The organism is Pseudomonas typographi (genome assembly GCF_014694385.1).
GTDB lineage: Bacteria > Pseudomonadota > Gammaproteobacteria > Pseudomonadales > Pseudomonadaceae > Aquipseudomonas > Aquipseudomonas typographi.
On the sequence record NZ_JAAOCA010000002.1, the window covers coordinates 1 to 112,149 of the forward strand.

Below are 112,149 nucleotides of genomic sequence, written 5' to 3' on the forward strand. Positions count from 1 at the left end.
GGGCCGGCATCGGCGATCAGTTGGTTGATTTCGGCCGGGTCGATGTCTAGCCGTATCAGCAGGCTGGGGTCTTCGGGGCCGGCATTGAGCAGCCGGCCGCTGACCGGCATGGTCACCGAGAGCACCAGAAAATGCAACGGGTCGTACACGTAGCGCTCATCACCCAGGCACACTTCTTTGCTGCCATGGGCGAACACGCACAGCGCGGGCTCGGCGAGGGTACTTGCCGATGGGCGGCAGTGTTCATAGCGCACCAGTTGCAGGCCCGGTACGGCACAAGCGTGGTAGCCCTCACCTTCGGGCGTCGATCGGGTGTGTTTGCGAATCAGCCCCGCCAAGGTTTGCCGCTGCTGTTCCATCGCGGCGGCCAAAGGCTGGGGAATGTGTTCGGCCATGCTCATGGAGTGCTCCCGATCAGGCGGCTGCTTGGGTTACAGGGTACTTATGGGCAAGCTCGGGCGGTAGGCCGATCCTGCATGATGCTTGCCTGATCCTGCGCGAAGCCTTGGCGGTGCGGCTGGCGGGCATCGCCTGCGCAGTGGCGTGCGTTCGCATCTGTGCAGGGTGTTGGCCTGCCCGCAGGATCAGGCAAGCACTGCGCAGGATCAAGATAACGCCGGGTTAACCCGGGCGGTATTCTCTGTAGCTGTGAGCGTTTTTCCACCCTCTATCAGGGAGAGGCAGCATGACCCAGAACCCAGCCGTCAGCCATTGTGTATTCATACGCGCTTACCCGGGGCGCAGCGTGGCCTTGGGCGAGTGCCTGGGGCGGCTGGTTGAGAGTACGCTTGGCGCTGCCGGGTGCTTGCAATGCGCTGCGCAGCGGGCGGCCCACGATCCAAGCACGTGGATGCTCAGTGCCCAGTGGGCCAGCGCCGACGCCCTGGCCGGTTGGCTCGCATCGCCGAACATGGACGTATTCAGCTTGTTGGTGCGCGACCGATTGATTATCCACCTGGATGTGCAGGCCTTCGACTCGGTTATCACCCGGCCTGCCGCACCCGCACTGCGCTACGTGGGCAGATTCAGCTGGGCCTGCGCATCAAGAATTTTTCACCCAAGCGGAAGTAGTCCGCGGGCCCCCCGCCGCGCAGAATCGGATCGGCTGCCGCGGTGTCGTAAACGCCTTCCTTGAGCAGCGCCTTGGCAATGTGAACCGCGACCACCTCCCCGAGCACCAGCCAACTGTCGACCGGCTGCTGCTGCGCTGTTTGCAACTGCACGATTTGCGTGACTTTGCATTCGAAGGCCACCGGGCTCTCCTTTACCCGGGGCGCGGCGACTTTGCGTGAAGCTACGGGCGTGAGGCCGGCCAACTGGAATTCATCCACCTGCGGTGGCACCGCGGCGCAACTCTGGTTCATCGGCTCGGCCAAGGCGAAGGTGGCCAGGTTCCAAACGAATTCACCGGTGGCTTGGATGTTGCTCAGGCTGTCTTTGTGCCCCACGCTGCTGAAGCCGATGATCGGTGGGGTGTAGTTGAAACCGTTGAAGAAGCTGTACGGCGCCAGGTTCAGAGTGCCGTCTACGGCGCGGGTCGACACCCAGCCGATGGGGCGTGGGCCCACGATGGCGTTGAACGGGTCATGGGGCAGGCCATGGCCGAGGGCCGGTTCGTAATAATAGATGTCGTCGCTCATCGTGCTGCGGCTCCTATGTAGGCCGGTGAGGTTCATTGAGGCAGGCGGTTGACCATAGGCTGTAACCAGATGTTGCGGCGGCGCCCCTGCGCGGCTATGGTGGCCCGCGTTCTTATTAGCACGGAGTGGCGATGGGCGGGCCGGTATTTCCCTGGCGCAATGGCAACCGTTTCGAGTTGTTGATCGACGGCCCGCGCTTTTTCCCCCGTATGCTGGCCGCCATCGAGCGGGCTCAGGCGCAGGTAGACCTTGAATTGTACCTGGTCGAGGCCGGCGCCTGTGCCGAGGCCGTGGTGGCGGCCCTCGAAGCCGCTGCCCAGCGTGGTGTGGCAGTGCGCTGCCTGTTCGACGGCTACGGCAGCCTGAAGCTGGGCAGTGCATTGGTGCTGCGCTTGACCGAGGCCGGTGTGGAGCTGCGCCACTACAACCCGGTGCACTGGCGGCGTGGTATGCGCAACCTGTATCGGGACCACCGCAAGTTATTGCTCGTCGACCGCGAGCTGGCGGTGGTTGGCGGCACCGGCCTTACCGACCAGTTCTGGCGGCCCGGTGCCGAGCAAAGCGAGTGGCATGAAACCATGGTGCAAATCGACGGGCCATTGGTCGCCGATTGGCAGATGCTCTTCGACCGCCAATGGCGCGCCAACCTGCGCCGCACCGAATGGCGCCCGCCCACGCATTTCGGTTTGCCGCGCCTGCCCAAAGTGCCTTCGCAAGGCGAAGGGTTCGGCCGGGTGGCCTACGCCGATGCGCGCCAGCACCGCGACATATTGCGATCGCTGGTGCGCGCGCTGAACAGCGGCCAGCGCCGCATCTGGTTGGCCACGCCTTATTTTTTGCCGACTTGGACGGTGCGCCGCTCGCTGCGCCGCGCCGCCAGCCGGGGCATCGATGTGCGCTTGCTGCTGACCGGGCCGCGCACCGACCACCCCTCCGTGCGTTACGCCGGGCACCGTTATTACCCGCGGTTGTTGCGCGCGGGTGTGAAGATCTTCGAATACCAGCCGTGTTTTTTACACCTGAAGATGGTGCTGGTCGATGAGTGGGTCAGCATAGGCTCGTGCAATTTCGACCACTGGAACCTGCGTTTCAACCTGGAAGCCAACCTTGAGGCCCTCGACCCGGCCCTGACCGCGGCAGTGCAGGCCAGCTTCGAGCACGACTTCGGCCAAAGCCGGCAAGTCACCCTGGATGCCTGGGAGGCCCGCCCTTTTTTGCGCCGGGTACAGCAGCGCCTGTGGGGGTGGCTCGACCGCTGGGTGGCGAACATGCTCGACCGCCGAGATTGAGTGCCGGCAGCAAAAGGCACCGGCAACAGGGCGCTACCCACTGTTAAGACACCACACTGGCGCCCGCGGTGGGGGGCGAAAACGACTAGGCTTTGGGAACACTTCAAGGAGCCTATGTGATGAGCGCGAAGAAGATATTGATGCTGGTGGGCGACTACGTCGAGGATTACGAGGCGATGGTGCCGTTCCAGGCGCTCCAGATGGTAGGCCACAGCGTGCAGGCCGTCTGCCCCGGCAAGGCCGCCGGGGACACGGTGCGCACCGCCATCCATGACTTCGAAGGTGACCAGACCTACAGCGAAAAGCCCGGCCACTTGTTCGCGCTCAACCAGGATTTCGCCCAGGTACACGCGGTGGACTACGACGCCCTGGTCATACCCGGGGGCCGCGCGCCGGAATACCTGCGCTTGAACGAAGGTGTGCTGGCCATCGTCAGCCACTTCGCCGAACAACGCAAACCCATTGCGGCCGTGTGCCACGGCGCCCAACTGCTGGCCGCCGCCGGTGCCCTGGACGGGCGGGAATGCAGCGCCTACCCAGCCTGTGCACCGGAGGTGAAACTCGCCGGCGGGCGCTTCGTCGACATCGAGCCCAGCCAGGCCCATGTGGAGGCCAACTTGGTTACCGCCCCCGCATGGCCGGCGCACCCGGCCTGGTTGGGGGCGTTTTTAACGTTATTGGGTACGCAGATCACCTTGTAAGCGGGTGAGGTGGTTCAAAAGCTGGCTGCACCATTCAGGCCGCCACGAACCGCTCCGCATAATGGCACGCTACCTGCCGCGTACCCACCGGCCGAAACGCGGGTACCTCGGTGGCACATCTGTCCGTGGCATAGGGGCAGCGCTTATGGAACGCGCAGCCAGGCGGCGGGTTGAGTGGGTTGGGCAACTCGCCGGCGATCTTGATTCGCGGCTTGGCCGGGTCAGGCTTGATCGTCGGGGTGGCCGATAGCAGCGCCTGGGTGTAGGGGTGCAGCGGGTTGGCGTAAAGGTCTTCTTTCGGGCCCATTTCCGCCGGGCGGCCCAAGTACATCACCAACACGTCGTCCGCCACGTGGCGCACCACCGCCAGGTTGTGCGAAATAAACACATAGGCGGTGCGGTATTGCTGCTGCAGGTCCATGAACAGGTTCAGCACCTGGGCCTGGATCGACACATCCAGCGCCGAGGTGGGTTCGTCGGCCACCAGCACCTTCGGTTGCAGCATCATTGCCCGGGCCAGGGCGATACGCTGGCGCTGGCCGCCGGAAAACATGTGCGGGTAGCGCTGGTAATGCTCGGGCCGCAGCCCCACCTGGTGCATCATCGCCTGGACCTTTTCCCGTCGCTGCTCGCGGCTGAGGTCGGTGTTGATCAGCAGGGGCTCGGCCAGTTGGTCGCCGACTTTCTGCCGCGGGTTGAGCGAGGCGTAGGGGCTTTGGAAAACCATCTGCACGTCGCGGCGCATGGCCTTGCGTTCTGCTTTGTTGGCCCCGGCCACCTCGCGCCCGCCGATTTGCAGCGAGCCTGAGGTGGGTTGTTCGATCAGCGTCAGGGCGCGGGCCAGGGTGCTTTTGCCGCAGCCGGACTCGCCCACCACGGCCAGGGTTTTGCCGGCCTCCAGTTGGAACGACACGCCGTTGAGCGCGCGCACCAGCGCGTGGGGCTTGAACAGCCCGGTGGGCACTTCATAGTGGCGCGTGAGTTCGCGCGCGGTGAGAACGACGCTCATCACGCCACCTCCTGGTTCAACGGGTAAAAGCAACGCGCCAGGCTTTGGCGCTTGGGGTCCAGGGCCGGGCGTTGTTCCCGGCAATTGGCCTGTGCATAAGGGCAGCGCGGCGACAGCAGGCAGCCGTGGGGCCGGTCATAGCGACCCGGGACCATGCCTGGCAGCGTGGCCAGGCGCGCAGCACCCTGGCTGTGTTCGGGAATGGCCGCCAGCAGCGCTTCGCTGTATGGGTGGGCCGGCTCGTCGAACAATTGCGGCACCTGGCCCAGTTCGACGGCTTGCCCGGCGTACATCACGCACACCCGCCGGGCGGTTTCGGCCACCACCGCCAGGTCATGGGTGATCAGGATCAGGGTCATGTTCTGCTCTTTCTGCAGGCTCAGCAGCAGCTCCATGATCTGTGCCTGGATGGTGACGTCCAGGGCGGTAGTGGGTTCATCGGCGATCAATAGCTTAGGCTCGCCGGCGATGGCCATGGCGATGGCCACGCGCTGGCTCATGCCCCCGGAAAGTTGATGGGGGTAGGCGTCCAAGCGGCTTTCCGGGGCCGGGATTTCGACCTTGCGCAGCAGCTCCAAGGCGCGCTGGCGGGCAGCCTTGCCGGTCAGCCCAAGGTGCGCGCGCAGCACTTCCTCGATCTGGAAGCCCACCGTATAGCTGGGGTTGAGCGCGGTCATCGGGTCTTGGAAGACCATCGCCAGGTCCTTGCCGACCACCTTGCGCCGCTGGCGCCGGCCCAGGCGCAGCATGTCGTTGCCGTCGAACTGCATCGAGTCGGCGGTAATGATGCCCGGGGCATCGACCAGCCCCATCAAGGCCATCATGGTCACCGATTTGCCCGAGCCGGACTCCCCGACAATGGCCAATACCTCGCCGCGTTCCACCGTAAGGCTCAAGCCGTCCACCACCGGGACCGCGTTCTTGTCACCAAAGCGCACGCTGAGGTTGTTGATGTCTAGCAATGCCATGTGAAGCTCCTCAGATCGCGTTCTTCAGTTTCGGGTCCAGCGCATCGCGCAGGCCGTCGCCCATCAGGTTGATCGCCAATACGCTGAGCAGGATGGTCAAGCCCGGCAGGCTCACGACCCACCAGGCGCGCTCGATGTAGTCGCGGGCCGAGGCCAGCATGGTGCCCCATTCGGGCGTGGGCGGTTGCACACCCAAGCCCAGAAAGCCCAGCGCGGCGGCGTCGAGGATGGCCGACGAGAAGCTCAGTGTGGCCTGCACGATCAGCGGCGCCAGGCAGTTGGGCAGCACGGTGACGAACATCAGCCGCGGCAGGCTCGCACCGGCCAGGCGCGCAGCGGTCACGTAGTCGCGATGCAACTCACCCATTACCGCGGCGCGCGTCAGGCGCACATACGAGGGCAGCGATACCACGGCGATGGCTATCACGGTGTTGATCAAGCCTGGGCCGAGGATCGCCACAATGGCGACCGCCAGCAACAGCGAGGGCAGTGCCAACATCACGTCCATCACGCGGGTGATCGCAGGCCCCATCAGCCGCGGGAAAAAACCCGCCAGCAGGCCCAGCAGGATGCCGGGGATCAACGACATCACCACCGATGACAAGCCGATCAACAGCGACAGCCGCGCGCCGTGGATCAAGCGCGACAACAGGTCGCGGCCCACTTCGTCGGTACCGAGCAAGAAGGTAAACCGGCCGCCTTCCAGCCAAGACGGCGGGGTGAGCAGGGCGTCACGAAATTGTTCGCTGGGGTCGTGCGGCGCCACCCACGGGGCGAACAGCGCGCAGAACACCACCAGCAACATGAACGCAAGGCCGGCCACCGCACCTTTGTTGCGCGAGAATGCGTGCCAGAACTCCTTGAACGGCGAGGGGTAAAGTAGGCTCTGGTCGGCGGGGGTTACAGGGGTTTGGCTATTCATGACAACACTCTCAACGCTGGTGGCGGATGCGTGGGTTGGCCAGGCCGTAGAGGATGTCTACGACGAAGTTGACCAGGATCACCAGGCAGGCGATCAGCAGGATGCCGTTTTGCACCACCGGGTAGTCACGCGCGCCGATCGCTTCGATCAGCCATTTTCCGATACCCGGCCAGGAAAAAATGGTTTCAGTCAGCACGGCCCCTGCGAGCAGCGTGCCCACCTGTAAGCCGAACACCGTGAGTACCGGGATCAGTGCGTTGCGAAGGCCATGCACGAACACCACGCGCACCGGCGACAGGCCCTTGGCGCGGGCGGTGCGGATGTAATCCTCGCGCAGCACCTCGAGCATCGAGGAGCGGGTCATGCGCGCGATCACCGCCAGTGGAATGGTCCCCAGCACAATGGCGGGCAGTATCAGGTGCTTGAGTGCATCGAGCCAGGCGCCGGGGTCGTCGCTGTAGAGCGTGTCGATGAGCATGAAGCCGGTCCGCGGCTCGATGTCGTAGAGCAAGTCGATGCGCCCGGACACCGGCGTCCAACCCAGGCTCACCGAGAAGAACATGATCAGGATCAAGCCCCACCAGAAAATCGGCATCGAATAGCCTGCCAGGGAGATGCCCATCACTCCATGATCGAACAGCGAACCCCGCTTGAGCGCGGCGATCACCCCGGCCAGCAAACCCAAGACGCCGGCGAAGAGCAACGCGGCGATGGACAGTTCCAGGGTGGCCGGGAACAGGTTGAGAAATTCGCTCCACACACTGGTGCGGGTGCGCAACGACTCGCCCAGGTTGCCATGGGCCAATTGGCCAATGTAGTCGAAGTATTGCGCGTACAGCGGTTTGTTCAGGCCCAGCCGTTCCATGGCTTGTGCGTGCATCTCTGGGTCTACCCGGCGTTCTCCCATCATGACTTCGACCGGGTCGCCAGGGATCAGGCGAATCAAGGCGAAGGTCAGCAAGGTGATGCCAAAGAACGTGGGTATCAACAACCCCACGCGGCGGGCAATAAAGCTGAGCATTTGTTTGGATACCTCATCGGCCGGTTAGGCCGGGGCCAGGGCCCCGGGGCCGGCGGTCGCGCAGGGTATGCACGGCGCCGGCAATCATTCACTTCACCTGGGTTGTGGCGAAGTTGTTATTGGTCAGGGGGCTGATATGGTACCCCTCGACGTTTTTACGCAGCGCCACGAAAAGCTTGGGGTAGGCCAGGCTGATCCACGGCTGCTGTTCGTTGAAAATGACCTGCGCTTGCTCATAGAGCGCGGCGCGCTTGGCCGGTTCTGTTTCGGCGCGCGCTTGTGTGATCAGGGCGTCGAAGCCTTTATCGCACCAACGCGCGGTGTTCTCGCCGCTTTGGGCTGCATCGCAGCTCAGGTTCTGCGTAACGAAGTTATCGGGGTCGCCGTTGTCGCCGGCCCAGCCGTAGAACAACAGGTCGTGCTGGCCGAGCTTGGCCGCCTTGACCATTTCGCCCCATTCCATTACACGGATGTCTAGCTTCAGGCCCACCTTGGCCAGGTCCGCTTGCAACAATTGCGCCGACAACCCTGGGTTGGGGTTGGACACCCCGCCGCCGTTACGGGTGAATACCGTCAGCGTGGTGCCCTCCGGCACCCCGGCCTGCTTGAGTAATGCGCGGGCCTTGGCCGGGTCGTACGGCAGGTCCTTGACCGCGGCGTTGAAGCCCAGCACCGTTGCCGGGTAGGGGCCGGTGCCGGGCACCGCGTTGCCGTCGCCGAACAGGGTGTTCACCAGGTTGGGCTTGTCTACCGCCATTTGGATCGCCTGGCGTACCCGCACATCCTTGAGCCACGCATGTTGCGTATTCATCGCCACGTAGCTGACCACCAGCGCTTGCAGTTCGTCCACGCGCAAGGCGGGGTCTGCCTTCAGGCCCTTGATGTCGTCGGGCTTGGGGTAAAGCGCCACTTGGCACTCGTTGGCGTGCAGTTTTTGCAAGCGGGTGTTGGCATCCACGGTGATGGCGAATACCAGCGGGTCGGCTGGTGGCTTGCCTTTAAAGTAATCGGGGTTGGCTTTATACCGGACTTGGGCGTCTTTGGTGTAGCGCGTTAGGATAAATGGCCCGGTACCGATGGGTTGGCTGTTGAGTTTTTCCGGGGTACCGGCCTTGAGTAACTGGTCGCCGTACTCGGCGGAATAGATAGACGTGAAAGGCATCGCCAGGTCGCGCAAAAACGGTGCTTCGGCGTGCCGGAGGTGGAACACCACGGTCATGTCGTCGGCCTTCTCGATGCGCTCGATCAGGTCTTTGAGGCCCATGGATTCGAAATAACCATAGCCCATCGGCGCTTTGTCGTGCCAGGGGTGCCGGGGGTCGAGCTGGCGCTGAAGGCTCCACAGCACGTCATCGGCGTTGAGCGTGCGGCTCGGCTTGAAGTAGTCGGTGGTTTGGAACTTCACCCCTGGGCGCAGGTGAAAGGTGTACTGCTTGCCGTCGTCGCTGATTTCCCAGCGCTCAGCCAGGCTGGGTTCGATGTTGGTGGTGCCGGGGCTGAAGTCGACCAGCCGGTCGAACACCGTGTAGCCCGCCGCGTCGATGGTAGTGCCTACCGTTGTCTGGGCAACGTCGAAGCCCTCGGGGCTGGCCTCGGTGCACACCACCAAAGGTTTGGCTGCGCCGCTGGCGGCGACGCTGAACAATGCCGCCGCCAGGGCGGTGCGTAGTGCTGGCTGTTTCATGCTGGGCCCTCTTCGTGTGTACAGCGTAGTTGCCCCTGCCAGCGGTGCTGCCGGCAGGGGCTGCGGTTTACAGAATGTTAAAAGGGACGGTGGTCACCACGCGCAGTTCGTTCAGGCTGCCGTCTACCTGGTATTCGCTGGCGCGGTGGGCGGTGTAGGTGGCGCGGATGCTGCTGTTTTTCAACGCACCGCTCTGCACGGTGTACGCAGTGCCAACGCCGTACTCGTAGTGGCTTTCGCCATTTACCCCGGCCATGTCATAGCCGGTGCCCTTGTAGTGGGTGCCGTCGATGCCCCAGCCGCGTGCCGTATACAGGTTGAACTTAAGGCCTGGCGCGCCGTACTCGGCCATGTTCAGGCTGTAGCCGAACTGCAGGGATTTCTCGTTAGGGCCGTTGAAGTCCGACAGCAGCGAGTTGGCCAGGAAGATCCCGTTGGTTTCATGCAGGTAGTCGAAGTACTCGTTGCCGTTCACTTGCTGCCAAGCAGCCATCACGCTGTGCGCGCCATGGCTGAGGGTGAAGGCCAAGCTGTAGGTATCGTTGTCGATGGCACCTAACTTGGCGCTGCCTTGATCGCGGGTTTTGTAGTAATTCAGCGCGGTGTTCAAGGCCAGCACGGCCGGGTCGCCCAGGTCATGGGCCAGGCCGATGTAGTACTGGTTCCAGAAATCCTTGGCTTGGGTGGCGTAAATGCTGGTTTCCAGGCTTTCCAGTGGCTGGTAGGTGAACCCGGCGGTGCTGGCATGGTCGGTGGATACCCCACGGTTGCCGTACTCGGCAACGAAACGGGTCAGGCTTTGCTCGGTACGCGGCGACACCCGGTCGAAGGTGCCGGCATCGAGGCTCAGGTTATTGAACTCGGCGCTGTGCAGGCTCAGGCCCTCGAAACTTGACGGCAAGGCGCGGTTGCCGACGCTGGCGATCATCGGCGTGTCCATGTTCTGCCGCCCAGCCGTGAGCGTGGTATTGGCCACCCGTGCCTTGAGGTTGCCCAGGCCTCGCTTGCTCCATTGCCCCACGGCATCGCCGTCGCTGTCGGTTAAGGTGCGGTTGCCGCCGCCGGCGATGCGGCCACGGCCCTGCTGCAGGGCAATTTCATTGTATGCCGCCGCTTCCGCGCCAAAGCCTACGGTGCCCTGGGTAAACCCTGAGGTGTAGCGCAGGATGGTGCCCTGGGTCCAAGCGTCACGCAGGCGGGTGGTTTCGCGGGTGCCGCCCTTGAGGATGTAAAAACGTGTGTCGCGCTTGGTGCGCTCCTGGGCGAAAAAGTTTTTCGTCGAACCCGACAGCACTTGGCCTGGGGCGAAGCCGGTGGCTTCGGCCTGGGTGTTGTTGGCCTTCAATTCGGTGGGTACGAACGCCTGGCCGGCAGGGGCGGCCAGTGCCGCCGAGGCAGTGCTGGCCAGGGCTGCGGCCAGAAAGGTGCGTTGCGTCAACTGCATGTGTGTTGCTCCATTTGTTTTCTAGTTGTTTAACCGGCTTGTGCGAACCGGGTGTTGCGGGTGTAGCAAACGTTTGCTTAGGGCAGATCGCGCCTATTCGACGACAGGTTGGCTATCGCCGGGGGCATGAGGGTGGTTCAGTCGACCCATTGCACGTCGGTGAAGCTGTTACGGCCCAGCGGGCTGACGACGAAGCCTTCTACCTGGATGCTGACGGGCTGGTTGACAGTGGAGTGGGCGATCGGGGTGATCGGCACCTGTTGCTTGAGCCGCTGTTGGGCCTGTTGGTAAAGCGTGGTGCGGGTCGCGCGGTCCGTGCTGTGCTTGGCCTCGGTCACCAGGCGGTCGTAGGTGCTGTCGCACCAGCGGGCGGCATTATTGCTGCCGATACTGGCGCAGCTGTAGAGTGTGGCCAGCCAGTTGTCCGGGTCGCCGTTGTCACCGGTCCAGCCGAGCAGGGCGATGTCGTGCTCGCCATTTTGGGTGCGTTTCAAGTATTCGCCCCATTCATAGCTGACGATATTCGCTTTGATACCCACCTTGGCCCAATCGGCCTGGAGCATCTCGGCCATCAACCGGGCGTTGGGGTTATAGGGGCGCTGTACCGGCATGGCCCAGAGGGTGACCTCGGTGCCTTCCTGTACGCCTGCCTGGCGCAACAACTGCTTGGCTTTTTCTGGGTCGTAGGGCGCATCTACCAGGGTGGTGTCGTAGGACCACTGCGTGGGCGGCATGGCATTGACCGCCAATTGCCCAGAGCCGTGGTACACCGCCTTGAGGATGCGCGGCTTGTCGATGGCCATGTCCAGCGCTTGGCGCACGGGCAATTGGTCGAAGGGCGCGCGTTCGGTGTTATAAGCCACGTAGCCCAGGTTGTAGCCGGCCTGCTGCAGCACTTTGATGCCCGGCGCTTGCTCCAGCGCCGGCAAATCCGCCGGGCGCGGGTTGAGCGTGACCTGGCATTCGTTCCTGCGCAGCTTTTGCATCCGTACCGAGGCATCGGTATTGATAGCGAACACGAGCTGGTCGAGCTTCACCCGCTCCGGCGCCCAGTAGTTTGGGTGGGCCCTGTAGCGGATTTGCGCATCTTTTTGGTAGCGCGCGAACCGGAACGGCCCGGTACCGATGGGTTGGTGGTTGATGTCGCTAGGCTTGCCCTGGGCGAGCAACTGCGCGGCATACTCTGCCGAGAGGATCGCGGCGAAATTCATCGCTAGGTTCTGAATAAAGGCGGCATCCACGTGCTTGAGGCGGAACACCACCGTCATCGGCCCGGTTTTGCTCACCTGTTCGATGTTGCGGTCCAACCCCATGCTGGTGAAGAACGGAAACTCCGAAGGGTAAGCGCGGCGGAATGGGTGCTGCGGGTCGAGCATGCGGGTAAAGGTGAACACCACGTCGTCGGCGTTGAAGTCGCGGCTGGGCTTGAACTGTGTGTTGCTGTGGAATTTCACCCCGGGGCGCAGGTAAAAAGTCCAGGCCAGGCCATCGTCGCTCACCTCCCAACGTTCGGCCAAGGCAGGCACCGCGAGCGTGCCGCCTTTTTCGAACTCGGCCAGCCGGTTGTAGATTGGCTCGCTCGCATCATTGTCGGTGCCGGACGTGTACTGGGCGATGTCGAAACCCGCCGGGCTCGCTTCGGAGCAGAATACCAGCGTGCTCGCAGCCTCGGCGCTGGCCAGCCAGCTCAGCCCGAGCAGGGCTGCAATCATTGTGTTGTGCGTGCTCATGGGGTGTATCGAAACCTCTTGGTCAGGGAACCATTGCGTGGGCCGCGCCCGAATTTGGGCAAAACGGTGGCCACACGCGGACACTAGGTTCCGGCACCAGGGGTGGGTAGAAGAGTTTTCAGCAAAACCTGTGGGAAAGTTCGGCAATCGCTTTGCGCGTAGGCGCCGCCCCGGTGCTCGCGGCACCGGGGCAGGCCCATTGGCTAGCGTTGTGCGTCAGTTCTTGATGCCGACACCGTAGAAGGAGTTCAGGCCCAAGGGGCTGATCTTGAAGTCGACCACGCTGGTACGCATCGGCTGGTACACCGTGGAGTGCGCGATGGGGGTGTAAGGCACCTGCTGCTTGAGCAACTGCTGGGCCTTTTCGTACAGCGGCGTGCGGTCGGCTTGCTGGGGCGTTGCCTTGGCAGCCTTGATCAGCTTGTCGTAGTCCTGGTTGCAGAACTTGGCGAAGTTATTGCCGTTAACGGCATCACAACCAAACAGCGTGCCCAGCCAGTTGTCCGGGTCGCCGTTGTCACCGCTCCAACCGATCAGCATGGCGTCGGTTTCGCCGGCCTTGGCGCGCTTGATGTACTCACCCCATTCGTAGCTGACGATCTTGGCGTTAATGCCGATTTTCTTCCAATCGGACTGCAGCATTTCGGCCATCAGCTTGGCGTTGGGGTTGTACGGCCGTTGCACCGGCATGGCCCATAGCTGGATCTCGGTGCCTTCCTTCACGCCGGCTTCCTTGAGCAGCGCCTTGGCTTTTTCCGGGTCGAAGGGCGCGTCCTTGATGGATTTATCATAGCCCCATTGGGTCGGTGGCATGGCGTTGACCGCCAGTTGGCCGGCGCCTTGGTACACCGCTTCGATGATCCGCGGTTTATCCACCGCCATGTCCAGCGCCTGGCGCACGCGCAGGTCATCCAGCGGCTTGTGGGTTACGTTGTACGAGATATAGCCCAGGTTGAAGCCCGGCTGATTGGGCATCTGCAGGTTTTTGTCTGCTTTAAGCGGCTCGAGGTCGGCTGGGCGAGGGTATGCGGTAACCTGGCACTCGTTATTCTTGAGCTTCTGCGCCCGTACCGAGGCGTCGGTGGTGATGGCGAAGATCAAGTTATCGATCTTCACGTCCGCCGGGTTCCAATAGTCCTTGTTGCCCTTGTAGCGTATTTGCGAGTCTTTTTGATAGCGGCCGAACACGAACGGGCCCGTGCCGATGGGTTGCTGGTTAATCAGCTCGGGCTTGCCTTCCTTGAGCAGTTTGTCTGCATATTCGGCCGACTGGACAGAGGCGAAGGGCATGGCCAGGTCTTGGATGAAGGCCGCGTCGATCGTGCCCAAGTGGAATTTGACGGTGTAATCGTCGACCTTCTCGATCTGCTTGATGTTGTCGTTCATGCCCATGTCGGTGAAGTACGGGAACTCGGTGGGGTACGCCTTACGAAACGGCATGTTCGGGTCGAGCATGCGGTTAAAGGTGAACAACACGTCATCGGCGTTGAACTCGCGGGTGGGCTTGAAATAGTCGGTGGTGTGAAACTTCACGCCTTGGCGAAGGTGAAAGGTGTACGTCAGGCCATCATCGGCCACATCCCAACTGGTCGCCAGGCCCGGGATCACGGTGGTGCTACCGCGTTGGAACTGGGTCAAGCGGTTGAAGACGGTTTCCGCGGACGCATCGAAGTCGGTTCCGGTGGTGTACTGCCCTGGGTCGAAGCCAGCAGGGCTGCCTTCCGAACAGAACACCAGGTTGGAAGCGGCCTGTGCCAGCGGGGTCGCGGCGAACAGGCCAGCACCAACGAGAAACGGAATGACTGCATGTTTGAGCATGGTGGCCTCATTGTTGTCATTTTCAGAAAAGAGGGCAGCCTTATGGGCGCCCTGCGGATACTTATGCAGGGCGCGTACCCAGTGCAATGCTGCCGGCTGCGACTTATCTCAAAATGCTGTCCCGACGTACTAGAATGTCGCATCGATGTAATTCGATAACACAGGCCGGTAGGGCAGGGGGGGTATTTCAGGCGCGTATGCACTGTGTCCGCACATTATGGCAAAAAGGGCCCTGCCACGGTGCGCCAGCGCGGCGAAGCCTGGCGCGGGGCAGAGCCCCTGGCGCGGCGTCACGGGGCCATTTGCACCTCGATGAGGCCGCCCGCGTTGACCTGCACTTGCGTGGTACCGGCTTCGATGTCGGGCGTGACCGGCGCGGCGTCGGCACGTGCGGCCTTCATCATCATCGGCATGGGCGCCGCACGCATGGAACCGCCACCCTCGTTCAGGTCCAGGTTCACGATCTTGTACCCGCTACCACCCATCGCTTCGGTCACCCGCTGGGCGCGGGCCTTGAAGGCCGCCACCGCGTCTTTGAGCAGGGCGTCTTCGTTGTCTTTGCGCGTTTGATCAGCGATGCCGAACGCCATGCCGCCCATTTTCAGGGTTTGCAGCAGTTCACCGGTCAACGTGGACAGCGCTGGGAAGTCCTGGCTTTGCAGGCGCACCTCGGCACGCTCGCGCCAGCCGGTGATCTTTTGGCCCTTGTCGTCGTACACCGGATAGCTGCGCCGGCTACCCATGCTGGCGGTTACGCCCTGTGTGCCTCGGGCCTGGGCCAGCGCCTTGTTGAGCAGGGTGCTGATGCCGGCGGCCAATTGCGCCGGGTCGCGCCCTTGGTCTTCGGTGTAAAGCGTGACGGTCATCAGGTCCCGCGGTACCTCGCGGCTGGCCTCGGCGTGCAGCGATATTTGGTTGTAGTGCAGTTCATCGGCATAGGTAAGGGGGGGTATGAGCAGGCTGGCGGCCAACAGTAGTGCCGAGCAGCGGCGAAGGGCGAACATGGGAGCTCCTTATCGGGGGAAGGCGGGTTCCTGCCCCTGAGACTGTATCCTGGGGGTGCGGTTCAACTGTGGCTGTTTGCCGCAGCTTTGTCAGTCATCTAAGGGCATTAGGTATACTTTTGAAACTATTTACCCGCTCAGGAGAGCGAATGCTCGCCGCCTTCCCCCCGTTGTCCGCCACCCGCCAGAACCTTTGGCGGCTCACCCTGGTGCGTATTCTGGTGCTGGCGGCCCAGGCCGGTTCCGTGGGGTTTGCCTACCTGGCCCATCTGCTGCCGCTGCCCTGGCTGCCTTTGGTCATTACCCTGTCGTTCTCGGCCGTGCTGTGCGCGGTGACTGCCGCGCGGCTGCGGGTGCCGTTGCCGGTGACCGAATTCGAATACGCGCTGCAATTGGGTTGCGACCTGCTGATCCACAGCGTGCTGCTTTATTATTCCGGCGGCTCCACCAACCCGTTCGTGTCGTATTATCTGGTGCCGCTGACCATTGCCGCGGTCACCCTGCCGTGGATCTATTCACTGGCGCTTTCGGGCTTGGCGCTGGCTAGCTATACCTTTTTGCTGTTGCGGTTCCACCCGCTGGAAACCTACCCGGTGGCGCGCGAGAACATGCAGGTGTATGGCATGTGGATGAGCATCGCGTTGGCCGCTGGGGTGATTACCTTCTTTGCCGCGCGCATGGCCGAAGAACTGCGGCGCCAAGAGCAGTGGCGGGCGCAGCGGCGCGAAGAGGGCCTGCGCGACCAGCAATTGCTCGCCGTGGCCACCGAAGCGGCCGGCGCGGCCCACGAGTTGGGCACGCCCTTGGCGACCATGAGCGTGCTGCTCAAGGAGATGCGCCAGGATCACCACGACCCCGCCCTGCAGGAGGACCTGGCCCTGCTGCAAGACCAAGTAAAACTGTGCAAGGAAACCTTGCAGCAACTGGTGCGCGCCGCCGAGGCCAACCGCCGCCTGGACGTTAGCGCACGCCCGGTCACGCTCTGGCTCGAAGAGGCCACCCACCGCTGGCACCTGATGCGCCCGGAAACCACTTACCGTTACCGCCTGGAGGGGCAGGGCACGCCGCCGTTGATCGCACCGGCGCCCGACCTCACCCAGGCATTGTTGAACCTGCTCAACAATGCCGCCGACGCGTGCCCAGATGGCTTGCAAGTGACGCTGGGCTGGGACCATGAAAACATCTTCATCCAAATACGCGACCACGGCCCGGGTGTGCCCCTGGCTATTGCCGAGCAAATCGGCAAACCTTTCTTTACGACCAAGGGCAAGGGCTTCGGCCTGGGCCTGTTCCTGAGCAAGGCAAGCGTGACCCGCGCAGGCGGCTCAGTAAAACTCTATAGTCATGAGGATGGCGGCACGCTCACCGAGCTGCGCCTTCCGCTGACCCGCGAGGAGATTTGAATGGCTGACGAAACCGTGGTTGAAAGCGACGAGCTACCGCACCTGTTGCTGGTCGACGACGACGCCACCTTTACCCGCGTGATGGCCCGTGCCATGGCGCGCCGTGGCCTGCGGGTGAGTACCGCGGGCTCGGCCGAAGAGGGCCTGGCCCTGGCCCAGCACGACACGCCCGATTATGCCGCCCTGGACCTCAAAATGGAGGGCGATTCGGGCTTGGTGCTGCTGCCCAGGTTGCTCGAGCTGGACCCCGGCATGCGCGTGGTAATCCTCACCGGTTACTCGAGCATCGCCACCGCGGTGGAAGCGATCAAGCGCGGCGCGCGCAACTACCTGTGCAAACCCGCCGATGCCGACGATGTGCTGGCGGCGTTGATGTCTGACCACGCCGACCTGGACACCCTGGTGCCCGACAACCCCATGTCGGTCGACCGTTTGCAGTGGGAGCATATCCAGCGGGTGTTGACCGAGCACGAAGGCAATATCTCCGCTACCGCCCGCGCCTTGGGCATGCACCGGCGAACCTTACAGCGCAAATTGCAAAAGCGGCCGGTGCGGCGCTGAGCGCCGGCCTTGACCTTCAACGCTGCGCGGTTCACGGCCGAACCGCAGCGGCGCCTGCACGAGCCTGATCAATGAACCAAAACGCAGAGCCTTCCGCGGTCAATGACGCGGTCCGCGGGCAATTTCTCAAGCGCGTGTGGGGCATGACCGCGCCCTATTGGCGCAGCGAAGAAAAGGGCAAGGCCTGGGCCTTGCTGGTGGCGGTGATCGCCCTGTCGCTGTTCAGCGTGGCCATCTCCGTGTGGATCAACAACTGGTACCGGGACTTCTACAATGCCCTGCAAAACAAAGACACCGCCGCCTTCGGCAAGCTGATCCTGTATTTCTGCGGCATCGCTGCGGTGGCGATCCTGGGGGCGGTGTACCGTTTGTACCTGACCCAGATGCTCACCATTCGTTGGCGCCGCTGGCTGACCGAACAACACTTCGCCCGCTGGCTGGGGCACAAGAACTACTACCACCTGGAAACTGCTGCCTACACCGATAACCCCGACCAGCGCATCAGCGAAGACATCAATAACTTTACCAGCGACACCTTGGGCCTGGGCCTGGGGCTGGTCCGCACGGTGGTCAGCCTGGTGTCGTTCTCGGTGATTCTTTGGGGGGTATCGGGAAGCTTGGAAATCGCCGGCTGGACAATCCCCGGCTACATGTTCTGGGCCGCGCTGGTCTATGCGGTGGTCGGCAGTTGGCTCACCCACCTGATCGGCCGCCGGCTGATTCCGCTGTCCAACCAACAACAGCGCTTCGAGGCCAACCTGCGCTTTGCCATGGTGCGTGTGCGCGAAAATGCCGAAAGCGTGGCGCTGTATAACGGCGAACCAAACGAGCAGCGCCGGCTTAGCCTGGGCTTCGGTGATGTGTGGCAAAACTTTTGGCAAGTGATGCGGGTGCAAAAGCGCTTGACCTTCTTCACCTCCGGTTACAGCCAGATAGCGATCATTTTCCCGTTCGTGGTGGCGGCGCCGCGTTACTTCGCCGGCAAGATCCAGTTGGGCGAGCTGATGCAAATCAACTCGGCCTTCGGCAGCGTGCAGGATAACCTCAGTTGGTTCGTCGACTCTTATGCGTCGCTGGCCAGTTGGCGCGCCACTTGCGACCGTTTGCTCAGTTTCCACGCGGCAATGGCGGCCAACGAAGGGCGGCCGCAGGCGATTGACGTGCAGGCCCAAGGCGATGCCCTGGCGCTAGATGGCCTGGCCCTGCAGCTTGAGGACGGGCGGGCGCTGCTCCGCGATGCGAGCCTGGGCGTAGCCGCCGGCGAGCGGGTGATGCTCATGGGGCGTTCCGGCAGCGGCAAAAGCACCCTGCTGCGCGCCATGGGGCGGCTTTGGCCGCGCGGCGCCGGGCGCATCGTGATGCCCGCCGAGCGCACCCTGTTCCTGCCGCAAAAGCCCTATTTGCCGATTGGGCCGTTGCGCGAGGCCCTGAGCTACCCCGAGGCGCCAGAAGGCTACCCGCCGCAGGCGTTCGCCGAGGTGCTGCAAGCCTGCCGCCTGGAGCACCTGGTGGCCCGCCTGGACGACACCGACCATTGGCAACAGGTGCTGTCGCCGGGCGAGCAACAGCGCTTGGCGTTCGCCCGGGCGCTGTTGTTCAAGCCGCGCTGGTTGTTCATGGACGAAGCGACCTCGGCCATGGACGAAGAAGACGAGGCGGCGTTATACGAGCTGTTGATCGAGCGTTTACCCGGGCTGGGCATGGTCAGCGTGGGCCACCGCAGCAGCCTGAAGCGGTTCCACCCGCGCCTGGCACGGATCGATCACGAGCACTTGCGCGAGCTGACAGGTGAGCGGTCGTGATCGTATGGGCAGGTTGCGCTATGATGCCGTTTAATCAACGGCCCGAGAACGATGGACGTCATGGATAACCAGAGCGCAACCCCACGCGCGCGCAAGAAACCCCGTAGCCTGGCGCAAGAATTGGTCGCCGTGCTCAGCGAGCGTATTCGCAGCGGCGAGCTCAAGCGTGGCGACAAGCTCCCGACCGAGTCGGCCATCATGGAAGAGCAAGGGGTGAGCCGCACCGTGGTGCGTGAAGCGATTTCACGGCTGCAGGCGGCAGGCCAGGTCGAAACCCGCCACGGCATCGGCACGTTCGTGCTCGACATGCCGAGCCCCAGCGGGTTTCGGATCGACCCTGCGACCATCGTGACGTTGCGCGACGTGTTGGCGGTGCTCGAGCTTCGCATCAGCCTGGAAGTGGAATCGGCGGGCTTGGCGGCGCAGCGCCGCACACCCGAACATCTGGCGGCGATCCGCGAAGCGCTCGATGCGCTCAACGAGAGCGCGGCCCATGCCACCGACGCGGTGGCTTCGGACTTTCAGTTCCACCTGCGCATTGCCTTGGCCACCGGCAACCGCTATTTCACCGACATCATGACCCACCTGGGCACCAGCATCATCCCGCGCACTCGCTTGAACTCCGCGCGCCTGGCCCACGATGACCACCAGCACTACATGACACGCCTGAGCCGCGAGCACGAGGAGATCTTCGACGCGATCGCCCGCCAGGATGCGGACGCCGCGCGCGCGGCCATGCGCCTGCATTTGACCAACAGCCGCGAGCGGCTGCGCCAGGCGCATGAGGCGGTCGCGACGGGCCGCTGAACGGGTTGACACCCTTTGGGTGAGCGCCTGGCTAAGCGGTCAAAATCGGTTGAGTGTGGCACTGTTGCATTCAACTGAATCTAGTTGTACGATGACTTACAACATCGGGCAACACGCCGATGTCCGTCCTCATTTCTACAGTGCTCGCAGGGTGTTCCTACAATGACTCCACAAGAACTCAAGTCCATCCTTTCGGCCGGTTTGCTGTCTTTCCCGGTCACTGACTTCAACGCCCAGGGCGATTTCGACCCTGCCGGTTACATCAAGCGCTTAGAGTGGCTTGCCCCTTACGGCGCCAGTGCGCTGTTCGCTGCCGGCGGTACCGGTGAATTCTTCTCCCTGGCTGCGGACGAATACTCTGCGATCATCAAAACCGCAGTGGATACGTGCGCCAAGAGCGTACCGATCCTGGCCGGCGTGGGCGGCTCTACTCGCCAGGCCATTGCCTATGCCCAAGAGGCCGAGCGCCTGGGTGCCAAAGGCCTGTTGCTGCTGCCTCACTACCTGACCGAAGCTTCCCAAGATGGCGTGGCCGCCCACGTTGAAGCGGTCTGCAAATCGGTCAACATCGGTGTGATCGTTTACAACCGTAATGTTTGCCGCCTGACCCCGCCGCTGTTGGAGAAATTGGCCGAGCGCTGCCCCAACCTGGTCGGTTACAAAGACGGCCTGGGCGACATCGAGCTGATGGTCAGCGTGCGCCGCCGCCTGGGCGATCGTTTCAGCTACCTGGGCGGCCTGCCCACCGCGGAAGTCTTCGCCGCCGCTTACAAGGCGCTGGGTGTGCCGGTGTACTCCTCGGCCGTGTTCAACTTCATCCCGAAAACCGCGATGGACTTCTACCACGCGATTGCCAAGGATGATCACGAAACCGTGGGCAAGCTGATCGACGATTTCTTCTTGCCGTATTTGGACATCCGTAACCGCAAGGCTGGGTACGCCGTGAGCATCGTCAAGGCCGGTGCTAAAATCGCCGGTTACGACGCAGGCCCGGTGCGCACGCCGCTGACCGACCTCACCGGCGAAGAGTACGAAATGCTCGCCGCGCTGATGGACAAACTGGGCCCGCAATAAGGCCTGGCTCGGTAGCTTCTCTTCGAGGCTGCCGCCAGGGCGGGCCATGCGCCCGCCCTGGTCTTTCCCTTCTTTTACTTGCGCTTGCGCACCCCACTGGCGCGCCACACGCGCGCCGTTGCGCCATGCGACGCTTCGCTTATGATGGGGCTCCGATAACGGACAACGGATTTCCCCCGCATGCTCGGTCTCTTCCTGCAAACCCTGAACATTACCCTGCCGGTGTTCGCCATGCTGTTTTTGGGGGTGGTGCTCAAGCGGGTGGGCTGGATCGACGATGGGTTTATCCGCGTAGCCTCGGCCCTGGTGTTCAACCTGACCATGCCGTGCCTATTGTTCCTGGGGATACTGCATGCGGATTTTCGAACCGCCTTCAAACCCGGCATCCTGATCTACTACAGCTTGGCCACCTTCGTAAGCTTTGCCTTGATCTGGTGGTACGCCACCTGGCGTGTGCCGTTCGCCGACCGTGGCGTATATGTGCAAGGCGCTTTTCGTGGCAACAACGGCGTGGTCGGGCTGGCATTGGCGGCGAGCATGTATGGCGCCTACGGTATTTCGCTGGGGGCGATTCTCGCCGGTGTGGTGATCGTTTGCTACAACGCGCTGTCGGTGGTGGTGTTGGCGGTGTACACCCCTGGCGTGAAGTCCGACCCCTGGAGCATCTTCGTCAACATTGTGCGAAACCCGCTGATTATCAGCGTGTTCGGCGCCATTCCGTTTGCCGTATACGCTGTAACGTTACCTGGCTGGCTGGAAGAGTCCGGGCAGAGCTTGGCGCGGATGACCTTGCCCCTGGCGTTGATCTGCATCGGCGGTAGTTTATCGTTGGCGGCGCTGCGCGAGAGCAGCCGCACGGCCATCGACGCCAGCCTGATGAAAATGGTCGGGTTGCCCCTGTTCGGCACTTTAGGGGGTTGGGCGTTCGGGTTTCGCGGTGCAGACCTGGGCATCCTGTTCTTGTATTTCGGTGCGCCTACCGCGTCGGTCAGCTATGTGATGGTGCGGGCGGCGGGCGGCAACTATCCGCTGGCGGCCGCGATCGTGGTCATCACCACGGTGGCGGCAGCGGTCACCACCAACGTGGGAATCTTTTTGCTGCAGTGGGCAGGGCTGGTATAACCGGTTAATGCCGCCGGCGCCAGGTGCGCCACGCCTGCACGGCCACCACCAGCCCCAGCAGCGGCAAGGCGCGCAGCAGCGTGTGTTCGAGCCGCCCGGCCAGCGGCATGCCGAAGGTAAACGCCAGCAAATGCAGGCCATAGGCGGCATACAGCCCCAGCAGTAACAGGCCTTCGAGCCGGGTAATGCGGTAACCGGCATAAAACAACGGCATCGCCAGCAGGGTCACGCCCAACATTACCGGCAGGTCGAAGTAAAGGGCATTAGGCGATACGGATAACGGTGCCGCCAATGCGGTGATGCCCAGTACCCCCAGCAGGTTGAACAGGTTGCTGCCGATCACGTTGCCCACGGCCAGGTCGCGCTCGCCGCGCAGCACAGCCGCCAGCGACATGAGCATTTGCGGCAGGCCAGCGCAGATGGCCACGGCGGTAAGGCCTGCGATCCGTTCAGAAAGCCCCAGGTCCGTGGCCATGTCCAGTGTGGCGCCGATCAACCAGCGGCTGCCCAACAGGGTGCCGCCCAGGCCAAGGGCCGCCAGCACAGCCGGGCCTAACAGTGAGCGCGGTTTGCCCTGGGCAGCCCAACTGTGGCCGTGCCGGCGTGACTGGCCCAGCAGCATCCATATATAACCGCCAAGCCCCACCAGCAACACCGCCCCCTCCGCGCGCCCCAGGCGCTGGTTAAGGCATAGCGCGTAGACCAGCGCGGTGGCTGCGAACATCAGCGGCAGGTCGTTGAGCACCACCTGCCGTGACACCCGCAGAGGGGTGATGACCGCGCACAGGCCAAGGGTGCCCAGCACACTGAAAATCACCCCGCCGAACACGCTGCCGAGGGCGACGTCCCCCGCGCCTTCTGCGCTGGCACGCAGGGCGATGGCCATTTGCGGTGCACTGCTGCCCAAGGCCACCATGGTAAGGCCGAGCATCAGCGGCCGCAGGTTGAACCGGGCCGCCACACCCGCGGCGGCGCGCACCAAGCATTCGGCCCCAGCGAGCATCAAGGCCAGGCCCAACAGGCCCTGGATCAGGCTGAGGGCGGGGAGGGTGGCAAGGTCGAAAATAGTGGCGCTCCGTCAGTCGTCGAGGTCTTGCACCCGCACGCGGGCCATGCCACTGGCGGTCATTCCCAGTTGCTCGGCGGCCGCGCGGGACACGTCGATCAGCCGGCCGCGGGTGTGCGGCCCGCGATCGTTGATGCGCACCACCACGCTGTGTTGGTTGGAGAGGTTGGTGACCAACACCTTGCTGCCGAACGGCAGGCGGCGATGGGCGGCGGTCAAGGCGTTGGGGTCGAAGCGTTCGCCACTGGCGGTGCGCTTGCCCTGGTGGCGGGCGCCGTAGTACGAAGCCACGCCTTGCTGATCATAGCCATGTGGGTCGATCGGCGGTTCGCTTTCTTCGACCAAGGCGCAGCCGCCGAGCAAAGCGAAAGCGGCTGCGATATAGAAGGGGCGCCACATGCCAGGTATGTCCTCGTTCGGTTCACCTGGCCGCCCGCGGCAGCCAGGTGGTCAGGCTCAGCCTTCGAGCTTGCGCTTGAGCCATTCGTTCACCTGCCCGGGGTTCGCCTTGCCCTTGGACGCCTTCATGGCCTGGCCCACGAAAAAGCCGAACATCTTGGCCCGCTTGGCCTCGTCGGCGGCGCGATATTGCTCCACCTGTTGGGTATTGGCGGCCAGCACTTCATCCAGCAATGTCTCGATCGCACCGCTGTCGGTAACCTGCTTCAGGCCTTTGGCCTCGATGACTTGATCGGCATTGCCTTCGCCGGCGGCCATGGCCTCGAATACCATTTTCGCGAGTTTGCCGGAAAGGGTGTTGTCGCGAATGCGCAGCAGCATGCCACCCAGCAGCTCGGCGCTGACCGGCGCCTGGTCGATGTCGATGCCCAGCTTGTTGAGCAGGCTGCCCAACTCGACCATTACCCAGTTGGCGGCAAGCTTGGCGTCGCCACCGATGGCGGCCACCGCTTCGAAGTAGTCGGCCTGTTCGCGGCTGGCAGCCAGCACCGCAGCGTCGTAGGGTGACAATCCGTATTGGCGCTGGAAGCGCTCGACCTTCTGCGGTGGCAGCTCCGGCAGGGCGCTGCGCACCTGCTCGATGAACGCATCTTCGATGACCACTGGCAGCAGGTCAGGGTCGGGGAAGTAGCGGTAGTCGTTGGCTTCCTCCTTGCTGCGCATGGAGCGGGTCACGTCTTTGTTCGGGTCGTACAAGCGGGTTTCCTGCACCACCCTGCCGCCGTCCTCGATCAGCTCGATCTGGCGCTGCACCTCATGGTTGATGGCGCGCTCGATGAAGCGAAACGAGTTGACGTTCTTGATCTCGCAGCGGGTGCCGAACTCGGCCTGGCCCTTGGGGCGTACCGACACGTTGCAGTCGCAGCGCAGCGAACCTTCGGCCATGTTGCCGTCGCAGATCCCCAGGTAGCGCACCAGCGCGTGGATGGCCTTGACATAGGCCACCGCTTCCTTGGCACTGCGCATGTCGGGTTCGGAGACGATTTCCAGCAGCGGCGTGCCAGCGCGGTTCAGGTCGATCCCGGTGGCACCGTTGAAATCCTCGTGCAGGCTTTTGCCGGCGTCTTCTTCCAAGTGCGCGCGGGTGATCCCGACGCGTTTGATGGTGCCGTCTTCCAAGGTGATGTCCAGGTAGCCCTTGCCGACCACCGGGTGGTCCATCTGGCTGATCTGATAGCCCTTGGGCAGGTCGGGGTAGAAGTAGTTCTTGCGCGCGAACACGTTGCGCTGGCCGATGTGGGCACCAACCGCCAAGCCGAACATCACCGCCATGCGCACGGCCTCGGCGTTGAGCACTGGCAGTACACCCGGCATGCCCAGGTCTACCAGGCTGGCCTGGGTGTTGGGCTCGGAGCCGAAGGTGGTGGCGCTACCGGAGAAAATCTTCGATTGGGTGGCGAGCTGGGTATGGATTTCCAGCCCGATTACAACTTCCCATTGCATGTGTGTTTCTCCTCAGAACCCTTCCGGCGACCGGCGGTGCCAGTCGGTGACCTGCTGGTAGCGATGCGCGACGTTGAGCAGGCGCCCTTCCTGGAAGTACGGTGCCAGCAGTTGCACCCCTACCGGCAGGCCGTCGACGAAGCCCGCCGGCATCGACAGGCCCGGCAGGCCGGCCATGTTGGCGGTGATGGTGTAGAAATCTTCGAGGTAGGCGGCCACCGGGTCGGCGGATTTGGCGCCGATCTTCCAGGCGGGGTTCGGCGTGGTGGGGCCGAGGATCACGTCGACCTGCTCGAAGGCGGCCATGAAGTCATTCTTGATCAGCCGGCGTACCTGCTGGGCCTTGACGTAGTAGGCGTCGTAGTAGCCCGCCGACAGCGCGTAGGTACCAACCATGATGCGCCGTTGCACTTCGGCCCCGAAACCCTCGCCGCGCGAGCGTTTGTACAGATCGGTAAGGTCGGCTGGGTGCTCGCAGCGGTAGCCGAAGCGCACGCCGTCGAAGCGCGAGAGGTTCGACGACGCTTCCGCCGGGGCGATCACGTAGTAAGCCGGTATGGCATGGCCGAGGTTGGGCAGGCTAATGTCCACTACCCGCGCCCCGAGCTTTTGCAGCTCGGCCACGGTCGCCTGCACGGCATCGCCGATGCGTGGGTCCAGGCCGGGGCTGAAATACTCCTTCGGCACGCCGATGCTCAGGCCTTCGAGCGAGGTATTCAGGCCGGCGGAGAAATCCGGCACCGGCTCGTCGATGCTGGTGGAGTCCTTGGGGTCGAAACCGGCCATGCCCTGCAGCAGCAACGCGCAGTCTTCGGCAGTGCGAGCCAGCGGGCCGCCTTGGTCGAGGCTCGACGCATAGGCGATCATGCCCCAGCGCGAAACCCGCCCATAGGTGGGTTTAAGGCCGGTGAGGTTGGTGAACGCCGCAGGCTGGCGGATCGAGCCGCCGGTGTCGGTGCCGGTGCTGGCCGGTAACAGCCGCGCCGCCACCGCCGCCGCCGAACCGCCGGAGGAACCGCCCGGCACGTGTTCGAGGTTCCAGGGGTTCTTCACGGGGCCGAAATGGCTGTTTTCGCTGGCCGAACCCATGGCGAATTCGTCCATGTTGGTTTTGCCCAAGGTAACCATGCCGGCGGCGTCAAGCTTCTCGACCACCGTGGCATTGTAGGGGGCCTCGAAATTTTCGAGCATGCGCGAGGCACAGGTGGTACGCACCCCGTGGGTACAAAAGAGGTCTTTGTGGGCGACCGGGGCACCCAGCAATGCGCCGGTTTCACCACTTGCCCGCCGCGCATCGGCGGCGCGCGCCTGGGCCAGGGCCCGTTCGGCGGTCACACTGATAAAGCTGTTCAGGCGCCCGTCGTGTTCGGCGATGCGCGCCAACAGCGCGCCGGTCAGTTCTTCGGAGGAAAACGTTTTGTCGGCCAAACCGCGGGCGATCTGGGCGAGGGTCAATTCGTGCATGGCAGGCTCGCTTGCGTTACTCGATGACTTTAGGAACCAGGTACAGGCCGTTTTCGGTGGCCGGTGCAATGGCCTGATAGGCCTCGCGCTGGTTATGCTCGGTCACTTGGTCGGGGCGCAGGCGCTGGCTGGCTTCCAGTGGGTGGGCGAGCGGGGCGATGCCTTGGGTATCGACGGCTTGCATCTGATCGACCAGGCCGAGGATGCTATTGAGGGCATCGGTGGTGCGTGGTAAGTCGGCATCGTTCAGCCCCAGGCGGGCCAAATGGGCGATTTTTTCCACGTCGCTGCGTTCGAGCGCCATTGGGAATCTCCAGTGGAAGGTGGCAGAATCGTTCCGCCAACCGGGGAACATGGTCGCGATCACGAGGTCACATGGCGTCGATCATGTGGTGGCGTGGCCGGAAAAACAGCCAATTTAACATATTGGCGCCTTGCCCAAAATCCCCGCCGTTGTTAGAGTTTGCGCCACTTTTTTACCCACGCGTTCCCAGGGTCATCTTTCCATGTTCAAGAAACTGCGTGGCATGTTTTCCAGCGATCTTTCCATTGACCTGGGCACTGCCAACACCCTTATTTACGTGCGTGAGCGCGGTATTGTCCTGAACGAACCCTCTGTGGTTGCCATTCGTACCCATGGCAACCAGAAAAGCGTCGTAGCGGTGGGCACCGACGCCAAGCGCATGCTCGGCCGTACACCTGGCAATATCGCCGCCATTCGTCCGATGAAAGACGGCGTGATCGCCGATTTCAGCGTGTGCGAAAAAATGCTCCAGTATTTCATCAACAAGGTTCACGAGAACAGCTTCCTGCAACCCAGCCCTCGCGTGCTGATTTGCGTGCCGTGCAAGTCTACCCAGGTCGAACGCCGTGCCATTCGCGAATCGGCCTTGGGCGCCGGCGCCCGTGAAGTGTTCCTCATCGAAGAACCGATGGCCGCGGCCATCGGTGCCGGCCTGCCGGTGGAAGAAGCCCGTGGCTCGATGGTGGTCGACATCGGCGGCGGCACCACCGAAATCGCGCTGATTTCCCTCAATGGGGTGGTCTATGCCGAATCTGTGCGGGTGGGCGGCGACCGCTTCGACGAAGCCATCGTGACCTACGTGCGCCGCAACTACGGCAGCTTGATCGGTGAATCCACCGCCGAGCGCATCAAGCAGGAAATCGGCACCGCGTATCCGGGCGGTGAGGTCCGTGAAGTCGACGTGCGGGGCCGTAACCTGGCCGAAGGTGTTCCGCGCGCGTTCACCCTCAACTCCAACGAAGTGCTCGAAGCACTGCAGGAGTCGCTGGCGACCATCGTGCAGGCGGTCAAGAGCGCGCTGGAACAATCGCCGCCGGAATTGGCCTCGGATATTGCCGAGCGTGGCCTGGTACTGACCGGTGGTGGCGCGCTGCTGCGCGATCTCGACAAACTGCTGGCCCAGGAAACCGGCTTGCCGGTGATCGTCGCCGAAGACCCGCTGACTTGCGTAGCCCGTGGTGGTGGCCGGGCACTGGAAATGATGGACAAGCACACCATGGACCTGCTCTCCAGCGAGTGAACAGCCATGGTTTACAGGTTGCACCGGCGGTGTAACCTGTAAGCCTGAGCCTGTGCCCGCCACCCTCCGTTCGAACCGGTTCTTCCCGATGAATCACCATGCGCCTATCTGCCCGAGAGGAGCGGACCATTAAACCGCTTTTCAGCAAAGGCCCTTCGCTGGGTGTACGCCTGCTGGTGCTGGGCGTGCTCGCCATCGCCCTGATGGTGGTCGACTCGCGCTTGGACCTGCTCAAGCCGGTACGCAGCCAGCTGTCCCTGGTGCTGATGGAATCCTATTGGATCACCGACCTGCCTGGGCGCACCTGGCAAGCGGTGGCCAGCCAGTTCGGCAGCCGCACCGAGTTGATCGCCGAGAACGAAAAGCTCAAAACCGAAGCCCTGCTGTTGCAGGGGCGCCTGCAAAAGCTGGCGGCATTGACCGAACAGAACGTGCGCCTGCGTGAACTGCTCAACTCCTCGGCGCTGGTCAACGAAAAGGTCGAAGTGGCCGAGCTGATCGGCATGGACCCCAACCCCTTTACCCAGCGCATCCTGATCAACAAGGGTGAGCGCGACGGTGTATTCCTCGGCCAGCCGGTGCTCGATGCCCGCGGGCTGATGGGCCAGGTGGTCGAACTGATGCCCTATACCGCGCGGGTGTTGTTGCTCACCGACAGCACCCACAGCATTCCCGTGCAGGTCAACCGCAACGGCCTGCGGGCGATTGCCAGCGGCACCGGCAACCCCGAGCGGCTTGAGCTGCGGCATGTGGCCGACACCGCAGACATCAAGGAAGGCGACCTGCTGGTCAGCTCGGGCCTGGGCCAGCGGTTCCCCGCCGGTTACCCGGTGGCCACGGTCAAGGAAGTGATCCATGACCCCGGCCAGCCGTTTGCGATCGTACGCGCCGTGCCTACCGCGGCATTGAACCGCAGCCGTTACGTGCTACTAGTGTTCAGCGATGCGCGCACCCCCGAGCAGCGCGCCGCCGATGCCGCGCAGGCCGAGGAAGCTGCTGCCCGTGCCCAACAGGGCCAGGCCGCCCAGCCAACACAGCCGGCGCCCACCAACGGCAGCCACCCAGCCCCGGCTAAACCTGCGGAAACCGCCAAGCCTGCCGAGGTGGCCAAGCCGGCCACCACTGGCCGGCCCGCCGCGCACCCGGCCCAACCGGCCACGGCGCACCCGGCAGCACGGCCCAGCCCCACCGGAGAACGCCACTGATGGTCGCCACCCGCCGCCGTAACCATGGTTGGCTCGTCTGGTTCACGTTTGTGATCGGCTTACTGCTGAGCGTGGCGCCCATGCCGCAGTTCATGGAGATTCTGCGGCCCTTGTGGGTGGCCTTGCTGCTGGCCTTCTGGTGCCTGCAATTGCCAGACAAAGTCGGCATGGTCACGGCTTTCGCCCTGGGGCTGGCAGAAGATGTGTTATATGGCACCTTGCTAGGCCACAACGCGCTGATCCTAACGCTCACGGTCTTTTTGGTGTTGTCGCTCGCTCCGCGCCTGCGCTTGTTCCATATGTGGCAACAATGCCTCACGTTGTTCGTGGTATTGGGCGTAATGCAATTGGCGCAGTTGTGGCTCAGCGCCCTCACCGGCAACCGCCAGCCGACCCTCGCGTTGCTGTTGCCCGCGGTGGTCAGCGCCTTGCTGTGGCCATGGATCAGTTATGGCCTGCGCGGGCTGCGGCGGCGCTACAACATTAACTGACACCCAGGAGGCGCCCCATTGCCCACCCTCTACCTGGCCTCCGGCTCGCCACGCCGGCGTGAATTGCTGGCGCAAATCGGCGTGGCATTCGCCCCATTGGCCACCCGCATCGATGAAACAGCGCTGCCCGGCGAAGCGCCGCAGCACTACGTAGAGCGGTTGGCGCTGGGCAAGGCGAAGGCCGGCCTGGCCCTGCTCGACGGCCCTGGGGTGGTGCTGGGCGCCGACACGGCCGTGGTACTCGACGGGCGGATTTTGGGTAAGCCTGCAGGCGAGCAAGAGGCGGTGGTCACACTACTGGCCCTGGGTGGCCGTGAACATCAGGTATTCACCGCCGTGGCGGTCACCGACGGTGCCCGGGTGCTGGCCCACTGCGTGTGCAGCCAAGTGCGCTTTCGCCGCATCAGCGCGGCTGAGGCGCAGGCCTACTGGGCCACCGGCGAGCCTGCCGACAAGGCCGGCGGCTATGCGATCCAGGGCTTGGGGGCCGTGTTCGTCGAGGGCCTGGTTGGAAGTTATTCATCGGTGGTCGGCCTTCCATTGTGCGAAACTTCACACCTGCTGGCACAGCTCGGTATTGCCTGCTGGCAGTGAAACAGGCCGCGCGCACGGCCGCCATAGGGTGGTACCGGTGGCGCAAAGCCTGCAGCCGCGGCGCTGCATAAAATAACATCGCCCAAGACGAGAGCCAGCCATGAGTGAAGAGATCCTGATCAACATCACCCCGATGGAGTCCCGCGTGGCGGTGGTGGAAAACGGCGTGCTGCAGGAAGTCCACGTTGAACGGACGCAGCGCCGGGGGATCGTTGGCAATATCTACAAGGGCAAGGTGGTGCGGGTGCTGCCGGGCATGCAGGCGGCTTTTATCGATATCGGCCTGGACCGCGCGGCGTTCATCCATGCGTCGGAGATTTCCCTGCGCGAAGGGCAGGCGGTCGAGAACATCACCGCGCTGGTCCACGAGGGCCAGGGCCTGGTGGTGCAAGTCACCAAAGACCCGATCGGCACCAAAGGTGCGCGGCTCACCACCCAGCTGTCTATTCCCTCGCGCTACCTCGTGTACATGCCGCGCAGCAGCCACGTGGGTATTTCGCTGAAAATCGAAGACGAAGCCGAGCGCGAGCGGTTGAAAAAAGCGGTGGCCGACTGCGTCGAACAGGAGGGGATTACCGGCGTTGGCGGCTTCATCTTGCGCACCGCCGCCGAAGGCGCGCGCCCTGAAGACCTGCTGATGGACATCCGCTACCTGCGCAGGCTCTGGGAGCAGATCGGTCACCAAATCGACACCGTTGGCGCGCCCACGGTCATCTACGAAGACCTCGGCCTAGCGCTGCGTACCTTGCGCGACCTGGTCAACCAGAAGATCGAGAAAATCCGCATCGACTCGCGAGAAACGTTTCAGAAAACGACCCAGTTCGTGGCCGAATTGATGCCCGAGATCGCCGACCGCCTGGAGCATTACCCCGGCGAGCGGCCGATTTTCGACCTGTATGGCGTAGAGGACGAGATCCAGCGCGCGCTGGAACGCAAGGTACCGTTGAAATCCGGCGGCTACCTGGTGGTGGACCCGGCCGAGGCCATGACGACCATCGACGTCAATACCGGTGCGTTCGTGGGCCACCGCAACCTGGAAGAAACCATCTTCAAGACCAACCTGGAGGCCGCCACCGCCATTGCCCGCCAGCTACGGCTGCGCAATATTGGCGGCATCATCATCATCGACTTCATCGACATGGAAGACGAAGAGCACCAACGCCAAGTGCTCCGCACGCTGGAAAAACAACTGGAACGGGACCACGCCAAAACCAACATCATCGGCATCACCGAACTGGGGCTGGTGCAAATGACCCGCAAACGCACCCGTGAAAGCCTTGAGCAGGTGCTGTGCGAGCCCTGCATAAGCTGCCTGGGCCGCGGTAAGCTGAAAACCCCGGAAACGGTCTGTTATGAAATTTTTCGGGAAATTCTTAGGGAAGCCCGTGCCTACCAGGCGGAAGGCTATAGAGTGTTGGCTAACCAGAAGGTGGTCGATCGCCTTTTGGATGAAGAGTCCGGCAATGTCGCCGAGCTTGAGGCATTCATTGGCAGGACCATCCGGTTTCAGGTCGAATCCATGTATTCCCAGGAACAATACGACGTGGTGCTGCTCTGAATCAGTCGTTCACCGTTCTTGAAGGTCGTTTGCCATGGCGCGCCTGACTCGTTTTCTGGATGCGCTCATGCGTTGGGGCCTGGGCCTGTGCGCCACGCTGTTAATCCTTTTGGCGCTGCTGGTGAGCCTGGGCCGGTACCTGGCGCCGCTGGTGGGCGAATACACGGGGCCAGCCAGTGCCAAGGCCAGCCAGTTGCTGGGTGTGCCGGTGCAGGTGGGTTCCCTGGAAGGCCGCTGGCATGGTTTGGCGCCGATAGTGTCTGCGCGTGACGTGTCCGTGGGTAGCGGCCCGGGGGCGATACACCTTGAGCGAGTACAGGTGGTGCCGTCGCTGTGGCGAAGCCTTCTGGGGCTGAGCCTGCATATCGCCTACCTCGAAATCGACGGCCTGAGCCTGAGCCTGGAGCAGGGCAGCGATGGTCAATGGGCGCTCAAGGGGCTGCCGGATCGCCCACGCGATGCCCCGTTCGACCCCGCGCAGGCGCTCGCGCAACTCGACCGGGTGGCAGAGCTGTCGCTCGCCGATACCCAACTCACACTCAAACCGCAGGGGCATGACCCGCTGGTGCTCAGCTACCTGGCGCTCAGCCTGCGCAACCAAGCCGGCGGGCAGCGCCTGGCCTTGCGCGGGAACCTGCCCGATGGCCAGCCACTGGCGGCTGAGGTCGATGCGCGGGTGGATGCCGGCGATTGGCGGCAAAGTACGCTCAAGGCCTACCTGAGCCTACCGCAGAGCGACTGGGCCGCTTGGTTACCGCCTGGCCTGCTACACGGTTGGAACCTGGCCACGCTCAAGGCCGGTGGCGAACTATGGGCCCAATGGCGGGCCGGTGAGCTGCGCAGCGCCGCGTTACGCCTGAACGCACCCGAGGTGCGTGGTGGTTACCAGCAGCGCGAACCCTCGGAGGCTCGCGACGTCGCGCTGAATGCCTGGGTACGGCGGGGTGACGAAGGCTACGAAGTGCTGGTCGACTCGTTGGCCATGACACTGCAGGACAAACGTTGGGAGTCGCACTTGCGGGTGCACCAGGGTGCTGGCAACGACGGGCCGGTGTGGCAGTTGCAGGCCGACCGGGTCGACCTCGGCCCGCTCACGCCGTTGATCGACGCCTGGGCGCCCCTACCCGCGGCGGCGGCGCAGGCGGTTGACAGCCTGGCGCTCACCGGCGCGCTGCGCAACCTGCAACTGGAATGGTACCCCCAGGCCGAAGGTGATCGCCGGTTGGGCTTTGCCGCTAATCTCGAGCAGCTCGGCTTCAAGGCCTACCACGGCGCGCCGGGGGCCGGTAACGTGAGCGGTAGCATTAGCGGAGACCTGGGCCACGGCGAACTGCGGCTGGCCACGTCTGATTTCATGCTGCACCTGTACCCGATCTTCGCCAAGCCCTGGTATTACCCCAAAGCCAATGCACTGCTGACCTGGCGCCTGGACCACGATGCCTTCACCCTGGCGGCGCCCGCAATCCGCGTGCAAGGCCCGGAGGGGCAAATCGCAGGCGATTTCAACATCTACCTGCCCTTTGCCCCTGAGGCGGAGCCGTACATGGACCTGCGCGTGGGCCTGACCCACGGCGACGGCAGCTTTACCCCCAAATACCTGCCCGACCTGCTCCCCCCCTCGGTGGCGGATTGGCTACGAAATGCGCAGATACAAGGGCAGGTCGACGAAGGCTACTTCCAGTATCAAGGCTCGCTCGCCAAGGGTGCGCCGGAGCACGCCCGCAGCATTAGCCTGTTTTTCAAAGTCCATGACGCGGCGCTTGCATTCCAGCCCGGCTGGCCGCGGGCCGAGCGGGTCGATGGGCGGGTGTATATCCAGGATGGCGACGTACGCATCCTGGCTGACCACGGCCAAGTGCTGGGCGCGCAGGTCAGCGCGGTGGACGTGCGCGTACCCCATGTACCGAGCAACCAGACCACCCACCTGTTGGTCGACGGCCGCTTCGATGGGACCTTGGCCGACGGCATCAACCTGTTGCAAACCGCGCCGATCGGCACCGCTGAGCTGTTCGCCGGCTGGGAAGGCGCGGGCCCGCTCAAAGGTGCCGTCACCTTGGACGTGCCGCTGGTCAAGGGGCAGGCACCCGCCGTGCAGGTCGATTTCGCCACCGAAGGCGCGCGGCTGAAGATCAGCCGCCCGGCATTGGAGCTGTCGCAGCTCAAGGGCGATTTTCGCTTCGACCTGGCGCGCGGGCTCAGTGGCCAAAACATTAGTGCGCAGGCCTTTGGCAAGCCGGTGGCGGTGCAGGTATTCGCCGAAGGCAAGGGCGGCGCCGCCAGTACCCGCATCGCTGCACGCGGCCAAGTAGGGGCCAAGGCACTGGCCGATTGGCTGGCTTACACCGGCTCATTACCCGCCAGCGGCGAGATACCCTACCAATTGCAAGTGTGGCTGGGCAGCGATAGCCGCCTGAGCGTCGACACTGACTTGGCGGGTTTGGCCGTGAGCCTGCCCGAGCCGTTCGGCAAGGCAGCCAGCGAGCCACGGCCGTCGCGTTTCGAGCTGTCGCTCAGCGGGCCAGACCGCCTCGCCCGGCTGCGTTATGGCGATGTGGCCAATGCCGTATACCTGGCGCCCGGCGGTAATGCAGCCAACGGCCGCGGAGAGCTGCAATTGGGTACGCAGCCTGCGCAATTGCCGAGCGACAAGGGCCTACGGGTGCGTGGTAGCCTGGCCCGGCTGGACGTTGCCGCCTGGAAGAACCACAGCGACACCTACGTGGGCAACGATGCCGCGGGCAGCCCGCGGCAGTGGCTTAACAGCATCAACGTCAGCATCGGCCAGCTCAGCGGCATCGGTACCACCCTTGACCAAGCGCGTGTGAGCCTGGCGCCCACTGCCGACAACGGCTGGGCGTTGGCGGTGGACAGCCAGCAGGTGACCGGCCAAGCCACCGTGCCCGGCGACAAAGCCGCGCCGCTCGATGTGCGCCTGCAGGCCGTGCACCTGCCGCCGGCGGCACCGCCGGAACCCGAAGGCAGCGAGCCGGCCGACAGCCCGGACCCGCTGGCGTCGATCGACCCGCACAGCCTGCCGGCGGTGAACCTTGCCATCGACCAGCTTTGGCAGGGCGATGAGCCATTGGGCGCTTGGTCGTTGAAGATGCGGCCCAATGAAAAAGGCGTGGCCCTGAGCGATATCGACCTTGGCCTGAAGGGGATGCAATTGCGCGGTAGTGGCAGCTGGGAGGGCAGCCCCGGCGCCAGCGTGAGTTGGTTCAAAGGCCAGGTGGCTGGCAAGAACATGGGCGACGTGCTCAAGGCATGGAAGTTCGCACCCAGTGTTACCAGCGAAAGCTTTGCCATTGACGTGGATGGGCGTTGGCCCGGCTCGCCCGCCTGGTTGTCGCCCAAGCGGTTTTCCGGCAGCCTCGATGCGCAGTTCAAGCGTGGCCAGTTCGTCGAGGTCGAGGGCGGTGCCCAGGCCCTGCGGGTGTTCGGCCTGCTCAATTTCAACTCGATCGGCCGCCGCCTGCGCCTGGATTTTTCCGACCTGCTCGGCAAAGGCCTTAGCTATGACGAAGTGAAAGGGCGCCTGGCCGCCAGCGACGGCGTATACGTCACGCGTCGGCCCATTACCCTTACCGGCCCATCCAGTAACCTTGAAATGGACGGTACCCTGGACATGGCCGCCGACCGCATCGATGCCAAGCTGCTGGTCACCTTGCCGGTGTCCAACAACCTGCCCATCGCCGCCTTGATCGTTGGCGCACCGGCGATAGGCGGCGCGCTATTCTTGGCCGATAAACTGCTTGGCGACCGTGTGGCGCGCTTTGCCAGCGTGCAGTATAAGGTCGAGGGTTCGCTGAAAGACCCGAAAGTGTCATTCGACAAGCCGTTTCGCAAGCCGCAATGAGGTGGGGGTGATAGCCTGCCGATATTCACCGCGCCTATCGAGGGCCTACCCATGACGTTCGCCGTGATCCAGATGGTCAGCCAGCCCGATGTCGCGGCCAACCTCTCAGCGGCCCGCGCGCTGCTTGAGCAGGCCGCGGAGGCGGGCGCGCGGCTGGCGGTACTGCCAGAGAATTTCGCCTCGTTGGGCCGGCGCGATGCCGCGGCCATTGGCCAAGCCGAGGCGCTGGGGGGCGGGCCGATCCTACCCGCCTTGAAACAGGCGGCCCGCGACCTCAAGTTATGGATAGTCGCCGGTACCTTGCCGTTGCCGCCATTGCAAACACCCCACGGCAAACCTTGCGCCTGTTCGTTGCTGTTCGATGAGCACGGCGATGTGGTGGCGCGTTACGACAAATTGCATCTGTTCGACGTAGACGTGAACGACCACCGTGGGCGCTACCGTGAGTCGGATGACTATGCTCATGGTCAAACCACAGTGGTGGCAGATACGCCGGTGGGCCGGCTGGGCCTGACGGTGTGTTACGACTTGCGCTTTCCCGAGTTGTATACCCGCTTGCGTGAGCAGGGTGCCGAACTGATCACCGCCCCATCGGCCTTTACGGCGGTCACCGGGGCGGCACACTGGGAAGTGCTGATCCGTGCCCGGGCTATTGAAACACAGTGTTATGTACTCGCTGCCGCCCAAGGTGGCGAGCACCCCGGCCCCCGCGAAACCTGGGGCCAGGCCGCGATCATCGACCCCTGGGGGCGAGTGCTCGCAGAGCAAGCCAAGGGCCCTGCCGTGCTATGTGCCGCACGGGATGCCAAGGAACAAGCGTCCATTCGGGCGCGCATGCCGGTGCTGTCGCATCGGCGTTTGTTTACGCAGGGCGCGCCGCGGCCTGCAGCAGATGTGGAGTGAACATGAGCGACATGCTTAGCACCGTCAGTGAGCATTTGCTGACACCCGGCGGCCTCGACCTGGCCAGCCTGCAAACGGTACTCGGTGAACTGGCCGGCCCCGGCATCGACGCCGGTGACCTGTATTTCCAGGCGCAAGTTTCAGAATCTTGGGGGCTCGAAGACGGCATCGTCAAAGAGGGCAGCTTCAACCTCGACCAGGGGGTAGGCGTGCGCGCCCAGTCCGGTGAGAAAACCGGCTTCGCCTACAGCAACACCCTTGACCTTGCCGCTTTACGGCAATCGGCGCAGGCCGCCCGCTCGATTTCCCGCGCCGGCCAGAATGGCCGCGTGCAGGTGTTCAGCCAGCAGCAAGTGGAGCACTTGTACGCAGCGGACAACCCGCTGGACGTGCTCAGCCGTGCCGAAAAGGTCGAGCTGCTCAAGCGTATCGATGCGCAAACCCGTGCGCTAGACCCGCGTATCCAGGAGGTGTCGGTGAGCTTGGCGGGGGTATGGGAGCGGATATTGGTGGCAGCCACCGACGGCACACTGGCTGCGGATATACGCCCGTTGGTCCGCTTCAACGTGAGCGTGATCGTTGAACACAATGGCCGCCGCGAGCGCGGCGGCCAAGGGGGCGGCGGGCGCACCGATTACCGTTACTTCCTTCAGGAGGACCGGGCCATGGGCTACGCTCGCGAAGCACTGCGCCAGGCGCTGGTAAACCTGGAGGCCGTCGCGGCGCCGGCAGGCACCCTGCCTGTGGTGCTGGGCTCTGGCTGGTCCGGGGTATTGCTGCACGAAGCGGTTGGGCATGGCTTGGAAGGCGACTTCAACCGCAAGGGCAGTTCGGCCTACAGCGGCCGCATCGGCGAACAGGTCGCCTCTACACTTTGCACCATCGTCGACGACGGCACCTTGAGTGGCCGCCGTGGCTCGTTGTCGGTGGATGACGAAGGCACCCCCACAGAGTGCACCACGTTGATCGAGAACGGCATCCTCAAGGGCTACATGCAAGACAAACTCAATGCGCGGCTGATGGGCACGGCGCGTACCGGCAATGGCCGGCGCGAATCCTATGCCTGCCTGCCGATGCCGCGCATGACCAATACTTACATGCTCGCCGGGCACAGTGACCCGCAAGAAATCATTGCCTCGGTAAAAAAGGGCCTGTACTGCGCCAACCTCGGCGGCGGCCAGGTCGATATCACCAGTGGCAAGTTCGTATTTTCCACCAGTGAAGCCTATTTGATCGAAGATGGCCGCATTACCGCGCCGGTGAAAGGGGCGACGCTGATCGGCAACGGCCCCGAAGCGATGAGCCGGGTATCGATGGTGGGCAACGACCTGGCCCTGGACAGCGGCGTGGGAACCTGTGGCAAGGATGGCCAGTCGTTGCCGGTAGGGGTGGGCCAGCCTACCCTGAAGATCGATGCCATCACCGTTGGCGGTACCGGCGCCTGACGGCGCTGGTCAGCGCAGGCCGCGTTGTTGTTCGTCGAGTTCGCGAATGTATTTGAAAACCTTGCGGCTGGCCGCGGGCGGCTTGTTCTGTGCCGCTTCGTGCTGCGCATGGCGGATCAGCTGCCGCACATGTTGGCGGTCGGCCTCGGGGTAGGCGGTAAAAAATGCCGCCAGGGCCTCATCACTGCCGCCGATCAGGCGATCACGCCAGCGCTCGAGGGTGTGAAAGCGCTCGTTGTACTGGCGCGTGGACGAGTCGAGCTGGTCGAGCAACTGCAGGATCGCCTCGGTGTCTTGGTCGCGCATCAGTTTACCGATGAACTGGATGTGCCGCTTGCGCGCCGCGTTGGCCGTATGCTTGGGCGCATCCTCGATGGCCCGGCGCAGGGCGTCGGTCAAGGGCAGGCGCGCGAGCACGTCGGCTTTGAGCGTGGCCAGGCGTTCGCCGAGCTCGGTCAGCGCATGAAGCTCGCGCTTAACCTGCGATTTGCTTTTTCCCTCGCCGAGGGAGTCGTCGTAAGAATCAACCATGGGGGCAGTCCGCTGAAAAACGCCGCCATGATACCCAGTCACAGGCCGCTTGTGTGGCCTGGCCGTACTGAATAGCGAATGTGAAGTGTGGAGAGTGCCATGAAAGCAGAGCAAAGCGTTGGGCGCGAGGACCTGCCCCAGTTGCACGCGCAGGTCGAGCAGATTCTCGCAGAGGCCAAACGCCAGGGCGCCACTGCCTGCGAAGTGGCGGTGTCGCTGGAGCAAGGGTTGTCTACCTCGGTTCGCCAGCGGGAAGTGGAAACCGTCGAGTTCAACCGTGACCAAGGCTTTGGCATTACCCTGTATGTGGGCCAGCGCAAGGGCTCGGCGAGTACCTCGGCTAGCGGCCCCAGCGCCATCGAGCAAACCGTGGCCGCGGCGCTGGCCATCGCCCAGCATACCTCTGAAGACCCTAGCGCCGGCTTGGCCGATGCAGCGCTGATGGCCAAGCATGTGGAAGACTTCGACCTTTTCCACCCCTGGGCCATCACTCCTGAACAGGCTATCGAAAAGGCCCTGGCGGCAGAAGCGACCGCATTCGACACCGACCCGCGCATCGTCAATGCCGATGGCACCACCGTGAACGTACACCAGGGCTGCCGTGTATACGGCAATAGCCACGGTTTCATCGGCGGTTATGCGTCGACGCGTAACACGCTGTCTTGCGTGATGATCGCCGAGGCCGACGGGCAGATGCAGCGGGATTACTGGTACGACTTCAACCGTGATGGCGAGCACTTGGCCAGCCCTGAATCCATTGGCCGGCGCGCCGCCGAACGTGCCGCCCGGCGCCTGGGTGCGCGGCCGGTGCCGACCTGCGAGGTACCGGTGCTGTTCAGTGCGGAACTGGCCAGCGGGTTGTTCGGCAGTTTTCTCTCGGCCATCTCCGGTGGCAACCTGTACCGCAAGTCTTCGTTCCTGGAAGGCCAATTGGGGCAGATGGTGTTTCCTGAATGGATGACCCTGGACGAGCGCCCGCATATCAAGGGCGGCCTGGCCAGTGCCTCGTTCGATGGTGACGGCCTGGCCACCTATGCCAAACCGTTCGTCGAAAATGGCCGGTTGGTATCATATGTACTGGCCACCTACTCGGGTCGCAAACTGGGCATGCCCAGCACCGCGAACGCCGGCGGTGTGCATAACCTGTTCGTGACCCTGGGTGGCGACGACCAGCAGGCGTTGATCCGCCGAATGGGCCGTGGGCTTTTGGTCACCGAACTGATGGGGCAAGGGCTGAACCTGGTCACCGGCGACTATTCCCGTGGGGCTGCGGGTTTTTGGGTGGAGAACGGCGAGATCCAGTTCCCTGTGCAGGAAGTCACCATCGCCGGCAACCTGCGCGACATGCTCCAGCGCATCGTCGCGGTGGGCAACGACGTCGAAACCCGTAGCCATATCCACAGTGGTTCAGTGCTGATCGAGCGAATGACGGTGGCGGGCAGCTAAGCCCCGTTGGCCTCACAGGCTTCGGGCCCAGGGTTAAAACTGTGACGCCTGAAGCGTGCGAGCTCCCGCTTCGCTTGCACTGATTCTGATTATCAAATAATAATAAAACGCATTACCGAAGCGAAACGGTTGATGCGATGACGCCTGCTGCCCGTGAACTGCCTTACCTGGATGATTGGCGCTGGCTTGGCCAGCAGGTTCGCTGTGCAGTGCGCCCGGACGAACCGCGCTTGATCGATCATTACTTCGCCGCCGGGCGCTGCCTGGCTCGCCTCACCCCCATGGGGCCGCATGCCGTGGCCCAGGCCACCTTCCGCCTATTGCTCGCCACCGCTGGCGACGTGGCCTTGCCTTGGCATTGGCGTAACCAGTGCCTTGATCACGCCTGGCGCCCGTTGCGCGACTTGCACGGCTTGGCCAGCGACGCCACGGCGCTGCATCGGTGGCACGCCCATGCCCAGGCCCTGGCGCAGTGCGAGCTGTTGCCGTCGATTTCCTACCCAGAAACCCCAGAAGGACATCCCCGATGAGCACTACCCGTATCGAGCGCGACAGCATGGGTGAATTGCAGGTGCCGGCCGAGGCCCTGTATGGCGCCCAAACTCAGCGCGGGGTCAATAACTTCCCCATCAGCGGCCAGCGTATGCCCGCCCAGTTCGTGCGTGCGTTGATCCTGGCCAAGGCGGCAGCGGCGCGGGCCAATGTGGCGCTGGGGCAAATCAGCGCCGCCCAGGGCAAGGCCATCGAGCAGGCCTGCGAGCAGTTGCTCGCGGGCGACTTCATGCAGCATTTTCCGGTAGATATCTTCCAAACTGGCTCCGGCACCAGTTCGAACATGAACGCCAACGAGGTGATCGCCACGCTCGCCAGCAAGGCATTGGGCGAAAAGGTCAATGCCAACGACCACGTCAACTGCGGGCAAAGCAGCAATGACATCATCCCCAGCACCCTTCACATCAGTGCTGCGCTGGCGCTGCACGAGCACCTGCTGCCGGCCCTGGAACACCTGGTGGGCACACTCACGCAGAAGGCCGAGCAGGTACACCAGCACGTCAAGACCGGCCGTACCCACCTGATGGACGCCATGCCGGTGCGCATGAGCCAGGTGCTCAACGGCTGGGCGGCCCAGGTGCGCGGCGGTATCGGCCACCTGCGCGAGCTGCAGCCTAGCTTGCTTGCCCTGGCCCAAGGTGGCACGGCAGTGGGCACCGGCATTAACGCCCACCCCGAGTTTTCCCGGCTGTTCAGCGAGCAACTGAGCAGCGCCACCGGTGTAACCTTCACCCCTGGGGCCAACCTGTTTGCGCTGATCGGTTCGCAGGATACCGCCGTGGCGGTGTCCGGCCAGCTCAAGGCGGTCGCGGTCAGCCTGATGAAAATCGCCAACGACCTGCGCTGGATGAACTCTGGCCCTTTGGCTGGGTTGGGTGAAATTGAACTCGAAGCCCTGCAGCCGGGTTCCTCGATCATGCCCGGCAAGGTCAACCCGGTGATCCCGGAAGCCACCGCCATGGTCGCCGCCCAAGTGATTGGCAACGACGCCACCATCACCGTGGCGGGGCAGTCGGGCAATTTCGAACTCAACGTGATGCTGCCGGTGATCGCCTCGAACCTGCTCGAAAGCATCGGCCTGCTGGCCAACGCCAGCCGCCTGCTGGCCGACAAGGCCATCGCCAGCTTCCGCGTGAATGAAACCAAGATCAAGCAGGCGCTGGGTCGCAACCCGATCCTGGTCACCGCGCTGAACCCGATCATCGGCTACCAAAAGGCCGCCGAGATCGCCAAGCAGGCCTACCGCGAGGGGCGGCCGATCATCGACGTGGCACTGGAAAACACCGACCTTTCCCGCGAGCGCCTGGAGGCCTTGCTGGACCCGGTAAAACTCACCGCCGGCGGCCTTTGACCGCCCTGGAGATCGCCATGCAGCACTGGAGACACCTCATCGAGCGGGCCAACGGGCACTTTGAGCGCGGCGAACTGCTCGATGCCAGGGAGCATTACCTGCAGGCCCTGGCCTGGGCGCAAACCCTCCTCGAGCGCTGGCCGGACCCAGACGAAGCCGTGGCTGCCTGCGTGGTCTCCCACCATAACCTGGCCGACCTACACCTACGCTTAGGCCAGCCGGAGGAAAGCGCCGAGTACCTGTGTGCCATTCACCAGCGCTTGTTGCTGGCCACGCAAGACCCGCGTTTGGGCCCGGCACTGCGCCAGGCGGCGCTGCGCCACAGCGGGCACACCTACACCGAATTGCTCGCCTTCATCCGCGAACACGGTGAGTACCCCCGTACCACCCGGCTGCTGGCGGGCAACCTGGATACCACCGGGTATACCGCGCTCGCCCCAAAGCGGCCTCCCACCCACCGATACGGAGTTCATTAAGATGCCTTACCCTCATAAGCTGCCCAAGCTGCCCTACGCCTATGATGCGCTGGAGCCGCACATCGACAGCCAAACCATGGAAATCCACCACAGCAAACACCACCAAACCTACATCAATAACCTCAATGCCGCCCTGGACGGCACTGAGTTCGCGCAGTGGCCACTGGAAAAACTGCTTGCCGAGGTCAAGCAATTGCCGCAGAACCTTCAGGGCCCGGTGATCAATCACGGCGGCGGCCACGCGAACCACTCGCTGTTTTGGGAAGTGATGGCGCCCAATGCCGGTGGCTTGCCGCAAGGCACCGTGGCCAAGGCGATCGATGCCGACCTGGGCGGCTTCGCGGCCTTCAAGGACGCATTCACCAAGGCCGCCCTCAGCCGCTTCGGCAGTGGCTGGGCATGGTTAAGCGTAACCCCGGAGAAAAAACTGCTGGTTCAGAGCAGCGCTAACCAGGACAGCCCCCTAATGGCCGGCCATACGCCCATTCTTGGCCTGGACGTATGGGAGCATGCGTATTACCTCAAGTACCAGAACCGCCGCCCGGAATACATCGATGCCTTCTATAACGTCGTCAACTGGCCTGAAGTCGAGAAACGCTACCAAGCCGCCATCGCCGGCTGATCCTCAGGCCGTGGGCAAACGTACCGACAACTTGTCGGTCAGCAGTGTTCGCCTGTTCCAACTGGCCTTGGGCAGTGTACTGCTGCTGGCGGGGTTTTCCCTGCTGGCGGCACAAGGGCTGGAATGGCTGGGGTTGGCCCCAGGCATACTGCGCGCATTGGAAGGCGGTGCCCTATGTGCCTTAGGCACTGCCCTGGGCGCAGTACCGGTGCTGGTGATTCGCAACATGCCCGTGGCGGTTGCCGATACCTTGCTCGGTTTCGGCGCCGGCGTGATGCTGGCCGCAACGGCGTTTTCGTTGGTTCTACCGGGCTTGGAGGCGGCCGCTGTATTAGGGCTTTCGGCGTGGGGGGCAGGTGCACTGGTCAGTTTTGGCATCATGCTGGGCGCCATGGCGCTGTATGTGCTCGACCGCAAGGTGGCCGGCACCGGGCCTGAAGCGCTGGTATCGGCTCCTGGGCGCCCGGTGATACCGGCGCGTATCTGGCTGTTCGTGATCGCTATCGTTGTGCACAACATCCCTGAAGGCATGGCGGTTGGCGTTTCGGCTGGCGGCGGCATGGAGGGTGCCAATAGCCTGGCCATCGGCATTGCCCTGCAGGATGTACCCGAAGGGTTAGTCATTGCCTTGGTATTGGCCGGTGCCGGAATGTCACGGGTGCGTGCATTTCTGATCGGCGCGGCGTCGGGGCTGGTAGAGCCGGTATTCGCGGTGCTGTGTGGCTGGTTGGTCACCGTGGCACAGCTGTTATTGCCATTGGGCTTGGCCGGTGCCGGCGGGGCGATGCTGTTGGTGGTCACCCACGAGATCATCCCGGAATCGCGCAGCAACGGCCATCACAAGCTGGCGAGCTTGGGGCTGTGCGTGGGGTTCTGCCTGATGATGATGCTGGACACAGCGTTGGGCTGATGGACGCGGCGCTGGTTATTCGCCTTCATCGAATTTATCGTTGATCAGGCGCACTAGCGCGTCGAGCGCATCCTCGGCCTGCTCGCCTTCTGTGTTCAGGTGAAGCTGCGTGCCTTTACCGGCGGCGAGCATCATAACCGCCATGATGCTCTTGCCATCTACGAGTTGGTCGGCCGCACGGCCGACTTTGACCTGGCAGGGAAACCGCCCGGCGACACCGACGAATTTCGCAGCCGCCCGCGCATGCAGGCCCAGCTTGTTGATGATGGTGATGTCGAGTGCGGGCATTGCAGGGCAGGTCCTTTCAATTAAAGCGTTCAATTCAAGTCACGATGGCGGACTTGTACGTTCTTCAAAGTTTGTTGCAGTTCGCAGCCCAGGCGGTGGGTGAGGTACACCGAGCGGTGATGCCCGCCGGTGCAGCCAATGGCAACGGTCACGTAGGCGCGGTTACTGGCGGCAAACCGAGGTAACCATTTGGCCAGGTAGGCGTGGATATCCTGGTACATGTCTTGTACATCTGGCGATGCTGCCAGGTAGTCGATGACCGGCTGGTCCAGCCCGGAATGTTCCCGCAACTCAGGTTTCCAGTAAGGGTTGGGCAGGCAGCGCACGTCGAACACCACATCTGCATCGATCGGCACACCGCGCTTGAAACCGAATGACTCGATCAAAAAAGCGGTGCCAGCGTCCGGCTTGTTAAGCAGGCGCAGCTTGATCATGTCACGCAGTTGATACAGGTTCAGGCTGGCGGTGTTGATCTTGAGGTCGGCCAGGTCTGCAATAGGCCCGAGCAGTTCGCTTTCTACCCGGATCGCCTCGGCCAGCGAGCGCTCGGCGCTGCTCAGCGGGTGGCGCCGGCGGGTTTCGGAAAAACGTTTGAGCAGGGTGTCTTCGTCAGCGTCCAGGTACAGCACATCACACTGGATATGTTTGGCGCGTACCTCTTCGAGTAGCTCGGGAAACCGGCTCAGGTGGCTGGGCAAGTTGCGTGCGTCAATCGATACGGCCACCAGCGGTTGGGCCAGCTCCGTGTGCAGTAGCACACGCTCGGCCAATTGAGGAAGCAACCCTGCGGGCAAGTTGTCGATGCAATAGAAACCGCTGTCTTCCAGCACATCCAGCGCGGTACTTTTGCCGGAGCCGGAACGGCCGCTGACGATGATCAGGCGCATGGCTAATGACTCTGTTGGTCGTCCAGAACCACCTGGTACAGGGCTTCATTGTCCCTGGCCGAGCGCAATTTGTCGCGAACATCTTTGCGGTCGAGCATGCTGGCGATCTGGCGCAAGAGTTCGAGATGTTCGTCGGTCGCGGCCTGCGGCACCAGCAGTACGAACAGCAAGTCGACCGGGATGCCATCGATGGCGTCGAATTCGACCGGGTGATCGAGCTGCAACAGCGCGCTAATGGGGGATGGGCAGCCGGCCAGCCGACAATGGGGAATGGCAATGCCTTTGCCGAAGCCTGTGGAGCCCAGACGTTCGCGCGCCAATAGCGCCTCGTAGACGTCCAGGCTGCCTAGGTCCGGTAAATCACGGGCCACCAGCTTGGCAATCTGTTCCAGTACGCGTTTTTTACTGCCGCCCGGCTCGTTCACCAAGCAACGGCCGGGGGTCAGGATCTGTTCGATTCGGATCATGGGAGGTGTGATCAGCGAGCCGCCGCACCTTGAAAGAGGCTCTGCTGTTTTTCCTTGTGTTTGAGCAGTTGCCTGTCGAGTTTGTCCGTCAGCAGGTCGATGGCGGCGTACATGTCGTCATGTTCTGCGTTGGCCACTACCTCGCCGCCGGGCACCCGCAGGGTGGCTTCGATTTTTTGTTTGAGCTTTTCAACTTCCATGATCACCTGCACGTTGGTGATCTTGTCGAAATGCCTTTCGAGCTTGGCAAGCTTGTCGCCAATGTATTCACGCATGGCGTCGGTCACATCCAGTTGATGCCCACTGATGTTGACTTGCATACCGCTTCTCCTTATTGCCAGTGCATAAAGAAGCAGACCAATGACCTGCCCCCTGGACGCGGATGCCTAGGCAGCAGCCATGCCACCCCGGCGGGCACCCGGTGGGCTACATCAACCGCTTGCGTTCGCTCGACGGCGCAATCCCCAGGGATTCGCGATATTTGGCGACAGTGCGGCGGGCTACCTGGATGCCTTGTGCCTCCAGTAAACCAGCGATCTTACTGTCACTCAATGGCTTTTTCTGATTTTCCGCCGCGACGAGTTTCTTGATGATCGCGCGGATTGCCGTGGACGAGCATTCACCGCCTTCGGAGGTGCTTACGTGGCTGGAGAAAAAGTATTTCAACTCGTAGATGCCACGGGGCGTGTGCATGTATTTTTGCGTCGTGACACGGGAGATGGTCGACTCGTGCATGCCCACCGCTTCGGCAATGTCGTGCAGTACCAGTGGCTTCATCGCCTCGTCGCCGTAGTCTAGGAAGCCCCGCTGGTGCTCGACGATCTGGGTAGATACCTTCATCAGGGTTTCGTTGCGGCTCTGCAGGCTCTTGATGAACCAACGCGCTTCTTGCAACTGGTTACGCATGAAGGTGTTGTCGGTGCTGGTGTCGGCGCGGCGCACGAAGCCGGCATATTGGGGGTTCACGCGCAAGCGGGGGACAGCCTCCTGGTTCAGTTCGACCAGCCAGCGATCCCTGTCCTTGCGTACGATCACGTCGGGTACGACGTATTCCGGTTCGCTGGAGGCAATCTGTGAGCCGGGGCGTGGGTTGAGGCTTTGCACCAGCTCGATGACCTGGCGCAGTTCGTCTTCCCTGATTTTCATACGGCGCATCAGTTGGCTGTAATCGCGATTGCCGAGCAGGTCGATATAGTCTGTAACCAGGCGCTGTGCCAGGGCTAGCCAGGGTGTTTTGGCCGGCAATTGCCGCAACTGCAATGCCAGGCATTCGCTGAGGTTGCGCGCAGCGACTCCAGCGGGCTCGAATTGCTGGATACGGTGCAGCACCGCTTCGATCTCGTCCAGTTCGATGTCCAGCTCCGGGTCGAACGCTTCGCAAATCTCGTCCAGGGTCGCTTCCAGGTAGCCCTGGTCGTTGATACTGTCGATCAACGTTACCGCGATCAGGCGGTCGTTATCCGACATGGGCGCCAGGTTCAGTTGCCACAGCAGGTGGCTTTGCAGGCTCTCACCGGCGGAGGTGCGCGTGGTGAAGTCCCACTCGTCATCATCGCTGCTGGGCAGGTTGCTGGCGCTGGTCTGGTAAACGTCCTCCCAGGCGGTGTCGACGGGCAGCTCGTTGGGAATGCGCTCGTTCCAATCGCCTTCTTCGCCGCCTTCGCTACCGTTACTGGGGGCGCTTTCCTGGTAGGTACTTTCCTGGAAGCTGTCCTCTTGGGCTTCCCCATTGGCCTTCGTTTCTACATGGTCGGCCAGGGGGTCGGTGGTATCGAAATCTTCGCCCTCTTCCTGGCGCTCGAGCATGGGGTTGGAGTCCAGTGCCTCCTGGATTTCCTGCTGCAGGTCCAGGGTGGAAAGCTGGAGAAGGCGGATGGCCTGTTGCAACTGCGGCGTCATCGTCAGTTGCTGGCCCATTTTTAGGACAAGCGATGGTTTCATGGTGGAAGCTAGACACCTTGTTCTGCCGGCGCGGGGCGCCATCCACTACACACTGGCACCCTAACAACGGGTGGCAGCCTTAAGCAAATTATATGCCTGAAAACCGGCTGCTTGCCTAGTGTTCTTGATCGAAAGTTAGGCCAACCGCCACCTGGTCATTGCCCCAGCCGGCAAAACCGGCATGCCGGGTCACAGCCGGAACTCATGCCCCAAGTAGACTTCCTTGACCAGTTGGTTGCCCAGGATAGTTTGCGCGTCGCCTTCGGCGATCAACTGACCGTCGTTGACGATATAGGCGATTTCACAGATGTCCAGGGTTTCGCGAACGTTATGGTCGGTGATCAGTACGCCGATGCCCTTGTTCTTGAGGTGGTGGATGATTTGTTTGATATCGCCGACCGAGATGGGGTCTACCCCGGCGAAGGGTTCATCGAGCAGGATAAACTTCGGCGAGGTGGCTAGCGCCCGGGCGATTTCCACCCGGCGCCGCTCGCCGCCGGACAAGCTCATGCCCAGGTTGTCGCGAATATGCGTGATGTGGAACTCTTGCAACAGGCTTTCGAGTTCCGCGCGCCGCCCGGCGGCGTCCAGGTCGCTGCGGGTTTCGAGGATCGCCAGGATGTTATTGGCCACCGACAGCTTACGAAAGATCGAAGCCTCCTGCGGCAGGTAGCCGATACCGGAGCGCGCCCGGCCATGCATCGGCTGGTGGCTGACGTCGAGCTCGTCGATCAGTACCCGACCTTGGTCGGCCTGTACCAAACCCACGATCATGTAGAAACAGGTGGTTTTGCCGGCCCCGTTGGGGCCCAGTAGGCCAACGATCTGCCCGCTGTCTATCGACAGGCTGACATCCCGCACGACTTGGCGGCCCTTGTAGCTCTTGGCCAGGTGCTGAGCCTTAAGAGTTGCCATTACTGCGCCTTCTGCGGTTGGTCGGTTTTTTTCTTCGGTTGGATCACCATGTCGATGCGCGGCTGCGGCGCGGTGATCTTCGAGCCGGTGCCGCGCCCGGCGTTGGCGATTTGCTTGACCGTGTCGTAGACGATTTTTTCGCCGGTGGACACGTTGCCATCGTTCACCACTTTCGCGCGGTCGGTAAGGATGATGCGGTCCTGGCTAGCCAGGTAGTCGATGGTGACCGCCCAGGCCTGGACGATGGGTTTGTTGACCGCCGGCTTCTGCTCGTAATAGGCAAGGTTGCCCACCGAGGTGAAAGTTTTCACATCGCCATTGTCGTCACGGGTAACGGTCACCTTGTTGCCGGTGATCTTCATGGTGCCCTGGGTGATGATCACATCGCCGGTGTAAACCGCTACACCCTGTTTGTCATCGAGCTGGGAGCTGTCGGCCTGGATGTGGATAGGCTGGTCACGGTCGGTCGGCAACGCCAGGGCGGTGACGCTCGCGAGCGCAGCACTCAGGCCAAGCAGAATGGGAAGAGTTTTAGCGAGAGCGAGCGTCATACTGTCCTCTTACGTTGGACAGCAAGTCTACCTTGCTGTCTTTCAAATACGCTTTCATGCCTTTGGCCGTGGTAACCCCATTGGCGCCATCAATTCTAACGTTCTGGTCGGTTTCGGCATATTGCCTGCGGGGAAAAACCGTGGCGCGGCTGGTGTTGATGATCGTGGTGCGGGCTTTCTGGTCGGTACGGTTGAACTTCACCGCGTCGATCAGTTCGACCTGCGTGCCGTCGGGGTTGACCTCGGCGCGATCGCTGCGCACGTGCCAGGGGTAGGTGGTGCCGCGGTAAATCTGCATTTCAGGCTGTGTCACGTAGGACACCTCGTTGGCCTGCTTGTGCTCGACCTTATCGGCGGTCAGTTCATATTGCACGCTGCCATCTTCCATATATTGAACAGTGTGGGTATGGGTGGCGTAGTAGTCGATCAGGTTTTCATCGACCGCCGCGGGCTCGTTGTCCATGAACCGCTCAGGTGTGATGCGCCAGTAACCGATGGCGCCGACAACCAGTGTCACCACCAACAGCGCTATGATATTGCGAAACAGCTTGTTCTGCATGGGCGGGCCCTTAGAGGTAGCTGCGAAGCAAGGCGTCGAGCTTACCTTGGGCGTGCAGGATCAACTCGCAGAACTCGCGGGCCGCGCCTTCTCCACCACGGGCCTGGGTCAACCCGGCGGCATGCTCGCGCACGTAGGGCGCGGCATTGGCCACTGCCATCCCCAGGCCGACGCGGCGAATCACCGGCAAGTCGGGCAGGTCGTCGCCCAGGTAGGCGACGTCCTGGTATTCCAGGCCCAATTGCGCGAGCAGCCCGTCGAGCACCACCTGTTTGTCTTCGCGGCCTTGGTAAAGGTGGGCAATGCCCAGGTTCTTGGCACGGCGCTCGACGGCCGGGCTGGTGCGCCCGCTGATGATGGCCGTGATCACGCCAGATTGGCCCAACATTTTGATGCCATGGCCGTCGAGGGTGTTGAAGGCCTTGAATTCGCTGCCGTCTTCGAGAAAATACAGACGCCCGTCGGTGAGCACACCATCGACATCGAATACCGCGAGTTTCACGCGCTTGGCGCGTTCGAGCAGGTTAGCGTTCATTCACATCACTCCAGCACGTAGCAGGTCGTGCATGTTCAGTGCACCCACGGGGTGGTCTTGGTCATCGACCACCACCAGTGCGCTGATTTTGTTGTCTTCCATGACCTTGAGGGCTTGCGCGGCGAGCAGGTGGGGGCGTGTGGTCTTGCCGTGCAGGGTCATAACGTCGTCTATACGCGCGGTATGGATGTCCACCGTGCGGTCCAGCGTGCGGCGCAGGTCGCCGTCGGTAAAGATGCCGGCCAGGCGCCCGTCTTCTTCGAGCACCACCGTCATGCCCAGGCCCTTGCGGGACATTTCCACCAACGCATCGCGCAGCAAGGTACCACGGCGTACCTGGGGCAGGTCTTGGCCACCGTGCATCACGTTCTCGACCTTCAATAGCAGCCGGCGGCCCAGGGCCCCGCCGGGGTGGGAAAAAGCGAAGTCTTCAGCGCTGAAGCCGCGGGCCTCGAGCAGCGCCACGGCGATCGCGTCGCCGAGGACGAGGGCCGCGGTGGTAGAAGAGGTTGGCGCCAGGTTGAGCGGGCAGGCTTCTTGCTGCAGGGGCGCGCCGAGGTTGACATCGGCAGCCTTGGCCAGCGGTGAATCGGGGTTGCCGGTGAGGCTGATCAGGCGAATACCCAAGCGCTTGAACAGCGGCACCAGGGTCAGTATTTCAGCCGAAGAGCCGGAATTGGACAGCGCCAGCACGATGTCCGCCGCGGTGATCATGCCCATATCCCCATGGCTGGCTTCTGCGGGGTGAACGAAGAAAGCCGGTGTGCCGGTGCTGGCCAAGGTCGCGGCGATCTTCTTACCCACATGCCCGGACTTGCCCATGCCCATCACCACCACCCGGCCAGCGCCAGCTAGAATCATCTCGCACGCGCGCACGAAATCGCCATCGATATGGGCCAGCAAGGCCTCTACGGCTTCGATTTCGAGGCGAATGGTGCGCTGCGCGGACTGGATCAGGGAACGGGACAGGCTCATGGTGTATCGGTCAATCAAAGGGAAGGGCGGGGATTATAGGGGATATGCTGCTGTCTGATCATCACGTTTTGGAAAAGTCTCAGGGTGAACGGTTCGATGTGTAGTAGTAAGGGTGTGTTTCAAATCTGTGAGTGGGCCCCTTGTGTCCGCGGTGGTATAGTCCGCCGCTTATCAGCCCGCCGTAAGGTGTGCCCTTGCCGTGCGGCGGGCGTTCCCAATGGCGTGGCCGCTTCGCAAGGAGTTTGAATGACAGCCGATAACGCCTATGCGGTCGAGCTTAAGGGTGTAACCTTCAAGCGCGGTACGCGCAGCATCTTCGAAAACGTCGACATCCGCATTCCCCGCGGCAAGGTCACCGGGATCATGGGGCCTTCGGGGAGCGGCAAGACCACATTGCTTCGCCTGATGGGGGCTCAGTTGCGGCCCGCTGCCGGCGAGGTATGGGTCAATGGCCAGAACCTGCCACAGTTATCGCGCAGCGACCTGTTCGATGCGCGCAAGAATATGGGCGTGCTGTTTCAAAGCGGCGCCCTGTTCACCGACCTCGACGTGTTCGAGAATGTGGCGTTCCCGTTGCGAGTGCACACTGACCTGCCTGAGGAAATGGTCCGCGACATCGTGCTGATGAAGCTCCAGGCAGTGGGGTTGCGCGGGGCGATCGAGCTGATGCCCGACGAACTCTCCGGTGGCATGAAGCGCCGCGTGGCGCTGGCCAGGGCCATTGCCATGGACCCGCAGATCCTGATGTACGACGAGCCCTTCGTTGGCCAGGACCCCATCGCCATGGGGGTGTTGGTGCGGCTGATCCGCCTGCTCAACGACGCGCTGGGCATCACCAGCATCGTGGTGTCCCACGACCTGGCCGAGACGTCGAGCATCGCCGACTACGTGTACGTGGTCGGCGATGGGCAGGTACTGGGGCAGGGCGCGCCGGCCGAACTCAAAGACTCGGATAACCCGCGTATTCGCCAGTTCATGAAGGGGCAGCCCGACGGCCCGGTGCCTTTTCACTTTTCCGCCCCGCCGCTGGGCGCCGACTTTCTGGGGAAACGCTGATGCGCCGCAAAACACTGATCGGGCGGGTTCGTCTCGTGGGGCGCGCGGCCATCGATGTGGTCCAGGTGCTGGGGCGCTCGAGCCTGTTCCTGCTGCATGCGCTGTTCGGCCGCGGCGGCATCGCCGGGGGTTTTCAACTGCTGGTTCAGCAATTGTATTCGGTGGGCGTGCTGTCGTTGCCGATCATCATCGTTTCTGGCGTGTTCATCGGCGGCGTGCTGGCCCTGCAGGGGTTCAGTATTCTGACCCAGTATGGTTCGGAGCAGGCCGTGGGGCAGATGGTCGCCCTGACCCTGCTGCGGGAACTCGGCCCGGTGGTGACCGGCCTGCTGTTCGCCGGGCGCGCAGGCTCTGCCTTGACCGCCGAGATCGGCAACATGAAGTCTACCGAGCAGCTGTCGAGCCTGGAAATGATCGGCGTCGACCCCCTCAAGTACATCGCCGCCCCGCGCTTGTGGGCCGGGTTCATTTCCCTGCCGCTGCTAGCGCTGATGTTCAGTGTGGTCGGGGTCTGGGGAGGCTCCTGGGTAGCGGTCGACTGGCTCGGCGTCTACGAGGGGTCGTTCTGGTCGAACATGCAGAACAGCGTGAGTTTTACCGATGACGTGCTCAACGGCTTGATCAAAAGTGTGGTGTTCGCCTTCGTGGTCACGTGGATCGCCGTGTTCCAAGGGTACGACTGTGACCCCACCTCGGAGGGTATCAGCCGCGCCACCACCAGGACCGTTGTCTACGCCTCGCTGGCGGTACTGGGGTTGGATTTCATTATGACCGCCTTGATGTTTGGAGATTTCTGATGCAAAACCGCACCTTGGAAGTGGGTGTCGGCCTGTTTGTGCTGGCCGGGATTCTGGCGCTGGTGTTGCTGGCGCTGCGCGTCAGTGGCCTATCCCCTGCGTCGCACCATGACACCTATAAACTTTATGCGAATTTCGACAATATCGCCGGTTTGACTGTCAGAGCCAAGGTGACCTTGGCCGGTGTGACCATCGGTAAGGTCGCGGCGATCGATCTGGACCGGGATTCGTTCACCGGTCGGGTAACGATGGAAGTCGACAAGCACGTCGACAACCTGCCCACCGACTCCACCGCTTCGATCCTGACCGCAGGCTTGCTGGGCGAGAAGTACATCGGTATCAGCGTGGGCGGCGACAGCGCCCTGCTGAAAGACGGCGGGACCATCCATGACACCCAATCCTCGCTGGTACTGGAAGACCTGATCGGCAAATTCTTGCTCAACAGTGTGGGCAAAGACGCTAAATAAGGAGTGATGCACATGATGTCGACGTTGCGAAGTGCCTTTCTAGCCTTGCTGGCGGCCTTGCCGCTGCTGGCGATGGCTGCACCGGGAGGGACTGCCCACGACGTGGTGCAGAAAACCACAGACGAGTTGCTTGCCGACCTGAGCGCCAACCGTGAGCAATATCGCAGCAACCCCAATGCGTTTTACGATGCCTTGAACCGCATCGTGGGCCCGGTGGTCGATGCCGATGGCATATCCCGCAGCATCATGACCGTAAAGTATTCCCGCGAGGCCACACCTGAGCAAATGACGCGCTTCCAGAACACCTTCAAGCGCAGCCTGATGGAGTTCTACGGTAAGGCGCTGCTGGAGTACAACAACCAGGGCATCACGGTTGACCCGCCCAAGGACGAAAGCGGCGACCGCGCCGCCGTAAGCATGCAGGTCAAGGGGACCAACGGGGCGGTGTATCCGGTGTCGTACACGCTCGTGCGGATCAACGGCGAGTGGAAGGTACGCAACGTAACCGTCAATGGCATCAACCTCGGCAAGCTGTTCCGCGACCAGTTCGCCGACGCCATGCAGCGCAACGACAACGACCTGGACAAAACCATTGACGGTTGGGCCGGCGAGGTCGCCAAGGCCAAGCAGGAAACCGAAAAGGATGCCCAGTGATGCTCGCCAGCGTCGAGAAGACCGGCAGCGGGCTAGCCCTGGCCGGGGTGCTCGACTACCGTACCGGCGCCCACTTGCGCGAACAGGGCCGGCAATTGCTGGCCAGTTGTGAGCAGGCGGTGGTGGTGGTCGACTGCTCCGCAGTGGAAAAAGCCAGCAGCGTGGGGGTTTCGCTACTGCTGGCGTTTACCCGCGATGCGCAAGCGGTTGGCAAACAATTGAAAGTGCAGGCGATGCCGACGGATATTCAACAAATCGCCGACGTGTGCGGCATCGTCGAGCTTTTCGAAACGGTGTGATGCGGGCCCTGCGTCTGCCCCTTGCGCGCAGGGTTCGCAGCCGGCGGGCTTTTTTTGTATGATGGCCGGCCCGTGCGCGCAGGGCGCCGATTGAGGTTGAACATGCAGGCCACAGAAGTGAAAAGCTTTCTTGAAGGAAAGCTCGATCAGGTCCAGGTTGAAGTCGAAGGTGAAGGCTGCAACTTCCAGTTGAACGTGATCAGTGACGAATTGGCCAGCTTGAGCCCGGTCAAGCGCCAACAGCAGATTTACGCTCACCTCAACCCCTGGATCGCCGACGGTAGCATCCACGCGGTGACCATGAAATTCTTCAGCCGCGCCGCCTGGGCACAGCGCGGCTGAGCCCAGGAACCACGAGAGTGCTATGGACAAACTGATCATTACCGGCGGTGCCCGCCTTAACGGCGAAATCCGCATCTCCGGGGCGAAGAACGCTGCCTTGCCGATTCTGGCGGCGACGCTATTGGCCGACGGCCCAGTGACCGTTTCGAACCTTCCCCACCTGCATGACATCACCACGATGATCGAGTTGTTCGGGCGCATGGGTATCGAACCGGTCATCAACGAAAAACTGGCAGTTGAAATCGACCCCTGCACGATCAAGACGCTGGTCGCGCCCTATGAGTTGGTCAAAACCATGCGTGCCTCGATCCTGGTGCTCGGCCCCATGGTGGCGCGCTTTGGTCAGGCCGAGGTGGCCCTGCCAGGCGGTTGCGCCATTGGCTCACGCCCGGTCGACCTGCACATTCGCGGGCTAGAGGCAATGGGTGCGAAAATCGACGTCGAGGGTGGCTATATCAAGGCCAAGGCCCCGGAAGGCGGCCTGCGTGGCGCGCATTTCTTTTTCGACGTGGTCAGCGTCACCGGTACCGAGAACATTATGATGGCCGCCGCGCTGGCCAGGGGGCGGACGGTGCTGCAGAACGCCGCGCGCGAACCCGAAGTGGTCGACCTGGCTAATTTCCTCACCGCGATGGGTGCGAAAATCCAAGGCGCCGGTACCGACACGATCATCATCGAAGGTGTCGAACGCCTGGGCTCGGCGCACTACAAAGTGATGCCCGACCGTATCGAAACCGGTACCTATCTGGTCGCCGCGGCCATCACCGGCGGGCGCGTCAAACTCAAGGACACCGACCCGACCATCCTTGAGGCGGTGCTGGAAAAACTCAAGGAAGCCGGCGCGCAGATCACCACCGGTGAAGACTGGATCGAACTGGACATGCAGGGCAAGCGCCCGCGCGCGGTTAATTTGCGCACCGCGCCGTACCCGGCGTTTCCCACCGACATGCAGGCACAGTTCGTGTCGTTGAATACCGTAGCCGACGGTACCGGTGCGGTGATAGAAACAGTATTCGAAAACCGCTTCATGCATGTATACGAGCTGCTGCGCATGGGCGCACACATCCTGGTCGAAGGCAACACTGCCGTCGTCACCGGTGTAGCGGCACTCAAGGGCGCCCCGGTCATGGCCACCGACCTGCGCGCGTCGGCGAGCCTCGTGCTGGCTGCGTTGGTCGCCGAGGGCGACACCCTGATCGATCGCATCTACCACATCGACCGTGGTTATGAGTGCATCGAAGAGAAGCTGCAGATGCTCGGTGCGAAGATTCGTCGCGTTCCGGGCTGAGGCAGGTTTAAGCCGGGCCTGCGCCCGGCCCATTATTGAGAAGGGTTTCGCTTTTCCCATGCTGACCATCGCGTTGTCCAAGGGCCGCATTCTCGACGACACCCTGCCGCTGCTGGCAGCCGCGGGTATCGTCCCAACCGAGAATCCGGAAAAGAGCCGCAAGCTGATCATCCCGACCACCCAGGAGGATGTACGCCTACTGATCGTGCGTGCCACCGATGTGCCGACCTATGTCGAGCATGGTGCAGCCGACCTCGGCGTAGCGGGTAAGGACGTGCTCCTGGAGTACGGCGGCCAGGGCCTGTATGAGCCGCTAGACTTGAACATCGCCCGCTGCAAACTGATGACTGCGGGCGCGGTGGGTGCCGCGGAGCCCAAGGGGCGTCTGCGGGTAGCCACCAAGTTCGTGAATGTAGCCAAGCGTTACTATGCCGAGCAAGGCCGGCAAGTCGACATCATCAAGCTCTATGGCTCCATGGAGCTGGCACCCTTGGTGGGCCTGGCCGACAAGATCATCGACGTGGTCGACACCGGCAACACCTTGCGGGCCAACGGCCTGGAACCACAGGAGTTGATCGCCGAGATCAGCTCGCGCCTAGTGGTGAACAAAGCATCGATGAAAATGCAGCACGCTCGCATCCAGGCGCTGATCGACACGCTGCGCCTTGCGGTTGCGGCGCGACACCGAGATTAACCCCTCTCTTGTGCGGCACTCGCCGCGCAGGCCGCGCACCTCCAGGTTGCGTGCCCCGGGCTACGCGCCCCGGGCAAAATTCGCCGCCGTGGGCGCGTGGTCCTGTTAGATTAGATTCCCCGTGCAACTGCCAGACTAGAGGCTAGCCATGACCGCTCCAACCGCCATTCGCCGACTCGATGCCCTTGATGCGGATTTCGCCCGACATCTGGACCGTCTGCTGAGCTGGGAAAGCGTGTCCGACGGGGCGGTTAACCAGCGCGTGCTGGATATCATCCAGGCGGTGCGTGAGCGTGGCGATGCGGCCCTGGTGGAGTTCACTCAGCGCTTTGACGGCGTGCAGGCTGCCAGCATGGCTGAGCTGATCTTGCCGCGTGCGCGCTTGGAGCAGGCGCTCGAGCGCATTACCCCAGCCCAGCGCGAGGCGCTTGAAACCGCCGCGCGGCGGGTACGCAGCTACCACGAGAAACAAAAGCAGGAATCCTGGAGTTATACCGAAGCCGACGGCACCGTACTGGGGCAAAAGGTGACGCCACTGGATCGCGCCGGCCTGTACGTACCTGGCGGTAAGGCTTCTTACCCTTCTTCGGTATTGATGAATGCCATTCCGGCCAAAGTGGCCGGCGTCACCGAAGTGGTGATGGTCGTGCCGACGCCACGCGGTGAGGTCAACGAGTTGGTGTTGGCCGCGGCCTGCATCGCCGGTGTAGACCGGGTGTTCACCATCGGTGGCGCCCAAGCCGTGGCTGCCCTGGCCTATGGCACGGAAAGCGTGCCGCAGGTCGATAAGGTAGTGGGCCCGGGTAACATTTATGTGGCCACTGCCAAGCGCCATGTGTTTGGCCAGGTGGGCATCGACATGATCGCTGGGCCATCGGAAATTCTCGTGGTATGCGATGGTGGCACCGACCCGGACTGGATTGCGATGGACCTTTTCTCCCAAGCCGAGCACGACGAAGACGCCCAAGCGATCCTGGTCAGCCCCGACGCTGCGTTCCTTGAGCGTGTGGCGGCGAGCATCGATAAACTGTTACCGACCATGGAGCGGGCTGCGATCATCCGCACATCGCTTGAGGGGCGCGGCGCGTTGATCAAGGTGCGGGACATGGCCCAAGCCATCGACGTGGCCAACCGTATCGCGCCGGAGCACTTGGAGCTGTCGGTGGCGGACCCGCAGGCATGGTTGCCGAGTATTCGCCACGCGGGTGCGATCTTCATGGGCCGGCATACCAGTGAAGCGTTGGGCGATTACTGCGCCGGCCCCAACCACGTCCTGCCCACCTCGGGCACCGCGCGGTTTTCCTCGCCGCTGGGGGTATACGACTTCCAGAAACGTTCGTCGATCATCTACTGCTCCGAAGCAGGGGCGTCGGAGTTGGGTAAAACCGCCTCGGTGCTGGCCCGTGGCGAATCGCTCAGTGCCCATGCCCGCAGTGCCGAATTCCGCATCCTGGAACAGGGGGAGTAAGCCATGAGCAAATTCTGGAGCCCCCTGGTGCAGCGTTTGGTGCCTTACGTGCCAGGCGAACAGCCCAAGATCAATAACTTGGTCAAACTGAATACCAACGAAAACCCCTATGGGCCCTCACCCCTTGCGCTGGAGGCCATGCGTGCACAGGTCAGCGACGACCTACGCCTGTATCCAGACCCGAACAGTGACGTGCTCAAACACGCTGTGGCCGATTATTACGGTGTGCGCACCGCACAGGTATTCATCGGCAATGGATCAGATGAGGTGTTGGCGCACATTTTTCACGCCCTGTTCCAGCATGATGCACCGCTACTGTTCCCCGACATCAGCTACAGCTTCTACCCGGTATATTGCGGGCTCTATGGCATCGCGTACCAACCGGTACCACTGAATGAGCAGTTCCAGATCCGCGTAGAAGATTATGCCCGGCCCAATGCCGGGATTATCTTCCCCAACCCCAATGCGCCCACCGGCTGCTTGTTGCCGCTCGAAGCCGTGGAGCGCATCGTCGTACAGAGCCCAGACTCGGTGGTGGTCGTTGATGAGGCGTACATCGACTTTGGCGGCGACACGGCCATTGCCCTGATTGACCGTTACCCTAATGTGCTGGTGACCCAAACGCTGTCCAAGTCGCGGTCGCTGGCCGGGCTGCGAGTAGGCTTGGCAGTGGGCCACCCGGCGCTGATCGAGGCGCTGGAGCGGGTGAAGAACAGCTTTAACTCCTACCCGGTCGACCGGATTGCCATTGCCGGTGCCGCCGCCGCATTCAACGACCGCGCCTGGTTCGACCAAACCCGCCAGGCGGTTATCGATAGCCGTGAACAATTGGTGGCGCAACTGCGCGAGCAGGGGTTCGAGGTGCTGCCTTCGGCGGCGAACTTCGTATTTGCCCGCCACCCCACGCGGGATGCGGCGCAGTTGGCGGCCAGGCTGCGCGAGCAGGGTGTGATCGTGCGGCACTTCACGCAGGCCCGAATTGCGCAGTTCTTGCGCATCACGGTGGGTACGCCCCAGCAGAACCAAGCGCTGATCGCCGCGCTTTAGCAACGCCCCCTGTTTTATTCAACGATGACCCGGGTACCGCGGTTCGCGGGTGCGCACCGAAACTGAATATGTATTATTTATCAGTGAGTTGGGCGCGTACATCATAGGTGCCGGTTCTTCTGCCACACCCCGTGGTCGGAAATCGCCGGGTTATTGACCTGGGCAGCGCGCGCGCCAGCCAACACCTGCGCGGGTGCTCAGCCACTAGCCAATCGGACAGCAGTGCAATGGGATGCCCGGCCAAGCGGGCGTCCCGGCCAGCTTTGCTGGTTCAGGCCTAAGGGGCTGCGTATCGGCAGTGGTTGGCTTCGTCCGTGGTATCGAGGAAGTGCCGGGGCGCAATACAGAGCGCGGTAAGTCGTGAATTCGGTATCGTGGCATGTCCACTGCACGCGCGCCTGAGCATGTACCTGCAGCGCGTTTCAGCGCGTGCGTGAACCGCGCCTGTTAGCGCCACGGCGCATTCCGGTTCACCGTCGACGAACTGGGGAAATCATTCCGCCGGTCGTGTCAACGCGGCCAATGCATCACGGTCTTCCGGCAAATAGGCAAGGTCCCCCAATAGATCATCGGCCGCACGACCAAAGCGATCAGTTAAAAAATCCAGAAGCACGCGCACGCGGGGCATTGTGTATCGATTCCTGTGAAGGATGGCATATACCCCCACCTCGCTCATGATGAAATCAGGCAACAGTACTTTTAGGGTGCCAGCACGAATATCGTCAGCAGCATCCCAGATGGTTTTGCGTGCAATGCCATGGCCGGCTAGTGCCCACGCGCGTGCAAGCGCCCCATCATTGGTTTCCCACGCGCGATCCATCGGCACGGTATGGCTCCAGCGCTGCGCTCCCTTAGAAAAGTAAAAATCATTCAATGGGCCTGCTGCAGTAACCAGGACGATGAATCGATGATTGACGAGATCCGCCGGAGTTTGAGGGGTGCCGTATCGTGCCAGATACGCGGGCGATGCACACAACACACGCCAATTGGGCGCCATGCGTCGCGCGACCATGGCACTACTCCCCGGTAATCCAAACCGTATTGCAATATCGATATCGTCCTGCAGTAAATTCGACAGTGAGTCCGTCAATGTCAGCGCCATCGTTAATTCTGGATGGGCACCGCTGAACTCTTCGATCCATTGGTTAAGCAGGTTGCGACCGAAGTCGGCAGACGCCGAAATCCGCACTTTGCCGCGCACCGCAGTTTGCCCGGCCTGTAGTACCGCTTCCGCATCGTCAATAGCCTGTAGCGCGATCCAGCAATGCTGCAAATACAGTCGCCCTTCCTCAGTCAGCCGTAGTTGCCTGGTGGTTCGATCAAACAACTTTGTGTGCAGTGCCGATTCGAGCTTGGATAGCCGTGCGCTGGCGGCAGCGGGCGAAAACCCGAGCTTGCGCCCAGCAGCAGACAGGCTACCGAGCGCAGCAGATTCCACGAATAAACGCATATCGCCAAGCCGATCAGTTGCCATTCTTCACTTATATTTGAGAGTTATTCAATAGCGTGATCAATTATCAAAAATAGATTAACCAGGTATGTTGCTGCCTGCAACCTACGGAGGCCCTCAATGAGGGGCAGGCAAAAGCATGAATAAGCAGGGCTACGCAGCAACAGCAGGCGGTACACCTCCGGCTCCGGCCGCTCGGCTTCCAATGGCGGCCCTATTGGCCCTCACCATGACCAGCTTTATCGCCACGGCCAACGAAACCGTTCCAGCGGGCTTGCTCCCCGAGATTGCGCAAGGGTTCGGTATTTCCGAAGCGTGGGCGGGGCAGCTCGTAACGGCATGTGCCCTTGGTTCAGGGGTGGCGGCGATTCCTCTGACCGCAGCCGTACGCAGCTGGCCGAGACGGCGCGTATTGTTACTGGCCCTGGTTGTATTTTTTGTCTGCAACGCGGTAACCGCCGTGTCTCCCTGCTATAAGTTGACACTCGTAGCCCGTTTCACGGTGGGGCTTGCCACGGGGTTGGCTTGGAGTTTGTTGGCGACTTATGCGCGCTGCATGGTCGTTGCCTCTCTGCAAGGTCGAGCCTTGGCGGTGGCTATGATCGGAATACCGTTAGCCCTCTCGCTGGGTGTGCCGTTAAGTGCATGGCTCGGTGCACTTATTAGCTGGCGTTGCGTTTTCGGCTTCATGGCCGGATTGACGCTCATGCTGATGATATGGGTATTCGGGGCGGTACCAGACTACCCCGGCCAAGCAGGGGACCAGCATCTTCGAATGCGCGAGGTTCTGAAAACACCCGGCGTACGTTCGGTGTTATTCGTGGTCATGGCATGGATTCTGGCGCACTACATCCTGTTTACCTACATTGCGCCGTTCCTGTCATCGGTCGGGCTCGCGGATCATGTGGGCGTGCTGCTGTTGATATTCGGCATTTGCGCCATGATTGGCATCTGGATCGTGGGCGTACTTATCGAGAGATGGTTGCGTGCGTTGGTGCTGATCGGTTTAGGTACATTCGCCTCGGTCGCGCTGGTCTTCGGTATTTGCGGTGCACCGGCTAACGTACTGCTCGTGTATTTAGGTGTCGCGGCTTGGGGTTTGAGCTTTGGCGGTGCGCCGACGCTGCTGCAAACCGCATTGGCAGATGCTGCTGGCAATGGTGCCGATGTGGCTCAAGCGATGCTGGTGACTGTCTTCAATCTTGCATTCGCGGGAAGCGGCGTGATTGGCGGAGTGCTTCTAGTAACAGCAGGTGTCGCTTCTTTCCCCTGGGTGCTTTTGGCATTACTACTGGTTGGCCTACTTGCAGCTTGGCAAGCCAAAACGCAGGGCTTCATACCAGGACGGCGGAGATTGATGCACTGAAACTTCCTGGCCAAGTGTATGTATGGTTCAGGGTTTGAGAAGCTGGTTGCACAACTTTGGCGTTCCCTTGGCTGTTGGGCTGCGTCGCCCCTTGCCATAGCCCTGCTATGACCCGTCACGGCGCTTTGCCCGAGCAGTTCACACGGCGATTCTCGTGCGACCTTCTGAAACGCCACACGAGATATCGCCTTTCGCTTCACGCATTTTTACCGCACGCTTGAGCTGGATATGTTCAAGGGGCGCGGCGGTCAATTCTCATCAGGGTTGGCCACCGGTGCGGGCGGCGGGCGAAGGCCCACCTCGGCGGTGAGCTTCAGCGGCTTGCCGTTGCGCACGATGTCGATGCCGATGCGTTCACCTGGGTGGGCGCGGGCGACCTGGTTCATCGACTTGCGACCGTCGGCGGCCGCTTCACCGTTGATCGCTACGATCACATCGCCCTGTTGCAGGCCGGCTTTTTGCGCCGGGCCTTCGCGGAACACCCCCGATACCACGATGCCGGGTTTGTCCTTGAGCCCGAAAGACTCCGCCAGGTCCGGGGTCATGGGCTGTACTTCGATGCCGAGCCAGCCGCGGATCACTTGGCCATGCTCGATGATCGACTTCATCACCTCCAGTGCCAGCTTGGTCGGGATGGCAAAGCCGATGCCCTGGGAGCCGCCGGACTTGGAAAAAATCGCGGTGTTGATGCCCGTCAGGTTTCCATTGGCATCGACCAGGGCGCCACCGGAGTTGCCTGGGTTGATGGCCGCGTCGGTTTGGATAAAGTCTTCGTAGGTGTTCAGGCCCAGCTGGTTGCGCCCGGTGGCGCTGATAATGCCCATGGTCACCGTTTGGCCCACGCCGAAGGGGTTGCCGATGGCCAGGGCAACGTCACCGATATGAATGCCGTCGGAGCTGCCAATGGTGATCGCGGGCAGGCTTTTCAGGTCGATTTTCAATACCGCAAGGTCCGTTTCCGGGTCGCTGCCGATCACCCGGGCAAGGGTTTCACGGCCATCCTTCAGTGCCACCACGATTTGCTCGGCCCCGGCGGTCACGTGGTTGTTGGTCAACAGGTAGCCTTCGGGGCTCATGATCACCGCCGAACCCAGGCTAGACTCCCAGCGCCGTTGGCGCGGCATGTTGTCGCCGAAAAAACGCCGAAATTGCGGGTCTTCGAACAGCGGGTGGGCGGCCTTGTTCACCTGTTTGGTGGTGTACAGGTTGGCCACCGCCGGTGCCGCGGCGGCTACCGCGCCGGCATACGAAACCGGGCCAGCCAGCACCGTGGCGGTTCGCGGGGCCTGTTGCAGGTTCACATCCTGGCTGGGCAGGCCGACCCATTCAGGAAAGCGTAGGATGATCAACAACGCGATGAGCACGCCGGTCAGCAGTGGCCAGCCGATATAACGCAATGCCTTGAACATTGAAGGGTTCCGAAGGGGTTAGCGGGGCGGCGAGCCTCAGCCGTTGGCAGCACGTGCAATACAACGCGCCAGGCTTTGTACGAAAGTACCTAGGCTCAATGACTTTTCGCGCAAAGACCGGGGCGGTACGCCGCATAATGGGCTGCATTATACGGGCGCTTTACGTCCGTCGGCCTGCCTTTTCAGGAGACTTTCATGGCTGTTTCGCTTGCCACCCTGGTCGAGGAAGCCGACCGTTACCTCAATGCTGGGAAAATCCAGGATTACTGCCCCAATGGCCTGCAGGTAGAAGGGCGCCCACAGGTAGGGCGCATCGTCACCGGCGTGACCGCAAGCCAAGCGCTGGTGGATGCGGCCATCGAGGCCCGGGCCGACCTGTTGCTGGTGCACCATGGGTACTTCTGGAAGGGTGAGAACCCGTGTATCACAGGCATGAAACAGCGCCGGCTCAAGGCGCTGCTCAAGCATGACATCAGCCTGTTGGCCTACCATCTGCCGCTGGATGTGCACCCTGAAGTCGGCAACAACGTTCAACTGGCGCGGCAGCTACACATCGAAGTGGAAGGCCTGCTGGACCCGGCCAACCCGCGGGTGGTCGGCTTGCTCGGGGCATTGGCCGAGCCCATGCGGGCCCGCGCCTTTGCCGCTTGGGTGGGCCAGGTACTGGGGCGCGAACCGCTGCTGGTCGACACCGACCGGCTGGTCCAGCGCATCGGCTGGTGTACCGGCGGCGGCCAAGGTTATATCGACCAGGCAGCCGCCGCGGGCGTAGACCTGTATTTGACCGGTGAAGCCAGTGAACAGACCTTTCACAGCGCCCGCGAAAATGGCGTGGCGTTCATCGCTGCCGGCCACCATGCCACCGAACGATACGGTGTGCAGGCGTTGGGCGATTACCTGGCGCGTCGGTTCGCGGTCGAACATCTATTCATTGACTGCCCCAACCCGGTTTGACTCAAACCAACGGATATATGCAAATTCCGTTCTGGTATAACCGGCAACCTGGCGACGAGGGGTTGCTGTGCTAGAGTGGCCGGCTCGACGCGGCCCGTTGGCCGTTAATAACGCAAAGCTTTTTCCGTGAGTAGCCATGGTCGACAAACTGACGCACCTCAAACAGTTGGAGGCGGAAAGCATCCACATCATTCGTGAAGTGGCCGCTGAGTTCGACAACCCTGTGATGCTGTATTCGATCGGCAAGGATTCGGCCGTGATGCTGCATCTGGCGCGCAAGGCGTTCTTTCCGGGCAAGTTACCGTTCCCGGTACTGCACGTCGATACGCGCTGGAAGTTCCAGGAGATGTACAAGTTCCGCGACCAGATGGTCAAGGACCTGAACCTGGACTTGCTGGTGCATATCAACCCCGACGGGGTCGAGCAAGGTATCAACCCGTTCACCCATGGCAGCGCCAAGCACACCGATATCATGAAAACCCAGGGCCTGAAGCAGGCACTGGATAAATACGGCTTCGACGCCGCCTTTGGCGGTGCCCGCCGCGACGAAGAGAAATCCCGCGCCAAGGAGCGCGTGTATTCCTTCCGCGATAACAAGCACCGCTGGGACCCGAAAAACCAACGGCCAGAGTTGTGGAACATCTACAACGGCAAGGTCAACAAGGGTGAGTCGATCCGCGTGTTCCCGCTGTCGAACTGGACCGAGCTGGATATCTGGCAGTACATCTACCTCGAAGGCATCCCGATCGTGCCGCTGTACTTTGCCGCTGAACGCCCAGTGCTGGAAAAGAACGGCACCTTGCTGATGATCGACGATGACCGCATCCTCGAGCACCTCACGGACGAAGAGAAAGCGCGAATCACTCACAAGAAAGTGCGTTTCCGCACATTGGGCTGCTACCCGTTGACGGGCGCGGTGGAGTCTGAAGCGCAGACCCTGACCGACATCATCCAGGAAATGCTGCTTACGCGTACCTCCGAGCGCCAGGGTCGGGTCATCGACCATGACGCCGCAGGCTCGATGGAAGACAAAAAACGCCAAGGCTATTTCTAATTCAGGGTTTTCACCATGTCGCACCAATCCGATTTGATCAGCGAAGACATCCTCGCTTATCTGGCCCAGCACGAGCGTAAAGAGCTGCTGCGCTTTCTTACCTGTGGCAACGTTGACGACGGCAAGAGCACCCTGATCGGGCGTTTGCTGCATGACTCGAAGATGATCTACGAAGACCAACTGGAGGCCATCACCCGCGATTCGAAAAAAGTCGGCACCACCGGTGAAGATGTCGACCTGGCGCTGTTGGTAGATGGCCTTCAGGCCGAGCGCGAACAGGGCATCACCATCGACGTGGCCTACCGCTACTTCTCTACCGCCAAGCGCAAATTCATCATTGCCGACACGCCCGGCCATGAGCAGTACACTCGCAACATGGCCACCGGTGCGTCCACGTGCGACCTGGCGATCATCCTGGTCGACGCCCGCTATGGCGTGCAAACCCAGACCCGCCGGCACAGCTACATCGCCTCGTTGTTAGGCATCAAGCACATCGTGGTGGCGGTGAACAAAATGGACCTCAACGGCTTCGACCAGGGCGTGTTCGACGCCATCAAGGCCGACTACCTGAAGTTCGCCGAGGCTATCGAGTTGGTGCCCAGCAGCTTGCACTTCGTACCGATGTCGGCGCTCAAGGGCGACAACGTGGTCAACCGCAGCGAGCGCTCGCCGTGGTACGAAGGCCCGGCATTGATGGAAATCCTCGAAACTGTGGAAGTGGCCGCCGATCGCAACCTCACCGACTTGCGCTTCCCGGTGCAATACGTGAACCGCCCCAACCTCAACTTTCGGGGTTTTGCCGGCACCTTGGCCAGTGGCGTGGTGCACAAGGGCGATGAGGTGGTAGTGCTACCCTCGGGTAAGAACAGCCGGGTCAAGTCGATCGTCACCTTCGAGGGCGAGCTGGAAAGCGCAGGCCCCGGCCAGGCTGTGACCCTGACCATGGAAGATGAAATCGACATCTCCCGTGGCGACTTGCTGGTGCATGCCGATAACGTGCCGCAAGTGACCGACCAATTCGAGGCCATGATGGTGTGGATGGCCGAGGAACCCATGCGGCCGGGCAAAAAATACGACATCAAGCGCGCCACAAGCTATGTGCCTGGCTCGATTCCGAGCATTGTGCATACCGTGGACGTGAACACCCTCCAGCAGGCCCAGGCCAGCCAGCTCAAGCTCAACGAGATCGGCCGGGTCAAAGTCAGCCTCGACGCCGCCATCGCGCTGGACGGCTACGACAGCAACCGCACCACCGGTGCCTTCATCGTGATCGACCGGCTGACCAATGGCACCGTGGGCGCCGGCATGATCATCGCTGCGCCGGTGGTGCCCCATGGTACGGCGGGCAGCCATGGCAAAGGCGCGCACGTGGCTAGCGCCGAGCGTGCCCTGCGTTTTGGCCAGCAACCGGCCACAGTGCTGTTCACCGGCCTTTCCGGCGCGGGCAAAAGCACCCTGGCTTATGCGCTGGAGCGCAAACTGTTCGACATGGGCCGTGCGGTTTACGTGCTCGACGGGCAGAACCTGCGCCACGACCTGAATAAAGGCCTGGCCCAAGACCGTGCCGGCCGCACTGAGAACTGGCGGCGCGCCGCCCATGTAGCGCGCCAGTTCAACGAAGCCGGGTTGATTACCCTGGCGGCCTTCGTGGCGCCGGATGCCGAAGGCCGTGAGCAAGCCAAGGCGCTGATCGGCCCTGAGCGGGTGATCACCGTGTATGTGCAGGCCTCGCCGGCCATTTGCGCCCAGCGCGACCCACAAGGGCTGTACGCAGCTGGAGGCGACAATGTGCCGGGTGACTCTTTCCCGTACGACGTGCCACTCGACGCAGACTTGGTGCTCGATACCCAGTCGCTGAGCGTCGAGGAGGGCGCCAAAGCAGTACTCGACCTGCTACGCCAACGTGGGGCGGTGTAAGGCTAACAGAGCAGCCAAACGAGAACGGGGCCCCAAGGGGCCCCGTTCTTATTCCATGGCAACGCAGTGGCGTTTGCCAGGCTGTTTACCTACTTGCGCTTCAAACCGTATTGCTCATCGAGCATGCCAGGCGAGTTCGGCCCCTTGGGCGCGTAGTCCTTCGGTGCTTCGTCGCTATGGGGTGGGGTCAGGCGGTCGCGCGAGCCTTGCGGTGCGTCTGGGTGCAGGGCGGCCAGCAGGCGTTGGCGGGTAAGGTCGTCCGTCGCCAGGCGGTTAGCGCCGTCGGCCAGGTGCTCCTGCACCTCTTGGTAGCTTTGGGTGAGCTTCGTGACCAGAATCGCCGTGCTGTTGAAGTGGGTCACTACCTCATGCTGGTAACTGTCGAATTTCTCTTGGATGTCATCCAGTTGCCGCTGCGTGCTGCCGGGCACGGCATGGGGGGCGAGGCGGGCAATGAGCAAGCCGATGGCGACACCCACCACCAAGGCCAGGGTTGGCAGCAACCAAACTAAGAGCGAGAGTTCCACGAGTCCTTCCTCTATAAACGGCTTTGCATTACGTTAACGGCTCAGGCCCGGGCTGTACACGGCGGGCAGGAAAATAGGTTGGCAGAGATGCCAGGCAGAATCCAACAGCTAGACGAGTCGACCCGGCCCTGGGTCACGGAGTTCATCCTTGCTCATCCGCGAAACCCCTTTGATGCTCGACGGCCCGGTGGGCCAACTCGAAGCCCTTTACCTCGAAGCGCCGGGTGCGCGTGGCATGGCGTTGCTCTGCCACCCCAACCCGGTACAAGGCGGCACCCTGCTGAACAAAGTGGTGTCGACCTTGCAGCGCAGCGCCCGGGATGCTGGCTTGGTAACACTTCGTTTCAATTACCGAGGCACCGGCAGCAGTGCCGGCAGCCACGACATGGGCAGCGGCGAAGTGGACGACGCCCAGGCCGCCGCCAACTGGTTGCGCATCAAGCATCCTGGCTTGCCGCTCACTCTGCTTGGGTTCTCCTTTGGCGGGTTCGTGGCGGCGAGCCTCGCGGGGCGCCTGGAGGCGGCCGGGGCACCGCTGTCGCACCTGTTCATGTGCGCGCCGGCGGTCACGCGGCTGACCGCCGAGCACCCGCTGCCGGCGCGGGTGCCCATCACTGTGATCCAGCCCGAAAACGACGAAGTGATAAACCCCGCCCTGGTTTATGCCTGGTCGGCAGCGCTTTCACGCCCCCATGAGCTGCTGAAAGTGGCAGAATGCGGCCACTTCTTTCATGGCAAGTTGACCGACCTCAAAGCCCTGGTCGAGCCCCGCCTGACCCTCTGAGCACAAGAGCTGACATGCGTACCCGTATCCTCACCGGCATCACCACCACTGGCACCCCACACTTGGGTAACTACGCCGGCGCCATTCGCCCGGCCATCGTCGCCAGCCGCGAAAACGGCGCCGATTCGTTTTATTTCCTGGCCGACTATCACGCCCTGATCAAATGCGACGACCCTGGGCGGATCATGCGTTCACGCCAGGAGATCGCGGCCACCTGGCTGGCGGCGGGCCTGGACGCCGACCGGGTGACCTTTTATCGGCAGTCCGACATCCCCGAGATCCCTGAGCTCACCTGGCTGCTCACTTGCGTGGCGGCCAAGGGCCTGCTCAACCGTGCGCACGCTTATAAAGCCTCGGTAGACAAGAACCTGGAGCAAGGCGAAGAGCCCGATGCCGGTATCACCATGGGCCTGTACAGCTACCCGGTGCTGATGGCCGCCGATATCTTGATGTTCAACGCCCACAAGATCCCGGTCGGCCGTGACCAGATCCAGCACGTGGAGATGGCCCGCGACATCGCGGCGCGTTTCAACCACCTGTTCGGTAACGGCAAGGACTTCTTCGTGCTGCCCGAAGCGCTGATCGAGCACTCCGTGGCGACGCTGCCGGGGCTGGATGGGCGCAAGATGTCCAAGAGCTACGACAACACCATCCCACTGTTCGGCAGCGCCAAGGCACTCAAAGAGGCAGTGGCGCGCATCGTGACCGACTCGCGCCTGCCCGGTGAGGCTAAAGACCCAGACACCGCCCATTTGTATACCCTGTACTCGGCCTTTGCCACGCCCACGCAAACCTCGGTGTTGCGTGCCGAACTGCTCGATGGGCTGGGCTGGGGCGAGGCCAAGCAGCGGCTGTTCGAACTGCTCGACGCCGAGCTGGGCGAGGGCCGCGAGCGTTACCAGCAACTGATCGCCCGGCCCGATGAGCTCGAAGACATCTTGCAGGCAGGTGCTGCCAAGGCGCGTAAAACCGCTACGCCGTTTCTTGAACAACTGCGCCAGGCGGTGGGCCTGCGTTCGTTCAAGGCCCAGGTTGGGGCTGCTGCGCCGGAGAAGAAAAAAGCCGCCAAGGCCGCTCGTTTCGTAAGCTTCCGTGATGAAGACGGCGGCTTTCGCTTCCGCCTGCTGGCCGCCGACGGCGAGCAGTTGCTGCTGTCGCGCGCCTTTGCCGATGGCAAGGCCGCCGGTACGGTGAGCAAGCGCCTGCAGCAGGGCGAGGCCCTGGATATTCGCGCGCAAGGTCATGGGTTCGGCCTATGGCTCGATGCCGAGCAGGTGGCCACGAGCCCTTCGTATGTGGATGAACAGGCGCGTGACGCAGCGATCGATGCGGTGCGCTCCGCGCTGCAACTGCAAGGCTAAAACGACGAAGCGCAACCGCTGAGATTGCGCTAAACCGGGCCCGTCGCTAAAGTGACGGCCCGGTTTGGTTGCCTTGCTAACGAATATGACGCCTCTAGAACGATATCAAGCTGATCTCAAGCGCCCTGACTTTTTCCACGACGCGGCGCAGGAACAGGCCGTGCGTCATCTGCAGCGGCTATACGACGACCTGGTCGCCGCGCAACCGGCCAAAACCGGCGTGCTCGGCAAGCTGTTCGGCAAAAAGGAAAGCGCCCCGGTCAAGGGCCTGTACTTCTGGGGCGGGGTAGGGCGCGGTAAAACCTACCTGATGGATACCTTTTTCGACGCCTTGCCGTTCCCGGAAAAAACCCGCACGCACTTCCACCGTTTCATGAAGCGCGTACATGAAGAACTCAAAACGCTCAAGGGCGAGAAGAACCCCCTGACGCTCATCGCCAAGCGCTTCGCCCAGGAGGCGCGGGTCATCTGCTTCGATGAGTTCTTCGTATCGGACATCACCGACGCGATGATCCTTGGCACGCTGATGGAAGAACTGTTCAAGCATGGCGTGACCCTGGTAGCCACCTCCAACATCGTCCCCGACGGCCTCTACAAGGACGGCCTGCAACGCGCGCGCTTTTTGCCGGCGATTGCCCTGATCAAGGAAAACACCGAAGTGGTCAACGTCGATAGCGGCGTGGACTACCGGTTGCGCCACCTTGAGCAGGCCGAATTGTTTCATTTTCCTCTGAACGCGGCGGCCGAGCAGAGCATGCGCGAGAGCTTTCGCGCCTTGACCGCCGACTCGAAAAAGGTCGTGGAAAACGAGGTGTTGATCATCGAGAACCGGGAAATACACTCGCTGCGAACCTGCGACGATGTGGCTTGGTTCGAATTTCGCGCCCTGTGCGATGGCCCGCGCAGCCAGAACGACTACATCGAACTGGGCAAGCTCTATCAAACGGTACTGCTCAGCGGTGTCGAGCAGATGAGCGTGGCCACCGACGACATTGCCCGGCGCTTCATCAACATGGTCGATGAGTTCTACGACCGCAACGTGAAGCTGATCATCTCGGCCCAGGTCGAACTCAAAGACCTCTACGCCGGTGGGCGGCTGAACTTCGAATTTCAGCGCACCCTTAGCCGGCTGCTGGAAATGCAGTCCCACGAATATTTGTCGCGGCCGCATAAACCCTAAAAAAATGGCAAGCGTTGGGCTGTGTTGCGGTCACTCCGTTGCCGCTTCCGGCATCCGCTGTTGCCGGTAAACGTTGGGCGTGACGCCCGTGTGTTGGCGAAACAGCCGTGCGAAGAAGCTGGCGTCGTCGTACCCAACCTCATAACTGATGGCCTTGATGCTGCGCCGGGTGGTTGCCAATAACCCACGGGCCGTTTCGATCCGCAGCCGCTGTAGGTAATGCAGCGGCTTATCGCCGGTGGCGGCATGGAAGCGGCGCATGAAGTTGCGAATGCTCATGCCATGGTCACGGGCCACATCCTCGAAGCGGAACTTGTCGGCGAAGTGCTCTTCCAGCCATTGCTGGATTTGCAGGATGCCCGGGTCCTGGTGGAGTTTCTGCCCGCCGAAGCCCATGCGCCCAGGTGAATAGTTACGCTGCACCTCGAACAGAATGTCGCGTGCCACGCCTTGGGCCACCCGCAGCCCGCAAAAGTGCTCGATCAGGTAGATGTACAGGTCACTGGAGGAGGTCATGCCGGCGGTGCAATACACATGGCCGGCGTCGGTCAGGTGTTTGTCCGGGTTCAACTGCACTTTGGGAAAGCGTTGCCGGAAGGTGTCGAAGAAACGCCAGTAGGTGGTGGCTTCGAAGCCGTCGAGTAACCCGGTTTCGGCCAGCCAGAACACCCCGCTGGCCTCGCCGCACAATACCGCGCCGCGCTGGTGTTGCGCCTTGAGCCAAGGTAACACTTGCGGGTACCGCTGCAGCAACACATCGAAGCTTTCCCAGAACGCCGGCAGCAGGATCACGTCGGCGTCTTCCAGTGCGCCATCGACGCCCATGCGGACGCCGCTGAAGGTCTGCACGGCCTCGCCGTCGGGGCTGACCAGGCGGGTTTCGAACGATGGCGTAGGGCCCTGCTCCAATTGCACGCCATGGCGCAAGCTGGCGAGGTGGAAGAAGTCCTTGGCCTGCATCAGGGTGGAGGCGAACACTTTGTCGGTGGCCAGGATACAGACCCGGCGCAAGGTAACGGCATTGGTAGGCATCATGTTGTTCTTGTTAGGTGATAGTGGTCACGAGGCGGCCAAATCGTCCTATGTTTCGGCGCGTTTGTCCAGAAAGCCCTGTTGGGCTTGAAAAGTTCGCTGAAATCTGGATAATCCGCCTGCTCTTTCCGGGCGGAAGTGATGCACCCCCGGGTAGACGAGCCGAATGTCGACGCAACGACCCGAGCCCCCAAGTGCGTCTGTATCCGGCTGCCTTTGACTTGTCAAAGCAAGCACTATTCAGTAAGCTCCGCCGTCTATTTTTTATGCTGGGCGGCCCCTGAGGCTATAGAGAATGAAAACGTTTACTGCTAAACCGGAAACAGTAAAGCGCGACTGGTACGTTGTCGACGCCGCTGGCCAGACCCTGGGTCGTCTGGCTACCGAAATCGCAAGTCGCCTGCGCGGCAAGCACAAGGCCGAATACACCCCTCACGTTGACACCGGCGACTATATCGTGGTGATCAACGCCGAGCAGGTTCGTGTCACCGGCGCCAAGTCTTCCGACAAAATGTACTACTCTCACTCCGGTTTCCCGGGCGGTATCAAGGAAATCAACTTCGAGAAGTTGATCGCCAAGGCCCCTGAGCGTGTTATCGAAACCGCGGTCAAAGGCATGCTGCCGAAGAACCCGCTGGGTCGCGACATGTACCGTAAGCTGAAGGTCTATGCGGGTACCAACCACCCCCATACCGCTCAGCAGCCCCAAGAACTGAAGATTTAACGGAATAGTTCATTATGTCGGCGACTCAAAACTACGGCACTGGCCGTCGCAAGACCGCAACCGCACGCGTTTTCCTGCGTCCGGGCACTGGCAAGATCTCCATCAATAACCGCACGCTGGACGCCTTCTTCGGCCGCGAGACCGCTCGTATGGTCGTTCGCCAGCCGCTGGAGCTGACCTCGAATGTCGAGAAATTCGACATCTACGTTACCGTCGTTGGCGGTGGTGTAAGCGGCCAGGCGGGCGCCATTCGCCACGGTATCACCCGTGCTCTGATGGCCTATGACGAAACCCTGCGCAAGCCTCTGCGCGCTGCTGGCTACGTCACCCGCGACTCGCGTGAAGTCGAGCGTAAAAAGGTCGGCCTGCGCAAAGCGCGCAAGCGTCCTCAGTACTCCAAGCGTTAATTCGCTTGCAGTCAGCAAAGAACCCGGCCTGTGCCGGGTTCTTTGTTTTGGGGCACCCATCATGGGCATTCCGCTGTGCTGCAGCCACATCCACGGGCTAATGCTCGTGCAGTAATGGTCAATACATACATTGCTGGGTGGGTGGCCTTGCCCACGCAACGGGCGGCAGCCCAATCGGCCCTCCAAATAGTGTAATATCCGCACCTTGTTGCGCGCCCCCGGGTGCCTTGGCGCCGGGCCCCCGCTCGCGCAGGCCCCGGCTGGCGCGTTTGTTTCTATCGTCCAAGCGAGGAGAGCCATATGGGCGTGACCAATCGGTTAGCCTGTTACTCCGACCCCGCCGATCATTATTCTCACCGCATACGTATCGTGCTGGCCGAGAAACAGGTTGGCGCAGAAATCATCGACATTGTCCCGGGCCGCCCGCCGGCGGCGCTGATGGAAGTGAACCCCTATGGCGGCGTGCCGACCCTGGTTGATCGCGACTTGGCCCTTTATGAGCCTACGGTGGTGATGGAGTACCTGGAAGAACGTTACCCGCACCCGCCGCTACTGCCGGTCTATCCTGTGGCAAGGGCCAACAGCCGCTTGCTTATGCACCGTATTCAGCGCGATTGGTGCACGCTGGTCGATAGCCTGCTCGACCCGCGTACTGCGCAGGCCCAGCAGGCGGTGGCACGCAAGGAGCTACGTGAAAGCCTGGCCGGTGTTTCGCTGCTGTTTGCGGATAAGCCATTCTTTCTCAGCGAGGATTTCAGCTTGGTGGATTGCTGCCTGTTGCCGATTCTATGGCGTTTGCCGCTGATGGGTGTCGAGTTGCCCCGGGCGGCCAAGCCGCTGTTCGATTACATGGAGCGCCAGTTTGCCCGCGAGGCCTTCCAGGCCAGCATGAGCGTGGCTGAGCGCGAAATGCGCTAGTTTCCAAGGAGCCCTTATGAATTCCAGCCGCCCCTATTTGGTTCGCGCCCTATATGAGTGGATCGTCGACAACGATTGCACCCCGCACATGCTGGTCAATGCCGAGCACAAGGCGGTGCAGATTCCACAAGGTTATGCCAGCGATGGGCAGATCGTGCTGAATGTGTCGCCCACAGCGGTGCGCCATTTGCACATGGACAACGAAGCCGTCAGCTTCGAGGGCAGCTTCGGGGGTGTCGCCTATAGCCTCTATGTGCCGGTAGGGGCAATCATGGGGGTCTATGCCCGGGAGAACGGCCAGGGCATGGTGTTCGACCTTGAGCCGTCGCTAGAAGGCGACGAGCAGCAGCCCGAGGAGCAAGCCCGCCCGGACGACGAAGGCCCCGAGCCGCCGCAGCCGCCGCGGCCCAACGGCAAGCCGAGCTTGAAAGTGGTGAAATGAAAAAACGCCAACGGGGTTCCCGGCCGTTCGCAGCCACGGCTGGTGAACTCTGGTGGCAGTGGTTGCCGGGCCAGGCGCCCCAACAGCAAAAGCATGCAATCAACCGTGAAGCGGTACCTCGATGGCTCAGTTGATGTATTCGAACAGTTTGACGATTTTCTGAACGCCGCTTACACCCTGTACCAGGTTGGCTGCACGGTTGGCTTCGTCCTGGGACACCAGCCCTAATAGGTAAACGATGCCGTTCTCGGTGATCACCTTGATACGGCTGCCGGGGATGGTGCTGTCCGCGAACATCTGTGATTTGATCTTGGTGGTGAGCCAGGCGTCGTTGTTGCGCGCCAGCAGCGAAGAGGGCTGGGTCACCTGCAGTTCGTTGTGCACTGTCTTGACCTTCTGTACCTGGCTAGCGGTTTGGCTGGCCAGTTGCTTGAGGTCTTCGCGCGGGGTTTGGCCGGCGATCAGCACCACGCCGTTATAGCTGCTGACCACGATGTGCGAGCCTTCATCGAGGTCGGGGCTTGCCTTGGCAATGTTTACCGATACCTTGGTTTCGATTAACGAATCATCGATCTTGCTACCCAGGGTGCGTGTACCACGGTCATCGGTAATGCCATCGTTGCGGGTCGCAGTCAGCACGGAGCTGCAGCCGGCAAGGGTAAGGCAGAGAGCCAGGGCGGTCAGGCCGAAACGGCAAGGGGTCATTCTTCACTCCCGAAAATTTGGCTGTCGATCAGGTCGCACAGGCAGTGGATCGCCAGTAGGTGTACTTCTTGGATGCGCGCGGTGACCTGCGAGGGCACCCGGATTTCTACGTCTTCTGGTAGCAGCAGTGACGCCATGCCGCCGCCATCGCGCCCGGTCAGGGCCACCACGGTCATGTCACGGTCGTGGGCAGCCTGGATCGCCTGGATGACGTTGGCCGAGTTGCCGCTGGTGGAAATGGCCAGCAGCACGTCGCCGGAATGGCCCAGTGCGCGGATCTGCTTGGAGAACACCTCGTTATAGCTGTAGTCGTTGGCGATCGAAGTCAATGTGGAGGTGTCGGTCGTCAGCGCGATGGCGGGCAGGCCGGGGCGTTCGCGCTCGAACCGGTTGAGCATTTCTGATGAAAAATGCTGGGCGTCGCCGGCAGAGCCACCGTTGCCGCAGGCCAGTACCTTGCCCTCGCTGAGCATGGTGTTGACCATGACTTGGCTGGCGAGCTCGATATGGGGGGCGAGCGCATCCATGGCTTGCAGCTTGGTGTCGATGCTGGCCTGGAACAGGCGGCGGATTCGGGATTGCATGTCCATCAAAAAAACCTTGAAAAAAAGCGCCCCGGTAAGGGGCGCAGCGGTAATGCTCGATCAATCGCTATCGAATGCATGCTTCACCCAATTCAGGCCAGGCCTGGCCGGATCGTTACCTTCAATGGCTATCACGTCGAAGCGGCAGGGCTGTTCGGCCCACTGCGGGCACGCATGAAGAAAATGCCGTGCGGCGAGAATCAGGCGTTGGCGTTTGCGCGCATCGATGCTTTCGAGCGCGCCGCCCCATTGCCGATGCTGGCGATAGCGTACTTCGGCGAATACTACTGTATCGCTATCAAGCATGACCAGATCGAGTTCGCCGCCCCGGCAGTGCCAATTCTGCGCCAATACCTGCAAACCCTGTTGGCGCAGGTAGCCCAAGGCGTAGGCTTCGGCCTCGCGGCCGGAGCGTTTGGAGGGAGCCTGTGCACTCAACGAAGCGTGTCCGGCAGGCGGGTGACCTGCCCATTGCTGAATTCGGCCCAAGGCAATTGCCGCTCGATGCGTTGGTTGGCATTGACGCTGAGGCTTCCGGATTCGCCCTCCAGGCGATTGGCGGGCAGGGCCTTGAGTTGGCCCAGGCGGGGCGCCAGGGCGTAGGCGTCGGCACCCATGGCATACAGCCGGCCAAGGCTGCCGGCCGCCTGCGGCCACTGCTTGACGACGGCCTGGCGCAACGGGTCGCCTGGGTTGAGCAGCCAGGGCGTTTCGCAGAAGCGGATACCGTCCATGTCGTTGTACTGCGCGCTGTCACCGCTGGCGTTGTACACATGGGATGTGGCGTATACCGGTAGCTTGCCAGCGAACTGATAGTTCAGGGTCGGCTTGATCTGCTGCGCTTGCTGCGGCGTCGCCGTCAGGTAAAGGAAGTCGACATCCTGCCGATAGCTGCCGCCCTGGCCGTCGGCCGTTTGGCGTACTTGCAGCAATTGCCCGATTTGCCCGGCCATGGCCACCGGCTGGTCTATTTGGTCGTAGCCGACCAAGGTGCCGCCCTCGGCTTGCCAGGCCTGGCGGAAGGCCGCCAGTACTCGCTCGCCGAACTCCCCGCGCGGTACCAGCGCCACCGCGCGGGTATAGCCGTCGGCTCGGGCGCGGCGCGCCACCTCATGGGCCTCGTCTTCGGCCGCTAGGCCAAACTGGAACAATTGCGCCGGGCCCGCTTGGGTCGAATCGCTATAGTTAAGCGCCAATGTGGTGATCGGAAGCTGCGGGCGGGTGCTGATCTGTTTGACCAGGTTTTTTTCCAAGGGGCCGACCACCAATTGAACGCCTGCCGCCTGGGCTTGGCGATAGAAGTCGTCGATGTTGCTCACCCGCGAGCTGTCAAATACCTCGATGGCTGGGGCCTTTTGCCCACTTTGCAGGGCCTGGAAGTGTGCGGCCATGAAACCATCACGCAGGGCCTTGGCCACGGCGGCCAATGGCCCCTGTTGTGGCAGTAGCAGGGCGATCTTGTCCAGCGGCGCATTGGTGAGGGCCATCAGTTGGGTGAGTTGCGCGGGCAACTGGCGGGCCGCCGGATGGTTCGGGTGCTGCGTTTGCCAGGCGCTGATGGCGGCCTTTTGTTGTTCCAGCGTGCCGGCGGTTTTAGTGATGGCGGCCAGGCTGAGCCAGCCGGCTAGGTCGTCGTCGCCGCTGGGTTGTAGCTGGTCGGCGGGCAGCCCCGCCACCAAGGCCCAGATCGCTTCGTTGTTGGCGGTGGCCTGGTCGGCGGGCAACATAGGGCCGATATAGGCACGCTCGCGAGCGGCTGCCAGGGCTTGCCCATCGGCCTCCAGGGCGCGGGCGCGTACCGCGCCGGTGCGCACCTGTTGGTCCATGGGCAGCTCGCCCAGGTGCTGCAGGCTGGGGTGCTGCAAGGCGGCGAGGGCGGCCTTGGCGTCATTGCGGGCCATGGCCAGCTCGGCGGCCAGCGTGCTGGCGAACACCTGCTGTGCGGGTTTGAGCGCGTCGAGCGGTACCTGGGCGAGTATTTGCCCGGCGCGGTCGGGATCGTTTTGCTGCGCCGCCTTGTCGGCTGCCGATAGGCGCAGCAGCGCGGCGTCCTCAGGCGAGCTCGCGCTGGCGGCCTGCTGCAGCAATTGCTCGACGCTGGCGGCGGGTGTTTTGGGCAGCTCGCCGAGGTTGGATGAAGGAGTGCTGGCGCACGCGGCCAGCAGGACGGCAAGGCACAGGGCCCAGAAAGGCCGCAAACAACCTGTCATGTACATCTTCCTGATACGAGAGCATTGGCGTTGGATTGTAACCAAGGGGCGGCCCGCGTGCGATGGTGAGGGTGGCAAAGCGCCGACCTCTGTGCCAAGCCCGAAGGCGCGCTACAATGGCTGCTTTTGCGGACCCCAAGGTGTGTGCTGTGACTGTTCCCGATGCTACAGATTCAACTTTTGGCACACTTTATGTTGTCGCGACGCCAATCGGGAACCTCGACGACATGAGCGTTCGTGCGCTACGGGTGCTCAAGAGCGTGGCGTTGATTGCGGCCGAAGACACTCGCCATTCCCAGCGCCTGTTGCAGCATTTCGGCATCCAGACACCGCTGGCGGCCTGCCACGAGCACAACGAGCGCGAGGAAGGGGGGCGCTTTGTCACTCGGCTGTTGGCCGGTGACGATGTAGCGCTGGTATCGGACGCCGGTACACCACTGATTTCCGACCCAGGCTACCATTTGGTGCGCCACGCCCGCTTGGCCGGCATCCGCGTGGTCCCCGTGCCCGGTGCCTGCGCGCTGGTCGCCGCGCTGTCGGCGGCGGGCCTTGCATCGGACCGCTTCATCTTCGAAGGCTTTTTACCGGCGAAGGGCGCGGGGCGCCGTTCGCGGTTGGAGGCCTTGCGGGAAGAACCGCGCACGTTGATCTTTTACGAAGCGCCCCACCGGATTCTGGAAAGCCTGCAAGACATGGCGGCGGTGTTCGGTGCCGAGCGCCCGGCACTGTTGGCGCGTGAGCTGACCAAGACCTTCGAAACCCTTAAGGGCCTGCCGCTCGAGCAATTGTGCGCATTCGTCGAGCAAGACCCGAACCAGCAACGCGGCGAGTGCGTGGTGTTGGTCGCCGGCCATGTGGCGGCAGAGGAGGGTGAGGCCGTTAGTGCCGAGGGGCTGCGCGTACTCGACCTATTGCTTGCGCAAATGCCGCTCAAGCGCGCCGCTGCATTGGCCGCCAGCATCACCGGTGAGCGTAAGAACGCGCTCTATCAAGCCGCGCTGGCGCGCAAGGGCGCGGCTGGCGGTTGATGGCGGGGGCGGTTATCCGGTAACCTTGCCCTCGGAGAGTCGATCGGACAGTCGCTGCCGCCTTTTGTTCCGCAGGGGGCGGGGGAGGAAAGTCCGGGCTCCATAGGGCAGGGTGCCAGGTAATGCCTGGGGGGCGCGAGCCTACGGAAAGTGCCACAGAAAATAACCGCCTAAGCGCTTCGGCGCCGGTAAGGGTGAAAAGGTGCGGTAAGAGCGCACCGCACGGCTGGTAACAGTTCGTGGTCAAGGCAAACCCCACTCGGAGCAAGACCAAATAGGGTTCCATGGGCGTGGCCCGCGCTGGAACCGGGTAGGTTGCTAAAGGTGTCCAGTGATGGCCATCGTAGAGGAATGACTGTTCTCGACAGAACCCGGCTTACAGATCGACTCTCCACCTCCTCTCCTTCTGCTCGTTCGATAGCAGAAATGGTTTTTTAATACCAAAAGAATCTTAAACCTTAGAAGTCACTTTAACTTTCCCCTGGATTTCATTGACTTGCAAACTTTGCACCGGTCAATGCCCCTCCGTTATAGCACTCGAATCACAGCTTCGGTTTCTAAATCACCGTTCTATAAGGGTTTTCCTTACCAACGCACCTTGACGGTGCGGGGAATGGGTTCCTATAGTGTGCACAAGTGGTAGAAAGTGGCACGAAGTGGGAAAAACGGGCAGAACAGGAACCAAATCGGGGTAGCTCAATAGTGTTTCGCGGAGCGAATGCCATCAGTCTCGACGCCAAGGGTCGTCTCGCTATGCCGAGCCGGTATCGCGACGAGCTGAATTCGCGTAGCTCCGGGCAATTGATCATCACTATCGACACCGTCGACCCCTGCCTCAATGTTTACCCTCTCGACGAATGGGAAGTCATCGAAACCAAGCTGCGCGCCTTGCCGTCCTTGCGGGACGAGGTCAAGCGCTTGCAGCGTTTGTTGATCGGTAACGCGGTGGATCTGGAACTCGACGGCAGTGGTCGTTTTCTGGTGCCACCGCGTTTGCGTGATTACGCCAAGCTGGACAAGCGAGCGATGCTCGTGGGCCAGTTGAACAAGTTTCAATTGTGGGACGAGGACACCTGGAACGCGGTATGCGCGGCAGACCTCGAAGCGATTCAACAACCTGGCGCCATGCCTGACGAACTGCGTGACCTGATCCTGTGAGCATCGATAGCGGCTTCAACCACATCACCGTATTACTTGGCGAGGCTGTAGAGGCTTTGGCCGTGCGTGTGGGCGGCTGCTATATAGACGGCACGTTCGGCCGCGGCGGGCACAGCCGGCTGATACTCCAGCAATTGGGGCCTGATGGCCGCTTGCTGGGCTTCGATAAAGACCCCCAAGCCATTGCCACTGGGCAAGCGCTGGCGGCCGAAGACGGCCGCTTCGTTATTGTGCAGCGCAGTTTTGCCGAAATGGCCGAGCAAGCGCGCGCATTGGCGGTGGCCGGGGAGGTCGCCGGCGTGTTACTTGACCTGGGCGTGTCGTCACCGCAATTGGACGACCCGGCGCGCGGCTTCAGTTTTCTCAATGATGGGCCGTTGGACATGCGCATGGACCCTTCCCGGGGCATCAGCGCTGCCCAGTTCGTGGCCACGGCCGGCGAGGATGAAATCGCCCGCGTGTTCAAGGATTACGGCGAAGAGCGCTTCGCCAAGCGCATGGCTCGCGCCGTCGTGCAGCGACGCGAACAGCAAGCGTTCGAGCGTACTGCGGACCTTGCCCAGGTGCTCAAAGACGCCAACCCCGCCTGGGAAAAGAACAAGCACCCGGCCACACGCGCTTTTCAAGGGCTGCGCATTCATGTGAACAACGAACTGGCGGACCTTGAAGCAGGGTTGGCGGCGGCGCTCGAGGTGCTCGAGATCGGCGGGCGGCTGGTGGTGATCAGCTTCCATTCGCTGGAAGACCGCATCGTCAAGCTGTTCATGCGCCGCCTGGAAAAAGGCGAGGCGGACAAGCTGCCGCGCAATCTGCCGGTGAAAGTCGAGCCGTTTCAGCCGGTACTCAAAACCTTGGGCAAGGCCCGGTTCGCCTCTGAGGCGGAACTGGCCAGCAACCCGCGTGCGCGCAGCGCCGTCATGCGAGTCGCGGAGAAGCTGCGATGAGCAAGCGCCTCACCAAGCCGCTGCCGGGCGGTACCGCTTTGTTGCTGATGCTGTTCGCGGCCGTGTTGGCCACGGCAATCGCCGTGGCCTACAGCGCCTACCTTAACCGCACGTTGCTCAATACCCTGTACACCGAGCTTTCCGAACGCGACAAGGCCCAGGCCGAATGGGGCCGGTTGATTCTCGAGCAAAGCACCTGGACCGCCAACAGCCGTATTGAAACGTTGGCCACCGAGCAACTGAAGATGCGCGTGCCCGATGCGGCCGAAATCCGCATGGTGGCGCCGTGATGAAGCTGGACGGGGCATTGTTCCCCTGGCGTTTTCGCCTGGTGCTGGGCTTGCTTGGCCTGATGGTACTGGGCATCAGCGCGCAGATCATTTACCTGCAACTGATCGACGACGACTTCCTCAAGGGGCAGGGTGATGCGCGCAGCCTGCGGCATATTCCGATCCCGGCCCACCGTGGCCTGGTCACCGACCGTAACGGCGAACCGCTGGCGGTCAGCACGCCGGTCAGCACGTTGTGGGCCAACCCTAAGGAAATGCAAGGCGACAAGAACCGCTGGCCCGACCTTGCCCGCGCCTTGGGGCAAGACCCGGCACAGTTGGCCGAGCGCCTGGAAGCCAACGCCAGCAAAGAGTTCATCTACCTGGTGCGCGGCCTTACGCCTGAGCAGGGCCAGAACGTGATGGATTTGAAGGTCCCGGGTGTCTATAGCCTGGAGGAATTCCGGCGGTTCTACCCGGCCGGCGATACCACCGCGCACATGGTCGGCTTCACCGACCTCGACGACGACGGCCGCGAGGGCGTCGAACTCGCCTATGACGACTGGTTGGCCGGCGTGCCAGGGCGGCGGCAGGTGCTCAAGGACCGCCGCGGCCACTTGATCCGCGACATTCAAGTGACCAAGAACGCCAAGGCTGGGAAAACCCTGGCCTTGTCCATTGACTTGCGCCTGCAGTACCTGGCTACGCGCGAACTGCGCAAGGCGATCCAAGAGCAACAGGCCAAGGCCGGCAGCTTGGTGATCATGGACGTAAAAACCGGCGAAGTACTGGCCATGGTCAACATGCCCACGTACAACCCCAACAATCGCCGGACCATGGTCCCCGCGGCGATGCGTAACCGGGCCATCATCGACGTGTTCGAACCTGGCTCTACCATGAAACCACTGTCGATGAGCGCCGCGCTGGAAACCGGGCGTTGGAAGCCTTCGGACAAGGTCGAGGTATACCCCGGTTCGCTGCAATTGGGCCGCTACACCATCAAGGACGTGTCCAAGTCCGAAGGCCCGGTGCTCGACCTGACGGGCATCTTGATCAACTCTTCCAACGTCGGCATGAGCAAGGTGGCCTTCGACGTGGGCGGCGAGAACATTTACCGGGTCATGTCGTCGGTCGGGCTCGGTCAATATTCCGGCCTCGGGTTCCCGGGCGAGCGCGTGGGCAACCTGCCCAACCACCGCGAATGGCACAAGGCTGAAACCGCGACCTTGTCTTATGGTTACGGCCTGTCAGTGACCGCCCTGCAACTGGTGCACGCCTACGCCACCTTGGCCAACCATGGCCGGCTCGTGCCGCTGTCGATCCTCAAGGTGGACCGACCGCCGGAAAACCGCCAAGTGATTCCGCAGAACGTCGCCGACACCATCCAGGGCATGCTCCAGCAGGTGATCGAAGCGCCGCGCGGCGTATACCGCGCCCAGGTGCCCGGCTACCACGTGGCCGGCAAGTCTGGCACCGCGCGCAAGGCCACGGTGGGCTCGCGCGGCTACACCGAAAACGCCTACCGCTCGTTGTTCGCAGGCTTCGGCCCGATGAGCGACCCGCGTTACGCCATCGTCGTGGTTATCGATGAGCCCAGCGCAGGCGGTTACTTCGGCGGCCTGGTGTCGGCACCCGTATTCAGCAAGGTGATGTCCGGCACGTTGCGCCTGATGAACATACCGCCGGACAACCTCCAGCCCGCGCAGCAACAGGCGAGCAACACGCCGGCGCCCGCGCCGATGCCCGCGCCGACGAAGGGAGGGCGTGGCTGATGAGCATGCACCTGACCGCTCTGTTCGCCCAGGCCAGCCAAAACCCGCTGATTCGCGCATTGGCGTTGGACAGCCGCACCGTGCGGCCGGGCGACCTGTTCCTGGCGGTTCCCGGCGCGCGTATGGATGGCCGCGACCATATAGACGATGCGCTGGCCCACGGGGCCGCGGCTGTCGCTTATGAAAGCGAGGGCGCCAGGGTATTGCCGCTGACCGACGTGCCGTTGATTCCGGTGCGCCACCTGGCTGGGCAGTTGTCTGCCATCGCCGGGCGTTTTTACGTAGAGCCCAGCCGCCTGCTACGGCTGATCGGCGTCACCGGTACCAACGGCAAGACCACCACCACCCAATTGATCGCCCAGGGCCTCGATGCACTGGGCGAGCGTTGCGGTACCCTCGGCACGTTGGGCAGCGGGTTTGTCGGGGCCATCGCCCCGGGCACGTTGACCACGCCAGATGCGATCACCGTGCAGGCCACCCTGGCGGACCTGCACAAGGCCGGGGCCCAGGCCGTGGCCATGGAAGTGTCTTCCCATGCCATCGACCAGGCCCGGGTCGCGGCGCTCGCGTTTGACGTCGCGGTGTTCACCAACCTCACCCGCGACCACCTCGACTACCACGGCAACATGCAGGCCTATGGCGAGGTCAAGGGCCGGCTATTCGCGTGGGAAGGCCTGGGGTGCCGGGTGATCAACCTCGACGACAGCTTCGGCCGCGAGTTGGCCGCGCGGCCCCATGCGTCGCGGTTGCTCACCTACAGTTGCGAACGGCCCGACGCTACCTTCTATTGCCGCGATACCCACTTTGGTGACCAAGGCATCCGGGCGCGGCTGGTAACCGCGCAGGGCGAATATGACTTGCGTTGCCCACTGCTGGGGCGCTTCAACCTGAGCAACGTGTTGGCCGCCATCGCCGCGCTGTTCGCGCTGGGATACCCACTGGATAACGTGCTCCAGGCGGTGGCGCGTTTCCACGGCCCCGAAGGGCGCGTACAGCAAGTGGGCGGCGGGCGGCTACCGCGGGTGGTGATCGATTATTCGCACACCCCCGATGCGTTGGAAAAAATTCTTGAAGCCATGCGCCCGCACGCGCAGGGCGAACTGGTGTGTGTGTTCGGTTGTGGCGGTGATCGGGACCGCGGCAAACGGCCAGAAATGGCCCGCATTGCCGAACGCCTGGCCGACCGTGTGCTGGTGACCGACGACAACCCTCGCACGGAAGCGCCGCAGGCCATCTTCGATGATATTCGGGCCGGCCTGTCGGCCCCCGAGGCTGTTCGCTTCGTGCCGGGGCGCGGCATGGCTATCGCGCAGGCGGTGGCGGCTGCCAAGGCAGGTGACTTGATCGTGATCGCCGGCAAAGGCCATGAGGATTACCAGGAGATCGCCGGCGTGCGCCATCCGTTTTCCGATGTGAAAGAGGCCGAGAAAGCCCTGGCTGCCTGGGAGGTGGCCCATGCTTGATACCTTGTCGTTGAGCGCAATCGCAGGCCGCCTGCAGGGGCGGCTGGTGGGGGGCGATGCCCGCTTTGATGGTGTGTCGATCGACAGCCGTGCCATTACCGCCGGGCAATTGTTCGTGGCGTTGGCTGGCCCGCGTTTCGATGGCCACGATTACCTGGCCGAGGTCGCCGAAAAGGGCGCCGTGGCGGCCTTGGTGGAACATGAAGTACCGGGTGCCGCATTGCCTCAGTTGGTGGTGGCCGACAGCCGCCTGGCCCTGGGGCGCCTGGGTGCGATCAATCGGGAACGCTTCACCGGGCTGGTGGCCGCCATCACCGGCTCCAGCGGCAAAACCACGGTCAAGGAAATGCTCGCCAGCATCCTGCGCCAGCGGGGCCCGGTACTGGCCACCCGTGGCAACCTCAACAATGACCTGGGTGCGCCATTGACCTTGCTGGAGCTGGCGCCAGAACACCAGGCCGCGGTCATCGAGCTGGGGGCTTCCCGTATCGGCGAAATTCGTTACACCGTTGGGCTCACGCGGCCGCAAGTGGTGGTGATCAACAACGCTGGCAGTGCCCATGTAGGGGAGTTCGGGGGGCCGGAGAAGATCATCGAAGCCAAGGGCGAGATCCTCGAGGGCCTGGCGCAAGGCGGGACCGCCGTGCTCAACCTCGACGACAAAGCCTTCCCGATATGGAAAAGCCGCGCCGGCGAGCACCGCGTGCTGAGTTTTTCCCTGGGCCAGGCCGCCGCCGATTTTCGCGCTGAACGGGTCGCTGCCGATGCACGCGGGTGCCCAGCATTCGACCTGGTGTGCAGCGCCGGGCAGGTGCGTATCCAGCTCAATCTGCTGGGCCGGCACAACGTACTGAATGCCACGGCCGCCGCCGCTGCGGCCAGCGCCATGGGTATGCCGTTAGCGGCCATCGCCGCGGGTTTGGCGGCGGTACAGCCGGTGAAGGGCCGCACCGTGGCGCACCTGACCGCCGAAGGCGCGCGGGTTATCGATGACACTTACAATGCCAACCCCTCCTCGGTGTGCGCAGCGGTTGATATACTCGCCGGCTTTTCCGGCCGCACTGTCCTGGTGCTCGGAGATATCGGCGAATTGGGCGCCTGGGCCGCCGCTGGCCACCGCGAGGTGGGCGACTATGCCCGGGGCAAGGTCAGCGCGCTGTATGCCGTTGGCCCGCTGATGGCCAACGCCGTCGAAGCGTTCGGCCCCCATGCCCGCCATTTTGCTAATCAAGCCGACCTGATCGATGCCGTGCGCAGCGAATTGGGCGGCGCTACCACTATTTTGATCAAAGGCTCACGCAGCGCTGCGATGGAACACGTCGTGGCGGCCTTGTGCGGTGCCGGCGGGGAGAAACATTAATGCTTTTGCTGTTGGCCGAATTCCTGCAACAGTTCTACAAGGGCTTCGCGGTCTTCCAGTACCTGACCCTGCGCGGGATCCTGGGCGTACTGACCGCGTTGGTCCTGGCGCTGTGGCTCGGGCCTTGGATGATCCGCACCTTGCAAATCCGCCAGATCGGCCAGGCCGTGCGCAACGATGGGCCGCAGTCGCACCTGTCCAAATCCGGTACGCCCACCATGGGCGGGGCGCTGATCCTTTCGGCCATCGGCATCAGCACATTGTTGTGGGCAGACCTGTCCAACCGCTATGTTTGGGTGGTGCTGGTGGTCACGCTGCTGTTCGGCGCCGTCGGTTGGGTCGACGACTACCGCAAGGTGATTGAAAAGAACTCCCGCGGCTTACCCAGCCGCTGGAAGTATTTCTGGCAGTCGGTGTTCGGCCTGGGCGCCGCGGTGTTTTTGTACCTCACCGCTAACAGCCCGGTGGATACCACGCTGATCATCCCCATGTTCAAAGACGCCAGCCTGGCATTGGGCGCCGGTTTCGTGGTGCTGGCGTACTTGGTGATCGTCGGCTCCAGCAATGCGGTCAACCTCACCGATGGCCTCGACGGGCTTGCGATCATGCCCACCGTGATGGTCGGCGGCGCACTGGGCATCTTCTGCTACCTGTCGGGTAACGTGAAGTTCGCTGAATACTTGCTGATCCCCTATGTACCGGGCGCGGGCGAGCTGATCGTGTTCTGCGGCGCGCTGATCGGCGCAGGCCTGGGCTTTTTGTGGTTCAACACCTACCCGGCGCAGGTGTTCATGGGCGATGTCGGCGCTTTGGCGCTGGGTGCCGCGCTGGGCACCATCGCGGTGATCGTGCGCCAGGAAATCGTGCTGTTCATCATGGGCGGTGTGTTCGTGATGGAAACCCTGTCGGTGGTGATCCAGGTCGCGTCGTTCAAGCTGACCGGGCGGCGCGTGTTCCGCATGGCGCCGATTCATCACCACTTTGAACTAAAAGGCTGGCCCGAGCCGCGCGTGATCGTGCGGTTCTGGATCATCACCGTGATCTTGGTGCTGATCGGCCTTGCCACGTTGAAGCTGAGGTAGGCCCAGTGTCTGTGATCGCTTCCGACCAGTTCCGCATCGTTGTCGGCCTCGGCAAGAGCGGCATGTCCGTGGTTCGCTTTTTGGCGAACCGCGGCGTGCCCTTTGCAGTGGCCGATACGCGCGAGAACCCGCCGGAGCTGGCCACGTTGCGCCGTGACTACCCGCAGGTAGACGTGCGCTGCGGCGAATTGGACCCAAGCTTTCTGGGCCGCGCCAGCGAGCTGTACGTTAGCCCCGGGCTGGCGCTGGCCACGCCGGCGCTGCAGCAGGCAGCGGCGGGCGGCGTGGTGCTGTCTGGCGACATCGACCTGTTCGCCCGCCATGCCAAGGCACCGATTGTGGCCATTACCGGTTCCAACGCCAAAAGTACCGTGACCACGCTGGTCGGTGACATGGCGCTGGCTGCCGGCAAGCGCGTAGCGGTGGGCGGCAACCTCGGCACCCCGGCCCTCGACCTGCTCGCCGACGAGGTAGAACTCTATGTGCTGGAGCTGTCGAGCTTCCAACTGGAAACGACCCACCAGCTCGGCGCCGAGGTGGCTACCGTGTTGAACCTGAGCGAAGACCACATGGACCGCTACAGTGGCATGCCCGCCTATCATTTGGCCAAGCACCGGATTTTCCGCGGCGCCCGGCAGGTGGTGGTGAACCGCCAGGATGCCTTGACGCGGCCGTTGCTGGGCCAAGGCGTGCCCTGCTGGACCTTCGGCCTGAACGCCCCCGATTTCAACGCCTTTGGCCTGCGCGAAAGCAATGGCCAAAAGTACCTGGCCTACGCCTTCGACCTGCTGCTGCCGGCCAGCGACCTTAAGGTACGCGGCGCGCATAACCAGGCCAATGCCCTGGCGGCGTTGGCGCTGGGCCATGCCGTTGGCTTGCCGATGGCGGCCATGCTCCAGGCGCTGCGCGCCTTCACGGGCCTCCCTCACCGCTGCCAATGGGTTCGCGACCGGGGCGGCGTGGCCTGGTACAACGACTCCAAGGCCACCAACGTAGGCGCCGCACTGGCCGCTATCGAAGGGCTGGGTGCAGACATCCACGGCAAGCTGGTGCTGGTGGCCGGGGGCGATGGCAAGGGTGCTGATTTTGCCGCCCTGCGCCAGCCCGTGAGCCAGCACTGCCGGGCCGTGGTGTTGCTCGGGCGGGATGCCGAACGGCTCGCCAGCGCCTTGGGCAGCGATGTGCCCCACGTGCGCGTGGCCTCGCTCGACGACGCGGTGGCGCGCTGCACCGAACTGGCCCAGCCCGGCGACGCGGTGCTGTTGTCGCCGGCCTGTGCCAGCTTCGACATGTTCAAGAACTACGAAGAGCGCGGCCGCCAGTTCGCCGATGCCGTGAGGGCGCTGCCATGATCTTCAACCTGGTCAAACCATACCCCTCGCCGCTGATCAGCAACCGCGGCATCGATATCGACTTCCCGATGCTTGCCGGTTGCCTTGCACTGCTGGGCCTGGGCCTGGTCATGATCACCTCGGCGTCCTCGGAAGTGGCGGCCGCGCAATCGGGTACCCCGCTGTACCACATGTTCCGCCACCTTATTTACCTGGCTATTGGCTTGGGCGTGGCGGGGGTGATGATGATGGTCCCGATCGCCAGTTGGCAGCGCCTGGGCCCTTGGTTGCTGCTCAGCGCCTTTGCCCTGCTGCTTGCGGTGCTGGTGCCGGGGCTGGGCCGCGAGGTCAATGGCTCGATGCGCTGGATCGGCTTTGGTGCGTTCAACGTGCAGCCGTCGGAAATCGCCAAGGTGTTCGTGGTGATGTTCTTGAGTGGCTACCTGATCCGCCGCCAACACGAAGTGCGCGAAAGCTGGATGGGCTTTCTCAAGCCTTTGATCGTGCTGCTGCCGATGGCCTTCCTGTTGCTGATGGAGCCGGACTTCGGCGCCACCGTGGTGATGATGGGCGCGGCTGGCGCGATGTTGTTCCTTGGCGGTGTGGGGCTGTTCCGCTTTTTACTGCTGGTGGCCGGGGCGGTACTGGCAGTGGTGCTGTTGGTGTATGCCCAACCCTACCGGATGGCGCGGTTGGTCACGTTCACCGACCCCTGGGCCGACCAATTCGGTTCAGGCTACCAATTGACCCAGGCGCTGATCGCTTTCGGCCGCGGCGGCTGGTTCGGCGTGGGCCTGGGCAATAGCGTGCAGAAGCAGTTCTACCTGCCGGAGGCCCACACCGATTTCGTGTTTTCGGTGCTGGCCGAAGAACTGGGCGTGGTCGGTTCGCTGTGCACAGTGGCGCTGTTCGTGTTCGTGTGTATCCGCGGCATGTACATCGGGCTGTGGGCCGAGCGCGCCAAGCAGTATTTCTCGGCGTACGTGGCCTATGGCCTGTCGTTTTTGTGGATCGGCCAGTTCCTCATCAACATTGGGGTGAACGTAGGCCTGCTGCCCACGAAGGGCCTGACCCTACCGTTTCTCAGCTATGGCGGCAGCTCGCTGGTGATTTGCTGTGCGTGCCTGGGCCTGCTATTGCGCATCGAGTGGGAAAGCCGCACGCACCTGGGCAGCGAAGAGGTGGAGTTCCAAGAGAGCGACTTCGCCGAGGAGGCTTACCATGGCCGGTAACGTGCTGATCATGGCCGGTGGCACCGGGGGCCATGTGTTCCCGGCGTTGGCCTGTGCGCGCGAATTCCAGGGCCGTGGTTACAGCGTGCATTGGCTGGGCACCCCGCGGGGGATCGAAAACGACCTGGTACCGCGTGCTGGCCTGCCGCTGCATGTGATCAACGTCAGCGGTTTGCGGGGCAAAGGCGTGCTATCGCTGCTCAAGGCGCCGGTGGTGTTGCTGCGCGCATTGGCGCAGGCCTACCGGGTGATACGCGAACTCAAACCGGTGTGTGCCATCGGTTTCGGTGGTTACGTGACGGGCCCCGGCGGCCTGGCCGCGCGGCTGGCCGGGGTGCCGGTGGTGGTGCATGAGCAAAATGCCGTGGCCGGTACTGCCAACCGGTTGCTGGTGCCCTTGGCCAGCCGGGTGTGCGAGGCGTTCCCCGACACCTTCAAGGCGCTGGCCAAGCGCCGCACCACCGGTAACCCGGTGCGCCCGGAGCTGTTCCTGGACACCCCGCGCCAAGTGTTGGCCGGGCGCCGTACACGGTTGCTGGTGATGGGCGGCAGCTTGGGTGCCGAGCCGTTGAACAAGCTGGTGCCCCAGGCGCTGGCGCAGGTGCCGGCCAGTGATCGCCCGGAAGTGTTCCACCAAGCGGGCAAGCAGCACGCTGAAGCCACTACCGAGCGTTACCGCGAAGCGGGCGTAGAGGCACGGGTGGCGCCGTTCATCGATGACATGGCACAGGCTTACGCCTGGGCGGATCTGGTGATTTGCCGCGCCGGCGCCTTGACCGTCAGTGAGCTGGCCGCTGCCGGGCTGCCGTCGATGTTGGTGCCGCTGCCGCACGCTATCGACGACCATCAAACGCGCAATGCCGATTACTTGGCTCGGGAAGGCGCCGCCTTCCTGTTGCCGCAAGCGACGACTGGCGCCACGGAAATGGCCGGGCGCCTGAAAGAGGTTTTGATGCAACCGGACAAACTCAGCGCCATGGCAGCCACTGCGCGCCGCCTGGCCAAGCCTGATGCCACCCGCACGGTGGTCGATGCGTGCCTGGAGGTGGCCCATGGTTGAAAACCAAAAAGCCATCCCGCAACCGGAGATGCGCCGTATTCGCCATATCCACTTCGTCGGTATCGGCGGGGTAGGCATGTGCGGTATCGCCGAAGTGCTGCTTAACCTGGGCTACCAGGTGTCCGGCTCAGACTTGAAAGCGTCGCCGGTGACCGAGCGCCTGCAGAAGTTCGGCGCGCAGGTTTTCGTCGGCCACCGGGCTGAAAACGCTGCCCATGCCGACGTGCTGGTGGTGTCCAGTGCCGTTAACGCAAGTAACCCGGAAGTCGCCACTGCCCTGGAGCGGCGCATCCCGGTGGTGCCGCGCGCCGAGATGCTTGCTGAGTTGATGCGTTACCGCCATGGCATCGCCGTGGCTGGTACCCATGGCAAAACCACCACCACCAGCCTGATCGCCTCGGTGTTCGCCGCCGGCGGCCTGGACCCGACCTTCGTTATCGGTGGCCGCTTGACCGCGGCCGGCACCAACGCCCAACTGGGTACCAGCCGCTACCTGATCGCCGAAGCCGACGAGAGCGACGCCAGCTTTCTGCACCTGCAACCGCTGGTGGCGGTGGTCACCAACATCGACGCTGACCACATGGCCACCTATGAAGGTGACTTCAACAAGCTGAAGAAAACCTTCGTCGAGTTTCTTCACAACCTGCCGTTCTATGGGCTGGCGGTGGTGTGCCTGGATGACCCGGTGGTGCGCGAGATCCTGCCGCAGGTCGCGCGCCCTACCGTGACTTACGGCCTCAGCGAAGACGCCGATGTGCGGGCGGCCCACATTCGCCAGCAGGGTATGCGTACCTTCTTCACCGTGCTGCGCCCTGATCGCGAGCCGCTGGAGGTGTCGGTGAACATGCCGGGCAACCACAACGTACTCAATGCATTGGCCACTATTGCCATCGCCACCGACGAGGGCATCGGCGACGAAGCCATCGTTCAGGGCCTGTCGGGCTTCCAGGGCGTGGGCCGGCGCTTTCAGGTCTACGGTGAGCTGCCGGTGCAGGGCGGCAGCGTGATGCTGGTCGACGATTACGGCCACCACCCGCGCGAAGTCGCCGCGGTCATTAACGCCATCCGTGGTGGTTGGCCAGAGCGGCGCTTGGTGATGGTGTACCAGCCGCACCGTTTCAGCCGCACCCGCGACCTTTACGACGATTTCGTGCAGGTGCTCGGCGATGCCAACGTACTGCTGCTGATGGAGGTGTACCCGGCCGGCGAAGAGCCGATCCCGGGCGCCGACAGCCGCCAACTGTGCCACAGCATCCGCCAGCGTGGCGTGCTCGACCCGATCTACGTCGAGCGGGGCGCCGACATGGCACCGCTGGTCAAGCCGTTGCTGCGTGCCGGCGATATCCTGCTGTGCCAGGGTGCTGGCGATGTGGGGGCGATTGCGCCGCAACTGGCCAAGAGCCCGCTGTTCACCAGCGAGGGGGGTAACTGACATGGCTGATTACACGGGCCTGGTTTCCCGCTTGATGCCCTCCGACTTCGGCCGGGTGGCGGTGCTGTACGGCGGCAAAAGTGCCGAGCGGGCGGTCTCGCTCAACTCGGGCGCTCAAGTGCTGGCCGCGCTGCAGGGCGCGGGCGTGGACGCCTTCGGCATCGATGTGGGCGATGACCTGCTTGCCGTATTGCAGCGCGAGCGTATCGACCGTGCGTTCATCGTGCTGCACGGCCGTGGCGGCGAAGATGGCAGCATGCAGGGGCTGCTCGAATGCTTGGGCATCCCCTATACCGGCAGCGGTATTCTGGCCTCGGCGCTGGCGATGGACAAACTGCGTACCAAGCAGGTGTGGCAGAGCCTGGGCATTGCCACGCCCCGCCACGCGGTCTTGGCCAGCGCCGCCGATTGCGTATCGGCGGCCGAGGAACTGGGCTTCCCTTTGATCGTCAAACCGGCCCATGAAGGTTCAAGTATCGGTATGGCGAAAGTGAACAGCGTGCAAGCGCTGGTCGAAGCTTGGGAATGCGCCAGCACCTACGATTCGCAAGTGTTGGTCGAGCAGTGGATAAATGGCCCCGAGTTCACCGTCGCCATTCTGCGTGACCAGCCGCTGCCCGCCATCGCCCTGGGTACCCCCCACGCGTTCTACGACTACGACGCCAAGTACCTGGCGTCCGATACCCAATACCGCATTCCCTGCGGCCTGGCGCCTGAACAGGAACAGGCCTTGGCCGGCCTGTGCAAGCGTGCCTGCGATGCCTTGGGCATCGCCGGTTGGGCGCGGGTAGATGTGATGCAGGATGCCAACGGTGAATTCTGGCTGCTGGAAGTCAATACCACGCCAGGCATGACCGACCACAGTCTGGTACCGATGGCCGCCCGTGCCGCCGGCCTGGACTTTCAGCAATTGGTGCTTTCCATCCTGGCCGCCAGTGTAGCGGCCCGAGGTTAACGACATGCGTGGCGCGTCGATCCGACATCAGCAACCGCTGCCCAGCCGCAAGGCCCCACCGCGCGGCGCCAGCCGTATGGTGGCCAAAGAGCCACTATCGGCACGCCTGCCCAGGCCGGGTACCGGTTGGCTGAAGAAAGTGTTGTGGCCGCTTTTGCTGGCAGGGCTGGGCGTGGGCACCTGGTATGGCACCGAATACGCGATGCCCTACATCGACCGCCCGATTACCCACATCAATGTGCAGGGCGACCTCAGCTACATCAGCCAGGAAGCGGTGCAGCAGCGTGTCGCACCCTACATGAACTCGCGGTTTTTCAGCATCGACCTCAACGGTTTGAGCGCAGACTTGCAGACTATGCCCTGGATCGCCCACGCCGAGGTGCGCCGGGTGTGGCCGGACCAGGTGGTGATCCGCCTGGAGGAGCAACTGCCAGTGGCCCGCTGGGGCGATGACCAACTGCTGAACAACCAGGGCGAGGCGTTCGCCCCACGGGAGCTTGCCAATTACGAGCACCTGCCGCAGCTGTTCGGGCCGCAGCGGGCGCAGCAACAGGTCATGCAGCAGTATCAAGTGCTCAGCCAGATGCTTCGGCCCTTGGGCTTCTCCATCGCCCGGCTTGAATTGCGTGAGCGCGGCAGTTGGTTCCTGACCACCGGCGCAGGCAGCGCCGGACCAGGCATCGAGTTGCTGCTGGGGCGTGATCACCTGGTGGAGAAATTGCGCCGGTTCATTGCCATCTACGACAGAACCTTGAAAGAGCAGATCACCAATATCGCCCGTATCGACCTGCGCTACGCCAACGGCCTGGCCGTGGGCTGGCGCGACCCGAGCTTGGCGATCCCGGCCCAAGGGGCCGTGGCGAAGAATTGACAAGAGGCAACACAATGGCAAACGCGCAAAGCGGGAAAATGATCGTCGGGCTGGACATCGGCACCTCCAAAGTGGTGGCGCTGGTGGGCGAAGTCGCGGCCGATGGCACCCTGGAAATCGTCGGCATCGGCACCCACCCATCCCGTGGCCTGAAAAAAGGCGTGGTGGTGAACATCGAGTCCACCGTGCAGTCGATCCAGCGCGCGGTGGAAGAGGCCCAACTGATGGCCGGTTGCCGTATTCATTCGGCGTTCGTCGGCGTTGCTGGTAACCACATTCGCAGCCTCAATTCCCACGGTATCGTGGCCATTCGCGACCGTGAAGTGAGCACCGCGGACCTGGAGCGAGTACTCGATGCCGCCCAGGCCGTGGCCATCCCTGCGGACCAACGGGTGCTGCATACCCTGCCACAGGATTACGTGATCGATAACCAGGAAGGGGTGCGCGAGCCGCTGGGGATGTCGGGTGTGCGCCTGGAAGCCAAGGTGCACGTGGTCACCTGCGCGGTGAATGCCGCGCAGAACATCGAAAAGTGCGTGCGCCGTTGCGGCCTGGAAATCGACGACATCATCCTTGAGCAATTGGCATCGGCCTATTCGGTGCTGACCGATGACGAAAAGGAACTGGGCGTGTGCCTGGTCGATATCGGTGGCGGCACCACCGACATCGCCATCTTCACCGAAGGGGCCATTCGCCACACCGCGGTGATCCCGATCGCCGGTGACCAGGTCACCAACGACATCGCCATGGCCTTGCGTACCCCGACCCAGTACGCCGAGGAAATCAAGATTCGCTACGCCTGTTGCCTGGCCAAACTGGCCGGCGCTGGCGAAACCATCAAGGTACCCAGCGTGGGTGACCGCCCACCGCGGGAGCTGTCGCGCCAGGCCCTGGCCGAAGTGGTCGAGCCACGCTACGACGAGTTGTTCACCCTGATCCAGGCCGAGCTACGCCGCAGCGGTTATGAAGACTTGATCCCGGCGGGCATCGTGCTCACTGGCGGCACTTCGAAAATGGAAGGGGCGGTGGAACTGGCCGAGGAGATTTTCCACATGCCGGTTCGCCTGGGTGTGCCACACAGCGTGCGCGGGCTCGAAGACGTGATCAGCAACCCGATCTATTCCACAGGCGTAGGGCTGTTGACCTATGGCCTGCAGAAGCAATCCGAAGGCGTAACCCTGACCGGCCTCACCGGCAGCAGCGGTTACACCAGCGATGAACCCAAGGCTCCGGTGTTCGAACGGATCAAGCGTTGGGTGCAAGGCAATTTTTGATTCATCAGCAGTAGCAGTAGGCGAAAAACCAAAGAGATATAAAGGAGAGGGAACATGTTCGAGCTCGTAGACAACATCCCACAAAGCCCGGTCATCAAAGTGATCGGTGTCGGCGGCGGCGGCGGCAACGCGGTCAACCACATGGTCAAGAGCAACATCGAGGGCGTCGAATTCATCTGCGCCAACACCGATGCTCAGGCGTTGAAAAACATCGGCGCGCGCACCATCCTGCAACTGGGCACCGGCGTGACCAAGGGCCTGGGCGCTGGCGCCAACCCCGAAGTCGGCCGCCAGGCAGCGATGGAAGACCGGGAGCGCATTGCCGAAGTGCTGCAAGGCACCAATATGGTGTTCATCACCACCGGCATGGGCGGCGGTACCGGTACCGGTGCGGCACCGATCATCGCCGAAGTGGCCAAGGAGATGGGCATCCTCACCGTGGCCGTGGTCACCCGGCCCTTCCCCTTCGAGGGGCGCAAGCGTATGCAGATCGCCGATGAAGGCATCCGCGCGCTGCAAGACAGCGTCGATTCGCTGATCACCATCCCCAACGAAAAACTGCTGACCATCCTGGGCAAGGACGCCAGCTTGTTGTCTGCATTCGCCAAGGCCGATGACGTGCTGGCCGGCGCGGTGCGCGGTATTTCCGACATCATCAAGCGCCCAGGCATGATCAACGTCGATTTTGCCGACGTACGCACGGTCATGAGCGAAATGGGCATGGCCATGATGGGTACCGGCGCGGCCAGCGGCCCCAACCGTGCCCGCGAGGCCACCGAAGCGGCTATTCGCAACCCGTTGCTGGAGGATGTGAACCTGCAGGGCGCCCGTGGCATCCTGGTGAACATCACCGCCGGCCCGGACCTGTCGTTGGGCGAGTACTCCGATGTGGGTAACATCATCGAAGCCTTCGCCTCGGACCACGCCATGGTCAAGGTGGGCACCGTGATCGACCCGGACATGCGTGATGAACTGCATGTGACCGTAGTCGCCACCGGCCTGGGTGCGCGCATCGAGAAGCCGACCAAGGTGGTCGACAACACCTTGCCCGGCGTATCGGTACAGCAGCAGGCCGCCCCGGCACCTGCCGCACAGCGCTCGGAGCAAGCGGCAGTGAACTATCGTGACCTCGACCGCCCCACCGTGATGCGCAATCAGGCCCACGCCAGCGCCGCGGCCGCCGCTAAGATGAATCCGCATGACGACCTGGACTACCTGGATATCCCGGCATTCCTGCGTCGCCAAGCTGATTAATCTGCTTTATCAGGAGTATTAGGGTGATTGGTGTTCAGCAAAGGCGGGGTCTGCTATGATCCCTTCCCTTTGTTGATACCAGTTCGCACTACGCGCTGAAGCGGCCACTGCCATGATTAAACAACGCACCCTTAAGAACATTATCCGTGCCACCGGCGTCGGCCTTCATTCCGGGGAAAAGGTCTACCTTACCCTCAAGCCCGCGCCCGTGGACACCGGTATCGTGTTCTGCCGGACCGATCTGGACCCTGTGGTGCAGATCCCTGCTCGTGCCGAGAACGTCGGCGAAACCACCATGTCGACCACGCTATTCAATGGCGACGTGAAGGTCGATACCGTCGAACACTTTCTCTCGGCGATGGCTGGCCTGGGAGTCGATAACGCCTACGTCGAACTCTCCGCGCCCGAAGTGCCGATCATGGATGGCAGTGCCGGGCCTTTTGTATTCCTGATTCAGTCTGCCGGCTTGGAAGAACAGGACGCGCCGAAAAAATTCATCCGGATCCTGCGTGAAGTCTCGGTCGAAGAAGGCGACAAGCGCGCCACGTTCATACCGTTCGAAGGCTTCAAGGTCAGCTTCGAGATCGATTTCGACCACCCTGCTTTCAAGGGCCGTGTGCAAACCGCGAGCGTGGACTTTTCCAGCACATCCTTCGTCAAGGAAGTGAGCCGGGCCCGCACCTTCGGTTTCATGAGTGACATTGAGTACCTGCGCAAGCACAACCTGGCCCTCGGCGGCAGCGTGGAAAACGCTATCGTGGTCGACAAGGAAGGTGTGCTCAACGAAGACGGCCTTCGCTACGAAGACGAATTCGTCAAGCACAAGATCCTCGACGCCATCGGCGACCTCTACCTGCTGGGCAACAGCCTGATCGGCGAATTCCGTGGTTTCAAGTCTGGCCACGCGCTGAATAACCGGCTGTTGCGCAAGCTGATCGAGCAAACCGACGCCTGGGAAGTGGTCACCTTCGAAGATGCGAGCACCGCACCTATCTCGTACATGCGCCCGGTTGCGGCCGTATAAGTTCGAACCCTCTCTTTTCTTTATTTATGGCCACCGCAAGGTGGCCTTTTTTATTTGGTGCGCCAAAAAAGCCCGCGCCATCTAGTGGGGTGTTTCAGCTGCCAGGCCCTGGCGGTTTGCCCGCGCGGGCGGCCAAGCGTTCGAGCGCTGCGCGCAGGGCCGGGTCGCTAATACCGTCTGCCGTGGCTTGTAACGCTTCGGCGGCTCGGGCCGACAACACCGCGCCGGCACGCCCACGCGGTGTTCCGGCGCGGGACGGCTCGACCTTGAACAGGATGCGCCGCAGGCCATAGAACTCCTGCAGGGCTTGTAAGTCGCGTTGCAGCCGGCGTTGTTGGTACCGCAGGCGGGTAGCCCAGTGAGCATCTGTCACCACCAGCAACAAAGTGCCTTCGCGCCAACTTGCTACCCGGCAATGGGCGCGGGCCGCCGGTTGCATTTGGCCGTCTACCAGGCGCTGCAAGTGCGCCAAGCGCAGGGTTTGGCCGAACAACGCCTTGAGCGGGCGAGCCTCGCGAAGCAGTACCAGCGGCTCGCGGGCGAAATGAGGGCGAAAGGCCATGGGCGGGGTCAGGGGTGCCAAAAGAGCAGATGATGTTAACAGAAACCACAGGTTGCTCGGAAAACCCCTGGGCACGGGGAATGACGATTGTTTCAGCTGCCTTGAAGTTGCCGAGAATGCCCCTATTGTGTACCGACCCCGTAAAAGCGGTGTGCCAGTATCGTGGAACATCACCACTTTCCTCACCCTCGTTTCCGGGTAGAATGCTCGTTCGCGTGCGGCCAAGAGGGCTGCTCGGGCGGCTCCTGGGGGGGGCGCCCTCCATCCCTATGTGTGGAAGATCCAGCCAATATGTTTTCGCCTTTGTTGAAGAAACTTTTCGGGAGCAAGAACGAGCGCGAGGTCAAGCGCATGCTCAAAACGGTCGCGACCGTCAATGCCTTCGAAGAGAAAATGGTGGCCCTGTCGGACGAACAGCTTCGCGGCAAGACCGAAGAGTTCCGGGCGCGCCTGGCAAAGGGCGAAACCCTCGACGAACTGCTGCCCGAAGCCTTTGCGGTATGCCGCGAGGCGGGTAAGCGTGTAATGGGCATGCGCCACTTCGACGTTCAGTTGATCGGCGGCATGACACTGCACGAAGGCAAAATCGCGGAAATGCGCACCGGGGAGGGCAAGACCCTCGTCGGCACCCTGGCGGTGTACCTTAATGCCCTGGCCGGCAAGGGCGTGCATGTGGTCACGGTGAACGACTACCTGGCCCGCCGCGATGCCAACTGGATGCGCCCTTTGTACGAGTTCCTCGGCTTGTCGGTGGGCATCGTGATGCCGTTCCAGCCGCCGGAAGAAAAACGCGCGGCCTACGCCAGCGACATCACCTACGGCACCAACAACGAATTCGGTTTCGATTACCTGCGCGACAACATGGCGTTCAGCCTGGAAGACAAATTCCAGCGTGAACTGAATTTTGCCGTGATCGACGAAGTGGACTCCATTCTCATCGACGAAGCCCGTACCCCGCTGATCATCTCTGGCCAGGCCGAAGACAGTTCGCGCTTGTACATCGAGATCAACAAGCTGATCCCGCAGCTTAAGCAGCACGTCGAGGAAGTCGAAGGCCAGGTCACCACCGAAGGGCACTTCACCATCGACGAAAAAGCGCGCCAGGTCGAACTCAACGAGGCCGGGCACCAGTTCGTCGAGGAGATGCTCACCCGGGCCGGCTTGCTGGCCGAAGGCGAGAGCCTGTATTCGGCGCACAACCTGGGCCTGCTGACGCACGTGTACGCTGCGCTGCGCGCGCACAAGCTGTTCAACCGTAACGTCGAGTACATCGTGCAGGACGGCCAGATCGTGCTGGTCGATGAGCACACCGGCCGGACCATGCAAGGCCGGCGGTTGTCCGAGGGCCTGCACCAGGCCATCGAAGCCAAGGAAAACGTCAACATCCAGGCCGAGAGCCAGACCTTGGCCTCGACCACCTTCCAGAACTACTTCCGCCTGTACAACAAGTTGTCTGGCATGACCGGCACCGCCGACACCGAAGCATTCGAATTCCAGCAAATCTACAGCTTGCCGGTGGTGGTGATCCCGCCAAACCGGCCGCTGGCGCGCAAAGACTACAACGACCTGGTGTATCTGACCGCCGACGAGAAGTACGCAGCCATCGTCGCCGACATCAAAGAAAGCTTGGCGATGAACCGCCCCGTACTGGTCGGCACCGCCACCATCGAAACCTCCGAGCACATGGCAGCGTTGCTGCGCGAAGAGGGCATCGAGCACAAGGTGCTCAACGCCAAGTTCCACGAGAAGGAAGCCGAGATCATCGCCCAAGCCGGCCGGCCGGGTGCGCTGACCATCGCCACCAACATGGCTGGGCGCGGCACCGACATCCTGCTGGGCGGTAACTGGGAAGTGGAAGTGGCCGCGCTGGACGACCCGAGCGCCGAACAGGTCGCGCAGATCAAGGCCGAGTGGCAGAAGCGCCACCAGCAAGTGCTGGAGGCCGGCGGTTTGCATGTGATCGCCTCTGAGCGCCATGAGTCGCGCCGTATCGATAACCAGCTGCGTGGCCGGGCCGGCCGCCAGGGCGATGCCGGTTCCAGCCGTTTCTACCTGTCGCTGGAAGATCCACTCATGCGCATTTTCGCCTCTGACCGGGTGAAGAACTTCATGAAGGCGCTGGGCATGCAATCGGGCGAGGCCATTGAACACCGCATGGTCACCAACGCCATCGAAAAGGCCCAGCGCAAAGTCGAAGGCCGCAACTTCGATATCCGCAAGCAATTGCTCGAATACGACGACGTGGCCAACGAACAGCGCAAGGTGATCTACCACATGCGCAACAGCTTGTTGGCCGCGCAGAACATCGGCGACACCATCGCCGAGTTCCGTCAAGAAGTGCTCGACACCACCGTGGCGCAGTACATCCCGCCGCAGTCGCTGCCCGAACAATGGGACGTGCCAGGCTTGGAAGCGGCGCTGCAGAGCGACTTCGGGGTGAAACTACCTATCCAGCAGTGGCTTGACGAAGACCACAAGCTCTACGAAGAAACCTTGCGCGAAAAGCTGCTCGCCGAGATTCTCGCCGCCTACAACGAGAAGGAAGAGCAGGCCAGCGCCGATGCACTGCGCACCTTCGAGAAGCAAATCCTCCTGCGCGTGCTCGACGATCTCTGGAAAGACCACCTATCGACCATGGACCACCTGCGCCACGGTATCCACCTACGCGGCTATGCGCAGAAGAACCCCAAGCAGGAATACAAGCGCGAGTCCTTTGCGCTGTTCCAGGAGCTGCTCGACTCGATCAAGCGCGATACCATCCGTGTGCTTTCCCATGTGCAGGTGCGCCGCGAAGACCCGGCCGAAGAAGAAGCCCGGTTACGCCGCGATGCCGACGAGTTGGCCCAGCGCATGCAGTTCCAGCATGCCGAAGCACCGGGGCTGGATCAGCCCGAGGCCCTCGAAGAGGGCGGTGACGTGGCCGTGGCCGTGGCGGCGCCGGCCCAGGCCCCGGTGCGCAACGAACAGAAGCTGGGCCGCAACGAACTGTGCTGGTGTGGCTCGGGCAAGAAGTTCAAGCACTGCCACGGGCGTATCGAATAAGCGCTGGTGTGGTGTTTCAGAAGTTCGCACAAGCATTGCGTGTGAAAGTCGCTGTCGCGCACGGCAACCATAGCCCGGCTATGACGAGGAGCGGCAGCGCAGGCGGGCAGTAAACGGCACCGTCGAAAGGGTGCAGCCAACGTCTGAAACACCCCACCGGGTATTGGAAACAGCGCGCCGCGCCGGCCCTGCCGCCGCGGCGTTTTTACCCTCATCGAGCGGCCGTTGCCGCGTACTGCTTCGAAGGAGCATCCCCATGGCTGTCGGTCTTGGCCCTTTGCCTACCCTGCATCCGGTCCCCGGTTTCGAACTTGGCATCGCCTCGGCTGGCATCAAGCGCCCAGGGCGCAAAGACCTGGTCGTGATGCGCTGTGCCGAAGGCTCCCGTGTCGCCGGGGTGTTCACCACCAACGCCTTCTGTGCCGCGCCGGTGATCATTGCCAAGCAGCGCGTGGGCGGTAGCGTGCGTTACCTGTTGACCAACACCGGTAATGCCAACGCCGGTACCGGCACGCCGGGGCTGGCCGCCGCTGAACGCACCTGTGCGACCCTGGCCAAGCTCGCCGGTGTCGAGCCACTGGCGGTGCTGCCGTTCTCCACCGGGGTGATCGGCGAGCCGCTGCCAGTGGAGAAAATCGAAAGCGCCCTGCAGGCCGCCCTGAGCAACCTCTCGGAGCACAACTGGGCCGATGCCGCCACCGGCATCATGACCACAGATACGCTGCCCAAGGGGGCCAGCCGCCAATTCCAACACGATGGCGTGACCGTTACCGTGACCGGCATCAGCAAGGGGGCCGGCATGATCCGCCCGAACATGGCGACCATGCTCGGTTACATTGCCACCGACGCCAAGGTTGCGCTCGGCGTGCTGCAAGACCTGATCCGCGACGGCGCCAACAAGTCGTTCAACCGCATCACCATCGACGGCGATACCTCCACCAATGATTGTTGCATGCTGGTGGCCACCGGCCAGGCCAACCTGCCGGAGATCACCGAGGCCCGCGGCCCGCTGTTCGCCGCCCTCAGGCAGGCAGTGTTCGAGGTGTGCATGGAGGTGGCGCAGGCCATCGTGCGCGACGGTGAAGGCGCCACCAAGTTCGTGACGGTGCAGGTGAATGGCGGCGGCAATGCCCAGGAGTGCCTCGACGTGGGCTACGCCGTGGCCCACTCGCCGCTGATCAAAACCGCGTTGTTCGCCTCCGACCCGAACTGGGGCCGCATCCTCGCGGCCGTCGGCCGTGCCGGTGTGCCGAACCTGGATGTCAGCCACATTGACGTGTACCTGGGCGAAGTCTGTATCACTCAGCACGGCGGCCGCGCCGCCAGCTACACCGAAGAGCAGGGCGCTGCGGTGATGGCACGCGATGAGATCACCATTCGTATCGAGTTGGGCCGTGGCGAGTATTCGGAAACCATCTGGACCACCGACCTTTCCCATGAGTACGTAAAGATCAACGCCGAATACCGTACCTGACTGATCCTTTAGAAGGCGTGCGCCATGCAACTCGTGATTGCCGATAAACGCTACTCGTCGTGGTCGCTGCGTGGTTGGCTCGCCGTGCAACTGGCCGGGGAGCCGTGCGAGGAAGTGATGGTGCGCCTGTACCAACCCGACACCCGCGCGCGCATTCTCGCCCATTCGGCCAGCGGCAAGGTACCGCTGCTCAAGACCGAGCACGGCACTGTCGCCGACAGCCTGGCGATCGCCGAATACCTGGCCGAGCGCCACCCCGCCCTGTGGCCTCGTGATGTTGCCGCCCGGGCCCAGGCCCGCTCGGCCTGCGCACAGATGCACAGCGGCTTCATGGCCCTGCGCGCGGCGATGCCGTTCGACTTGCGCCGCGACCAGGCCCTGGTGCCGACTCCAGCCGAGGTGCTGGCCGACATCGACCGGGTCGTGGCCCTGTGGGCCGAATGCCGCGCCAGCAAAGCCAGCGATGGTCCATGGTTATTCGGTGAACTGAGCCTGGCCGACGCCTTCTTCGCACCGGTCGCGGTGCGCTTGCGCACCTACCGTGTGGCCCTGCCAGCCGAGGCAGCGGCCTATGTCGATACCCTTTACCAGTGGCCGGCCTTCCAGGCTTGGCAGCAGGCTGGCCTGGAGGAAACGTGAAACGCATACATGTCGTCGCGGCGGTGATCCGCGGCCAGGATGGGCGCCTGTTGATCGCCCGGCGTGCTGATACCCAGCACCAAGGCGGGCTCTGGGAATTCCCTGGCGGTAAGCTTGAGCCCGGTGAGGCCCCCCGTGATGGCCTTGCCCGTGAGCTGATGGAGGAGTTGGGTATCCGCGTGCAGCACGCGCGCCCGCTGATCACCGTTCACCACGATTACCCCGATAAACACGTGCTGCTCGATGTGTGGGAAGTCACCGCCTTCAGCGGTGAGCCCCAGGGTGCTGAAGGCCAACCGCTGGCCTGGGTGCTGCCCAAGGCACTGCGCGACTACGATTTCCCCGCAGCGAACGCGCCGATCATCCGCGCCGCCACCCTGCCGGCGCAGTACCTGATCACCCCAGACGGCCTGCAAGTCCCAGCCCTTCTGCAGGGCCTGCAACAGGCGCTGGCCGCGGGCATCGGCCTGGTGCAACTGCGTGCACCGAACATGTACGACCCGCAGTACCGCGACATGGCTGTGGATGCGGTGGGCCTGTGCGCCGGCAAGGCCTTGCTGATGCTCAAGGGCCCGATGGAGTGGACTGGCGACTTCCCGGCCGCCGGTTGGCAACTGAGCGCCGAGCAACTGCGCAAATACGCCCCCCACGGGCGGCCGTTTCCGAAGGAACGCTGGCTGGCGGCCTCGTGCCACAACGCTGAAGAGCTGGAGTTGGCCGCCCTGATGGACGTGGACTTCGTGACCCTATCGCCGGTGCAACCCACCCAAACCCACCCCGAGGCAACGCCGCTGGGTTGGGAACAAGCACAGCGCTTGATCGCAGGCTTCGACCGCCCCGTGTACGTGTTGGGCGGCGTTGGCCCTGCCGACCAGGCCCGCGCCTGGAGCGTAGGGGCGCAGGGCGTGGCGGGGATCCGGGCGTTCTGGCCGGTTTAACGCCGATCGAGCCGCGACGGGTGGCGGGGTAAGCTGCCCACACGGTTTATCTGGCAGAATGGCGCACAGCCCTAAGCGCAACGGCTTAGCCGAACGAGGTTTCAAAGCAGGAGCCTGTCGTGGACGAATACCAGCAGACCGTGCGGAGCTTGTCCGACCGCATCGTGGCCGCGCAGAACCCGATCCGCGTCCTTGACGCGGTGAAGTGGGACGACAGCGTCAAGCAAGCGTTTCTCAAAGCCAAGGGCAAAGAGATGCCGCAGGTAGACCGTGGCTATTACCAGGCCCGGCCGCTGGCATTCGACGCCACGGCGGTGAAGCACGAATTTCAGAACATCGAGCGCGACATCACCCGCCAGTTGGGCCAGTTCAACCCGGTTGGGCAGATCATGCGGCGGATGTGCAAGGAATACCGCATGGTGGTGCGCATGCTCGAAGCGCGCGGCACCGAGGATTTTGGCCTGATTTCCCAGGAACTCTACGGCGCTGCCTCCGACGCGTTCCACGCTGGCGACCCGACCCTGGCGGACCTGTCGATGATGCTGTCCGATTACCTGAACAACATCGATGGCCGCGGCGACTTGAAAGACGAGCCGAAGAACCTCACCGCCAAGGACGCGGTGGCGCTGCTGCAGGGCCGCCTGAACCGTACCTTCGGCGAAGCCGAGGGCACTATCCGCGTATTCGAGTCGGACGGTATCGTCGCTGACGCCGCAGCCGGTGCCGACTACATCAAAGTGCGCGCCGATGCCCTGTTCAACGAGCGCGACGTGCGTGCACTGGAAGTGCACGAGGGCCTGGTGCATGTGGGCACCACGCTCAATGGCCTGAACCAGCCGATTTGCACGTTTCTGGCCAAGGGGCCGCCTTCATCGACCGTCACCCAGGAAGGCCTGGCGATTTTGATGGAAGTGATCGCGTTCGCTTCGTACCCCAGCCGCTTGCGCAAGCTCACCAACCGCACCCGGGCGATCCACATGGTCGAGCAGGGCGCGGATTTTCTCCAGGTGTTCGAGTTCTTCCGCGAGCAGGGCTTTGACCTGTCGCACAGCTATGGCAACGCCAGCCGGGTGTTCCGCGGCTCCAGCCCTACGGGTTTGCCCTTCACCAAAGACTTGTCGTACCTGAAGGGCTTCATCATGATCTACAACTACATCCAGCTTGCCGTGCGCAAGGGCAAGCTGGAGCAGATCCCTCTGCTGTTCTGCGGCAAAACCACCCTCGAAGATATGCGCACGTTGCGCCAGCTGGTAGAAGAGGGGTTGGTGGTGCCGCCTAAATACCTGCCGGAGCAGTTCCGCGATTTGAATGCCCTGTCGGCGTGGATGTGTTTCTCCAACTTCCTCAACCACCTGAGCCTGGACCGGATTGAAGCCGATTACGCAAACATTCTCTAGGCTGCTGGCAGGGCTGGCGCTGGCCGCCCTGGCCGGCTGTAGCAGCGTGTTGTTCTACCCCGAGGCGGTGGTACCCATCACCCCTGCGCGGGTGCAGTTGGCCTATCGTGACGTTACGTTGACCACTGCCGACGGCGTGCGCTTGCAGGGCTGGTGGCTGCCGGCCAAACCTGGGGTGGCGGTAAAGGGCACGGTGCTACAGCTGCACGGTAATGGTGGCAACCTGGCCTGGCACCTGGGCGGGGTTTATTGGTTACCGGCCGAGGGCTACCAAGTGCTGATGGTGGACTACCGCGGCTACGGGCAATCGCAGGGCACACCCTCATTGCCGGCGATCTACCAAGACATCGACGCCGCCCTGAACTGGCTCGACAGTGCCCCCGAGGTACAAGGCACGCCACGGGTGTTATTGGGGCAAAGCATCGGCGGGGCGTTGGCCATTCATTACCTGGCCCGGCACCCCGAACGGCAGGCGCAGTTCGCGGCCCTGGTGCTCGACGACACCCCGGCCAGCTACCGCAACGTTGCCCGCACGGTGCTGGCCAGTTCCTGGCTGACCTGGCCGCTGCAGGTGCCGCTCAGCTATGCGGTGCCGGACAGCGACAGCGCCATCTACAGCGCCGCGCAAGTGACGCAATTGCCTAAGCTGGTGTTCCAGAGCCTGGACGACCCCATCGTGCCGCTGGCCAACGGCATCGAGCTGTACAAAGCCCTGCCGCCGCCGAGGGTGCTGCAGCTGACCCGCGGTGGCCATGTGCAAACGTTCACCGACCCCACTTGGCGCCAGGTGCTGTTGGCCTTTTTGCAGAACCCCACGCATTTCGACGGCATCAGGCGGCTGGGCGAAATCCCCAATTACCCGCAGCCAGCGCGAAAGCCGTAGCAGGGGCGCCCTAGCGCCTGGCGCGCTCATTGCGCAGGCGTGTGCGCCTGCCACAACACCTCGGGTACGCCCTGGCGCCGGGCAATCATTCGTGCCGCCACGAACAGCAGGTCCGAGAGCCGGTTGATGTACGCCAGCGCCATCGGCGCCAATGGCTCTTGGGCATTGAGCGCTTGGCAGCGCCGTTCGGCGCTGCGTGCCTGGCTGCGGCAGAGGTGGGCCTGGGCGACCAAGGCACTGCCACCGGGCAGGATGAAATTCTCCAGCGGCCCGAGCTCGCCGTTCCAATGGTCGATGGCCGCCTCCAGGCGGTCGACTTCGGTCTGGGTCAAGGCCTGGTAACTGGGCATGGCCAGTTCGCCGCCGAGGTCGAACAGCCGGTGCTGGCAGGGGCCGAGTACCTGCAGCACTTCAGCCAGTGGCGGCTGCTCGGCCAACCCCGCCAGCAATACTCCCAATTGGCTGTTGAGGGTGTCTACCTCGCCGATAGCCTCCACCCGCGGGTGGTCTTTTGGTACCCGGCGGCCGTCGCCCAGGCCGGTTTGGCCCTGGTCGCCGGTGCGGGTGTAGATCTTCGACAGGCGAAAGCCCATGGTCAGCGTCCTGTTCAAGTAGCCGGGCTGGCTAGCGGCTCGGGGGGGTGCAGAGGCAAGCGCAGGGTAAAGCAAGTACCCACCCCAGGGGTGGATTGCACTTCCATCTGGCCCTTATGGTTGTTGGTGATGATGAAGTACGACACTGACAGCCCCAGGCCGGTGCCCTGGCCGATATCCTTGGTGGTGAAGAACGGCTCGAAGGTACGCTTGCGCACCTCTTCTGGCATGCCGATGCCGTTGTCTTCTACCTGGACCAGCGCCCACGGCGGGCTGAGCCGGGTGCGCAGCACGATGCGCCCGGGTTCGCTGCCTTCCGGGCGCTGGTGGATGGCTTGGGCGGCGTTCTTGAGCAGGTTCAACAGTACCTGTTCAAGCTCATTGGCGGTACCCAGCACCGGGCCCAGGGCGGGGTCGAACTGGCGCACGATAGCCTGCCCCTTGAAGTCGAAACCAATGGCCAGGTCGAAATCGTTGCTGGCGATTTCCACCGCTTGGTCGATCAGTGCCGGCAGGTTGCAGGGTGCCATCTGGCGGTTGCTGCGCCGGCTGAAGCTGAGCATGTGGGTCACGATCTTCGCTGCGCGGGCCCCGGCGCTATGGATGCCATCGAGCAACTGCGGCACTTCGCGCTGGTGCAGGTAGTCGTTGACGGTCGCTAACGCTATACCGGCCTGTGCGGCCGCTTCCTGGTTTTTCGCAAGGTCTGGCGATAGTCGGCGGCGAATGTTCTGCACATTGTGCAGAATCGCCCCCAGCGGGTTGTTGATCTCGTGGGCCATGCCTGCGGCCAGGCCGCCCACCGAGAGCATTTTCTCCGATTGCACCATCATGTCTTCGAGCGATAGGCGCTGGGTAATGTCGTCGATGCGGATCACCACCCCGCGCCCGGCACTGCCGGTCAGCGGGTAGAAGGTCAGGGCGTAATGGTGCGGCACCTCGCCCCGTGGCCACGTCACCCGTTCGATCTTGGCCACTTGGTGCTGTTCCACGCTGGCTTTAAGTTGCGGCAGAAACTGCTTCAGTGGCTCGAACGCGAGAAAAATCGGCTGGTTCAGCGCTTGATCCAGGCGGGTACCGGAGAGCGCGGTGGCTTCCTGGTTCCATTGTGTCACGTACAGTTGCTCATCCAGGGCGATTAACGCCGAGGGCATCGAGTCGATGATGCTGTTGAGGTAATTCTGAAAACCGGTGAGCTTTTTCTCGATCTTGCTGCGCACCTGCACTTCCAACTCCAGCTTGCGGTTGCTGTTGCGGGTTTGCTCGGCCAGGCCCTGGGCGGCGTCGTACGCGGCTTGGGAGTCATCACGGGCGCGCTTTAGTTGCTGCTCGCGGGCCTCAATGCGGGAGAGCATGGTGTTGAAGGCTTCGGCCAGGCTGCCGATTTCGTCGTGGTTGCCGGGCAGGGCCCGCAGGGCGTAGTTCTCCTCACGGGTTACCCGCCGCGAAAGCTCCTCCAATTGGTAGATTGGCGCGGTGATCAGCCGGCGGATCTGCCGGGCGATCAGCAACCATAGCAACACGCTGAACACCAGGATGCCCAAGCTTGCGGTGAGGGTGCCGGTGTAAAACGCCATCGGCAGTTCGCTGCTGGCGACCAATAACAGGTGGCCACCGCCCGGTAGGCTCACCAATTGGTTGCTGCGAAACTCCGCGGTGCGCCACGCATCGACATCGGCCAGGCGCTGTGGCAGGCCCAGGTGGCCGCCGTGTTGCAGTTGCGCCAAGCGCTCGCCTTGGCTGCCATAAACGGCCGCCGCACGCAGCGGCGAGTAGCTGTCCAATTCCTGCAGCAGGGCGTTGGCAGAGGCCGCATCGCGGCTGGCCTGTTGCGCCAGGGAGGGGTTGCTGGTCAGCCGGCCAATGGTTTGCAGTGCTTGGGGGGCCATGCTTTCCTGTGAAATCCAATACGCCGCACTGATAAAGGTGAGGTTGGCCACCAGCAAAACGGTCACCATCAACACCAGCAGGGCGGCGAGCAGTTTTTGCCCGACAGGCAGGTTTTCCAGGCGCTGACGCAGTGTCATCGAAGGTTCCGAAGCAAATGTGCAAGGCAGGGTGTGAGTGTACCAAATGCCGCTCAGTTCACGGGCAGGCCCAGCGCGCGCAGGTGCCCTTGCAGGCGCGTGTGCAGCGCGGCCAGCGCCGGCAGCCTCAGCCGATGGCGGTGCGCCTGGGCCATGGCATGGCCGAGCAGGAAGCTGATCTCGGTACGCTGCCGGCGCTGTACGTCTTGGTGCATCGACGAATAGTTCGCCGCGGTGGCCTGGATCACGCGCTGTACCTCGGCCAGTAATGGCTCGGCCGCGGGTGGCTGACCGCAGTGGTGCAGCAGTTGTTCGAGCTCGGCGCAGAGCGTTGCGAGCGTGGCGTGGTGCTGCGCCAACTCGCCGTTGCGGCAGCCTAGCAACACGGTCAATGGGTTGATCGCGCAGTTGATCGCCAGCTTGCGCCACAGGCGGCTATCGATGTTGGCCACCCATTGGCTCGCAATGCCTGCCGCGCGAAGGTCCGCCAGCCAGGCAGGGGCCTCGCCGCCATCGCCCAGCCAGTTCTGCCCCACACCGGCCTGTACCACCTGCCAATCGGCCTGGCGAAACGCACCCTCGGTGCTCGACACCGCGATGCACCGTGCCTGCGCCAGGTGCTGGCGCACAGCCTGTTGGCTGCCCAGCCCATTTTGCAGCAGCAACACCTGGGCCCCCGGTAATACGCGGGGTGCCAAGGCCAGGGCGGCCGCCTCGGCGTCGTAGGCTTTGCAGGCCAACAGCAGGTGGCTGATGGGCACCTCTGCGCTGAGCAGCTCTGCCGGAAGCGGCCATTGTTCGGTGGTGCAAGCGCGCTGCAAAGCCAGGCCGCCAGCTTGTTGATATTGCAACAGGCGTTGGCTACTGCGCAGTAGCAGGCTTACGGGTACGCCTGCCGCCGCCAAGCGGCAAGCCCAGAGGCTACCCAGGCTACCAGCGCCGAGCACGTGCCAGCGATACGTACTCATTATTTAGCCTTGGGCGCCAACCGCTTGGCCGTCACCACGCCGCTGGCATAGGCGCTGCGCAGCAACTGCTCAGCTTCGCGTTGCAGTTGCTGCGGGGCCAGTGGCAGGCCGGCGGCGTCTACGCCGACGAGGGCGACGCCGGCCTGAATGTCGATCACGCCGGCTTGGCTAAGAAAACCTTTTTGGTTCAAGCCATCGAACAGGCGCTTGAAACTGCTCGGCGCGCATTCTTGCAAATCGGCGGGCAAGGTCAGTAGTACGAAGTGGTACTCATCGAGGCGGGCCAATGTGTCCAACGGCCGCACCATTTGTTGCAGGCGGCGCCCCACGGCATGGACCAACTCGTCATAAAATGCCTGGCCGTGCTCGGCCAGCAGGTTTTCACCGTTGCCCAGGCCAATAAGCAGGTAGCATAGCGCGCCACCGCGGGCTTCGATCTGCCGTAAGCTGCCCTCCAGGCGCTGCTGCAGGTAGCGTGCGTTGCCAAGGCCGGTCACGGCATCAACCTGGTTGCGCTGCTCCAGGTTCGCCAGGTTGTCGCGCAGCAGGCGGTTTTCCAGTTGCAGGCGTTGCAAGGTGTGGCTCAACCTATCGGCGGCATGCACCCTGGGCAGCAGTTGGCCGGCCAGTTGGGCGGGGCTGATCACGTCGTCCACGCCAAAATCTGCGCTCGGGTCGAGCAGGCTGCTGCTGGGGCGCTCGTCGATCAGTATCACGTAGGTATAACGGTCGTGGCGTTCGTCGAGTTGGCGGGCTTGCGAAGCCAGGGCCAAGCCCTGCTGGCCTGCGCTGATCACCACGGCGGGTGGTCGCAACTCCAGTTCCCGCGCGGCGGTATCGTGGTCACAACAGCGAATATCGCCGTAGCCCGCGCCTTGCAGCATGGCAGCCATCGGGGTGCGCAAGGCCTTGTCGTCGTTGACCAGCAACAGGCTCAGGTGGGGCGTGGGCATGGATGGCTCGCACTGTAAAGTAAGAATACCGCCGCCGTTTTGACGCGGCGCTGACCACGAGCAAGTGTGTTACCCCAGCATATCGTAATGCCGGCACCCGTTATAATGAGCCGGTATTCAAACCGTCAAGCCAGGCGAGGCAGCGAAGCGCTCAATGGTCGTGTTCGCCGGCTGGCCAACCTATTTACCGTTCTACAGGTGAAACCTGATGCCCTCGTTCGACGTAGTGTCGGAGCTGGATAAACACGAAGTCACCAACGCGGTCGACAACGCTATCAAAGAACTGGAGCGCCGATACGACCTGCGTGGCAAAGGCAGTTTTGCCTTCAAGGAACTGACCGTAACCCTCACCGCCGAGGCTGAATTTCAGCTCGAAGCGATGTGCGAGATCCTTCCCGTGAACCTGGTCAAGCGCAAGATCGATGTGCAGTGCCTGGAGGTGAAAGAACCCTATGCTTCGGGCAAGGAAATGAAACAAGAAGCGGTGTTGCGCGAAGGCATCGACAAGGAACTGGCGAAGAAAATCGTCGCCTATATCAAAGACGCCAAGCTTAAGGTGCAGGCCGCCATCCAGGGCGAACAGGTGCGGGTGACCGGCAAGAAGCGTGACGACCTGCAAGAAGCCATCGCCATGCTGCGTGGCCATGATTTCAAGATGCCTCTGCAATTCAACAATTTCCGCGACTAATGTGGCGCTAAGGCGTTGGCTGCAGCCTTTTAGCGGCGCCTTTTGTTGCCAGGCCGCGTTGCCATTGCTGCCGTGCTAACCCTGCTATGGCTCGTCACGGCCGACAATGAAGGCCACACGGCAATGCTTGTGCGGGCCTCTGAGGCGCTGGGTAAGGTGTGAAACATAACGTGCCGGGTGGAACCCTTACCGCAGAGCAGCGTCGGACCCGGATGTAATCCAAAGGCCCATGGGGTAACGTGGGCCTTTTGTCTTTGCCTAGGAGATCTGAATGGACCTGAACGCTCAAGTCGACCATCTGGTGCGC

109 protein-coding genes and 1 other RNA gene (1 of these 110 only partly in view) are annotated in these 112,149 nt (G+C 62.7%); 70 read left to right on the top strand and 40 right to left on the bottom strand.

Annotated features, from left to right (window positions below):
• Positions 1-401: AraC family transcriptional regulator (locus tag HAQ05_RS01290; protein WP_190416780.1), on the bottom strand; the 401-nt coding region annotated here is incomplete at its 3' end.
• Positions 402-685: 284 nt separating this feature from the next.
• On the opposite strand from HAQ05_RS01290, the gene HAQ05_RS29360 reads away from it, so the two are divergent.
• Positions 686-1,135 carry a putative quinol monooxygenase gene (locus HAQ05_RS29360; protein WP_190416781.1) on the top strand — a complete coding sequence of 150 codons (450 nt, stop codon included), beginning with the start codon at positions 686-688 and terminating at the stop codon, positions 1,133-1,135.
• On the opposite strand, the gene HAQ05_RS01300 is transcribed toward HAQ05_RS29360, so the two are convergent.
• The gene (locus tag HAQ05_RS01300; protein ID WP_190416782.1) at positions 1,026-1,640 is read right to left on the bottom strand and encodes a flavin reductase family protein; all 615 of its coding nucleotides are present in this window, start codon (positions 1,638-1,640) and stop codon (positions 1,026-1,028) included. The genes HAQ05_RS29360 and HAQ05_RS01300 overlap by 110 nt on opposite strands.
• 131 nt (positions 1,641-1,771) lie before the next feature.
• Here HAQ05_RS01300 and HAQ05_RS01305 point away from each other — a divergent pair, with 131 nt between their 5' ends.
• Positions 1,772-2,929 carry a phospholipase D-like domain-containing protein gene (locus HAQ05_RS01305; RefSeq protein WP_190416783.1) on the top strand — a complete coding sequence of 386 codons (1,158 nt, stop codon included), beginning with the start codon at positions 1,772-1,774 and terminating at the stop codon, positions 2,927-2,929.
• 116 nt (positions 2,930-3,045) lie between these two features.
• Positions 3,046-3,630 carry a DJ-1/PfpI/YhbO family deglycase/protease gene (locus HAQ05_RS01310; protein ID WP_190416784.1) on the top strand — a complete coding sequence of 195 codons (585 nt, stop codon included), beginning with the start codon at positions 3,046-3,048 and terminating at the stop codon, positions 3,628-3,630.
• 34 nt (positions 3,631-3,664) lie between these two features.
• On the opposite strand, the gene HAQ05_RS01315 is transcribed toward HAQ05_RS01310, so the two are convergent.
• From HAQ05_RS01315 to HAQ05_RS01355, 9 genes are all read right to left on the bottom strand, one after another.
• Positions 3,665-4,639, bottom strand: a complete 975-nt coding sequence (locus tag HAQ05_RS01315) for a peptide ABC transporter ATP-binding protein (protein WP_190416785.1) — start codon at positions 4,637-4,639, stop codon at positions 3,665-3,667.
• Complete coding sequence (locus HAQ05_RS01320) at positions 4,639-5,607, bottom strand: ABC transporter ATP-binding protein (protein WP_190416786.1); 969 nt, start codon at positions 5,605-5,607, stop codon at positions 4,639-4,641. The genes HAQ05_RS01315 and HAQ05_RS01320 overlap by 1 nt, the downstream gene beginning before the upstream one ends.
• A gap of 10 nt (positions 5,608-5,617) precedes the next feature.
• Positions 5,618-6,529 (bottom strand): ABC transporter permease subunit, encoded by a 912-nt coding sequence (locus HAQ05_RS01325; RefSeq protein ID WP_190416787.1) that lies wholly within the window; start codon positions 6,527-6,529, stop codon positions 5,618-5,620.
• Between the two features lie 10 nt (positions 6,530-6,539).
• Positions 6,540-7,550, bottom strand: a complete 1,011-nt coding sequence (locus tag HAQ05_RS01330) for an ABC transporter permease subunit (RefSeq protein WP_190416788.1) — start codon at positions 7,548-7,550, stop codon at positions 6,540-6,542.
• An 88-nt stretch (positions 7,551-7,638) separates the two neighbouring features.
• Positions 7,639-9,234 (bottom strand): ABC transporter substrate-binding protein, encoded by a 1,596-nt coding sequence (locus HAQ05_RS01335; protein WP_190416789.1) that lies wholly within the window; start codon positions 9,232-9,234, stop codon positions 7,639-7,641.
• Between the two features lie 67 nt (positions 9,235-9,301).
• Entirely contained in the window at positions 9,302-10,678 is a 1,377-nt protein-coding gene (locus HAQ05_RS01340) for an OprD family porin (RefSeq protein ID WP_190416790.1), read from the bottom strand.
• Positions 10,679-10,815: 137 nt separating this feature from the next.
• Positions 10,816-12,408 (bottom strand): ABC transporter substrate-binding protein, encoded by a 1,593-nt coding sequence (locus HAQ05_RS01345; protein ID WP_190416791.1) that lies wholly within the window; start codon positions 12,406-12,408, stop codon positions 10,816-10,818.
• A gap of 216 nt (positions 12,409-12,624) precedes the next feature.
• Positions 12,625-14,226 (bottom strand): ABC transporter substrate-binding protein, encoded by a 1,602-nt coding sequence (locus HAQ05_RS01350; RefSeq protein WP_190416792.1) that lies wholly within the window; start codon positions 14,224-14,226, stop codon positions 12,625-12,627.
• Positions 14,227-14,516: 290 nt separating this feature from the next.
• Complete coding sequence (locus HAQ05_RS01355; protein WP_190416793.1) at positions 14,517-15,230, bottom strand: SIMPL domain-containing protein; 714 nt, start codon at positions 15,228-15,230, stop codon at positions 14,517-14,519.
• Between the two features lie 149 nt (positions 15,231-15,379).
• Between HAQ05_RS01355 and HAQ05_RS01360 the strand changes: the two genes are divergently transcribed.
• From HAQ05_RS01360 to HAQ05_RS01385, 6 genes are all read left to right on the top strand, one after another.
• Complete coding sequence (locus tag HAQ05_RS01360; RefSeq protein WP_190416794.1) at positions 15,380-16,633, top strand: ATP-binding protein; 1,254 nt, start codon at positions 15,380-15,382, stop codon at positions 16,631-16,633.
• On the top strand, positions 16,634-17,194 hold the full coding sequence (locus HAQ05_RS01365; RefSeq protein ID WP_190416795.1) for a response regulator transcription factor: 561 nt from the start codon (positions 16,634-16,636) through the stop codon (positions 17,192-17,194).
• A 71-nt stretch (positions 17,195-17,265) separates the two neighbouring features.
• Complete coding sequence (locus tag HAQ05_RS01370) at positions 17,266-18,996, top strand: ABC transporter ATP-binding protein/permease (RefSeq protein WP_190416796.1); 1,731 nt, start codon at positions 17,266-17,268, stop codon at positions 18,994-18,996.
• A 60-nt stretch (positions 18,997-19,056) separates the two neighbouring features.
• Positions 19,057-19,803 carry a FadR/GntR family transcriptional regulator gene (locus tag HAQ05_RS01375; protein ID WP_190416797.1) on the top strand — a complete coding sequence of 249 codons (747 nt, stop codon included), beginning with the start codon at positions 19,057-19,059 and terminating at the stop codon, positions 19,801-19,803.
• A 162-nt stretch (positions 19,804-19,965) separates the two neighbouring features.
• Positions 19,966-20,877, top strand: a complete 912-nt coding sequence (gene kdgD, locus HAQ05_RS01380) for a 5-dehydro-4-deoxyglucarate dehydratase (RefSeq protein ID WP_190416798.1) — start codon at positions 19,966-19,968, stop codon at positions 20,875-20,877.
• Between the two features lie 180 nt (positions 20,878-21,057).
• A complete protein-coding gene (locus tag HAQ05_RS01385; RefSeq protein WP_190416799.1) occupies positions 21,058-21,999 on the top strand; it encodes an AEC family transporter in 942 nt (313 codons plus the stop codon).
• A 4-nt stretch (positions 22,000-22,003) separates the two neighbouring features.
• On the opposite strand, the gene HAQ05_RS01390 is transcribed toward HAQ05_RS01385, so the two are convergent.
• From HAQ05_RS01390 to gatC, 5 genes are read right to left on the bottom strand one after another with little or no spacing between them, the layout of a single operon-like run.
• Positions 22,004-23,017: a calcium/sodium antiporter gene (locus tag HAQ05_RS01390; protein ID WP_190416800.1), complete on the bottom strand. Its 1,014-nt coding sequence runs from the start codon at positions 23,015-23,017 to the stop codon at positions 22,004-22,006.
• Positions 23,018-23,077: 60 nt separating this feature from the next.
• The gene (locus HAQ05_RS01395; RefSeq protein WP_190416801.1) at positions 23,078-23,464 is read right to left on the bottom strand and encodes a septal ring lytic transglycosylase RlpA family protein; all 387 of its coding nucleotides are present in this window, start codon (positions 23,462-23,464) and stop codon (positions 23,078-23,080) included.
• A gap of 57 nt (positions 23,465-23,521) precedes the next feature.
• A complete protein-coding gene (gatB, locus tag HAQ05_RS01400) occupies positions 23,522-24,967 on the bottom strand; it encodes an Asp-tRNA(Asn)/Glu-tRNA(Gln) amidotransferase subunit GatB (protein ID WP_190416802.1) in 1,446 nt (481 codons plus the stop codon).
• 12 nt (positions 24,968-24,979) lie between these two features.
• Positions 24,980-26,431 (bottom strand): Asp-tRNA(Asn)/Glu-tRNA(Gln) amidotransferase subunit GatA, encoded by a 1,452-nt coding sequence (gatA, locus tag HAQ05_RS01405; RefSeq protein ID WP_190416803.1) that lies wholly within the window; start codon positions 26,429-26,431, stop codon positions 24,980-24,982.
• 16 nt (positions 26,432-26,447) lie between these two features.
• On the bottom strand, positions 26,448-26,735 hold the full coding sequence (gene gatC / locus HAQ05_RS01410) for an Asp-tRNA(Asn)/Glu-tRNA(Gln) amidotransferase subunit GatC (RefSeq protein WP_190416804.1): 288 nt from the start codon (positions 26,733-26,735) through the stop codon (positions 26,448-26,450).
• A gap of 202 nt (positions 26,736-26,937) precedes the next feature.
• Between gatC and mreB the strand changes: the two genes are divergently transcribed.
• The 8 genes from mreB (at position 26,938) to tldD (ending at position 38,027) form a co-directional block, all read left to right on the top strand.
• Entirely contained in the window at positions 26,938-27,975 is a 1,038-nt protein-coding gene (gene mreB / locus HAQ05_RS01415) for a rod shape-determining protein MreB (RefSeq protein ID WP_097086069.1), read from the top strand.
• 158 nt (positions 27,976-28,133) lie between these two features.
• Complete coding sequence (mreC, locus tag HAQ05_RS01420; RefSeq protein ID WP_238936443.1) at positions 28,134-29,180, top strand: rod shape-determining protein MreC; 1,047 nt, start codon at positions 28,134-28,136, stop codon at positions 29,178-29,180.
• A complete protein-coding gene (gene mreD / locus HAQ05_RS01425; RefSeq protein WP_190416806.1) occupies positions 29,180-29,671 on the top strand; it encodes a rod shape-determining protein MreD in 492 nt (163 codons plus the stop codon). Before mreC ends, mreD begins: the two co-directional genes overlap by 1 nt.
• An 18-nt stretch (positions 29,672-29,689) precedes the next feature.
• Entirely contained in the window at positions 29,690-30,265 is a 576-nt protein-coding gene (locus HAQ05_RS01430; protein WP_190416807.1) for a Maf family protein, read from the top strand.
• A 100-nt stretch (positions 30,266-30,365) separates the two neighbouring features.
• Complete coding sequence (rng, locus tag HAQ05_RS01435; protein WP_190416808.1) at positions 30,366-31,823, top strand: ribonuclease G; 1,458 nt, start codon at positions 30,366-30,368, stop codon at positions 31,821-31,823.
• A 34-nt stretch (positions 31,824-31,857) separates the two neighbouring features.
• On the top strand, positions 31,858-35,679 hold the full coding sequence (locus HAQ05_RS01440) for a YhdP family protein (protein ID WP_190416809.1): 3,822 nt from the start codon (positions 31,858-31,860) through the stop codon (positions 35,677-35,679).
• A 51-nt stretch (positions 35,680-35,730) separates the two neighbouring features.
• Positions 35,731-36,582, top strand: coding sequence for a carbon-nitrogen hydrolase family protein (locus HAQ05_RS01445; protein ID WP_190416810.1), 852 nt, complete (start codon positions 35,731-35,733; stop codon positions 36,580-36,582).
• 2 nt (positions 36,583-36,584) lie between these two features.
• Positions 36,585-38,027: a metalloprotease TldD gene (gene tldD, locus HAQ05_RS01450; protein WP_190416811.1), complete on the top strand. Its 1,443-nt coding sequence runs from the start codon at positions 36,585-36,587 to the stop codon at positions 38,025-38,027.
• Positions 38,028-38,036: 9 nt separating this feature from the next.
• Here tldD and yjgA read toward each other — a convergent pair whose 3' ends face one another.
• A complete protein-coding gene (gene yjgA / locus HAQ05_RS01455; protein WP_190416812.1) occupies positions 38,037-38,558 on the bottom strand; it encodes a ribosome biogenesis factor YjgA in 522 nt (173 codons plus the stop codon).
• A gap of 99 nt (positions 38,559-38,657) precedes the next feature.
• On the opposite strand from yjgA, the gene pmbA reads away from it, so the two are divergent.
• From pmbA to HAQ05_RS01485, 6 genes are all read left to right on the top strand, one after another.
• Entirely contained in the window at positions 38,658-40,004 is a 1,347-nt protein-coding gene (gene pmbA / locus HAQ05_RS01460; protein WP_190416813.1) for a metalloprotease PmbA, read from the top strand.
• Between the two features lie 137 nt (positions 40,005-40,141).
• Positions 40,142-40,534, top strand: a complete 393-nt coding sequence (locus tag HAQ05_RS01465) for a FagA protein (protein WP_190416814.1) — start codon at positions 40,142-40,144, stop codon at positions 40,532-40,534.
• On the top strand, positions 40,531-41,907 hold the full coding sequence (locus tag HAQ05_RS01470) for a class II fumarate hydratase (protein ID WP_190416815.1): 1,377 nt from the start codon (positions 40,531-40,533) through the stop codon (positions 41,905-41,907). The genes HAQ05_RS01465 and HAQ05_RS01470 overlap by 4 nt, the downstream gene beginning before the upstream one ends.
• Before the next feature lie 17 nt (positions 41,908-41,924).
• Positions 41,925-42,383: a tetratricopeptide repeat protein gene (locus tag HAQ05_RS01475; RefSeq protein WP_190416816.1), complete on the top strand. Its 459-nt coding sequence runs from the start codon at positions 41,925-41,927 to the stop codon at positions 42,381-42,383.
• A gap of 1 nt (position 42,384) precedes the next feature.
• Positions 42,385-43,005, top strand: coding sequence for a superoxide dismutase (locus HAQ05_RS01480; protein WP_190416817.1), 621 nt, complete (start codon positions 42,385-42,387; stop codon positions 43,003-43,005).
• Between the two features lie 10 nt (positions 43,006-43,015).
• A complete protein-coding gene (locus HAQ05_RS01485; protein WP_338050083.1) occupies positions 43,016-43,915 on the top strand; it encodes a ZIP family metal transporter in 900 nt (299 codons plus the stop codon).
• Positions 43,916-43,930: 15 nt separating this feature from the next.
• Here the strand turns inward: HAQ05_RS01485 and HAQ05_RS01490 are convergent, their stop codons facing one another.
• The 10 genes from HAQ05_RS01490 to HAQ05_RS01535 all read right to left on the bottom strand — a co-directional run bounded on the left by HAQ05_RS01490 (position 43,931) and on the right by HAQ05_RS01535 (position 51,033).
• On the bottom strand, positions 43,931-44,203 hold the full coding sequence (locus tag HAQ05_RS01490; RefSeq protein ID WP_190416819.1) for an HPr family phosphocarrier protein: 273 nt from the start codon (positions 44,201-44,203) through the stop codon (positions 43,931-43,933).
• Positions 44,204-44,232: 29 nt separating this feature from the next.
• A complete protein-coding gene (rapZ, locus tag HAQ05_RS01495; protein ID WP_190416820.1) occupies positions 44,233-45,090 on the bottom strand; it encodes an RNase adapter RapZ in 858 nt (285 codons plus the stop codon).
• Positions 45,091-45,092: 2 nt separating this feature from the next.
• Entirely contained in the window at positions 45,093-45,557 is a 465-nt protein-coding gene (gene ptsN / locus HAQ05_RS01500; protein WP_190416821.1) for a PTS IIA-like nitrogen regulatory protein PtsN, read from the bottom strand.
• Between the two features lie 11 nt (positions 45,558-45,568).
• Positions 45,569-45,877, bottom strand: a complete 309-nt coding sequence (hpf, locus tag HAQ05_RS01505) for a ribosome hibernation-promoting factor, HPF/YfiA family (protein ID WP_190416822.1) — start codon at positions 45,875-45,877, stop codon at positions 45,569-45,571.
• A 106-nt stretch (positions 45,878-45,983) separates the two neighbouring features.
• Positions 45,984-47,498 (bottom strand): RNA polymerase factor sigma-54, encoded by a 1,515-nt coding sequence (locus HAQ05_RS01510; RefSeq protein WP_190416823.1) that lies wholly within the window; start codon positions 47,496-47,498, stop codon positions 45,984-45,986.
• Between the two features lie 189 nt (positions 47,499-47,687).
• Positions 47,688-48,413: an LPS export ABC transporter ATP-binding protein gene (gene lptB / locus HAQ05_RS01515; RefSeq protein ID WP_190416824.1), complete on the bottom strand. Its 726-nt coding sequence runs from the start codon at positions 48,411-48,413 to the stop codon at positions 47,688-47,690.
• On the bottom strand, positions 48,413-48,964 hold the full coding sequence (lptA, locus tag HAQ05_RS01520) for a lipopolysaccharide transport periplasmic protein LptA (RefSeq protein WP_190416825.1): 552 nt from the start codon (positions 48,962-48,964) through the stop codon (positions 48,413-48,415). The genes lptB and lptA overlap by 1 nt, the downstream gene beginning before the upstream one ends.
• Positions 48,945-49,523: an LPS export ABC transporter periplasmic protein LptC gene (gene lptC / locus HAQ05_RS01525; protein ID WP_190416826.1), complete on the bottom strand. Its 579-nt coding sequence runs from the start codon at positions 49,521-49,523 to the stop codon at positions 48,945-48,947. Before lptC ends, lptA begins: the two co-directional genes overlap by 20 nt.
• A 10-nt stretch (positions 49,524-49,533) precedes the next feature.
• Positions 49,534-50,058 (bottom strand): KdsC family phosphatase, encoded by a 525-nt coding sequence (locus HAQ05_RS01530; RefSeq protein WP_190416827.1) that lies wholly within the window; start codon positions 50,056-50,058, stop codon positions 49,534-49,536.
• A complete protein-coding gene (locus tag HAQ05_RS01535) occupies positions 50,059-51,033 on the bottom strand; it encodes a KpsF/GutQ family sugar-phosphate isomerase (RefSeq protein WP_190416828.1) in 975 nt (324 codons plus the stop codon).
• Between the two features lie 246 nt (positions 51,034-51,279).
• Here HAQ05_RS01535 and HAQ05_RS01540 point away from each other — a divergent pair, with 246 nt between their 5' ends.
• From HAQ05_RS01540 to hisC, 10 genes are all read left to right on the top strand, one after another.
• Positions 51,280-52,089 carry an ATP-binding cassette domain-containing protein gene (locus HAQ05_RS01540; protein WP_190416829.1) on the top strand — a complete coding sequence of 270 codons (810 nt, stop codon included), beginning with the start codon at positions 51,280-51,282 and terminating at the stop codon, positions 52,087-52,089.
• On the top strand, positions 52,089-52,886 hold the full coding sequence (mlaE, locus tag HAQ05_RS01545; RefSeq protein ID WP_190416830.1) for a lipid asymmetry maintenance ABC transporter permease subunit MlaE: 798 nt from the start codon (positions 52,089-52,091) through the stop codon (positions 52,884-52,886). Before HAQ05_RS01540 ends, mlaE begins: the two co-directional genes overlap by 1 nt.
• Positions 52,886-53,353: an outer membrane lipid asymmetry maintenance protein MlaD gene (mlaD, locus tag HAQ05_RS01550; RefSeq protein WP_190416831.1), complete on the top strand. Its 468-nt coding sequence runs from the start codon at positions 52,886-52,888 to the stop codon at positions 53,351-53,353. The genes mlaE and mlaD overlap by 1 nt, the downstream gene beginning before the upstream one ends.
• Before the next feature lie 12 nt (positions 53,354-53,365).
• Positions 53,366-54,007, top strand: coding sequence for an MlaC/ttg2D family ABC transporter substrate-binding protein (locus HAQ05_RS01555; protein ID WP_190416832.1), 642 nt, complete (start codon positions 53,366-53,368; stop codon positions 54,005-54,007).
• Positions 54,007-54,306 carry an STAS domain-containing protein gene (locus tag HAQ05_RS01560; protein WP_194718458.1) on the top strand — a complete coding sequence of 100 codons (300 nt, stop codon included), beginning with the start codon at positions 54,007-54,009 and terminating at the stop codon, positions 54,304-54,306. The genes HAQ05_RS01555 and HAQ05_RS01560 overlap by 1 nt, the downstream gene beginning before the upstream one ends.
• Before the next feature lie 102 nt (positions 54,307-54,408).
• Positions 54,409-54,648: a BolA family protein gene (locus HAQ05_RS01565; RefSeq protein WP_190416834.1), complete on the top strand. Its 240-nt coding sequence runs from the start codon at positions 54,409-54,411 to the stop codon at positions 54,646-54,648.
• A gap of 22 nt (positions 54,649-54,670) precedes the next feature.
• Entirely contained in the window at positions 54,671-55,936 is a 1,266-nt protein-coding gene (gene murA, locus HAQ05_RS01570) for a UDP-N-acetylglucosamine 1-carboxyvinyltransferase (RefSeq protein WP_190416835.1), read from the top strand.
• Positions 55,937-55,994: 58 nt separating this feature from the next.
• On the top strand, positions 55,995-56,630 hold the full coding sequence (hisG, locus tag HAQ05_RS01575; RefSeq protein ID WP_190416836.1) for an ATP phosphoribosyltransferase: 636 nt from the start codon (positions 55,995-55,997) through the stop codon (positions 56,628-56,630).
• A gap of 148 nt (positions 56,631-56,778) precedes the next feature.
• Positions 56,779-58,098, top strand: a complete 1,320-nt coding sequence (hisD, locus tag HAQ05_RS01580; RefSeq protein ID WP_190416837.1) for a histidinol dehydrogenase — start codon at positions 56,779-56,781, stop codon at positions 58,096-58,098.
• 3 nt (positions 58,099-58,101) lie between these two features.
• Positions 58,102-59,145, top strand: a complete 1,044-nt coding sequence (hisC, locus tag HAQ05_RS01585) for a histidinol-phosphate transaminase (RefSeq protein WP_190416838.1) — start codon at positions 58,102-58,104, stop codon at positions 59,143-59,145.
• Positions 59,146-59,638: 493 nt separating this feature from the next.
• Here hisC and HAQ05_RS01590 read toward each other — a convergent pair whose 3' ends face one another.
• Positions 59,639-60,619 (bottom strand): LysR family transcriptional regulator, encoded by a 981-nt coding sequence (locus HAQ05_RS01590; RefSeq protein WP_190416839.1) that lies wholly within the window; start codon positions 60,617-60,619, stop codon positions 59,639-59,641.
• Between the two features lie 115 nt (positions 60,620-60,734).
• Between HAQ05_RS01590 and HAQ05_RS01595 the strand changes: the two genes are divergently transcribed.
• On the top strand, positions 60,735-61,961 hold the full coding sequence (locus HAQ05_RS01595; RefSeq protein ID WP_202988027.1) for an MFS transporter: 1,227 nt from the start codon (positions 60,735-60,737) through the stop codon (positions 61,959-61,961).
• Between the two features lie 248 nt (positions 61,962-62,209).
• On the opposite strand, the gene algW is transcribed toward HAQ05_RS01595, so the two are convergent.
• On the bottom strand, positions 62,210-63,370 hold the full coding sequence (gene algW / locus HAQ05_RS01600) for a Do family serine endopeptidase AlgW (RefSeq protein WP_190416840.1): 1,161 nt from the start codon (positions 63,368-63,370) through the stop codon (positions 62,210-62,212).
• A 195-nt stretch (positions 63,371-63,565) separates the two neighbouring features.
• On the opposite strand from algW, the gene HAQ05_RS01605 reads away from it, so the two are divergent.
• The 3 genes from HAQ05_RS01605 to cysN all read left to right on the top strand — a co-directional run bounded on the left by HAQ05_RS01605 (position 63,566) and on the right by cysN (position 67,295).
• On the top strand, positions 63,566-64,324 hold the full coding sequence (locus tag HAQ05_RS01605) for a Nif3-like dinuclear metal center hexameric protein (protein ID WP_190416841.1): 759 nt from the start codon (positions 63,566-63,568) through the stop codon (positions 64,322-64,324).
• Between the two features lie 136 nt (positions 64,325-64,460).
• Complete coding sequence (cysD, locus tag HAQ05_RS01610; protein ID WP_190416842.1) at positions 64,461-65,378, top strand: sulfate adenylyltransferase subunit CysD; 918 nt, start codon at positions 64,461-64,463, stop codon at positions 65,376-65,378.
• A 15-nt stretch (positions 65,379-65,393) separates the two neighbouring features.
• Positions 65,394-67,295, top strand: a complete 1,902-nt coding sequence (gene cysN, locus HAQ05_RS01615) for a sulfate adenylyltransferase subunit CysN (RefSeq protein WP_190416843.1) — start codon at positions 65,394-65,396, stop codon at positions 67,293-67,295.
• Positions 67,296-67,384: 89 nt separating this feature from the next.
• Here the strand turns inward: cysN and HAQ05_RS01620 are convergent, their stop codons facing one another.
• Positions 67,385-67,822 carry a ZapG family protein gene (locus HAQ05_RS01620; protein WP_190416844.1) on the bottom strand — a complete coding sequence of 146 codons (438 nt, stop codon included), beginning with the start codon at positions 67,820-67,822 and terminating at the stop codon, positions 67,385-67,387.
• Positions 67,823-67,970: 148 nt separating this feature from the next.
• Here HAQ05_RS01620 and HAQ05_RS01625 point away from each other — a divergent pair, with 148 nt between their 5' ends.
• The 3 genes from HAQ05_RS01625 to zapE all read left to right on the top strand — a co-directional run bounded on the left by HAQ05_RS01625 (position 67,971) and on the right by zapE (position 71,147).
• Complete coding sequence (locus HAQ05_RS01625; RefSeq protein WP_190416845.1) at positions 67,971-68,606, top strand: alpha/beta hydrolase; 636 nt, start codon at positions 67,971-67,973, stop codon at positions 68,604-68,606.
• 14 nt (positions 68,607-68,620) lie between these two features.
• Positions 68,621-69,967 (top strand): tryptophan--tRNA ligase, encoded by a 1,347-nt coding sequence (locus HAQ05_RS01630; protein WP_190416846.1) that lies wholly within the window; start codon positions 68,621-68,623, stop codon positions 69,965-69,967.
• Positions 69,968-70,052: 85 nt separating this feature from the next.
• Positions 70,053-71,147 (top strand): cell division protein ZapE, encoded by a 1,095-nt coding sequence (gene zapE, locus HAQ05_RS01635; protein ID WP_190416847.1) that lies wholly within the window; start codon positions 70,053-70,055, stop codon positions 71,145-71,147.
• 30 nt (positions 71,148-71,177) lie between these two features.
• On the opposite strand, the gene HAQ05_RS01640 is transcribed toward zapE, so the two are convergent.
• A complete protein-coding gene (locus HAQ05_RS01640; protein ID WP_190416848.1) occupies positions 71,178-72,182 on the bottom strand; it encodes a GlxA family transcriptional regulator in 1,005 nt (334 codons plus the stop codon).
• A 292-nt stretch (positions 72,183-72,474) separates the two neighbouring features.
• Between HAQ05_RS01640 and rplM the strand changes: the two genes are divergently transcribed.
• The 4 genes from rplM to HAQ05_RS01660 all read left to right on the top strand — a co-directional run bounded on the left by rplM (position 72,475) and on the right by HAQ05_RS01660 (position 74,670).
• Positions 72,475-72,903: a 50S ribosomal protein L13 gene (gene rplM, locus HAQ05_RS01645; RefSeq protein WP_190416849.1), complete on the top strand. Its 429-nt coding sequence runs from the start codon at positions 72,475-72,477 to the stop codon at positions 72,901-72,903.
• A 14-nt stretch (positions 72,904-72,917) separates the two neighbouring features.
• Positions 72,918-73,310, top strand: a complete 393-nt coding sequence (gene rpsI / locus HAQ05_RS01650; protein ID WP_190416850.1) for a 30S ribosomal protein S9 — start codon at positions 72,918-72,920, stop codon at positions 73,308-73,310.
• A gap of 300 nt (positions 73,311-73,610) precedes the next feature.
• Entirely contained in the window at positions 73,611-74,228 is a 618-nt protein-coding gene (locus HAQ05_RS01655) for a glutathione S-transferase N-terminal domain-containing protein (RefSeq protein ID WP_190416851.1), read from the top strand.
• Between the two features lie 16 nt (positions 74,229-74,244).
• Positions 74,245-74,670: a ClpXP protease specificity-enhancing factor gene (locus tag HAQ05_RS01660; protein WP_190416852.1), complete on the top strand. Its 426-nt coding sequence runs from the start codon at positions 74,245-74,247 to the stop codon at positions 74,668-74,670.
• A gap of 126 nt (positions 74,671-74,796) precedes the next feature.
• Here the strand turns inward: HAQ05_RS01660 and HAQ05_RS01665 are convergent, their stop codons facing one another.
• Genes HAQ05_RS01665 through HAQ05_RS01680 form a run of 4 tightly spaced genes read right to left on the bottom strand, consistent with a single transcriptional unit; the run spans position 74,797 to position 78,169 of the window.
• Positions 74,797-75,375, bottom strand: coding sequence for a BON domain-containing protein (locus tag HAQ05_RS01665; RefSeq protein WP_190416853.1), 579 nt, complete (start codon positions 75,373-75,375; stop codon positions 74,797-74,799).
• Positions 75,372-75,965: a phosphoheptose isomerase gene (locus HAQ05_RS01670; RefSeq protein ID WP_190416854.1), complete on the bottom strand. Its 594-nt coding sequence runs from the start codon at positions 75,963-75,965 to the stop codon at positions 75,372-75,374. Before HAQ05_RS01670 ends, HAQ05_RS01665 begins: the two co-directional genes overlap by 4 nt.
• A gap of 54 nt (positions 75,966-76,019) precedes the next feature.
• Entirely contained in the window at positions 76,020-76,397 is a 378-nt protein-coding gene (locus HAQ05_RS01675; RefSeq protein ID WP_190416855.1) for a YraN family protein, read from the bottom strand.
• Positions 76,394-78,169 carry a penicillin-binding protein activator gene (locus tag HAQ05_RS01680; protein WP_190416856.1) on the bottom strand — a complete coding sequence of 592 codons (1,776 nt, stop codon included), beginning with the start codon at positions 78,167-78,169 and terminating at the stop codon, positions 76,394-76,396. Before HAQ05_RS01680 ends, HAQ05_RS01675 begins: the two co-directional genes overlap by 4 nt.
• A gap of 116 nt (positions 78,170-78,285) precedes the next feature.
• On the opposite strand from HAQ05_RS01680, the gene rsmI reads away from it, so the two are divergent.
• From rsmI to lpxC, 18 genes are all read left to right on the top strand, one after another.
• A complete protein-coding gene (gene rsmI, locus HAQ05_RS01685; RefSeq protein WP_190416857.1) occupies positions 78,286-79,197 on the top strand; it encodes a 16S rRNA (cytidine(1402)-2'-O)-methyltransferase in 912 nt (303 codons plus the stop codon).
• Between the two features lie 35 nt (positions 79,198-79,232).
• An RNA gene (gene rnpB / locus HAQ05_RS01690) (RNase P RNA component class A) lies at positions 79,233-79,592 on the top strand.
• A gap of 307 nt (positions 79,593-79,899) precedes the next feature.
• Positions 79,900-80,355, top strand: coding sequence for a division/cell wall cluster transcriptional repressor MraZ (mraZ, locus tag HAQ05_RS01695; RefSeq protein ID WP_190416858.1), 456 nt, complete (start codon positions 79,900-79,902; stop codon positions 80,353-80,355).
• Positions 80,352-81,299 (top strand): 16S rRNA (cytosine(1402)-N(4))-methyltransferase RsmH, encoded by a 948-nt coding sequence (gene rsmH, locus HAQ05_RS01700; protein ID WP_420825734.1) that lies wholly within the window; start codon positions 80,352-80,354, stop codon positions 81,297-81,299. Before mraZ ends, rsmH begins: the two co-directional genes overlap by 4 nt.
• Positions 81,296-81,589, top strand: coding sequence for a cell division protein FtsL (gene ftsL, locus HAQ05_RS01705; protein ID WP_190416859.1), 294 nt, complete (start codon positions 81,296-81,298; stop codon positions 81,587-81,589). Before rsmH ends, ftsL begins: the two co-directional genes overlap by 4 nt.
• The gene (locus HAQ05_RS01710; protein WP_190416860.1) at positions 81,586-83,340 is read left to right on the top strand and encodes a penicillin-binding transpeptidase domain-containing protein; all 1,755 of its coding nucleotides are present in this window, start codon (positions 81,586-81,588) and stop codon (positions 83,338-83,340) included. The genes ftsL and HAQ05_RS01710 overlap by 4 nt, the downstream gene beginning before the upstream one ends.
• Positions 83,340-84,803 carry a UDP-N-acetylmuramoyl-L-alanyl-D-glutamate--2,6-diaminopimelate ligase gene (locus tag HAQ05_RS01715; RefSeq protein ID WP_190416861.1) on the top strand — a complete coding sequence of 488 codons (1,464 nt, stop codon included), beginning with the start codon at positions 83,340-83,342 and terminating at the stop codon, positions 84,801-84,803. Before HAQ05_RS01710 ends, HAQ05_RS01715 begins: the two co-directional genes overlap by 1 nt.
• Positions 84,796-86,163 carry a UDP-N-acetylmuramoyl-tripeptide--D-alanyl-D-alanine ligase gene (locus HAQ05_RS01720; protein ID WP_190416862.1) on the top strand — a complete coding sequence of 456 codons (1,368 nt, stop codon included), beginning with the start codon at positions 84,796-84,798 and terminating at the stop codon, positions 86,161-86,163. Before HAQ05_RS01715 ends, HAQ05_RS01720 begins: the two co-directional genes overlap by 8 nt.
• Positions 86,163-87,245 (top strand): phospho-N-acetylmuramoyl-pentapeptide-transferase, encoded by a 1,083-nt coding sequence (gene mraY / locus HAQ05_RS01725; protein WP_190416863.1) that lies wholly within the window; start codon positions 86,163-86,165, stop codon positions 87,243-87,245. The genes HAQ05_RS01720 and mraY overlap by 1 nt, the downstream gene beginning before the upstream one ends.
• Positions 87,246-87,250: 5 nt before the next feature.
• Positions 87,251-88,597 carry a UDP-N-acetylmuramoyl-L-alanine--D-glutamate ligase gene (gene murD, locus HAQ05_RS01730; RefSeq protein WP_190416864.1) on the top strand — a complete coding sequence of 449 codons (1,347 nt, stop codon included), beginning with the start codon at positions 87,251-87,253 and terminating at the stop codon, positions 88,595-88,597.
• Positions 88,594-89,808 carry a putative lipid II flippase FtsW gene (ftsW, locus tag HAQ05_RS01735; RefSeq protein ID WP_194718457.1) on the top strand — a complete coding sequence of 405 codons (1,215 nt, stop codon included), beginning with the start codon at positions 88,594-88,596 and terminating at the stop codon, positions 89,806-89,808. Before murD ends, ftsW begins: the two co-directional genes overlap by 4 nt.
• Positions 89,798-90,868: an undecaprenyldiphospho-muramoylpentapeptide beta-N-acetylglucosaminyltransferase gene (murG, locus tag HAQ05_RS01740; protein ID WP_190416865.1), complete on the top strand. Its 1,071-nt coding sequence runs from the start codon at positions 89,798-89,800 to the stop codon at positions 90,866-90,868. The genes ftsW and murG overlap by 11 nt, the downstream gene beginning before the upstream one ends.
• Positions 90,861-92,300 carry a UDP-N-acetylmuramate--L-alanine ligase gene (gene murC / locus HAQ05_RS01745; protein WP_190416866.1) on the top strand — a complete coding sequence of 480 codons (1,440 nt, stop codon included), beginning with the start codon at positions 90,861-90,863 and terminating at the stop codon, positions 92,298-92,300. Before murG ends, murC begins: the two co-directional genes overlap by 8 nt.
• Position 92,301: 1 nt before the next feature.
• Positions 92,302-93,255, top strand: coding sequence for a D-alanine--D-alanine ligase (locus HAQ05_RS01750; protein ID WP_190416867.1), 954 nt, complete (start codon positions 92,302-92,304; stop codon positions 93,253-93,255).
• A 4-nt stretch (positions 93,256-93,259) separates the two neighbouring features.
• Positions 93,260-94,126: a cell division protein FtsQ/DivIB gene (locus tag HAQ05_RS01755; RefSeq protein WP_190416868.1), complete on the top strand. Its 867-nt coding sequence runs from the start codon at positions 93,260-93,262 to the stop codon at positions 94,124-94,126.
• Between the two features lie 14 nt (positions 94,127-94,140).
• On the top strand, positions 94,141-95,400 hold the full coding sequence (gene ftsA, locus HAQ05_RS01760) for a cell division protein FtsA (protein ID WP_190416869.1): 1,260 nt from the start codon (positions 94,141-94,143) through the stop codon (positions 95,398-95,400).
• 54 nt (positions 95,401-95,454) lie between these two features.
• On the top strand, positions 95,455-96,654 hold the full coding sequence (gene ftsZ / locus HAQ05_RS01765; RefSeq protein WP_190416870.1) for a cell division protein FtsZ: 1,200 nt from the start codon (positions 95,455-95,457) through the stop codon (positions 96,652-96,654).
• Between the two features lie 112 nt (positions 96,655-96,766).
• A complete protein-coding gene (gene lpxC, locus HAQ05_RS01770; RefSeq protein WP_190416871.1) occupies positions 96,767-97,678 on the top strand; it encodes a UDP-3-O-acyl-N-acetylglucosamine deacetylase in 912 nt (303 codons plus the stop codon).
• Between the two features lie 94 nt (positions 97,679-97,772).
• Here lpxC and HAQ05_RS01775 read toward each other — a convergent pair whose 3' ends face one another.
• The gene (locus tag HAQ05_RS01775; RefSeq protein ID WP_190416872.1) at positions 97,773-98,240 is read right to left on the bottom strand and encodes a DciA family protein; all 468 of its coding nucleotides are present in this window, start codon (positions 98,238-98,240) and stop codon (positions 97,773-97,775) included.
• Between the two features lie 291 nt (positions 98,241-98,531).
• Between HAQ05_RS01775 and secA the strand changes: the two genes are divergently transcribed.
• The 6 genes from secA to HAQ05_RS01805 all read left to right on the top strand — a co-directional run bounded on the left by secA (position 98,532) and on the right by HAQ05_RS01805 (position 106,613).
• Positions 98,532-101,282: a preprotein translocase subunit SecA gene (secA, locus tag HAQ05_RS01780; RefSeq protein WP_190416873.1), complete on the top strand. Its 2,751-nt coding sequence runs from the start codon at positions 98,532-98,534 to the stop codon at positions 101,280-101,282.
• 256 nt (positions 101,283-101,538) lie between these two features.
• Positions 101,539-102,756, top strand: coding sequence for a bifunctional glutamate N-acetyltransferase/amino-acid acetyltransferase ArgJ (gene argJ / locus HAQ05_RS01785; protein WP_190416874.1), 1,218 nt, complete (start codon positions 101,539-101,541; stop codon positions 102,754-102,756).
• A 24-nt stretch (positions 102,757-102,780) separates the two neighbouring features.
• A complete protein-coding gene (locus HAQ05_RS01790) occupies positions 102,781-103,395 on the top strand; it encodes a glutathione S-transferase family protein (RefSeq protein WP_190416875.1) in 615 nt (204 codons plus the stop codon).
• On the top strand, positions 103,392-104,333 hold the full coding sequence (locus tag HAQ05_RS01795; protein WP_190416876.1) for a Nudix family hydrolase: 942 nt from the start codon (positions 103,392-103,394) through the stop codon (positions 104,331-104,333). Before HAQ05_RS01790 ends, HAQ05_RS01795 begins: the two co-directional genes overlap by 4 nt.
• 119 nt (positions 104,334-104,452) lie before the next feature.
• Positions 104,453-105,730: a flavohemoglobin expression-modulating QEGLA motif protein gene (locus HAQ05_RS01800; protein WP_190416877.1), complete on the top strand. Its 1,278-nt coding sequence runs from the start codon at positions 104,453-104,455 to the stop codon at positions 105,728-105,730.
• A complete protein-coding gene (locus HAQ05_RS01805) occupies positions 105,702-106,613 on the top strand; it encodes an alpha/beta hydrolase (protein ID WP_190416878.1) in 912 nt (303 codons plus the stop codon). The genes HAQ05_RS01800 and HAQ05_RS01805 overlap by 29 nt, the downstream gene beginning before the upstream one ends.
• Positions 106,614-106,639: 26 nt before the next feature.
• Here the strand turns inward: HAQ05_RS01805 and HAQ05_RS01810 are convergent, their stop codons facing one another.
• The 4 genes from HAQ05_RS01810 to HAQ05_RS01825 are packed head-to-tail and all read right to left on the bottom strand — an operon-like array spanning position 106,640 to position 111,154.
• Entirely contained in the window at positions 106,640-107,206 is a 567-nt protein-coding gene (locus HAQ05_RS01810) for a cob(I)yrinic acid a,c-diamide adenosyltransferase (protein ID WP_190416879.1), read from the bottom strand.
• Between the two features lie 14 nt (positions 107,207-107,220).
• Positions 107,221-109,233 (bottom strand): sensor histidine kinase, encoded by a 2,013-nt coding sequence (locus HAQ05_RS01815; protein WP_190416880.1) that lies wholly within the window; start codon positions 109,231-109,233, stop codon positions 107,221-107,223.
• A 53-nt stretch (positions 109,234-109,286) separates the two neighbouring features.
• Complete coding sequence (locus tag HAQ05_RS01820) at positions 109,287-110,201, bottom strand: putative 2-dehydropantoate 2-reductase (protein WP_190416881.1); 915 nt, start codon at positions 110,199-110,201, stop codon at positions 109,287-109,289.
• Positions 110,201-111,154 carry a diguanylate cyclase domain-containing protein gene (locus HAQ05_RS01825; protein ID WP_190416882.1) on the bottom strand — a complete coding sequence of 318 codons (954 nt, stop codon included), beginning with the start codon at positions 111,152-111,154 and terminating at the stop codon, positions 110,201-110,203. Before HAQ05_RS01825 ends, HAQ05_RS01820 begins: the two co-directional genes overlap by 1 nt.
• 208 nt (positions 111,155-111,362) lie before the next feature.
• On the opposite strand from HAQ05_RS01825, the gene HAQ05_RS01830 reads away from it, so the two are divergent.
• Both HAQ05_RS01830 and HAQ05_RS01835 read left to right on the top strand, forming a co-directional pair.
• Complete coding sequence (locus HAQ05_RS01830; RefSeq protein WP_190416883.1) at positions 111,363-111,842, top strand: YajQ family cyclic di-GMP-binding protein; 480 nt, start codon at positions 111,363-111,365, stop codon at positions 111,840-111,842.
• A 271-nt stretch (positions 111,843-112,113) separates the two neighbouring features.
• A protein-coding gene (locus HAQ05_RS01835) for a mechanosensitive ion channel family protein (RefSeq protein WP_190416884.1) crosses the window boundary here: on the top strand, positions 112,114-112,149 show its start. It continues 804 nt past the right edge of the window; only the first 36 of its 840 coding nucleotides appear in the window; its start codon is at positions 112,114-112,116; the stop codon falls past the right edge of the window.

Bases quoted from the DNA above. Each gene is read 5' to 3' on its own strand.
- HAQ05_RS29360 (WP_190416781.1), top strand. From the start codon at position 686: ATGACCCAGAACCCAGCCGTCAGCCATTGTGTATTCATACGCGCTTAC.
- HAQ05_RS01300 (WP_190416782.1), bottom strand. From the start codon at position 1,640: ATGAGCGACGACATCTATTATTACGAACCGGCCCTCGGCCATGGCCTG.
- HAQ05_RS01305 (WP_190416783.1), top strand. From the start codon at position 1,772: ATGGGCGGGCCGGTATTTCCCTGGCGCAATGGCAACCGTTTCGAGTTG.
- HAQ05_RS01315 (WP_190416785.1), bottom strand. From the start codon at position 4,639: ATGAGCGTCGTTCTCACCGCGCGCGAACTCACGCGCCACTATGAAGTG.
- HAQ05_RS01320 (WP_190416786.1), bottom strand. From the start codon at position 5,607: ATGGCATTGCTAGACATCAACAACCTCAGCGTGCGCTTTGGTGACAAG.
- HAQ05_RS01325 (WP_190416787.1), bottom strand. From the start codon at position 6,529: ATGAATAGCCAAACCCCTGTAACCCCCGCCGACCAGAGCCTACTTTAC.
- HAQ05_RS01330 (WP_190416788.1), bottom strand. From the start codon at position 7,550: ATGCTCAGCTTTATTGCCCGCCGCGTGGGGTTGTTGATACCCACGTTC.
- HAQ05_RS01335 (WP_190416789.1), bottom strand. From the start codon at position 9,234: ATGAAACAGCCAGCACTACGCACCGCCCTGGCGGCGGCATTGTTCAGC.
- HAQ05_RS01340 (WP_190416790.1), bottom strand. From the start codon at position 10,678: ATGCAGTTGACGCAACGCACCTTTCTGGCCGCAGCCCTGGCCAGCACT.
- HAQ05_RS01345 (WP_190416791.1), bottom strand. From the start codon at position 12,408: ATGAGCACGCACAACACAATGATTGCAGCCCTGCTCGGGCTGAGCTGG.
- HAQ05_RS01350 (WP_190416792.1), bottom strand. From the start codon at position 14,226: ATGCTCAAACATGCAGTCATTCCGTTTCTCGTTGGTGCTGGCCTGTTC.
- HAQ05_RS01355 (WP_190416793.1), bottom strand. From the start codon at position 15,230: ATGTTCGCCCTTCGCCGCTGCTCGGCACTACTGTTGGCCGCCAGCCTG.
- HAQ05_RS01360 (WP_190416794.1), top strand. From the start codon at position 15,380: ATGCTCGCCGCCTTCCCCCCGTTGTCCGCCACCCGCCAGAACCTTTGG.
- HAQ05_RS01365 (WP_190416795.1), top strand. From the start codon at position 16,634: ATGGCTGACGAAACCGTGGTTGAAAGCGACGAGCTACCGCACCTGTTG.
- HAQ05_RS01370 (WP_190416796.1), top strand. From the start codon at position 17,266: ATGAACCAAAACGCAGAGCCTTCCGCGGTCAATGACGCGGTCCGCGGG.
- HAQ05_RS01375 (WP_190416797.1), top strand. From the start codon at position 19,057: ATGGATAACCAGAGCGCAACCCCACGCGCGCGCAAGAAACCCCGTAGC.
- kdgD (WP_190416798.1), top strand. From the start codon at position 19,966: ATGACTCCACAAGAACTCAAGTCCATCCTTTCGGCCGGTTTGCTGTCT.
- HAQ05_RS01385 (WP_190416799.1), top strand. From the start codon at position 21,058: ATGCTCGGTCTCTTCCTGCAAACCCTGAACATTACCCTGCCGGTGTTC.
- HAQ05_RS01395 (WP_190416801.1), bottom strand. From the start codon at position 23,464: ATGTGGCGCCCCTTCTATATCGCAGCCGCTTTCGCTTTGCTCGGCGGC.
- gatB (WP_190416802.1), bottom strand. From the start codon at position 24,967: ATGCAATGGGAAGTTGTAATCGGGCTGGAAATCCATACCCAGCTCGCC.
- gatA (WP_190416803.1), bottom strand. From the start codon at position 26,431: ATGCACGAATTGACCCTCGCCCAGATCGCCCGCGGTTTGGCCGACAAA.
- gatC (WP_190416804.1), bottom strand. From the start codon at position 26,735: ATGGCGCTCGAACGCAGCGACGTGGAAAAAATCGCCCATTTGGCCCGC.
- mreB (WP_097086069.1), top strand. From the start codon at position 26,938: ATGTTCAAGAAACTGCGTGGCATGTTTTCCAGCGATCTTTCCATTGAC.
- mreD (WP_190416806.1), top strand. From the start codon at position 29,180: ATGGTCGCCACCCGCCGCCGTAACCATGGTTGGCTCGTCTGGTTCACG.
- rng (WP_190416808.1), top strand. From the start codon at position 30,366: ATGAGTGAAGAGATCCTGATCAACATCACCCCGATGGAGTCCCGCGTG.
- HAQ05_RS01440 (WP_190416809.1), top strand. From the start codon at position 31,858: ATGGCGCGCCTGACTCGTTTTCTGGATGCGCTCATGCGTTGGGGCCTG.
- HAQ05_RS01445 (WP_190416810.1), top strand. From the start codon at position 35,731: ATGACGTTCGCCGTGATCCAGATGGTCAGCCAGCCCGATGTCGCGGCC.
- tldD (WP_190416811.1), top strand. From the start codon at position 36,585: ATGAGCGACATGCTTAGCACCGTCAGTGAGCATTTGCTGACACCCGGC.
- yjgA (WP_190416812.1), bottom strand. From the start codon at position 38,558: ATGGTTGATTCTTACGACGACTCCCTCGGCGAGGGAAAAAGCAAATCG.
- pmbA (WP_190416813.1), top strand. From the start codon at position 38,658: ATGAAAGCAGAGCAAAGCGTTGGGCGCGAGGACCTGCCCCAGTTGCAC.
- HAQ05_RS01465 (WP_190416814.1), top strand. From the start codon at position 40,142: ATGACGCCTGCTGCCCGTGAACTGCCTTACCTGGATGATTGGCGCTGG.
- HAQ05_RS01470 (WP_190416815.1), top strand. From the start codon at position 40,531: ATGAGCACTACCCGTATCGAGCGCGACAGCATGGGTGAATTGCAGGTG.
- HAQ05_RS01475 (WP_190416816.1), top strand. From the start codon at position 41,925: ATGCAGCACTGGAGACACCTCATCGAGCGGGCCAACGGGCACTTTGAG.
- HAQ05_RS01480 (WP_190416817.1), top strand. From the start codon at position 42,385: ATGCCTTACCCTCATAAGCTGCCCAAGCTGCCCTACGCCTATGATGCG.
- HAQ05_RS01490 (WP_190416819.1), bottom strand. From the start codon at position 44,203: ATGCCCGCACTCGACATCACCATCATCAACAAGCTGGGCCTGCATGCG.
- rapZ (WP_190416820.1), bottom strand. From the start codon at position 45,090: ATGCGCCTGATCATCGTCAGCGGCCGTTCCGGCTCCGGCAAAAGTACC.
- ptsN (WP_190416821.1), bottom strand. From the start codon at position 45,557: ATGATCCGAATCGAACAGATCCTGACCCCCGGCCGTTGCTTGGTGAAC.
- hpf (WP_190416822.1), bottom strand. From the start codon at position 45,877: ATGCAAGTCAACATCAGTGGGCATCAACTGGATGTGACCGACGCCATG.
- HAQ05_RS01510 (WP_190416823.1), bottom strand. From the start codon at position 47,498: ATGAAACCATCGCTTGTCCTAAAAATGGGCCAGCAACTGACGATGACG.
- lptB (WP_190416824.1), bottom strand. From the start codon at position 48,413: ATGGCAACTCTTAAGGCTCAGCACCTGGCCAAGAGCTACAAGGGCCGC.
- lptA (WP_190416825.1), bottom strand. From the start codon at position 48,964: ATGACGCTCGCTCTCGCTAAAACTCTTCCCATTCTGCTTGGCCTGAGT.
- lptC (WP_190416826.1), bottom strand. From the start codon at position 49,523: ATGCAGAACAAGCTGTTTCGCAATATCATAGCGCTGTTGGTGGTGACA.
- HAQ05_RS01530 (WP_190416827.1), bottom strand. From the start codon at position 50,058: ATGAACGCTAACCTGCTCGAACGCGCCAAGCGCGTGAAACTCGCGGTA.
- HAQ05_RS01535 (WP_190416828.1), bottom strand. From the start codon at position 51,033: ATGAGCCTGTCCCGTTCCCTGATCCAGTCCGCGCAGCGCACCATTCGC.
- HAQ05_RS01540 (WP_190416829.1), top strand. From the start codon at position 51,280: ATGACAGCCGATAACGCCTATGCGGTCGAGCTTAAGGGTGTAACCTTC.
- mlaE (WP_190416830.1), top strand. From the start codon at position 52,089: ATGCGCCGCAAAACACTGATCGGGCGGGTTCGTCTCGTGGGGCGCGCG.
- mlaD (WP_190416831.1), top strand. From the start codon at position 52,886: ATGCAAAACCGCACCTTGGAAGTGGGTGTCGGCCTGTTTGTGCTGGCC.
- HAQ05_RS01555 (WP_190416832.1), top strand. From the start codon at position 53,366: ATGATGTCGACGTTGCGAAGTGCCTTTCTAGCCTTGCTGGCGGCCTTG.
- HAQ05_RS01560 (WP_194718458.1), top strand. From the start codon at position 54,007: ATGCTCGCCAGCGTCGAGAAGACCGGCAGCGGGCTAGCCCTGGCCGGG.
- HAQ05_RS01565 (WP_190416834.1), top strand. From the start codon at position 54,409: ATGCAGGCCACAGAAGTGAAAAGCTTTCTTGAAGGAAAGCTCGATCAG.
- murA (WP_190416835.1), top strand. From the start codon at position 54,671: ATGGACAAACTGATCATTACCGGCGGTGCCCGCCTTAACGGCGAAATC.
- hisG (WP_190416836.1), top strand. From the start codon at position 55,995: ATGCTGACCATCGCGTTGTCCAAGGGCCGCATTCTCGACGACACCCTG.
- hisD (WP_190416837.1), top strand. From the start codon at position 56,779: ATGACCGCTCCAACCGCCATTCGCCGACTCGATGCCCTTGATGCGGAT.
- hisC (WP_190416838.1), top strand. From the start codon at position 58,102: ATGAGCAAATTCTGGAGCCCCCTGGTGCAGCGTTTGGTGCCTTACGTG.
- HAQ05_RS01590 (WP_190416839.1), bottom strand. From the start codon at position 60,619: ATGGCAACTGATCGGCTTGGCGATATGCGTTTATTCGTGGAATCTGCT.
- HAQ05_RS01595 (WP_202988027.1), top strand. From the start codon at position 60,735: ATGAATAAGCAGGGCTACGCAGCAACAGCAGGCGGTACACCTCCGGCT.
- algW (WP_190416840.1), bottom strand. From the start codon at position 63,370: ATGTTCAAGGCATTGCGTTATATCGGCTGGCCACTGCTGACCGGCGTG.
- HAQ05_RS01605 (WP_190416841.1), top strand. From the start codon at position 63,566: ATGGCTGTTTCGCTTGCCACCCTGGTCGAGGAAGCCGACCGTTACCTC.
- cysD (WP_190416842.1), top strand. From the start codon at position 64,461: ATGGTCGACAAACTGACGCACCTCAAACAGTTGGAGGCGGAAAGCATC.
- cysN (WP_190416843.1), top strand. From the start codon at position 65,394: ATGTCGCACCAATCCGATTTGATCAGCGAAGACATCCTCGCTTATCTG.
- HAQ05_RS01630 (WP_190416846.1), top strand. From the start codon at position 68,621: ATGCGTACCCGTATCCTCACCGGCATCACCACCACTGGCACCCCACAC.
- zapE (WP_190416847.1), top strand. From the start codon at position 70,053: ATGACGCCTCTAGAACGATATCAAGCTGATCTCAAGCGCCCTGACTTT.
- HAQ05_RS01640 (WP_190416848.1), bottom strand. From the start codon at position 72,182: ATGATGCCTACCAATGCCGTTACCTTGCGCCGGGTCTGTATCCTGGCC.
- rplM (WP_190416849.1), top strand. From the start codon at position 72,475: ATGAAAACGTTTACTGCTAAACCGGAAACAGTAAAGCGCGACTGGTAC.
- rpsI (WP_190416850.1), top strand. From the start codon at position 72,918: ATGTCGGCGACTCAAAACTACGGCACTGGCCGTCGCAAGACCGCAACC.
- HAQ05_RS01655 (WP_190416851.1), top strand. From the start codon at position 73,611: ATGGGCGTGACCAATCGGTTAGCCTGTTACTCCGACCCCGCCGATCAT.
- HAQ05_RS01660 (WP_190416852.1), top strand. From the start codon at position 74,245: ATGAATTCCAGCCGCCCCTATTTGGTTCGCGCCCTATATGAGTGGATC.
- HAQ05_RS01665 (WP_190416853.1), bottom strand. From the start codon at position 75,375: ATGACCCCTTGCCGTTTCGGCCTGACCGCCCTGGCTCTCTGCCTTACC.
- HAQ05_RS01670 (WP_190416854.1), bottom strand. From the start codon at position 75,965: ATGGACATGCAATCCCGAATCCGCCGCCTGTTCCAGGCCAGCATCGAC.
- HAQ05_RS01680 (WP_190416856.1), bottom strand. From the start codon at position 78,169: ATGACAGGTTGTTTGCGGCCTTTCTGGGCCCTGTGCCTTGCCGTCCTG.
- rsmI (WP_190416857.1), top strand. From the start codon at position 78,286: ATGGCTGCTTTTGCGGACCCCAAGGTGTGTGCTGTGACTGTTCCCGAT.
- ftsL (WP_190416859.1), top strand. From the start codon at position 81,296: ATGAGCAAGCGCCTCACCAAGCCGCTGCCGGGCGGTACCGCTTTGTTG.
- HAQ05_RS01715 (WP_190416861.1), top strand. From the start codon at position 83,340: ATGAGCATGCACCTGACCGCTCTGTTCGCCCAGGCCAGCCAAAACCCG.
- HAQ05_RS01720 (WP_190416862.1), top strand. From the start codon at position 84,796: ATGCTTGATACCTTGTCGTTGAGCGCAATCGCAGGCCGCCTGCAGGGG.
- mraY (WP_190416863.1), top strand. From the start codon at position 86,163: ATGCTTTTGCTGTTGGCCGAATTCCTGCAACAGTTCTACAAGGGCTTC.
- ftsW (WP_194718457.1), top strand. From the start codon at position 88,594: ATGATCTTCAACCTGGTCAAACCATACCCCTCGCCGCTGATCAGCAAC.
- murG (WP_190416865.1), top strand. From the start codon at position 89,798: ATGGCCGGTAACGTGCTGATCATGGCCGGTGGCACCGGGGGCCATGTG.
- murC (WP_190416866.1), top strand. From the start codon at position 90,861: ATGGTTGAAAACCAAAAAGCCATCCCGCAACCGGAGATGCGCCGTATT.
- HAQ05_RS01750 (WP_190416867.1), top strand. From the start codon at position 92,302: ATGGCTGATTACACGGGCCTGGTTTCCCGCTTGATGCCCTCCGACTTC.
- HAQ05_RS01755 (WP_190416868.1), top strand. From the start codon at position 93,260: ATGCGTGGCGCGTCGATCCGACATCAGCAACCGCTGCCCAGCCGCAAG.
- ftsA (WP_190416869.1), top strand. From the start codon at position 94,141: ATGGCAAACGCGCAAAGCGGGAAAATGATCGTCGGGCTGGACATCGGC.
- ftsZ (WP_190416870.1), top strand. From the start codon at position 95,455: ATGTTCGAGCTCGTAGACAACATCCCACAAAGCCCGGTCATCAAAGTG.
- lpxC (WP_190416871.1), top strand. From the start codon at position 96,767: ATGATTAAACAACGCACCCTTAAGAACATTATCCGTGCCACCGGCGTC.
- HAQ05_RS01775 (WP_190416872.1), bottom strand. From the start codon at position 98,240: ATGGCCTTTCGCCCTCATTTCGCCCGCGAGCCGCTGGTACTGCTTCGC.
- secA (WP_190416873.1), top strand. From the start codon at position 98,532: ATGTTTTCGCCTTTGTTGAAGAAACTTTTCGGGAGCAAGAACGAGCGC.
- argJ (WP_190416874.1), top strand. From the start codon at position 101,539: ATGGCTGTCGGTCTTGGCCCTTTGCCTACCCTGCATCCGGTCCCCGGT.
- HAQ05_RS01790 (WP_190416875.1), top strand. From the start codon at position 102,781: ATGCAACTCGTGATTGCCGATAAACGCTACTCGTCGTGGTCGCTGCGT.
- HAQ05_RS01810 (WP_190416879.1), bottom strand. From the start codon at position 107,206: ATGGGCTTTCGCCTGTCGAAGATCTACACCCGCACCGGCGACCAGGGC.
- HAQ05_RS01815 (WP_190416880.1), bottom strand. From the start codon at position 109,233: ATGACACTGCGTCAGCGCCTGGAAAACCTGCCTGTCGGGCAAAAACTG.
- HAQ05_RS01820 (WP_190416881.1), bottom strand. From the start codon at position 110,201: ATGAGTACGTATCGCTGGCACGTGCTCGGCGCTGGTAGCCTGGGTAGC.
- HAQ05_RS01825 (WP_190416882.1), bottom strand. From the start codon at position 111,154: ATGCCCACGCCCCACCTGAGCCTGTTGCTGGTCAACGACGACAAGGCC.
- HAQ05_RS01830 (WP_190416883.1), top strand. From the start codon at position 111,363: ATGCCCTCGTTCGACGTAGTGTCGGAGCTGGATAAACACGAAGTCACC.